Consider the following 103910-nt stretch of genomic DNA (forward strand, 5'->3'; position numbering starts at 1 on the left):
CGGATCACCTGATAGACCGCATTCTGCTTGATGGGGCTGCTGCGCAGCCCAACGCGGGGCAAGCCCGCTCGCCACAGGGTGTTTGCTAGGCAGGGGGCTGGGTCTGCTGCATGGACGGCCGCTGGCTGACCTCGGCGTACCAGGCGGCAAGCTGCGGGTTATCCAACCGCCATTGCATATCCGGATGACGGAAGTCCAGGTAACCCAAGGCGCAGGCCACGCTGATGGCGGCGATGTCGAAGTTGCTGGTCAGTTCGGCAATTGCGTCAGCTTCCAGTTCGGCGAGGCTGCGGCGGATCTTGTTGCGCTGTTCGTCCAGCCATTGGTCCCAGTGCTTTTCCGCCGGGCGCAGGGCCGTCTCGTAACGCACCAGCACGGCGGCGTCCATGATGCCATCGGCCATCGAGGCCAGGGTCAGGCGGCGCCAGCGGGCTGAGCCGTCGCGGGGGATCAGCGGGTTGCCGACGTGCTGGTGGTCAAAGTAATCGAGGATCACCCGGCTGTCGTGCAGCACGCTGCCATCGGCCAGGCGCAGGGCCGGGATCTTGCCCACGGGGTTGCCTTGCACCACCTGCGCATCCGGGTTGACCGGGGTCGGCATGCAGCCGTGCAGGGTGACGCGGTCCTGCTGGCCGGTTTCAGCCAGCAACACGCGAACCTTACGAACGAACGGTGAAGCGGGGTTGTGGAACAAGGTCATGCTGGGAGCGGACATGGGCATTCCTCAAGAAAGGGCTGGGCTAATCTATCTCACCGTTTGAGCAAGGCCCAAGTACCAATTGCAGCGGGAATGCCTAACCCGAGCCAACTGAGCGAATCCCACAGCCCATCGCCGAGCAATGCTGCAAACAACCCGGCGGCGCTGAGCAGGCCAATCCCCAATGGAATGGCAAACACCTTCCAGAAATTCGATTGCCTTGGCTTCATGCCTTGCCCGCCTTGCGCCGCACGATCCACAAGTAAATCCCGCTGACCAGCACGATGATGGTCAGCACATCGAGCAGCGCCCACAGGATCTTCATCGGCATGCCGCCGTAGTCGCCAAAATGCAGCGGTTGGGACATGCCCATGGCGTCCATGTACCACGGCCGTTCGGCGATGGCGGTGACGGCCAGGGTGCTGGCGTCGATCAGGACCGGCGTGAGCAGGTGCGAGGTCAGGTGGGTACTGCCCTTCATGAACACGGCGTAATGGTGCTCGCTGGAAAAACGTGTACCGGGGAAGGCGATGAAGTCCGGCTCCATGCCGGGTGCGGCCTTGGCGGCAATCGCCAGTAGCTCGGTGGCCGGTGCGCGTTGGGTCAGTGGCGGGGCGTTTTGGTAGGGTTCGATCATTGCGCTGAGGCTGTCCTGGCGCCAGGCGGCGATGATCAGGTCGGCGCAGGCGCTGATCACGCCGGTCACGCCGACGACCAATGCCCAGGTCAGGGTGACCACGCCGATCAGGTTATGCAGGTCGAGCCAGCGCAGGCGGGTGGATTTGTCCTGGCGTACGGTGGCGAACTTCAAGCGGCGCATGAACGGCAGGTACAGCACCGTACCCGAGATGATCGCCACTACAAACAGAACGCCCATGAAGGCCAGCAACAACTTGCCCGGCAGGCCGGCGAACATGTCCACATGCAGGCGCAGCAGGAACAGGGTGAGCCCGCCATTTGCAGACGGCATCTCGACCGCCTCGCCGGTGCGCGCATCCAGCATGAAGGTGTGGGACGAGTTGGGTTCGGTACCGGCGGTGGCGGCCATGATCACGATCACACCGTTCTTGTCGTCTTCGTCCCGGGCCAGGTACTGCATGGCCTCGCCGGGGCGATGGGCCTGGGCCTTGGCTACCAGTTGCTCAAGGTTCAACTGCGGCGTATCGGCAGGCATCTGCGCCAATTCCGGCTCGTTGCCCAGCAGATGGTCGATCTCGTGGTGAAACACCAGCGGCAGACCGGTGAGGGCGAGCAGCAGCAGGAAGACCGTGCAGATCAGGCTGGTCCAGGTGTGGATAAAGGACCAGCGGCGGATGGTTTTGCTTTTCATTTTCTAGCCTTCAGACACACCAAAGCCGCCCATGGAGGCGGCCTGGTTGTTAACTCAGCCGATTACCACTGGTAGGTGGCGCTGGCGACTACGCTGCGTTGGTCGCCGAAGTAGCAGTAGTTGCCATCACAGGTAGAAAGGTAGTCCTTGTTGAACAAGTTGGTGGCGTTCAACTTCACCGAGGCTCCCTTCAGGCTGTTGTCCAAGCGGCCCAGGTCGTAGTGCACCGCGCCATCGAACACGGTATAGGCGTTGGCCTTGCCGGTCCAGGTGTTGGCTTGGTCGCCGTAGGTGTTGCCGGTGTAGCGGGCACCGAAGCCGATGCCGAAGCCGTCGAGTACGCCGGTGTGCCAGGTGTAGTCGGTCCAGAGCGAGGCTTGCTGGTTTGGCATCAGTTGCAGGCGGTTACCTTTGTATTGCCCTTTTTGTACCTCAGACTTGGCCAAGGTGTAGGCCGCGATGACCTTGAGGTTTTCGGTTACATCGGACACGGCTTCCAATTCCAGGCCCTTGACCTTCACTTCACCGGTCTGGTCGGTAACCGACACGCCACCGGCCTGGAAGCTGGTGACTAGCACGTTTTTCTGCGTCAGGTCGTACACCGCTGCACTCAACAGTGTGTTGGAACCCGGCGGCTGGTACTTGACCCCCAGTTCCCATTGCTTGCCTTCGGTGGGTTTGTACGACAGCACAGGGTCGACGCTGGCGTTGCTCGCGGGTTGGAACGATTCGGCATAGGACAGGTACGGCACAAAACCCGAGTCGAACACATAGCTCAGTGCCGCGTTGCCACTGAAGTTCTTGCTGCGGTCAGTGTTGGTGGCGTCGTTCTTGTTGAAGTACGTCGTGCCCTGGTGCACCCAGTCCTCGCGCCCGCCCAGGGTCAGGCGCCATTTCTCCAGGGCCATCTGGTCTTGCACGTACAGGCCGGTCTGCACGGTTTTCTGGTTGTAGTCGTAGAACGCCGTCGAGCGCGCCGGGCGCACGGTTGGCTGGGTGTTGACCGGGTTGAAAATGTTGATGTTCGAGGCACCCCCGAAAATCGACAAGTAGGACGTGTCAGTACGCTGGTGGTCCAGGCCGAGCAGCAGGGTGTGGGTGATGTCGCCGGTAGCGAAGTCAGCCTGGAAGTTGTTGTCCACCGCGAACTGGCTGATGTTCTCGTCAACGTTGGTGGTCGAGCGGCTGATATTGCCCGCTGCGTCTGCCGGCGAGTAGATGTAGGAACCCACGGTCAACTGCTGGAACGACAGTTCCGATTTGGTGTAGCGCAGGTTTTGCTTGAACTGCCAGGTGTCGTTGAAGCGATGCTCGAACGCATAGCCCAGCGCGTAGTAAGTGCGGTCGTAGAACTCGTAGTCCGGGTCGCCCAGGTTCTTATGGTGGGACACTTCGCCAAGCGGCGAGTCGATCTTGGTACCCTGGATCGGTAAGAACTGACTGGTGGTGCCGGTATCGTCGCGGGTGAACTGCGACAGGAAGGTCAACTTGGTATCGGTGTCGATATTCCAGGTCAGGCTCGGTGCGATGTTGTAGCGCTTGTTGTCGATGTGGTCGACCTGGGTGCCGGCATCGCGCACCACGCCGCTGATGCCATAGAGGAACTGGCCTTCGTCGTCGATCTTGCCGGTGCTGGCGAAGTTGATCTGCCGGTAGTTGTCGCTGCCGTATTGCACCTGGATGGCATTGCTCGATTCAGCGCTGGGACGGCGGCTGACCATGTCCAGCAGGCCGCCCGGCGGGGTTTGGCCGTACACCGACGAGGCCGGGCCACGCAGCAGGGCGAGGCGGTCGAGGTTCCAGGTTTCGGCTTTCGGGTTTGCATACACGCCACGCGGCAGTGGCAGGCCGTCGAGGAACTGGGTCGGTTCGAAGCCGCGTACACGCATCCAGTCGTAGCGGGTGTCGCTGCCATAGCTGGCGGAGACTATGCCGGGCATGTACTTGACCGCGTCATCCAGGTTCTGGACGTTGCGGTCCTGCATCTGCTCGCGGGTGGCGACGGAAATCGAACGCGGTGCCTCGACCAGTGCGGTGTCGGTCTTGGTGCCGGCGGCGGTGCGTTTGGCCAGGTAGCCATCGACCGGGCCCCACGCGCTTTCATAGCTGTCCTGCCCCGTGATGTTGGTGGTAGGCAATGCCAGTACCCCCTCCGGAACCGCCACCAACGTGTAAGTCCCCGCGCTGCTCTGCTCCAGCTGCAACCCGGTGCCACGCAACGCCTCACGCAGCGCACCCGGTGCATCGAACTGGCCCTGGACCGGTGCCGAAGTCTTGCCTGCGGCGAGCGCCGGGCTGAGGGTCAGCGCCAGGCCGCCCTGGCTGGCGATCTGGTTCAGGGTGCTGGCCAGTGGCGCCGCCGGCAGGTTGTAGGCGCGCACGCTGGACGCCTGTTCGGCGGCGACCAGCGAGGTGCTGGCCAGCGGGGCGCTGAGGGCAATGGCCACGGCTAACAGGCTGGGGCGCAACAGGGTGTCTAGCGTGCGGGACATGGGGCGGCTCCTGAATGGAAATATTTCGCAATTGCCTAGGTGCCGAACGAGAATCGAAAAGTGATAGGGCCAAGTGAAAATAAATCTGTGAGTGCTCACAACTCTCGCACTGCATGGCCCTCAAGCCTCAAGCCAGCTGAGTGTTTCAGCCGACCGCCCACTGCAATTTGCCGGCCAGTGCCTCGGGGTAGTTGTCGGTACTGGCAAGCGCCGCCCGCGTGGCCTCGCCATGACCAAAGGCCTCGATCAACAACTCGACGTGCGTGCTCAGGAAGTCGCTCAATGCATCGAGCCGCCCCTCAAGCGCGCGGTAGCGGGTGATGTCCATCAGGCCCTCGCTGATGAACCAGGCGGCGTGCTTGTTCAAGTATTCCAGCACATACAGGCCGCAGAGCGCGCTTCCCAGTTCCCTGGCCAGCCCCTGGGGCAGTGAGGCGCCGGCCCGGACCGCGCTCTCGATCGCCAGACGCTGGGCATACGCCTCACCCGCGCGGGCGACGATCATCAATTGCGAGTTCCAGACCTGCATGTCCTCCTCGCCTTCGGCACGGTGCTGGGCAACATGGTCGGCCACTTGCTTGAGCAAGCGATATTCCAGGGTGCGCGCCATGGCCTGCCAGTACTCAGGATCATCCAGGTCGCCTTGCGGGTCTGGCCGGGTGGGTTCGCTCAAGGGCTGGCCGATCAGGACCTTGGCCGCGTCCAACAGGATCATGCGGTTATTGCCACCGGCATCCTGGTAGATCTTGGCCATGCCTTCGTAGTCGGCGAAGCGATTGAGGTTGAGCGCACCGGCCACCCCACAGCGCAATCGGCATTCTGTGGCCAGCGCCTCGGCCGCTGGCGCGCAGAGGGCCTTGGTCAGCGCCAGGGTCTGGCTGATGGCGGCCCACGGTGTCCAGGTCACGTCGCCCGTGCCGGTTGTTTGCAATGACGCCTGGCTGGCCGTGCCTTCGATCCACAGACGCGCGGAATCATTGGCAAAGCCTTTCATGACATACGCCGTCGCCAGGCATCCGAACAGCGCGCGACGTTGGGTGCGAAAAGCCAGCAAGCCGGTGCCGGTGCCGATCCGTGCCTGGGTCGTGCGCCGGTTTGCGTGGGACAAGGCCAGGGTTGAACAGGTCAGCATCACCGTGCTCAAGCCGATACCGACCATTGCCCACACGTTCTTGGGCGCGAACAGTGAGCGAATCAGGCGGCGGTCGGTGCTGCCCAGCGGGTCGTGAAAGTGGTTGGACGCGTCGATCGAGGCGCCATCCCGCAGCCACGCATCGTAGGAGAGGCGCACGTTGTCAAAGCTCGCCAGGCCGTAATCCAGCGGCACTGCGCGAATCTCCGCGGGTGACGACATGGAAATACCCGGGCGCGGGCCCCGGGCGTCACTCAGCGGCAGCACAAAGGCAAATACGCCACAGGGCTGGCCTTCAACGATGACTTGGGCAAACACCACACCGACCTTGTCGAGGTTATTGATCCCGACATTGGCGAACTTCAGCGCGGCCTTGTTCGGCGTATTCAGCACAAACGTGCGCGTGTCGGCCTCGAATATCGCTTCGACGCAGGCGCCCATATGGGAGTTGCTGCGACCTATCTCGGTGAGTGCGTAAACCCCGAGGGTCTCGCCGGTCTCCAGTTTGCGCCGCCACTGGATGGCAGTCGGGTGATCCTGCTCGAACGCCAGAAGTGTACCGATGCACAAACCCTGCTGAATCACGCAGCCCATGAACAGCGAAGGGTCGTTGATGGCTGCGTGAGTCGCCACGGCCATCAGTAACTGTGGTTGCGCAAAGCCGTGAATGCCTTCGGGCAGTTGCCGCATCAGGTGCTGCAAGCGTTGGTAGGTGTGTCGATGCCCGTCGTGAAAGGTCTGGTTGGCGCTGGGATGGAGTTCGGGCGCGCTGAAAATCTTCGCCATTTGCGCGTGTACCTGTGCCTCGACAGGCCCGTTGGCCAGCTCGCGCAAGGCTGCGACCGCCGCCTGTTCGACAGGCGCCTTGGTCAGCAGTTGGCGCAGGGCGTCGATGGGTTGCGCAAGTGGCGCGTAAGTCTGGGCGTCGCGCTGGCTTTTGCGCAGGCAGACAGACAAGCCACTGTTCACCCCAAGGTCGATGAACACGGTGTGCTCATCCGTGGGCAAGTGCGCCAGCGTTTGGGGCAGGTTGGTGGGTTGGGTGACGCCCAGGGTAAACATGCTGTGCAAGTCGTCGCCAGACGCGTAGGCGCGCCCTAGCACCGTTGAGTAGATCGGCGTACTGAGAGGGTTGAGTTTCAAAGGCTGAAGGTTTTCGCGCAGACGCCAGGCGACGGCCGCGTGACCGGGAAAGTGGGATGCATAATAGATATACAACCGGCGCAGTGGATGCGCGCTGTCATCATACCGGGCAAGCAGGCCTTCAAGGCCTTCCGTCTCGCCGCTGATGATGCACTGGACCGGCGAATTGACAGAACCCACGACCAGCTTCAACTCGGGGAAACGGTCAAGCAGGGCTTGAGTCTCCCGGGCTGGCAGGTTGATCAGCAACATCGTGCCGCGGCCCTCTTCCGGCCGATAGGCATCGTTGAGGGCGCAGACCGCACGCGCACCCTGTGCGATGTCGAGCGCGCCACCGCACACCCTGGCCGCAATTTCGCCAAAGCTTTGCGCCAGGATCTGCCTGGGGCGAATGCCGGCATCCTGAAGTAACCGATCAAGCACAACGGCTGCGCCATACAGCGCCAGTTGGGCGACCCCGGACGGGAGCGGGAGTGAGTGCGCGTGGGTCAGCAGGACCTGGCTGACCAGCCCGGGGTGTGGCTCTGGTTCGTACTGAGCCGCTTCGTGTTCGATCGTTGCCAGAATGGCGTCGATTCGCGGCCTGGTTTCAGGGACCTGCTGGTACAACTCTGCCAAGGCGCCGCAAGGGTTGCTGCCCTGGCCCGGAAATGAAAAAACGTAGTTTTGACGGTGGGGATTGAGTTGGGTTGACATGGATCCATCCTCGTTAGCCTAACGAAAGCGCGTTGCCCAGCAGGTTGCCGGGCAAAACGAACGGCTATTGGACGGTAAAAGAGGGGAGGGAGAACCTGTCAGAAAAGACAGTTTTTTGGAATTTTTCGAAATAGCCGTGATTCATTTATGGCTGACAGCATTGCCGGCAGGCGAGGCTGCGACCACGTTGACCCACCACGGCGTGTGCTGCTCGATCTGCACCGGCAAGGTCGGCAGCAGCGCATTGAGCGCCAGGGTGGTGTCGTGCAGTGGGAAGCTGCCGGTAATACGCAGGTCGGCCACGTTTTTATCCACGCCCAGGTAGCCGGTGCGGTAGCGGCTCAGCTCCTCGACCACATCGCCCAGGCGGGCGTTGTCCACCACCAGCATGCCGCGGGTCCAGGCGTCGGTGGCGGGAGTGACGACAAGCGCAGGGCCGAGGCCGTCGCTGCGCATCAGCACCTGCTGGCCTGCCTTGAAGATCTGTTCCTGGTGCAGCGCCTCGGGCTGGGCGGCCACGGCCGATTGCAGCACGCTCAAGCGCGTGGCGTGGTCTTCGCGCTTGACGATAAACCGCGTACCCAGCGCCCGCAGGCTGCCGTCGCGGGTCTGCACATAGAACGGGCGGGCGTCATTGTGGCCGGTCTCGATCAGAATCTCGCCTTCCTGCAACACGATCAGCCGACGTTTCTCATCAAAGCGCACGTCGATGGCGCTGTGGGTATTGAGGTTGACCAGCGTGCCGTCCGCCAGTTTCAGCGTGCGCTGCTCGCCCGTGGCGGTGCGTTGGTCAGCCAGCCAATAGTGGATCGGCACATAACGCTCACCGGCAAACAACGCCAGGCCAATGACCACTGCGATGCTCGCCAGGCCACTGCCGAGCTTGCGCATGCGCTGGCGAATGCCTTCACGCGATTGCAACAGCGCCGCCCGCGCCGGGCCCGAGGCAGCGCTGAAACGCTGGTCGAGCATGCCCAACTGGCGCCAGGCGCGGGTGTGTTCTTCATCGCTGGCCAGCCATTTGTCGAACTCCTCGCGTTCAACCGCGCTGCCATCGCCCGAATCGAGGGACAACTGCCAGGCAATCGCCGCATCCAGCACGCGGGCCGAGACCGGTTTGGAACTGATCACTGTCACTGTGGCTCGCCATACAGGGCGATGTAGCACTGGCGAATGCCCTGAGCCAGGTATTGGCGCACACGGGGCACCGATACGCCGAGGCGCTGGGCGATTTCCGCGTGGCCCAGGCCGTCGAGGCGGTTGTAGAGAAAGGCCGCGCGGGCCTTGCTCGACAACTGGCCGAGCAGGCGGTCGATGGCCTTGAGGTCTTCGAGAATCAGTTGCTGTTCTTCCGGCGACGGGTGTTCGCTTTCCGGGATCAGCATCAGTTCGGTGAGGTAGGCCTGTTCCAGCGCGGCGCGACGGAAGTAATCGAACAGCAAGCCCTTGGCGATCGCTACCAGGAAGGCCCGGGGCTCGCGGGGTTCGCGCAACTCGTCACGGCCGAGCAGGCGCATGAAGGTGTCCTGGCTCAGGTCTTCGGCGCGGCTCGGGCAGGCTACATTGCGTCGAAGCCAGGCCAGCAGCCAGCCACGATGGTCGCGATACAACGCGCCAACAAGCTCACTGTGTGGGTTCTGGATCGACGACAAGGCATCACCGAATAAACAAGAGGTTTAAACTAACGAGAATTATTCGCGATTGTGTCAGAGCCGTGGGGTGGGCGCAATTGGCGTCTGTCGGTTTGAAGGGGAATGCTTTTGTGGTGAGCGGGCTTGCCCCGCGCTGGGCTGCGTAGCGGCCCCAAAACCTGGCACCACGATCTGCCTGGCAGAACGCGGTGTTTTTACTGGGGTGGCTGCGCGACCCAGCGCGGGGCAAGCCCGCTCACCACAAGGATCAGCGGCGTTATAAAGAGGGCGCGTGTTTACGCCGTTTCCATTGGCTCAAACGCGCTTGCAACGCCTGTGGCGTGTCGATGTGCTGCTGTCGCGCACGGTTGAACAGGATGAGCATCAGCTCTGCCGTGGCCAGGGCATCGGCACTGGCGTGATGGCGCTCGCCCACGTGCAGGTTGAAGTGGTTGATCCAGTCATCCAGCCCGGCTTCGCGGATGTGCGCTTCGGGGCACAGTAGCGGGGCGATGTCGGCCACATCCAGAAACGCGTGGGCCAGGCGATAACCCAGGCTGTCCTTGAGTGCCCGGCACAGCATGTGTTGATCGAACGGCGCATGGAAGGCCAGCAACGGGCTATCGCCGACGAACGCCATAAAGTCCAGCAGGGCTTCCACCGGGTCGCTGCCGGCGGCAATCGCACTGGGGCCGAGACCGTGGATCAAGACGCTGGGGCTGAGTTTTGTTTCGGCGCGTTGCAATGTGCGCTCGAACAGCTGGGAGAAGTCCACCGCGCCGTCCTCGATCACCACCGCGCCGATGGACAGCACCTGGTCACGATTGAGGTTGAGGCCGCTGGTTTCCAGGTCCACCACCACCCAGCGTTGGCTGCGCAACGGTTGGTTGCCCAACGGCGAGGGCTTGCGCAGTTGTTCCAGGCGCTGTTGTTGACTGCTGTCGAGCCCCGGTTTTTTCGTACGCAGCCAGCCGAACAAACTCACAGCTGATACCGCAACGTCAGGCTGCTTTGCAGGCGTTGGGCCTGGCGCAGGGATTCACGCAGGATGCGCCGATCCAGGTGGTTGAGGCTTTCAGGATCGACGCGGTTCGAGTACGGCTGGTTCTCACGGGTCTGCAACTGGTGCTGCTGCATGCGGGTTTGCTGGATAAAGTGGTAAGCCTCTTCGTAGGCCGCGCCGTCCAGGGGCTCGATCACTTCCTTGACCACCAGTTGACGCAGGCGCTCCAGGGTATTGTTGGCGTGGATGCCATTGGCCAGGGCCAGCAGGCGCGCGCCGTCGACAAAGGGGGTTAGACCCTGCACCTTGAGGTCGAGGGTGGCTTTCTCGCCACCTTTGCGCGTCAGCACAAACTCGCGGAAACGTCCTACGGGTGGCCGCTGGCGCAGCGCGTTTTCGGCGAGCATGCGTTGGAACAAGCGGTTGTCGGCAACCTGATCGAGAATGCCCTGGCGCAATTGCTCGCAACCGCGCTCATCGCCCCATACCACGCGCAGGTCGAAATAAATGCTGGAGCCCAACAGGTTTTCTGGCGTCGCCTCGCGGATAAACGCCGCGAAACGCCGTGCCCATTCGGCCCGCGACAAGCACAACTCCGGGTTGCCGGCCATGATGTTGCCCTTGCACAGGCTGAACCCGCACAGCGCCAGACTCTGGTTGATCTGCTGCGCGATGGGCAGCAACCGGCCGCGAATCTCGGCCGCTTCGGCGGCGTCCCTGGCGTCGAACAGGATGCCGTTGTCCTGGTCGGTGTACAGCGTCTGCTCGCGGCGGCCTTCGCTGCCAAAGCACAACCAACTGAAGGGCACGCCAGGGTCGCCTTTCTCGGCGAGGGTCAGTTCAATCACCCGGCATACGGTGTGATCGTTGAGCAGCGTAATGATGTGGGTAATCTGGGTGGACGACGCGCCATGGGCCAGCATGCGTTCGACCAACTGGCCGATCTCGCCGCGCATCGCCACCAGGTTGTCCACCCGCGGTGCATTGCGGATGGTGCGCGCCAGGTGAACCAGGTCCACCCGTTGCAGGGAAAACAGATCGCGCTCGGACACCACGCCGCACAGGCGTTGGTCCTTGACCAGGCACACATGGGCGATATGCCGTTCGGTCATGGCGATCGCAGCATCGAAGGCGCTGTGGTCCGGGGTCAGGAAGAAGGGTGCCTGGGTCATATGAGCGTCGATGGCCTGGCTGAAGTCGCTGGTGCCATCGGCCACCACTTGGCGCAAGTCGCGCAGGGTGAAGATCCCCAGGGGGGCCTTGTGCTCATCGACGATCACAATGCTGCCCACCTGTTGCTCATGCATCAGTGTCACCGCTTCGCGCAGCGGTGTGGTTGGGCTGCACGTCACCGGGTGGCGCATGGCCAACTCCCCGAGGCGAGTGTTCAGGGAGTATTGAGTGCCGAGGGTTTCCACCGCTTTTTGCTGCACTTGCTGGTTGACCTGGTCCAACAGGCTGCTGACGCCGCGCAAGGCAAAGTCGCGAAACGGGCTGGAAAGTGCGAACAGCTTGATGAACGCCGGTTTATTCAATTGCAGGCAGAAGGTGTCTTCGGCGGCCTTGTGTTCGGTACGGGTCGCCCGCTCACCGAGGAGCGCGGCCAAGGGGAAGCATTCGCCGGTGGTGATTTCGAAGGTAGTTTCGGCGGCTTCTTGATTCAGCCCGGGGCGCTCTCCGACGACTCGGCCCTGCTTGACGATATAAAAGTGTTCAACCGGCCCGCCCGAGGGTTTGAGGATGCTGTCGCCGGGGCCATAAAAGCGTAATTGGCACTGTTCTACCAAAAACGCCAGGTGGGCGTTTTCCATTTGGTTGAACGGCGGGAAACGCTGCAGGAACTGCAGGGTGCCGTGGATATTCTGCAACACAGCAGTTTTTCCCGCCTGTGCGAAGGCATCAGCTTTACTCATAACAGTGACCGCGTTTTTTTGTCGTTATCGTCCTTCATGGTCGACTCCCGCGTGGCGGGTGCCCATTGGACGTAAGTCTAGGTCGATACAAACGGCACACACCTAGGGAAAAACCTTACATGACTATCGTCCAAACCCCGTGGAACGCCCACTAGGCAAACTTTCCGACGAAGTGCACATTGTTCGCCCTTCCGCAGATGTCTGACGAGTGTGCTGGGAGATTGATTAGAACTGCTGAGAACCGTATGTCCGACCACGATATTTTGAGTGATGCCGAGCGCGAGGCGCTGAGCGCCGTGATGCTGGAGCCTGATTTACCGCCACAACGTGTGTTGATTGTTGACGACGACAAGGACGCACGTGAACTGCTGGCGGAAATCCTGGGGTTGGACGGTATTCGCTGCATGACCGCCGACAGCGGTGAGGCGGCGTGGGACTTGTTGAAGTCCAGCAGCTCCATCGGTTTGCTGATCACTGATCTGCGCATGGCGCCCAGCAATGGCCTGGAACTGATTCGCCAGGTGCGCGAGTCCACGCGTGCGGCGCTGCCGATCATCATCATGTCGGGGGACGCGGAAGCGCCGGACGTGATTGATGCGATGCATTTGAGTGTGGTGGATTTTTTGCTGAAGCCAATTGATAGCGTGAAATTGGCGAAGATGGTGAAGCGGGAGTTGGGGATGGCGCAGTAACTACCGTCTGTCTTTTTCATATTCGAACTGTCAATTCTCACAGTAGGCAAGCGAGCGGTTCTAAAGCCTACTGCTCTGGAGGGTTCTGGTCTTCGGCCAGGGCCACATACACTCCATGGGAGCTGGTTATGTCTATTCAAAAGTCTAAGGATCAAGCAAATAACGGTCACGCAAGTATTCTAATTCTCAGGGATGGAGAGGCTCGCTTTTTAAACTCTTCTAATATCGGAGCAAGCTTGAGGCATTTCTCGGTCATCCTGCCGGGCGCTGGATCGTTGACAGGTGAGTATGGGAGCACGTTGATTCCGCGGGAGGCACCGTACGAGTTCAGCTTTCCACGAGATCCAGATGAGCATCGAGGAAACATTGATTATAGAGATGAAGATGGTGTTTATTTCATAATGCCCCAGTCTGGAAAGTTTGTTGTTATTTCCAAAGATGCGGGCTCCCCGGATACATATACAAATTATATTACCTACATCAATTTGAAATTTGAGCGTGAGGGGCAAGAAGTAACGATTAATGGCACAGGTGAAGCCACTTTCATTTTTAAGTGATAGCCCTCCTGGCAAGAATAAAGCCCGGTCTCTCGACCGGGCTTTTTCATTTACAAGCCGTTTTTAGCCTTGAACTCCCGACGCCGACGATGCAACACCGGCTCGGTATAGCCATTCGGCTGCTTCGTCCCTTCAATCACCAACTCCACCGCTGCCTGGAAGGCGATGTTGCTGTCGAAATCCGGTGCCAGTGGGCGGTACAGCTTGTCGCCGGCGTTCTGACGGTCCACCACCGGCGCCATGCGCTTGAGGCTTTCCATCACCTGATCCTGAGTGACAACGCCGTGGCGCAGCCAGTTGGCGATGTGCTGGCTGGAGATACGCAGGGTGGCGCGGTCTTCCATCAGGCCCACATCGTTGATGTCCGGCACTTTCGAACAGCCGACGCCCTGGTCGATCCAACGGACCACATAACCCAGGATGCCCTGAGCGTTGTTGTCCAGTTCGTTGCGGACCTCTTCGTCGGACCAATCGGTGTTGCTGGCCAGAGGAATAGTCAGGATGTCGTCCACCGACGCACGCTCACGCTTGGCAAGCTCGGCCTGGCGGGCGAATACATCAACCTTGTGGTAGTGCAACGCGTGCAGCGCAGCCGCCGTCGGCGACGGCACCCAAGCGGTGTTGGCGCCGGCCAGTGGGTGGGCAATCTTCTGTTCGAGCATCGCCGCCATCAGGTCGGGCATGGCCCACATGCCTTTACCGATCTGCGCGCGACCTTGCAGGCCAGTGCTCAAACCGATATCGACGTTCCAGTTTTCGTAGGCGCCGATCCATTTTTCTGCCTTCATCGCCGCCTTGCGCACCATCGCGCCGGCTTCCATGGAGGTGTGGATCTCGTCGCCGGTACGGTCAAGGAAGCCGGTGTTGATAAACACCACGCGCTCGCTGGCTGCCTTGATACAGGCCTTGAGGTTGACCGTGGTACGGCGTTCCTCGTCCATGATCCCGACTTTCAGCGTGTTGCGCGGCAGGTTGAGCACGTCTTCGATGCGGCCGAACAGCTCGTTGGTGAACGCGGCTTCTTCCGGGCCGTGCATCTTCGGCTTAACGATGTACACCGAACCGGTGCGGCTGTTCTTGCGGCTGTTGTTGCCGTTGAGGCTGTGGGTCGCGGCGAGGCTGGTGACCAGGCCGTCGAGGATGCCTTCCGGCACTTCGTTGCCGTCTTTGTCGAGGATCGCGTCGATGGTCATCAAGTGGCCAACGTTGCGCACGAACAGCAGCGAACGACCGTGCAGCGTCACGTCCTGGCCATTCACGCCGGTGTAGACGCGGTCGGCGTTCATGGTGCGGGTGAAGGTCTTGCCGCCCTTGGCCACTTCTTCGGCCAGGTCGCCCTTCATCAGGCCGAGCCAGTTGCGGTAGATCACCACTTTGTCATCGGCATCGACGGCGGCGACGGAGTCTTCGCAGTCCATGATGGTAGTCAGCGCGGCTTCCACCAGCACGTCTTTGACGCCGGCAGCGTCGGTCTGGCCGACCGGGGTGCTGGCGTCGATCTGGATTTCGAAGTGCAGGCCATTATGTTTCAGCAGGATCGCAATCGGCTCAGCCGCAGGGCCCTGGAAACCGATCAACTGTGCGTCGTCGCGCAGGCCGCTGTTGCTGCCGCCCTTGAGGCTGACGATCAGCGTGCCGTCGACAATCTTGTAGCCGGTCGAATCGACATGGCTGCCGGCGCTGAGCGGTGCGGCCTCATCGAGGAAGGCGCGGGCGAAGGCGATGACCTTGTCGCCACGCACTTTGTTGTAGCCCTGGCCCTTTTCGGCACCGTCGGCTTCGCTGATGGCGTCGGTGCCATACAGCGCGTCATACAGCGAGCCCCAGCGCGCATTCGAGGCGTTGAGGGCGAAACGGGCGTTCATCACCGGCACGACCAGCTGAGGGCCGGCCATGCGGGCGATTTCGTCATCGACGTTTTGGGTCGTGGCCTGGAAGTCTGCGGCTTCTGGCAGCAGGTATCCGATGTCTTGCAGGAAGGCCTTGTAGGCCACCGGGTCGTGCGCCTGGCCGGCATGAGTCTGGTGCCAGGTATCGATCCGCGCTTGGAAATCGTCGCGTTTGGCGAGTAGGGCTTTGTTCTTCGGTGCCAGGTCGTGGATGACCTTGTCGGCACCGGCCCAGAACTGGTCGGCAGTGATGCCGGTACCGGGAATGGCTTCGTTGTTCACGAAGTCGAACAGGACTTTGGCGACCTGCAGGCCACCGACTTGAACGTGTTCAGTCATTGCTTGCCTCACTCTGCGGAGCTTATGCGCTTTTTCAGATTTTCATTATGTAGTGCACGGTTGGGCATACTACATGATGACTTGCGGTTGTGAAAATTAGACTAAATACGTCGTTTAGCGACCCACTTTGGTCGTACGGTCACAGCGGAGAACCGGATGTTCTCAAAAAACTATTAGATTGTTCCAGATAAATATAAAAATGGTACACGATTTGTTATCGAGGGCCTTCGGGTCCACCTTGTAGATTGAATTCCAGAGGGCGTTGCCATGGACCATCTTGTACTCACAATTATTGCCGCCGACAAACCCGGCCTGGTTGAACGCATTGCGCAGAATATTGCCGCCCACGGTGGCAACTGGCTGGAAAGCCGCATGGCCCATATGGCCGGGCAGTTCGCCGGGATCCTGCGGGTCAGTGTGCCAGCGGAGAACCGTCAGGCACTGGTGGGGGCGCTGGAGGATTTATCCACACATGGTATTCGCGTGCTGGTGGGCGAGGGCAGCACCGGCCAGGCGTTGGTGTCCAAATCGATCGTGATGACGCTGGTGGGCAATGACCGCTCGGGCATCGTGCGTGAAATCACCGCGCTGTTGAGCAAGCAGGGCGTGAACCTGGGAAGCCTGAGCACGGATGTGCGCCCGGCCCCCATGAGCGGTGACCCGCTGTTTACCGCCGAGGCGCTGTTGCAAGTGCCGGCGACGTTGTCCCTGGATGACTTGCAGCAATCCCTGGAGACACTGGCGGACGACTTGATGGTGGAGCTGCACAACGAGGAGTGATCCGCCCACAAGGTTATGCATGGAAATCTTGCATGGGCCTGTGGATAACCTGTAGAGACCCGGCGCCAGGCCAGGCCGGCCGGGGTTCTTCGCCAGTTGAGCAAAAAACGAGCAGTTTCAAGGGCTTGTGCACAAATGGCGGGGATCAGGTTGTGGATAACCTTGGGGTGGATGTCTGCAAGCCATGCGGGCTGTGGCTTGCAGGCGGTTGTACGTTATTTGATCAGCTTTTCCGTACGCTCAACCAGATATCCACGCTGTACACCACCAGGCCCGCCCAGATGAAGGCAAAGGCGGTCAGCGTGCTCGGCGCCAGGTGTTCGCCGAACAGCAGCACGGCCTCCAGCAGCACCAATGTCGGCGCCACATACTGTAAAAAGCCCAGGGCGGTGTAGGGCAAGTGCCGTGCGGCGGCGTTGAAACATACCAGCGGGATCAGCGTCACCGGGCCTGCGGCCACCAGCCACCACGCTTCGGATGTACTCCAGAATGCCATCTGTGCACTGTGGGCCGATGGGTTGAACAGCAACCACGCCACGGCAATCGGTACCAGCATCCAGGTTTCCACTACCAGTCCGGGCAGCGCTTTCACGGGGGCCTGCTTGCGGATCAGCCCATAGAAACCAAAGGTCAATGCCAGCACCAGCGACACCCACGGCAAGCTGCCCACCTGCCAGACCTGTTGCGCCACGCCCACCGCGGCCAGCCCGACGGCGACCCATTGCAGGCGACGCAGGCGTTCACCCAGGATCAGCATGCCCAGCACCACATTCACCAGTGGGTTGATGTAATAGCCCAGGCTGGCCTCCAGCATGCGCCCGCTGTTCACCGACCACACGTAGGTCAGCCAGTTACCTGCGATCAATGAACCGCTGAGTGCCAGGATCGCCAGGCGCTTGGGGTTGTCACGCAATTCGCGGAACCAGCCGGGATGCTTCCATACCATCAGCAACAACCCGCCGAACAGCGCCGACCACAGCACACGGTGCACGATGATCTCGGCGGCCGGTACGCTGGCGATGGCTTTGAAGTAGAGCGGGAAGAGACCCCAGATGACATAGGCACTCAGGCCCAGGATGTACCCCTTGCGGGGGTTGGCGGCTTGCATTGCAGAATCCTTGCTTAGGCAGCTAACAAAGCGCGATTGTAAGGATATTTCTCAGGCAATGGGATCTGCTTTCTGTGGGAGCCGGGCTTGCCCGCGATAGCATCACCTCGGTACTCCTGCAAAACCGAGGCGTGTGCATCGCGGGCAAGCCCGGCTCCCACAGAGAAGCTGTCAGAAGAGTTTCAGGGGTTCTTCGTTGAGGGCCGAGAGTTGCTCACGCAACGCCAACACCTGATCGCCCCAATAACGCTCGCTGCCAAACCATGGAAAGCTGTGGGGGAACGCCGGGTCATCCCAGCGACGCGCCAGCCAGGCGCTGTAATGCATCAGGCGCAGGGCGCGCAAAGGTTCGATCAGCGCCAATTCACGCGGATCGAAGTCGTGGAACTCCTGATAGCCGTCCATCAGTTCCGACAGTTGGCCCAGGCATTCCTGACGATCCCCGGCGAGCATCATCCACAGGTCCTGCACTGCCGGGCCCATGCGGCAGTCATCCAGGTCGACGATATGGAACATCTCGTCACGGCACATCATGTTGCCGGGGTGGCAGTCGCCGTGCATGCGGATGTTTTTGTGCGGTGTGGCCTTGTACACCTCTTCCACACGCTTGAGCAGGTCGCGGGCAACGGACTCGTAGGCCGGCAGCAGGCTCTTGGGAATGAAATTGCCTTCCAGCAGCGTGGTGAGGGAGTCGTGACCGAAGTTCTTCACGCCCAGGGCTTCACGGTGTTCGAACGGGCGCGTGGAGCCCACCGCATGCAGACGACCGAGCAGTTGCCCAAGACGGTAAAGCTGATCGAGATTGCCTGGCTCCGGTGCACGGCCGCCACGGCGGGGGAACAGGGTGAAACGGAAACCGGCATGTTCGAACAGGCTTTCGCCGTTGTGGATAAGTGGCGCAACCACCGGCACTTCGCATTCGGCCAGCTCGAAGGTAAAGCGGTGCTCTTCGAGAATCGCCTCGTTGGTCCAGCGCTGCGGGCGATAGAACTTGGCGATCAGCGGTTCCGAGTCTTCGATGCCCACTTGATAGACGCGGTTTTCGTAGCTGTTGAGCGCCAGCACACGAGCATCGCTGAGGAAACCGATGCTTTCGACAGCGTCGAGTACCAGGTCGGGGGTGAGTGTTTCAAACGGGTGGGCCATGCGAACTCCTGCGCGCAGCAGGGCGCCGCGTCCGGCCGGGTATGGTATCAGTGATAGGAGGTGACTGTGCTGTGGTGAGCGGGCTTGCCCCGCGCTGGGTTGCGTAGCGGCCCCAGAAAAACGGGAGCGCTACGCACTCCAGCGCGGGCAAGCCCGCTCACCACAAGGCCCGATCAGGCCCCGACGATACCGCCGTCATCCCTACGAATCGCCATCACCGACGAGCGCGGCTTGCCGTTCGGCAGATGCTCCGGCCAGGTTGAACCGCCCGTTTCGCCAGGGTGCTGGATCCCCACAAACAACGTCTTCTGATCCGGCGAGAAGCTGATGCCTGTGACCTCACAGGCCACCGGCCCGACCATGAAACGGCGAATTTCCCCGGTGGACGGGTCGGCGCAGAGCATCTGGTTATTGCCCATCCCCGCGAAGTCACCGGCATTGCTGTAGTCGCCGTCGGTGAGAATCCACAAGCGGCCGGCCTTGTCGAAACCCAGGCCATCGGGGCTGTTGAACATGTTCTGCGGGTTGATGTTCGACGAGCCGCCCTTGGGCGAACCTGCGTGGACGCCGGGGTTGCCGGCCACCACAAACAGGTCCCAGCTGAATTCGCTGGCGCCGTGGTTATCGGCGTCGGCTTTCCAGCGCAGGATCTGGCCGTAGACGTTTTTTTCGCGCGGGTTGGGCCCGCCCACCGGCTGGCCGTCCTCACCGCGCTTGGCATTGTTGGTGAGGGTGCAGTAGACTTGGCCATCGGTGGGGCTGACCACGATCCATTCCGGACGGTCCATGCGCGTGGCTTTCACTACGCTGGCAGCGAGGCGCGCGTGGATCAGCACTTCGGCCTGGCTGGCAAAGCCGGTGCTGGCGTCGATGCCGTTCTTGCCGTGCGTCAACTCGACCCATTGGCCCTTGCCCTTGGGGTGGTCGGCGTTGCCGTCGCCCGCGTCGAAAATCGCCACGTACAACGTGCCGTGGTCGAGCAGGTCTTTGTTGGCCTTGGGGTTCTTGTGGTTGATCTTGTCGCGGCTGACGAACTTGTAGATGAACTCGCCGCGCTCGTCGTCGCCCATGTACACCACGGCGCGGCCGTCATGGGTTTCGGCCAGGGCAGCGTTTTCGTGCTTGAAGCGGCCCAGGGCGGTGCGCTTGACCGGCGTGGACTGCGGGTCGAACGGGTCGATTTCCACCACCCAGCCATGGCGATTGAGTTCGTTGGGGTTCTTGGCGATGTCGAAGCGCGGGTCGTGCGGGTGCCAGTTGATGTCCTTGCTGGCCGCCACCACGCCATAGCGCTTCTGTCCGGCGTCGAAGGTTTGCTGTGGGTTGCTGCTGCCGAAGCAGTCAGTGAAGTTCTCTTCGCAGGTCAGGTAAGTGCCCCACGGCGTCTTGCCGTTGGCGCAGTTCTGGAAAGTACCGAGGGCCTTCTTGCCGGTTTTGTCGGCGCTGGTTTTCAGCCAGGCGTGGCCGGCGGCGGGACCGCTGAGACGGATCGGCGAGTTGCCGTGGATGCGCCGGTTGTAGCGCGAGTCCTGCACGAACTGCCAGGTGTCGCCCTTGCGCCGCACTTCGATCACCGACACGCCTTCGCTGGCCTGGGCCTTGTGCACGTCTTCGGCCGATTGCGGCGCGCCGCCGTGGGCGAAGAGGTAGCGGTAGTTGGTGTATTCGTTGTTGATCGCCATCAGCGCGCGGTTGTCGTCGCCGGGGAAGGCGAACAGGCTCATGCCGTCATTGTTGTCGCCGAACTGCTGTTCCTGGGCCTTGGCCGTGCCGTTGCCGGACGGGTCGAAGGCCGGTGCGCTCTTGCTCAACGGCTGGCCCCAACTGATCAGCACCGAGGCGCTGTAGCCCGGCGGCAAGGTGATGGCGTCGCTGGTGGCGGCGGCGATGCTGGTAAAGCCCAGCAGCGGGCTGGCGCTGGCGGCGTTGACGGCCAGGGCGCTGCGGGTCAGCAGGTTGCCGCCGAGGAACATCGCGGCACCGCACAAGGCACCGGCGCCGATGAAGCGGCGGCGGGTGAGGCCAACCATCTGTTCAAGGTCGGTGGCTTGGTTTTCTTCTAATAGGCTCATCTCAGGCTCCCTGCGGTTTTTGCAGACACCATAAGGAGCGGGCGTGACGAAATTGTTGCAGTTTGAATACGCGAAGCGGCTACACCGGCGTACCGAGCAGCACATTGCTCGGTGCGAATTGCACCTGGATCGCCTGGCCCTCGGCGGCGCCCAGGGCCTTGAGTGCGTCGGGCTGCGCCAGGGCGCATAAAACCTGGCCGTTGGGCAGGGCGATGCGGACTTCGCTGGGGCCGTCGTCGGCGTCGAGAATGGCGTCGACGGTGCCGCTCATGCAATTGTGTCCAGGTGTTGCAGAGTGTTCGGCCGCCAGCAATTCCAGCCAGCCGGCCTTGATCAGCGCGAACACTTCCACGCCGGTTTCCAGTTCCAGCCGTTGTGTGCTGTTGTGGGTGATCTGCGCATTCAGGGTCAATCCGCCAGCCAGTTGCAGGCGGATCAGGTCGTTACGGCCATGCTGCTCGATGGCGATGACCTGGCCGTGCAGTTGATTGCGCGCACTGGTACGCAGCATCAAGCGCCCCAGCAGGTTGAAGTCGCTGGCCGCTTCATCGGAGCCCAGCACTTCGGCCTGCAACACTTGCAGGCGCTGGTAAAGACGCAACACGCGCTCACCTTCGGTCGTCAGTCTGGCGCCGCCGCCGCCCTTGCCTCCCACGCTGCGTTCCACCAAGGGCTTTTGCGCCAGATTGTTCAGCTCGTCGATGGCATCCCACGCCGCCTTGTAACTCAAGCCTGCGCTTTTCGCTGCGCGGGTGATGGAACCCTGCTCGGCGATATGCGCCAGCAGGGCAATGCGCTGGGGGCGACGGATGATGTGTTGGCTGAGAGAGGTCGGCAGAGACATGTGGATACGCTTCGATGTGATGGGCTGAACGTTGCGGGCAAGGTGGGCCGGAGTCAAGTCAGCTGCCGGGTTTGGGCGTGCGCGCCAGGCAGTACACGTCGACCTGGCGTGCACCAGCGTTCATTAACAACCGCGCCAGGCTGTGGGCGGTGGCGCCGGTGGTCAGCACATCGTCCACCAGGGCCAGGTGACGGCCCTGCACCTGGGCGTCGGGCGCCAGGGCGAAGGCGCCGAGCAGGTTGCGCTTGCGGGTCTTGGCGTCGAGGGCTTGCTGGGCAACGGTTTCATGGGGGCGTAACAACAGGTGTTCATCGTAGGGGATGTGCAAGTCGTTGCTGAGCCAGCGCGCCAGCATCAACGCCTGGTTATAGCCGCGCTCGCGCAGGCGCTTGCGGGCCATGGGCACCGGCAGCAGGCAGTCGGGCCGTGCGAGTTCAGTGTTGTCGAGGCGGTGTTGCAGGTGTTGCGCCAACAGCCGTGCAAGCATCTGCCCGAGGGGCCAGCGTGCCTGATGCTTGAAGCGGCTGATCAGGCTGTCGATGGGAAAGCTGTAGGTCCAGGGCGCGATCACCTGTTTAAAGGCCGGTGGTCGTTGCTGGCATTGGCCACAGATCAAACCCTCCATGGGCAAGGGCAGGGCGCACACGTCACAGCGCTCCATCAGCCATGGCAGTTCTGTTTCGCAGGCGTTGCACGCACAATCGGCGGAATCTGTCGTTTCATCACAGATTAAACAGGTCTGTATGTTTTTTAGCCAGATGTAAACCTTGTGTTTGTGGTTGGGTTGACAGTGCATGAATCTTCCTTAAATATGCCGAGCATCCGTGTCGTGCCTGTGGGTATTGCCCTTCCCACAGCGCTTGCCAAAGCATAATCAAGGAATCGCCCATGAGCGCCAGCACCACTGCCACTTTGCGTCACGATTGGTCCCTCGCCGAAGTCAAAGCGCTGTTCGTGCAGCCCTTCAATGACCTGCTGTTCCAGGCGCAGACCGTGCACCGCGCGCATTTCGACGCCAATCGTGTGCAAGTGTCGACGCTGCTCTCGATCAAAACCGGTGCCTGCCCGGAAGATTGCAAATATTGTCCGCAGTCGGGTCACTACAACACCGGCCTGGAAAAAGAGAAGCTGATGGAAGTGCAGAAGGTCCTCGAAGAGGCTGCCCGCGCCAAGGCCATCGGTTCGACCCGTTTCTGCATGGGTGCCGCCTGGAAGCACCCGTCGGCCAAAGACATGCCCTACGTGCTGCAGATGGTCAAAGGCGTGAAGGCCATGGGCCTGGAAACCTGCATGACCCTCGGCCGTCTCGACCAGGAACAGACCGAAGCCCTGGCCCAGGCCGGCCTCGACTACTACAACCATAACCTCGACACCTCGCCGGAGTTCTACGGCAGCATCATCACAACCCGCACCTACAGCGAGCGCCTGCAAACCCTGGCCTACGTGCGTGATTCGGGGATGAAGATCTGCTCCGGTGGCATCCTCGGCATGGGCGAGTCCCTCGATGACCGCGCCAATTTGCTGATCCAACTGGCCAACCTGCCGGAGCATCCGGAATCGGTGCCAATCAACATGCTGGTGAAGGTCGCGGGTACGCCGCTGGAAAACGCCGAAGACATCGACCCGTTCGACTTCATCCGCATGCTTGCCGTGGCGCGCATCCTGATGCCGCAGTCCCACGTGCGCCTCTCGGCCGGCCGTGAGGCGATGAACGAACAGATGCAGGCCCTGGCGTTCTTTGCCGGTGCCAACTCGATCTTCTACGGGGACAAGTTGCTGACCACCGCCAACCCGCAGGCCGACAAGGACATGCAACTGTTCTCGCGCCTGGGCATCCTGCCGGAAGCGCGCGAAGAGCACGCCGATGAGGTGCATCAGGCGGCAATCGAGCAGGCGTTGGTGGAGCAGAAGAGCAGCGAGCAGTTCTATAACGCCGTCGTGTGATTGAAATGCCATTCCTGTAGGCGCCGGCGTGCTGTGGTGAGCGGGCTTGTCCTGCGCTGGGCTGCGAAGCAGCCCCTCCGACATTCTCGACTGAATTAATCCTGTTAAACCGAGGCCAGCATGTCTTTCGATCTCGCCGCGCGCCTCGCTGCCCGCCGTGCCGAACACCTTTATCGCCAACGCCCGCTGCTGGACAGCCCCCAAGGCCCGGAAGTGGTGGTGGACGGCCAGCCACTGCTGGCGTTCTGCAACAACGATTACCTGGGCCTGGCCAATCACCCGCAAGTGATCGAGGCCTGGCGCGCCGGTTCCTCCCGTTGGGGTGTGGGCGGCGGCGCTTCGCACCTGGTGGTCGGCCATGCCACGCCGCACCATGAACTGGAAGAGGCCCTGGCCGACCTCACCGGTCGCCCGCGTGCGCTGCTGTTTACCACTGGCTACATGGCCAACCTCGGCGCAGTCACGGCGTTGGTGGGGCAGGGCGATACGGTGCTGGAAGACCGTCTCAACCATGCTTCGCTGCTGGATGCCGGCCTGTTGTCCGGTGCGCGCTTCAACCGCTACCTGCACAACGACGCTGCCAGCCTGGCCAAGCGCCTGGAGAAAGCCACCGGCAATACCCTGGTGGTCACCGACGGCGTGTTCAGCATGGACGGCGACCTGGCAGACCTGCCCGCGCTGGCCCGTGAAACCAAGGCCAAAGGCGCCTGGTTGATGGTGGACGATGCCCATGGCTTCGGCCCATTGGGCGCCAATGGCGGTGGGATCGTCGAGCATTTCGGTCTGAGCCAGGATGACGTGCCGGTATTGGTCGGCACCCTTGGCAAAGCGTTCGGCACCGCCGGCGCTTTTGTGGCCGGCAGTGAAGAGCTGGTCGAAAGCCTGATCCAGTTCGCCCGCCCGTACATCTACACCACCAGCCAACCGCCCGCCCTGGCCTGCGCGACCTTGAAAAGCCTGGAGCTGCTGCGCACCGAACACTGGCGGCGCGAGCATCTCAACGCTCTGATCCGCCAATTCCGCCAGGGTGCCGAACAGCTTGGCCTGGACCTGATGGACAGCTTCACGCCGATCCAGCCGATCCTGATCGGCGACAGCGCCAAGGCCGTGCGCCTGTCGCAGATGCTGCGCGAACGCGGCCTGATGGTGACCGCGATCCGTCCCCCTACCGTGCCGGCCGGCAGCGCGCGTTTACGCGTGACACTGACGGCGGCCCACAGCGAGGCGCAGGTGCAGCTATTGTTAAACGCATTGGAAGCGTGTTTTCGGTTGTTAGGCCGTTCGGAGCCCGACCATGCGTGATCGACTGATATTGCTCCCCGGCTGGGGCCTCGGCGTATCGCCGCTGGAGCCATTGGCCGCTGCCTTGCAAGGCCTGGACGAGCACCTGCAGGTGCAAATCGAGCCGTTGCCCGCGTTGGACTCCAGCGACCTGCATGAATGGCTCGACGAACTCGACGCTACCTTGCCGGACAATGCCTGGCTCGGCGGTTGGTCCCTGGGTGGCATGCTGGCTTCGGAACTGGCAGCGCGGCGCGGCGAACGCTGTTGCGGCCTGCTGACCCTGGCCAGCAACCCGTGTTTTGTCGCCCACGAGGGTTGGCCGAACGCGATGCCCGGCGAGACCTTCGATGCGTTCCTTGCCGGTTGCCACGCGGACTCTCAAGTCACCCTCAAGCGCTTCGGCTTGTTGTGTGCCAAGGGCGCCGAAGACCCGCGCGGGTTGTCGCGGTTGCTGGTCAGCGGTGCGCCGAATACGCCTTCGAGTGTTCTGATGCCCGGGCTTGAACTGCTTGCCCAACTCGATACCCGTGAAGCCTTGCTGGCTTATCGCGGCCCACAGTTGCACCTGTTCGCCGGCCTCGACGGCTTGGTGCCCGCCGAAGCCGCCAGCGCCCTGCTGGCCCTGCTCCCCGATGTTGAAATCGGCCTGATTGAACAGGCCGGCCACGCTTTTCTTCTGGAAGACCCCCACGGTGTTGCGGGGGCGATCCAGGCTTTTTTGCATGAGTGCGTCGATGACTGATTTATCCCACGCCCCGCTGCCGGGTGGCTTGCCGGACAAGCGCCTGGTCGCAGCGTCGTTTTCCCGTGCGGCTGCCAGTTACGACAGCGTTGCCGAATTGCAGCGCGCGGTGGGCAGCCAATTGCTGGCACGTCTGCCGGCTGGCATCGCGCCAAAACGCTGGCTGGACATGGGGTGCGGCACGGGCTATTTCAGCCGTGTGCTGGGTGAGCAGTTACCCGCCAGCCAGGGCGTGGCGCTGGATATCGCCGAAGGCATGCTTAACCACGCACGCCCCTTGGGGGGCGCGCATCACTTCATCGCGGGTGATGCAGAACGCTTGCCGCTCAAGGCTGAAAGTGTGGGGCTGATCTACTCGAGCTTGGCGGTGCAGTGGTGCGCTAACTTCGACGCGGTACTCAGCGAGGCCTATCGCGTGTTGCAACCGGGCGGTGTACTGGCCTTCGCCAGTCTCTGCGTGGGCACTCTGGAAGAGCTGCGTGAAAGCTGGCGCGCGGTGGACGGCCTGGTGCACGTCAATCGCTTTCGCACCTTCGAGGCCTATCAACAACTGTGTGCGGGCAGCGGCCTGCGGGTGGTCAGCCTGGAGCGGCGTCCCCATGTGCTGCATTACCCGGATGTGCGCAGCCTGACCCATGAATTGAAGGCATTGGGCGCGCACAACCTCAACCCAGGGCGTCCGGGAGGGTTGACGGGGCGCGCGCGGATTGTTGCACTGGTGCAAGCGTATGAGCGGTTCCGCCAGGCCCGAGGCCTGCCGGCGACTTACCAAGTGGTGTATGCCGTATTGGAGAAACCTTTATGAGCGCCGCTTACTTCATCACCGGCACCGACACCGATGTCGGCAAGACCACCGTCGCCGCTGGCCTGTTGCACGCGGCGCGGCTGGCCGGCCGAAGCACGGCTGCCGGTAAACCCGTCGCGTCGGGCTGCCAGGTCACGTCCAAAGGCTTGCGCAACGCCGATGCCCTGGCGCTGCTGGCTGAGTGTTCATTGCCGCTGACGTATGCCGAGGTCAACCCGGTGGCGTTTGAACCCGCCATCGCACCTCATCTGGCGGCGCGTGAGGCGGGAGTCCCGCTCACGGTGCAATCCTTGTTGAAGCCCATGCAGCAGATCCTGGCGCGGCAAGCGGATTTCACCTTGATCGAGGGCGCGGGCGGCTGGCGCGTGCCTTTGGCCGATCAGGCCAACTTGTCGGACCTGGCCACGGCGCTCAAGCTGCCGGTGATTTTGGTGGTGGGCGTGCGCCTGGGCTGCATCAGCCATGCCTTGCTGACCGCCGAAGCCATCGCCCGGGACGGTTTGCCGCTGGCGGGGTGGGTGGCCAATATCATCGACCCCAAGACCTCTCGTCTGGAAGAAAACCTCGCCACCCTGGCGGAGCGGTTGCCTGCTCCGTGCCTGGGGCGCGTGCCCAAACTCAAGCACGCCGGGGCCGACGCCGTGGCGGAATACTTGCAGCTGGACCTGCTTGACTGATTTTGGCTATCGATAAGGCATTATGCCATTAGTGTTTTTGACGAGCCCTTTGCCGGGATATCTGCTTCAATTCGACTTCACGATTCTCTAAAGGCAGGCTTACGCCATGGAAATCTCTGGAAGCAGCGCGTTTTACTCGGGGCTGAGCACTATTCAGGCCGGGCAGAACCGTGTCGATCAGGCTGCCGGCAAGATTGCCAGCGCCGCGACGACCCAGCCATCGGACGCGCAAAGCGACCGTCTGCAAGCCAACGACCGCGCCCAGCCGTCCAACTCGGCCAGCAACATGGTCGAAATGGCCCAAGGCAAGTTCCAGGTGGAGCTCGGCGCAAAAGTCGCCAAGGCGTCGGATGAAATGCTCGGTACTTTGATCGACACCTACGCTTAACCCCCTTTTTGTCCGCGCCTTGGCTTTTTTATGGGGGCGGGCTTGCTCGCGAAATCGGTCCTTCAACCAACACATCAGTTGAATGATCTACCGCTTTCGCGAACAAGCCCGCTCCCACATTCGCCCTGCGTCATCGCACTGAACTTCTATTCTCTCCTCAATCCCTTGTGGCATCTCGCCGCAGGCGTTGCCGTGCGCGCGATTGATTCACGTCATGACAAACGGCATCTGGACGACGCTTGACATCCCCAAGTGGTAAACGTATGTTTCAAACACCTGTTTGACCGCTACAACACAATTCCACGCGGTTGTTCATTCCAGATACATCAGCAGAGGTTTATCGCTATGCCTGACTACAAGGCCCCCTTGCGTGATATTCGCTTCGTTCGTGACGAACTGCTCGGCTATGAAGCGCACTATCAGAGCCTGCCGGCTTGCCAGGACGCTACCCCGGACATGGTTGACGCCATCCTTGAAGAAGGCGCCAAGTTCTGTGAGCAAGTGCTGGCACCGTTGAACCGCGTGGGCGACATCGAAGGGTGCACCTGGAGCGAGTCAGGCGTTAAGACCCCTACTGGTTTCAAAGAAGCCTACAAACAATTCGTCGAAGGCGGCTGGCCAAGCCTGGCCCACGACGTGGAGCACGGCGGCCAAGGCTTGCCGGAATCCCTGGGCCTGGCCGTGAGCGAAATGGTGGGCGCCGCCAACTGGTCGTGGGGCATGTACCCGGGCTTGTCCCATGGTGCGATGAACACCATTTCCGAGCACGGTACCCCCGAGCAGCAAACCGCTTACTTGACCAAACTGGTCTCGGGCGAATGGACCGGCACCATGTGCCTGACCGAGCCACACTGCGGCACCGACCTGGGCATGTTGCGCACCAAGGCCGAGCCTCAGGCTGATGGTTCCTATAAAGTTTCCGGCACCAAGATCTTCATCTCGGCCGGTGAGCACGACATGGCCGACAACATCGTCCACATCGTACTGGCCCGCCTGCCGGACGCACCGGCTGGCACCAAAGGCATCTCGCTGTTCATCGTGCCGAAGTTCCTGCCGAACGCCGATGGCTCGATCGGTGAGCGCAACGCGGTGACCTGCGGTTCCCTGGAACACAAGATGGGCATCCACGGCAACGCCACCTGCGTGATGAATTTCGACGCGGCCACCGGTTTCCTGATCGGCCCGGCGAACAAAGGCCTGAACTGCATGTTCACCTTTATGAACACCGCTCGCCTGGGCACCGCGCTGCAAGGCCTGTCCCACGCCGAGATCGGCTTCCAGGGCGGCCTGAAATATGCGCGTGACCGCCTGCAAATGCGTTCGCTGACCGGCCCGAAAGCGCCGGACAAAGCCGCTGACCCGATCATCGTGCACCCAGACGTGCGCCGCATGCTGCTGACCATGAAAGCCTTCGCCGAAGGCAACCGTGCGATGGTGTACTTCACCGCCAAGCAAGTGGACATCGTCAAATACGGTACCGACGACGAAGCCAAGAAACAGGCCGATGGCCTGCTGGCCTTCATGACTCCGATCGCCAAGGCGTTCATGACCGAAGTCGGCTTTGAATCGGCCAACCACGGCGTGCAGATCTACGGCGGCCACGGCTTCATCGCCGAGTGGGGCATGGAGCAGAACGTTCGCGACAGCCGCATTTCGATGCTGTACGAAGGCACCACCGGCATCCAGGCCCTGGACCTGCTCGGTCGTAAAGTGCTGATGACCCAGGGCGAAGCGCTCAAGGGCTTCACCAAGATCGTGCACAAGTTCTGCCAGGCCAACGAAGGCAACGAAGCCGTCAAAGAGTTCGTCGCACCGCTGGCTGCACTGAACAAAGAGTGGGGCGAGTTGACCATGAAGGTCGGCATGGCCGCGATGAAAGACCGCGAAGAAGTGGGTGCCGCTTCGGTGGACTACCTGATGTACTCCGGTTACGCCTGCCTGGCTTACTTCTGGGCCGACATGGCGCGCCTGGCTGCGGAGAAACTGGCTGCCGGCACCACCGAAGAGGCGTTCTACACCGCCAAGCTGCAGACTGCGCGCTTCTACTTCCAGCGCATCCTGCCGCGTACTCGCACTCACGTAGCTACCATGCTGTCGGGCGCCAATAACCTGATGGACATGAAAGAAGAAGACTTCGGCCTGGCTTACTAAGCCAAACCGGCTTCACCTCCAAAGCCGCCGCTCCTTCCGGGAGCGGCGGCTTTTTTGCTTTTTTGCAGGAGCGAACCCGCTCGCGAAAAATCCACAGGCGCCACGTTTGCTCAGGCAGCCCCCAAAATAAAAAACCACAGCACCGCGCTCAGGGATTGCCGCCGGCTGCCGTTACAGTGATGGCAATGTGATACATGTTCGACAGGTTGTGCTTAACTGTCCGCAACAAGGCACAGTGCCATCATTTTTTGCGGGTCGGAGTTTTACCCTTGTCGCGCGTGTCCGCTGTACGCTTCAGTCATTTTTTACCTTCGTTGCTGCTCTTGCTGGCCGGGCTTTCGGCTGCGTATGTCAAGGACCTCAACGTCTTCTTCACTTCGCTGTTCAATGTGTTGCCGACCCTGGTGCTGTTGCTCGGCGGTTCGTACTGCGCGGTGTACCGCCGCCAGCGTGAACTGTTCCTGATGATCACGGTGTATATCGCTTACTTCCTGCTCGATACCCAGACCGACTTCTATCGCGACCACGGCCGCGTGCGCGATGACGCGGCGGTGGTGTTTCACTTGTGCTGCCTGCTGCTGCCGTTGTTGTTCAGCATCTACGCGCTGTGGCAGGAGAAGACTCACCTGTTCCGTGACTTCGTCGCCCGTGGCGCGGTGTTGCTGGCAGTCGGCAGCGTGGCCTTGGCGCTGGAGCAGAGTTATCCCCAGGCGGTGCTGAACTGGCTGGCGGAGATTCGCTGGCCGGCGCTGCATGGCAGTTGGATGAGCCTGATCCAGTTGTCGTACCCGATGTTCCTGATCGGCTTCCTGACCCTCGCGGCGCAGTACTGGTACCAGCCACGCCCGCTGCATGCGGCGCAACTGGTGGGGCTGCTCGGGATGTTCTGGATGTTGCCGCAGACGTTCATCCTGCCATTCACCCTGAACATCATGTGCAGCCAGGTGATGCTGATGATCGCCGCCGGCGTGGCCCACGAGGCGTATCAAATGGCCTTCCGCGATGAGCTGACCGGCCTGCCGGGGCGTCGCGCGTTGAACGAGCGCATGCAGCGACTGGGGCGCAACTATGTGCTGGCGATGAGCGACGTCGACCACTTCAAGCGCTTCAACGACACCCATGGCCATGACGTCGGTGACCAAGTGCTGCGGCTGGTCGCGAGCAAGCTGTCCAAGGTCAATGGCGGCGGGCGCGCCTACCGCTATGGCGGTGAAGAGTTCGCCGTGGTGTTTGCCGGCAAGACGGTGGAGGAATGCTTGCCGCATCTGGAGGAGATCCGCGAGATCATCGCCGACTATGACATCAAGCTGCGCAATTCGGACCGCCCCCAGGACGATCAACAAGGTCGCCAGCGCCGCTCGGGCAACGGCGCCTCCAGCGTGTCGGTGACCATCAGCATCGGTGTCGCCGAACGCCAGGCCGAGCAGCGCACGCCGGAAGAAGTGCTCAAGTCCGCCGACCAGGCGCTTTACGCCGCCAAGGGCGCCGGGCGTAACTGCGTGGTGGCGGCCGGGCAGACCCGCCGTGGTGCAGTGCGCATGGAGGGCGCTGCCGGTTGAGTGATGGCGGTGTATTCAGCGGTTCTACAGTGATTGTCCGAGGCAGGGGCTGGCAGTAGGTTGAAGCCATCTGCTGACGGAGACATTGCCATGCCTGAGTACAAAGCTCCCCTTCGCGACATGCGCTTCCTGATCGACAACGTATTCGATTTCCACGGCCACTACGCCGCGTTGGGGGCGACCGACGCCAGCCCGGACATGGTCAGTGCGATCCTCGAGGAAGGCGCGAAATTCTGCGAGAACGTGCTCGCTCCGCTCAACCGCAGCGGCGACGAAGAAGGCTGCCATTTCGATAATGGCGTGGTCACCACGCCCAAGGGCTTCAAAGAGGCCTTCGCCCAATACGTGGAAGGTGGCTGGCACGGTGTGGCGGCGGACCCGGCCTACGGTGGCCAGGGACTGCCGCAGTCACTGGGCCTGGTGCTCAGTGAAATGATCGGCTCCAGCAACACTTCCTGGGGCATGTACCCTGGGCTGACCCACGGCGCGATGTCGGCGATCCACGCCCATGGCACCGCCGAGCAGAAAGACATTTTCCTGAGCAAGCTGACGGCCGGCGAATGGACCGGCACCATGTGCCTCACCGAGGCCCACTGCGGCACCGACCTGGGCCTGATCAAGACCCGCGCCGTGCCCCAGGCGGACGGCAGCTATGCGGTCACCGGCAGCAAGATCTTCATCTCGGCCGGCGAACACGACATGAGCGCCAATATCATCCATCTGGTGCTGGCCAAGCTGCCGGATGCGCCGGCGGGCACCAAGGGCATCTCGCTGTTTATCGTGCCCAAGTTCCATGCCGACTCCGGCGAGCGCAACGCGGTGCACTGCGGGTCCATCGAACACAAGATGGGTATCAAGGGGTCGGCGACCTGCGTGCTGAACTTCGATGGCGCCAAGAGCTTTCTGATCGGTGAGGCGAACAAAGGCCTGAACTGCATGTTCACCATGATGAACCATGCGCGCCTGGGCACCGGCATGCAGGGCCTGTGCAATGGCGAAGCAAGCTTCCAGGGTGCGATCAAATACGCCAACGACCGCCTGCAGATGCGCTCGCTGACCGGCGCCAAAGCCCCGGAAAAAGCCGCCGACCCGATTATCGTGCACCCCGATGTACGTCGCATGTTGCTGACCATGAAGGCCTTCAACGAGGGCAACCGCGCCCTGACTTACTTCACCGCGCAATTGCTCGACACGGCGCACCTGAGCAGCGACGCCACCCAGCGCCAGGACGCCGAAGACCTGCTGGCGTTCCTCACGCCCATCTGCAAAGCCTTTATGACCGATACCGGACTGGAGGTGACCAATCACGGCATGCAGGTATTTGGCGGCCACGGTTACATTCGTGAATGGGGCATGGAACAACTGGCACGCGATGCGCGGATTGCGCCGATCTATGAAGGTACCAACGGCATCCAGGCCCTCGACCTGCTGGGGCGCAAGGTGTTGGGCAGCCAGGGCAAGCTGCTGCGTGGGTTTACCAAGATCGTGCATAAGTTCTGTGGGGCGAATGCCGAGCATCCACAACTCAAGGCGTATGTTGCGCAACTCAACCAGTTGAACGGGGAGTGGGGTGAACTGACGACTAAAGTCGGCATGGCCGCGATGAAGAACCCCGATGAAGTGGGCGCGGCGGCTGTGGATTACTTGATGTACAGCGGCTACGTGATTCTCGCCTACCTGTGGCTGCGCATGGCGATTGCTGCCCTTGAGCAACAAGACGCTGATTTTGCCAAGGCCAAGCTTGCCACTTGCGAGTTCTACTTCAAACGCCTGTTGCCGCGTACCGCTACGCACCGTGCCGCTGTGGAAGCGGGCAGCGAATGCCTGATGAGTCTGCCTGCGGAGGCGTTTGCGGTGTGATGACTTAAAAATACCTGTCAGTCACAAGTAGACCCTATGTGTCTCAAAAGTTGTTCGGGTACACTCGGGGCCTGTAAAACCGATCCTACCGAATTACTTTTCACGTTCTCACGAGGTTTGCCATGGCTGATTACAAAGCGCCGCTGCGTGATATGCGCTTCGTCCTCAACGAAGTCTTTGAGGTCGCCAAGACTTGGGCCCAATTGCCGGCATTGGCAGACACCGTTGACGCCGAAACCGTAGAGGCCATCCTCGAAGAAGCCGGCAAGGTCACCGCCAAATCCATTGCCCCGCTCAGCCGCAGTGGCGATGAACAAGGTTGCCGTTGGGACAACACGGCGGTGTTCACCCCGGACGGATTTCCACAGGCCTACAAAACCTACGCGCAAGGCGGTTGGGTGGGTGTAGGCGGTGATCCGGTCTTTGGTGGCATGGGCATGCCCAAGGCGGTGTCGGCCCAGGTCGAAGAGATGATCAACTCGTCGAGCCTGGCGTTCGGCCTGTACCCGATGCTGACGTCCGGTGCCTGCGTGTCGATCAACACCCACGCCAGCGAAGAGCTCAAAGCCGCCTACCTGCCGAAAATGTATTCCGGTGAATGGGCCGGTTCCATGTGCCTGACCGAGGCGCATGCCGGTACGGATCTGGGGATTATTCGCACGAAGGCCGAGCCACAGGCGGACGGCTCCTACAAAGTCAGCGGCACCAAGATCTTTATTACCGGTGGTGAACACGACCTCACCGAAAACATCATTCACCTGGTACTGGCCAAGCTGCCGGACGCACCCGCGGGTCCCAAGGGCATCTCGCTGTTCCTGGTGCCGAAATTCATGGTCAATGCCGATGGCAGCCTGGGCGCGCGCAACCCGGTGAGCTGTGGCTCCATCGAACACAAGATGGGCATTCAGGCATCGGCCACCTGTGTGATGAACTTCGACGAAGCCGTGGGCTATCTGGTGGGCGAGCCGAACCGTGGTCTGGCGGCAATGTTTACCATGATGAACTACGAGCGTCTCGGCGTGGGCATCCAGGGCCTGGCGTCCGGCGAGCGTTCCTACCAGAACGCGATCGAGTATGCGCGTGACCGTCTGCAAAGCCGTGCACCTACCGGCGCCCAGGCCAAGGACAAAGTGGCCGATCCGATCATCGTGCACCCGGACGTGCGTCGCATGCTGCTGACCATGAAAGCTGCCAACGAAGGCGGCCGAGCGTTCTCCACCTACGTGGCGACGCAGTTGGACATCGCCAAGTTCAGCGACGACGCCACTGCCCGCGAGCGTGCGGATAACCTGGTGGCGTTGCTGACGCCGGTGGCCAAGGCGTTCTTGAGCGACCTGGGCCTGGAAACCACCGTGCTGGGCCAGCAAGTGTTTGGCGGCCACGGCTACATTCGCGAGTGGGGCCAGGAGCAACTGGTGCGCGATGTGCGCATCACGCAGATCTACGAAGGCACCAACGGTATCCAGGCGCTGGACCTGATGGGGCGCAAGATCGTTGGCAGCGGCGGGACGTTCTACACCCTGTTCGCCGATGAGATCCGCGCGTTCATTGCCTCGGCGGGTGCCGAACTGGCTGAATTCACCCAACCGCTGAGCGCGGCGGTGGATAACCTGGACGAGTTGACCGCCTGGGTATTGGGCCGCGCCAAGACCAACCCGAATGAAATCGGCGCAGCCTCGGTGGAGTACCTGCACGCCTTCGGCTACATGGCCTATGCCTACATGTGGGCGCGCATGGCCAAGGCCGCGTTGGGCAAGGAATCGGAAGAAGACTTCTACGCCAGCAAATTGGGCACCGCGCGCTTCTACTTTGCCCGCCTGTTGCCGCGTATTCATTCGCTGAGTGCGTCGGTAAAAGCCGGTAGCGAATCGCTGTTCTTGCTGGATGAAGCCCTGTTTTAAGGGATTGGAGGGCGTGTAAGCATTCTCTTACATGACGTGCTGCTATTCGTCCTCTATCGCCAGATTGGATCCACGGATAATCTACTTCACATGGACGTCGCGCAGGAAGCGCAAAGCAACAACACGGACACGTAGGATTCTGCCAGGACGGCGGAGTGAAATGGATGTCAGGGAAACAGTCTGCAAAGCCCCGCTTCGGCGGGGTTTTCTTTTGCCCGCGAAAAAGTCAGGCAGGCGCCTGCGGGGCATTCATCACGTCTTCCAGCAGGGTGCGCAGCAGCGCCACCGTCGCCTGCTGGCGCTGCACATCGCGGCATACCAACCCCACTTTCAGCGGCACCCTGGGTTCACTCAAGGGTTTCCACAGCAGCAACTGGCTGTTGTGCTCGTCCTGGGAGCGTCCCGGCAGCACTGTCGCCAGCTTTGTATGAGGCAAGCTGTCGAGGATCCCCACCATGGTGTTGAGCTCTGCCTGCACCTGCGGGCGTCGTCCGAGGTTGGACAGTTGGCCCTGCCAGATCTGCCTGACCTGGAACTCTTCCCCCAGCAGCAACATCGGCAACTCAGCCGCCTGCTTCAGCGAGACTTTCTTGAATTCCCTCAAGGGATGGTCCTCGGGGATGACCACTTTCAACTCATCTTCATACAGCAACACACCGTGCAGCCCCGGCTGGCGTGGCGGCAGGTAGCTGATGCCGATGTCCAGTGAGCCGTTGAGCAGTCGCCGCTCGATCTCAAGCCCGGTCAATTCGTAGATTTGCACCACCAGGTGGGGCTGGGCCTTGCGCACGCGCTCGAGCATCTGCGGAACCAGGCTGGTGTGCACGGTTTGCAGCACGCCGATGGCCAAGGTGCGCATCGCCTGGCCCTTGAAATTGCGCAATGCTTCCACCGCTTGTTGCATTCCATCGATCAGTGGCAGGGCGTGGTTGTACAGCGTATGCGCCGCCAGTGTCGGGAGCAGGCGCTTGCTGCTGCGTTCGAACAGGCTCACATCCAGGTTCTGCTCCAACTGGCGAATCTGTTGCGACAGCGCCGGCTGTGAGATCGACAGACGCTCCGCGGCACGGCCTACGTGGCCTTCCTCATACACCGCGACGAAATAACGCAGTTGCTTGAAATCCATAAGACTTACTTATCGAAAAAGCTGGAAAAACGAAATGGCTGTGGGCCCCCGAGACGCCTAGTCTAGCGCCTATTCGCAGGGCTTACAGGGCCGGATCGAGCAATGAACAACGTTTATGTTGATGGCGTTTACATAGGCAAGGCAAACAATTTTCAAGCAGGGCATACGGTGTATACCAACCAAGGTCCGGTTGCCAGCGGGGGTGAGGTGTGAACCTGTTCAATATGCGTCGTCCCGCGCCGAGCCTGGACGACCTGATCCTCGACACCCCACGCGACAGTTTTTCCAGCGAATCGCTGATGCCCACGGTAGCCCGGCCGGCTCAAGTATTTGTGCGCGGCCAAGGCTCCTGGCTGTGGGACAACGATGACCGGGCTTACCTGGATTTCAGCCAGGGCAACGCCGCCAACAGCCTCGGCCACAGCCCCCAAGTGTTGATCAAGGCGTTGGCGGCCCAGACCCAGGCGCTGATCAATCCGGGCAACGGTCTGCATAACCGCACCCAACTCAACCTTGTCGATCGACTGTGCCATCGCACCGGCAGCGACCAGGCGTACCTGCTCAACAGCGGCGCGGAAGCCTGCGAAGCGGCGATCAAGCTGGCGCGCAAGTGGGGCCAACTGCATCGGGGCGGCGCCTACCGCATCATCAGCGCGAGCAGCAGTTGCCATGGCCGCAGCTTCGCGGCGATGTCGGCTTCGGCGAGCGACCGCGCCAATCGTTTCGAGCCGCAATTGCCGGGCTTCAGCCACGTGCCCTTCAATGACCTGCCGGCCCTGCATGCGGCAGTCGACGCGCAAACCGTCGCGATCATGCTCGAACCGATCCAGGGTGAAGCCGGCGTGATCCCCGCGACGGAGCACTATCTCAAAGGTGTCGAGCGCCTGTGCCGTGAACTGGGGATCCTGCTGATCCTCGACGAAGTGCAAACCGGCATTGGCCGCTGCGGCACCTTGTTGGCCGAACAGCAATACGGCGTGCGTGCCGACATCATCACCCTCGGCAAAGGCCTGGGCGGCGGCGTGCCCCTGGCGGCGCTGCTGGCACGCGGCAACGCCTGCTGTTTCGAAGTGGGTGAACTGGAAGGTACCCACCATGGCAATGCGCTGATGGCGTCGGCCGGGGTTGCCGTACTCGATACGGTGCTGGAACACGGCTTCCTGGAGCAGGTGCGTGACTCCGGCCTTTACCTCGGTGAAGGCCTGGCCCGCCTGGCCTACCGCTACGATCACGGCCAATTGCGCGGCCACGGCCTGATGTGGGGCCTGACGCTGTCGGATGATTCGGCGGATGCTGTCGTAAAAGCTGCCCTGCACGAAGGCCTGATCATCAACGCACCGCAACCCAACTGCCTGCGCTTCACCCCGGGCCTCACGGTGAGCAAAAGCAATATCGACGAAATGCTCCTGCGTCTGGCCCGCGCCTTTTCCCGCGTGCGCACCGCACAGTTGCAATGCCGCAAAGGCATCGCCGTTTAACCCCCTATTCCTGAACCGTCTCGCGGTATACGCGGCGCCTCCGGCCTGATTCTTTTGGCTGGGGGCGTTTTTTTGTCTGCACAACAACGATGGATGGCCCAACGCCAGATCCCACTGAACCCTCACGAACGCCCAAGGTCGATTAGCTACACGGCTCACACGAGCCGATTTTCTGGAGCTGACCCTATGGATTTCATTCGTATCATCATCGCCATTCTGTTGCCGCCACTGGGTGTGTTCCTGCAAGTGGGTTTCGGCGGTGCGTTCTGGCTGAATATTCTGCTGACCCTGTGCGGCTACATTCCGGGCATCGTGCACGCGGTGTACATCATCGCCAAGCGCTGAGGCGGTCAGCCTTTTGCGATGAGCCGTGAGTTGCGCTCATTGCGAAAGGCCAGTTGCTCGATGGTCTGGGTGGCATGTTCAGCGTCTTCCCGCGCTTGAAGGATGATGCCGTGCTGCTCGGACTTGCTGCACACCGGGTCGGCATTGCTCGCATCCCCCGTGAGCATGAACGCTTGGCAACGGCAGCCGCCGAAGTCCTTCTCTTTTTCATCGCACGAACGGCACGGCTCGGGCATCCAGTCGTAGCCGCGAAAGCGGTTGAAGCCAAACGAGTCGTACCAGATGTGCTGCATGCTGTGGTCACGCACGTTGGGGAATTGCACTGGCATCTGTCGGGCGCCGTGACAGGGCAGAGCGGTGCCGTCTGGTGTTACTGTCAGAAAGATACTGCCCCAGCCATTCATGCAGGCTTTCGGGCGCTCTTCGTAGTAATCCGGCGTGACGAAAATCAGCTTGCACGGGTGGCCTTCGGCTTCGAGTTTGGCGCGGTATTCGTTGGTGATGCGTTCGGCGCGTACCAACTGTTCCCGGGTCGGCAATAGCCCCACACGATTGAGCTGTGCCCAGCCGTAGAACTGGCAGGTGGCGAGTTCGACAAAGTCCGCTTCCAATGCAATGCACAGCTCGATGATGCGGTCGATCTTGTCGATATTGTGCCGATGGGTGACAAAGTTCAGCACCATCGGGTAGCCGTGGGCCTTTACCGCGCGGGCCATTTCCAACTTCTGCGCGAAGGCTTTTTTCGAGCCGGCCAGCAGGTTGTTCACCTGTTCATCGCTGGCCTGGAAGCTGATCTGGATATGGTCGAGGCCGGCCTTCTTGAAGTCGCTGATCTTCTGCTCGGTCAGGCCGATACCGGAGGTGATCAGGTTGGTGTAGAACCCCAGCTTGCGGGCCTCGGCGATCAATTCGGCAAGGTCCTGGCGCACCAGCGGTTCGCCGCCGGAAAAGCCCAACTGCGCAGCACCCATCTCGCGGGCTTCGCGAAACACCTTGAACCACTGCTCGGTACTCAGCTCCTTGCCCTGTTCGGCAAAATCCAGCGGGTTGGAGCAGTACGGGCACTGCAACGGGCAGCGGTAGGTCAGCTCGGCCAGCAACCACAGTGGCAGGCCGATGGCTGGCTTTTCAGGCAAGGGTGATCCAGTGCTCAGCACGGGCGACCTCCATGAATTGCTCGATGTCGTCACCGAGCTCTGGCACGCCAGGAAATTGTTTATCCAACTCGGCGATGATCGCTGCCACGTCGCGCTCGCCGTCGATCAAACCACCGATCAGCGCGGCGCTGTCGTTGAGCTTGATCATGCCCTCGGGGTAGAGCAACACATGGCCCTTTTGCGCGGGTTCGTACTGGTAACGATAGCCCTGGCGCCAGGTCGGTTTTCTGCTGCGATCAAAGCTCATAGGGTGATCCCTTTATGCCAGACCCGCTGTTCGGTCACGCTGTGATACGGCGGGCGTTTGAGTTCGTAGGCCATGCTCATGGCGTCCAGCATGCTCCAGAGGATGTCGAGTTTGAACTGGAGAATCTCCAGCATGCGCTCCTGGCCTTCGCGGGTGGTGTAGTGCTGCAGGGTGATCGCCAACCCATGCTCCACATCGCGACGAGCCTGGCCCAGGCGGGTACGGAAATACTCATACCCGGCCGGGTCGATCCAGGGGTAATGCTGCGGCCAGCTGTCGAGGCGCGATTGGTGGATCTGCGGCGCGAACAACTCCGTCAGGGAGCTGCTGGCGGCTTCCTGCCAACTGGCACGTCGGGCGAAGTTGACGTAGGCATCCACCGCAAAACGCACACCGGGCAACACCAGTTCCTGGGAGCGCAGTTGGTCCGGGTCGAGGCCGACCGCCTGGCCCAGGCGCAGCCAGGCTTCGATACCGCCATCCTCACCAGGAGCGCCATCGTGGTCGAGCAAGCGCTGGATCCACTCGCGGCGGATTTCGCGGTCCGGGCAGTTGGCCAGGATCGCCGCGTCTTTCAGCGGGATGTTCACCTGATAGTAGAAACGGTTGGCGACCCAGCCCTGGATTTGCTCGCGGGTGGCACGGCCTTCGTACATCGCCACGTGATACGGGTGATGGATATGGTAGAAGGCGCCCTTGGCGCGCAGGGCCGCTTCGAATTCAGCGGTGGTCAACGGCGTGTCAGTCATTTCGATCGCTCCTACAATTCAATGCTCATGCCGTCGTAAGCCACTTCGACATTGCGCCGCACCAATTCCGCTCGCTCGGGGGAGTCTTCATCGAGGATCGGGTTGGTGTTGTTGATGTGGATAAGGACCTTGCGTTGCTCGGGCAACTGTTCCAGCACTTCGAGCATGCCGCCGGGGCCGTTTTGCGCCAGATGGCCCATCTCGCGCCCGGTGCGTGTGCCGACGCCACGGCGCTGCATTTCATCGTCGTCCCACATCGTGCCGTCCACCAGCAGGCAGTCGCTGCCGGCCATGATCTCCAGCAGCGGCGCGTCGACCTTGCCCAACCCCGGGGCGTAGAACAGTTTGCCGCCGGTGCGCAGGTCTTCGACGATCAGGCCGATGTTGTCGCCGGGGTGCGGGTCGAAGCGGTGCGGGGAATAGGGCGGTGCGGCACTGCGCAGCGGCAGCGGGGTAAAGCGCAGGTTCGGACAGGCCGGGATGGTGAAGCTGGCGTCCAGCTCGATGCGGTTCCAGGCCAGGCCGCCATTCCAGTGGGTGAGCATGGTGAACAGCGGGAAGCCGGTGCTGAGGTCTTCATGGACCATGTCGGTGCACCACACCGGGTGCGGGCACCCTTCGCGCAAGCTCAGCAGGCCGGTGGTGTGGTCGATCTGGCTGTCCATCAGGATGATCGCGCTGATGCCGGTATCCCGCAGGGCGCGCCCGGGTTGCATCGGCGCGAAGCCCTGGAGCTGCGCGCGGATATCCGGCGAGGCATTGCATAGTACCCAGTTCACGCCATCGTCGGAGATCGCGATGGACGACTGGGTACGCGCTTGAGCCCGCAGGCTGCCATCACGAAAACCTGCGCAGTTCACGCAGTTGCAGTTCCACTGCGGGAAACCACCGCCGGCGGCGGAACCTAGAATCTGGACAAACATGGCCGCTCCATCAAGCTCAAAACAAAAACGCCCCGGGCGAACCGAGGCGTTGTATTACCCAGCGGATTAACGGCTGGCGAAGTACATGGTGACTTCGAAACCAATGCGCAGATCAGTGTAAGCAGGTTTGGACCAGGTCATATTCTTACTCCTACGAAGGGATGGGACGTTTACTACCAAGTAATACATATAGTCCACCTCCAGTCGGAGATGTTCAGATGTGTGCGTAGGAATGTTACGCAATTCTTTTCAAGTTAGCGCTGTCTTGGTGGAAAAAGCCTTTTGCAGAGGCGGCAATGATCAGTCTGCCGCGTGCCAGGTATCCGAGACGCGCGGGCCGTTGGCCACGCAGCGCCAGCCGCCTGTAGCGTCATTCAACTGCTGGGCGGCGAGCTGTAGCGCTGCACGTGTGCAGGCCTGGATATGGGATGACAGGTGAGCCAGGTAACCCGACGAATGGCCCGCCAGATGGGCGTGCCACAACAGTTCGGCGGCTTGGGCGTTGGGCAGCGTTTGTGTTGAGAACTGCTGCGCCAGGGCCAGGTTGCCCAGGTCGTCGCTGCTGTCGATCAACGTCGGCAGCTGCTTCAGGAAGGTTTGCAGGTGATCAACGATGCCTTCAAGGGACACGCTGGGAGATTGCACGCCGAACAGCAGGCCGGTCTGGCCGTTTATCTGTCGGATACCGCTGAATACGGCGTAGCCGAGTTGTAGCTCTACCCGCAGGCGTTGGTAGAAAGGTTCCTGGAGCCGATGGCCGAGCAGTCGCCATGCGGCCTCGTCCGCCAGCGATTGGCTCGGTGCCGGGCAAAACAGTAGCAGGGCGGCTTCGTTGGCGTCGGTTTCAAGCGCATGCCAGAGGCGCTGGCCGCGGAGGGATGGCAGTGCGTGATCGAGGCGTGCGGGTTGCCCCGGCAGACGGGCCGCTGCGGTCTTGATCGCGCCTTCGTCGGCGCCAGGAAACCCCACCCCCAGGGCTTCCCAGCGAGCAGTGGCCCACGAAGAAGAGGCTGGTGTGAAGGCGGTGCAGCAAGCGGGCAGGGCCTTGAGCAAGGCCCGAATGGCGATCATCGGTGGTAAGGCGGGCTGAGGCTCGTGCGGTTGAGTCAGGCGCTGCGCCAATGCGTCCAGTACGGCTGGCATGGGCTCGTGCAGACCGATCATTTTCACCAGCCCGTCATTGCCCTGGCCTTCGTACGACAAGTCGACGCCCGCCTGACCGGCATTCTCACGCAACGACAGCACTGCGCTTTCCAGGCCGGGAGCGGCCGACTGCCAGTGCAGGTACAGCGCACGTTCATCACTGTCGCTCGCCAACGACTGACTGAAGGTCAACGCTGACACTTCCCGGCGCCCGCGGGAACGGTCCTGGGCAAAGGTACGCAAACCCCGATGGGCACTGGTCTGGCCGCGAATCAGGCCGGCGCGCTCTTCCTTGACCGGTGGGCGCAGGAATGGATTGTTCGGTGGCAACCGCCACGTGTGCCGCGAGCGCGGCAGGTGCAAGGCGTCGAGCATGGCCTTGAGGGCAGCGACGGCCTGTTCCGACAGTGCCTCGCTGTCGTGTCGAGCCAAGGCCAGGGCACCTTGGGTCTGCTGTTGGCGAACGGTCAGCAGGGCAAATTCTTCGCGTAAGGATGTCCAGTCGCTGTGTGCGAAAAAGCTCATCCAGTCGTGCAGCAACGCCTCGATTTGTGTCGCCGATTTTTCGGCGCTGTTGAGGGTAAAGTCGATATCCAACAGCGCCTGCCCGGCGAAGTGATACGGCACCGAAGCCTGCAGTGCACTGCCCAGTTGCCGAGTTTTCAGTTCAGCCAGCAGCCCTCCGGGTGCCGAGGCGTTGAGCCAGGTGCAGAGGAACTCCAGTGCTTCAAGGGGCGCGTTACAGGTGATGACGTGGTGCAGGTGGTTATTGGCAATGTGTTGATAGCTCGGTGCTTGACCCTGCCTCAATGCCGGCGGCGTGGATTGTGGGCGCAGTGGCCCTGAGGTCAGTTGTTCACTGAACTGCTGTGCCAAGCCTTGCAGCTCCTCCAGCGGCAACGGGCCGGCGAGGCTCAGGGTCATCTGCCCGCTCTGATAAAACTGCGCGTGGAATTCCCGCAAGGCCTGCTGAAAGGCCTCACGCTCCACCGGCAGGCTGTCGCGGTTGCCTGCATGAAAACCCCGCAGCGGATGGTCAGCCGCCAGCCCTTGCAGCAACGCGACCTGCTGTTGCGCCTCGGCATCCTGGGACCAGGCGACAAACTCAGCGTGCAGCACTTCGCGCTCGCGCAGTTGATCCTCCTGCATCAGGCGCGGGTGGGTCAGCATGTCCACCAACCGCTCCAGTCCACCGGCAAACGTTGCGACCGGCAGTTCAAAGAAGAAATCCGTGGTGCGCTCACGGGTGCTGGCATTGACCTGGCCCCCATGACGTTGCACGTAAGGCATCAAGCCTTCCCTTGTGGGAAAACGCTCGGTGCCGAGGAACAGCAAATGCTCGAGGAAATGCGCCAGCCCCGGCCACGCCAGCGGCACGTCATGGCTGCCGGCCGCCACCCTCAGCACTGCTGCGCACCGCTTCAAACGCGGCACATGCTGCAAGGAAACCCGCAAGCCGTTGGCCAGGGTCAGATGAAGGTGATGAGGGTGGGCCGGCGCAGGCATGGGCACTTCCGAAACGTAGAATATGCCTATGCTAACAAACCGGCTGGATCAGGGCTTGTGCAGCGCGCCGTACAACGCGGGGCGACGGTCTTGCAGGTAGTGATTGGCAGCACGGGCGTCGAGGATCGATTGGCGATCCAGCTCGCCGACGATCAGCGCTTCATCCAGGCCCGCCTGGGCAATGCGCTGGCCATTCGGTGCGGCGATGCTGCTTTGCCCGCAGTACTGGATCTGGCCTTCGTGGCCACAGTAATTGGCGTAGGCCACATAACATTGGTTTTCAAAGGCCCGTGCCCGCACGGTGACATCGGCGACAAAGTCGAATGGCACCATATTGGCCGTGGGCACCAGGATCAATTCGGCACCTGCGAGGGCCAGGCGCCGGGTGTTTTCCGGGAATTCCAGGTCATAGCAGATCAGGAATCCGAGCTTCCAGCCATTGAGTTCCACCAGCGGGAAATCATCGTCGCCGGCGCTGAACATCGAATGATCCAGGTCGCCAAACAGGTGGGTCTTGCGGTAGTTGCACAGGCGTTGGCCGTGGGCGTCGATCAACTGTACGGCGTTGTAGATCTGGCCATCCTCGGCCCGCTCCGGGTAGCCGTACAGAATGGCGAGCCCGGCGCTTCTGGCCAGTTCGCCAATCGTCTGCGCCGACGGCCCGTCCTGTGCCTCGGCCAACGCACCCACGGCCTCGGCGCCGATGTTGTAACCGCTCAGGAACATCTCCGGCAGCACCAGCACATCGGCGCCGGACGCCTCGTGCGCCAGTTGGTGCAGGCGCTTGAGGTTGCCGGCCACATCCAGCGGCAGCGGTGGGCATTGGTACAGGGCGACGCGCATGCTCAACTCCTTAATCGGCCAGGGCGATCGGCCCGATTTCATCGAATACATCACCTGGGCCCGGGTTCTCCGGGTGCGTGCTGCCACCGAAGTGATTCATGATGCCCCACACCGCGTTCAGCGAGGTTTGCACCGCGCCTTCCACCCAGGCTGGGGTCCAGGACACATCGTCACCGGCGATAAAAATCCCACGTTGTTCAGCGGGCATGTCCTTCTGCATGAAGTGTGCGTACATCCGCTGGTTGTAGCGATAGTGGCCCGGCAAGGCGCCCTTGAAGGCGCCGAGGAAATGCGGGTCGGCTTCCCAGGACACGGTGATCGGGTCACCGATGATGCGCGCCTTGATATCGACTTTCGGGTAGATCTTTTTCAGGGCGTCGAGGGCCAGCTTCACGCGCTTGTCGATCGGCTGTGGCAGCATTTTCAGGGCATCGCTCATCCACGAATAAGACAGGCAGATGACCCCCGGCTTGTCGTCGCCGTTATCGAACAGATAGGTGCCACGGGTCAGGCGATCGGTGAGGGTCATGCTCATCAGGTCGCGGCCGGTTTCCGGGTCTTTGTCTTTCCAGAATGGACGGTCGACCATCACGAAGGTTTTCGAGGACTGCATGTAACGAGTGCGATCCAGGGCCATCCACATCTTTTGCGAGAACAGGGTTTCGTCGCATTCGATCTGGGTGGTCAACAGCCAGCTCTGGCAGGTGGTCAGCACCGCGGCGTATTCGCGGGTGTCGCCGTAGTTGTCGGTGACGGCAAAGCGGCCATCGGCGGCGTGGGCTATGCGCTTCACCCCGGCCCGTGGCGCACCGCGGTGCAGCGAACTCAGGCTGGTGCCGGCCGGCCAATGAGCGCATCGCTCCGGTACATGGCGCCAGATGCCCATTGGCACTTGTGCCACGCCGCCGACCACCAAGTGTTGGTGGTCGTCGCAGTTGGTCATCACCACGCGGAAGATTTCCAGCATCGAGTTGGGAAAGTCCGAGTCCCAGCCTCCGGTGCCGAAGCCCACCTGGCCGAAGACTTCGCGATGATGAAACGACAACTTGGCGAACGCCTTGGAGGTGGCGACGAAGTCGTAGAAGGTGCGGTCGTCCCACAGCGGTACCAGCTTGTTCCAAAGCGCTTTGAGGCGCGGCACGTCGCGGTCACGGATGGCTTGCTGGATATCCCCGAACTGCGAACCGGCTTCCAGGGCATCCGCCCAGGCGTCTGCCACTTCCTGGAACAGTGCTGGCAAGTCGGAGAGTTTTTCGGCGTAGTGGGTCTGGCCTTCGAGGTCGATCACCGTGCTGCCGGACGCTGGCGTCAGCGGGTTGGGGAAGGGTTTGGTTTCCAGGCCAAGCTTGTCCACATAGTGGTAGAAGGCGGTGGAAGATACCGGGAAGCGCATGCCACCCAACTCGGCGATGATGCCTTCTGCACCTTCGAAGGCCTGGGAGCGCAGGCGGCCGCCCATTTTCGAGGCTTCGTACACCACCGGCTTGAGGCCCAGTTTCATCAGCTCGTAAGCGGCAACGAGCCCGGCAATCCCGGCACCGATGATCGCCACTTCGGCACCATGGTGGGCGGCGGGGATGCTGCCCAGGCCGGCCGGGTGCTCGATCCAGTCATCAAAGGCAAACGGAAAGTCCGGGCCAAAGATGGTGATGGGTTTCTTGCCGTCGGCGGGGTGGCGATTGGTCTTGCTGATGGTGCTGGACGGAATGCTCATGGCTGACCCTTACTGGCGACCTGGCGGGCGTGACCCGCTGAGTATAGGAAAAGATGGCAGCCAGTTTAGGGAGCGTAGCGTTCGTTAATAAGACGCAATGTGTCGTCGGATTGATCTGTTTTTAGTCGAAATGACGAACCTGTTGATCAGATTGGCTGACCGCGATCCAATTTGTTACTCAGGATGATCGACGTAGTGGTTTTCTCCACCCCGTCCACACTGCCGATCTGGTCCAGCAATTGGTCCAACTGTTCGGGTGAATCCGTGCGCAGCCAAGCGACGTAATCGAATTCTCCACTCACCGCGCACAATTGCTGCACCTGTGCCATCGCACTCAACCTTCGCAACACTTCCTTGCCCGAGCGCGCTTGTACGGTGATCCCGACGTAAGCCTGCAGACCACCATCGACCACGCGTTGCCCAAGGCGCACGCCATAACCGGTGATCACCTGGGTTTTCTCCAGGCGTGCCAGGCGTGACGTCACCGTGGTGCGTGCGATGCCCAACTGCCGGGCGAGCATGGCCACGCTTTCGCGGGCGTTGATCTGCAGGGCGGCGATCAGTTGGCGATCAATTTCGTCTAGGGCGGGCAAGGCGAGGGCTCCGATACGGGGGGGCAATGTGCAGGCATCTTACAGGTTGGCGTCGGCGAGCAGGCAGCGGCTAAACAGTTGCGGCACGGGTAAATGGCGTTGGCTGTAGCGACTGAGCAGGATGATTTCACGGTAAAACGTCCGATTGCCCAGCGGGATAATTCGCACTTTTGGCGAGCGTTCCAGCCACAACCCGGCCTGAGGAATCAGCGACACGCCCAGGCCACACTCGACCATCTTGACGATGGCTTCCAGCTCGTCCAGTTCCAGTGCCACCTGTACCTCAAGCTTCTGCTCACGCAAGAATCGACTGACCAACCGACCGCCAAATGAAGCCCGGTCGTAGCGCACATGGGGCTGTGTCGCGAGCAACTGTAAAGGATCATCGCCCGTCAGTGCATGAGGCACGATCAGCGCAAACGGCTCCTTGCGCAGCAGTTGTACGTGCAACTCCTTGGGCAGGTCAAAGGGGGGCCGAATGATGATGGCCGAGTCCAGTTCACCGGCGTCCACCTGGCTCAACAGCTCCAGGGACACGCCAGGTATCAGCTTGCACTCCACCGTCGGCGCCGCCTGGCGTAAACGCACCAGCGCCTGGGGCAGCAGGCCGGTCTGCGCAGTGGTGATGGCGCCCACTTTCAGCTCGCCCCGGTACTCGTTGGCATCCACCGGCACCGCCATGCGGTTGAAGGTGTCCAGGATCTCCCTGGCCAATGGCAAGGCCCGCAAACCCGCGGCATTCAATGTGGCCTGGCGCCCGGTACGGTCGAACAACTGCACGCCCAGCGCCTGCTCCAATTGACGAATCTGCGCACTGACCGCCGACTGCGTCAGCCCGATATTCATGCCCGCCGCCGCAAACGTGCCGTGACGGGTTACCGCGATAAAGGTCTTCAGTTCGCGCAGCATGGGCGTCTCGATTGATCGAAATAATTTGAGCTCGGCGCAAAAACTATCGTCTTTTCATCGCCAGGAGCAAGGCTAAACTCGGGGGACTTAATGCCCACAGAGGTTTGACCTGATGACACTCACACCTTTTCACCTGGCAATTCCGGTATACGACCTCGCCGCTGCGCGGCATTTCTACGGTGAAGTCTTTGGCCTTGAAGAGGGGCGTTCCAGCGAACACTGGGTAGATTTCAACTTCTTCGGGCATCAGTTGGTCATTCACGAACACCCGAAAACCGCCTCTCAGGAGTCAGCCCACACCAACGCGGTAGACGGCCATAACGTGCCCGTGCCGCATTTTGGCGTGGTGCTGGGCTGGGAAGATTGGCATGCCTTGGCAGAACGTCTGCAGGCCAGGGAAACCCGTTTTGTGCTGGAACCGCACATTCGCTTCAAGGGGCAGGTGGGGGAGCAGGCGACGTTGTTTCTGTTTGATCCATGCGGGAACGCGCTGGAGTTCAAGGCATTCCGGGATATTGGGCAGTTGTTTGCGAAGTGAAGCAGCCAGACACGCAAAAGCCGCGCAATGCGCGGCTTTCTTGTTTGGTGGGCCCACACGGACTTGAACCGTGGACCAAAGGATTATGAGTCCTCTGCTCTGACCAACTGAGCTATAGGCCCTGTAACAGGTCGCGGATTATAACGATGGTTTCCCCGCGGTGCCATCCGAAAAATCCTCAATGCTCCTACGAAGAAACGTCGCGGCAAAAAGCTCGGGCGGCAGGGGCAGGCTGACGATGTAGCCTTGCATCTGTTCGCAGCCTTCGGCGGCCAGGAAGGCTTGCTGTGCGGGGTTCTCCACGCCCTCGGCGATGATGGTGAATTGCATGCTGTGGCCCAGGGCGATGATGGCGCGGACGATGGCGGCATCGTGGGGGTCGTCGGGCAGGCCGCGGACGAAGGATTGGTCGATCTTGAGGAAGTCCAGCGGCAGGCGCTTGAGGTAGCTGAGGGATGAATAGCCGGTGCCGAAATCATCGATCGCCAGTTGTACGCCCAGGTCTTTGAGTTGATGCAGGACCTCCAGCGCTTCTTCGGCCTGGCTCATGATGAAGTTTTCGGTGATTTCCAGTTGCAGGCGGCCTGGGTTGAGTCGGTAGTCACGCAGTAGCTGTTCGATGCGACTCAGCAAGCCGGGGTGGCGCAGTTGGGCGCCTGCCAGGTTGACCGACAGCGGGCCGAAATCGTCGAAGGTGCTTTGCCAGGCGTGCAGTTGCCGGCAGGCCTGTTCCAGCACCCAGTCGCCAATCTGCAGGATCATGCCGTTCTCTTCGGCCAGGGCAATGAAGTGTTCCGGCGGCACATCGCCAAAGGTGGGGTGATGCCAGCGGATCAGCGCTTCGGCACCGATCAGTGCCTGTGTCTCCAGGCTCAGTTTTGGCTGGTAGTACAGGCTCAGCTCGTCGCGTTCTATGGCGCGGCGCAGTTCGTGTTCGAGTGCCACGCGCTCGTTGGCTTGGGCGGTGAGGTCGCGGGTATAGCTTTCGACCCGGTTGCGTCCCTTGGCCTTGGAGCGGTACATCGCGGCGTCGGCATTTTTGACCAGGGTAGCGACGTCGGTGCCGTCCTGGGGGTAAAGGCTGGTGCCGATGCTGGCGCTGATAAAGAACTCATGCTCACCCGCCTGGAATGGCGGGGTGAAGCAGGCCAGCAGTTTATTGGCCAGGTATTGGGCGTCGCTGGCGTGTTGCAGGCCAGGCAGCAGGATGATGAATTCATCGCCGCCCAGACGGGCGACGGTGTCGATATCACGCAGTTGTTCCTTGAGGCGCACGGCGATGTCTTTGAGCAGCAGGTCTCCGATCGGGTGGCCGAGGCTGTCATTGATGTGCTTGAAGCGGTCCAGGTCGAGAAACAGCACGGCGCCCTGCTTGCCGGTTTCCTGATGCCCGTTGAGGGCGGCTTGCAGTCGGCTTTCGAACAGCGTGCGGTTGGGCAGGCCGGTCAATGGGTCGTGGTGCGCCTGGTAGTCGAGGCGGGCCTGGGCCAGCTTGAGGCTGGAGATATCGGCAAACACCGCGACAAAGTGCGTGATCAACTGGTTGCGGTTACGCACGGCACTGATGGTCAACCAGCTGGGGTACAGCTCGCCGTTCTTGCGTCGGTTGGAAATCTCGCCCTGCCAGTGACCCTGCGCGGTCAACTGGTGCCACATGGCAGCGTAGAAGGCGCTGTCATGCAGGCCGGAGGCAAGCAGGCGCGGGGTTTGACCGAGAGCCTCGGCCTCGCTGTAGCCGGTGATCTCGCTGAAGGCGCGGTTGACGGCACTGATGTTCTGCTGGGTGTCGGTGATCAATACGCCTTCGGCCGTGCTCTCGAACACGGTGGCGGCCTGTTGCAGTTTTTCCTGCATCAGTTGGCGTTCGGTGATGTCCCGCGCGATGGTCAGCATGCAGTCGTCGTCGCCGATCGGCAGGGGGCGGCTGGACAGCTCGCACAGGCGGATCTGGCCATCGCTGCGGCGTATGTGGCAGATGAAGTCGCGCACAAAGCCATCGCGCTGCATCACTTCCAGCATGTGTTTGCGTTCATTGAGGTCGACCCAGATGCCCAGGTCCAACGTCGACTGGTCGAGGGATGCTGCGCTGTTGAAGCCGGTGATGCGACTGAAACCATCGTTCACTTCTATCAACAGGCCATCGCGCTGCCGGCTCAGTAGCAAGCCGTCGGGGGAGGCGTGGAAGGCCTTGGCGAATTTCTCTTCGGAGGTTTGCAGTTGTTGCTGGGTTTCCTTGAGTTGGGTGATGTCGCGCACCACCACCACGATGGCTTCCGTGGTGTCGAGTTGAAACGGCTCGGCGGAGATCAACCCGGTGAAGGCTTGCCCATTGCTGCGCAGAAAGGGCATTTCCAGGTTACGGATGCTGGTGGTCTGCACCCGTTGCAGCAGGTCGGGTTCGACGCCCTGGATACCCCAGATGTTCAGTTCAGTGGCGGTTTTGCCGACCACTTGTTCGGCCTTCAGGCCAATCTGGTCCTCGAACGCCTTGTTCACCTCCAGCAGGCAGCCATCGGACAGGCGCGCGATCACCAGCATGTCCGGGCATTGCTGGAACACCGAGGCGAACTTCTGCTCGGACAGCTGCAAGGCTTCCTCTGTACGCTTGGCCTCGCTGATATCGATCATCAAGCCGCGCAGTACCGGCTCATGGCCGTGTTCGATGAGGCTGACGATGTCACGTACCCACAGGCAGCGGCCATCGGCGGTGATCACGCGGTAATCGATGCTGTGGTCACGGTTGGCACGGGTTTCGCGGTAGCAATAGGCTTCGGTACGTGTCAGGTCGGCAGGGTGGATAATGTTGCGCCAGAAGCCTGGAATCAGCCAGTGCGCGCGAGGGTAACCGAGTAATTCCTCGGCATGCGGCGACACGTAGCTGTAGGTGAAATCGGTGATACTGGCTTCCCAGGCGATGGCGGACAGGCTCTCCACCAGGCCGCGATAGTGGTATTCGCTGCTGCGCAGCTCCTGCTCAAGGGCGACGCGGCGGGAAATTTCCGAACTGAGCCGGCGATTGATCCGAATCACCACGGCCAAAACGGTGCTCAGCAAGAGCACGGCGGGCAGGCCGTAAATCAGCAGGTCCGTCCAGAAGGTACGGTGGTCGGTAAAACTGCCGACCCAGTGTTGCTGGATCGCGTCGGTTTCCTGGGGGCTAAGGTCGGCCAGTACCTTGTCGAGGATGCCCACCAGCATTTTATTGTCACGCGGTACACCCATCGCCAGTTGGTAGCGGTACGGGGTTTCACCGCTGACGTACAAACCGTCGAGCTTGAGTTGGCGCAGGCTCCAGACACTTGAAGCGAGGTCGCCGACCACCGCATCCACTTCATCCGTGGCCAAGGCCTGCAGCGTCGAGCTGACATTCGGCATGGCCACCAGATTGAGGTCGGGATGGTGGGTGCGCAATAGCTCGTGGGGCGCGTAGTTCTCCACCACGGCAATCTTCAACCCGTAGAGGTCTTTCAGGGTACGCGGTCTGGCGCCGCCTTCATGGGCCAGGATGACGATGGGGAAGTCCAGATATGGGCGGGTGAACGCCATGTAGCCCTGGCGCTCCGGCGTGGACATGATGCCGGGCAACAGGTCGAGCTGGTTGTTCCGAGCCTGCTCCAGCACGGCGCTCCAGTTCTGCGGCTCGATCAGCTTGACCCGCACGCCCAGGCGGTCCTGGATCAGGCGCACGTAATCGGCCGCCAGGCCTTGGTAGCGGCCCTCTTCGTCACGGTATTCAAAGGGTGGCCATGACGCGTCCACCCCCAGGCGCAGCTCCTGATGGTCCGCCAGCCAGCCACGCTCATCATCGCTAAGAGTCAACGCGCCAGCCGTTGCGGTCCAGGTCAGCAGCGACAGCAGCAACACAGTCGGCAATCTGGGCATAACGGTCTCGTTATGGCACGGGGAATGGTTCGAGTGTAGACGGGCATTGCGGGGGAGGGGTGTTGCGAGGGATTTTATCGATACAAAACAAAACCCCCGGCCTGGGCCGGGGGTTCTGGTATCACTCGTCGAGGAAGGAGCGCAGATGCTCGCTTCGCGTCGGGTGGCGCAACTTGCGCAGCGCCTTGGCTTCGATCTGACGGATCCGCTCACGGGTCACGTCAAACTGCTTACCGACTTCCTCAAGGGTGTGGTCGGTATTCATGTCGATGCCGAAACGCATGCGCAGTACCTTGGCTTCACGGGCAGTGAGGCCGGACAGTACGTCGCGAGTCGCTTCCTTAAGGCTCTCAACGGTGGCGACATCGATTGGCGACTGCATGGTCGAGTCTTCGATGAAGTCACCCAGATGGGAGTCTTCGTCATCACCAATCGGCGTTTCCATGGAGATCGGCTCTTTAGCGATCTTCAATACCTTACGGATCTTATCCTCAGGCATTTCCATGCGTTCGCCCAGCTCTTCCGGAGTCGGTTCGCGACCCATTTCCTGCAACATCTGCCGGGAAATACGGTTGAGCTTGTTGATCGTCTCGATCATGTGCACCGGAATACGGATGGTGCGGGCCTGGTCGGCGATCGAGCGAGTGATCGCCTGACGGATCCACCAGGTGGCATAAGTCGAGAACTTGTAGCCGCGACGGTATTCGAATTTGTCCACGGCCTTCATCAAGCCGATGTTGCCTTCCTGGATCAGGTCGAGGAATTGCAGGCCGCGGTTGGTGTACTTCTTGGCGATGGAGATCACCAGACGCAAGTTTGCTTCAACCATCTCTTTCTTCGCACGGCGGGCCTTGGCCTCACCGATCGACATGCGACGGTTGATGTCCTTGATCTCGGCAATCGTCAGACCGGTTTCGGTCTCAAGCGCGGTCAGCTTCTGCTGGCAGCGGATGATGTCCGGCTGCAGGCGACCAATGGCTTCGGCGTATTTCGCCTTGCCTTTGGCCAGCGCGTCGGTCCAGCTTTCATCAACTTCGTTGCCCGGGAACTGGCGCAGGAAGTCGGCACGCGGCATGCGCGCATCACGCACACAGAGCTGCATGATCGCACGCTCTTGTGCACGCAGACGTTCAAGGGCACTGCGAACACGCTCGACCAGGCCTTCGAATTGCTTCGGCACCAGTTTGATCGGCATGAACAGCTCAGCCAGGGCCAGCAGCTCGGCGATGGCCTGCTTGTTGGCGCGACCGTGCTTTTTCAGGGCCTTGCGGGTGATTTCCATTTGATCGGAAACCGCACCGAAACGCTGGGCAGCGATGATCGGGTCCGGACCGCTTTCGACTTCATCTTCATCGTCGCCGCTGGCTTCAGCATCGTCGTCTTCGGAGTCGTCGTCCGCTTTCGCAGCCTTGGCATCGACAGGCGGCGGCACTTCGGCGGCAGGCGGCGCAATGCCGTCATCCGGGTCGATGTAACCACTCAGAACGTCGGACAGGCGGCCACCTTCGGTGGTAACGCGGGTGTACTCGGAGAGAATATGGTCAACCGTGCCAGGGAAGTGCGCGATTGCGCCCATCACTTCACGGATGCCCTCTTCGATACGCTTGGCGATTTCGATTTCGCCTTCGCGTGTCAGCAGCTCGACGGTACCCATTTCACGCATATACATGCGCACAGGGTCGGTGGTACGACCGATATCGGTCTCCACGGCAGCCAGCGCGGCAGCAGCTTCTTCAGCGGCAGCCTCGTCGGTATCGGCGTCCGCCAGCATAAGGGAATCCTTATCTGGCGCAGCTTCGAATACGTTGATCCCCATGTCGTTAATCATGCGGATGATGTCTTCCACCTGCTCTGGATCTGAAATATCCTCAGGCAGGTGGTCGTTGACCTCCGCGTAAGTCAGGTAACCCTGCTCACGACCGAGAACGATCAACTCTTTGATACGAGACTGCTGTTGCGCTTTTCCGGACATAACACCCTATCCACTGAAGGTCTTGGCGGGCAAAAAACAAGCCGAGGATTATACCCGAGCTATGACCTCACACGCCAGCTGAGGTCGGGTTTGATGCGGAAACATTCTGTTTTAAGAGGTCGCGCATCTGTTTTGCTATCTGAATTTGCTCTTCAGCCGTCAATCCCGGCTGCCTTGCTCTCTTGATGAGCTCATCGAGGGTCTGCGTGTGCTGACCCGCGGATAACCTAGTAATGGTGTCTAAAAACTGTTGTTCAAGGTTATCGCCGTCAATTAGCCACTCCTTTTCCGCGAGTGCTTTCAACAAACGGCCTTGTTCGGTGCCATGCCAACGCGCCATCAACTGAATTGAGTTTAGCCTAGGATTTTTCTGGACCGCCTCGATCAAGGCGATCAGTACCTGGGCGTAGGTATTGCTCTCGTTGGCAAAGTGATCGGCGCTCTCGACCTTTTCCGCGAGTTGCGGGTGGTGGATGAGCGTGCGCAGGGCAATCAGCGTCGGCGCTTCTACGGCAACCGGGGTGCGTGGGGCATACGCCTCATCGCCGTCACCGCGCTTGCCGTTCTTGTTCCAGGGCTTCTTGTCCCATTTCTTGCCGCCTGCGCCGGGTTTCTTCGGTGTCCATTCCTGCTGGGGCGCGTAGGCCTCTTGCGGTTGATGGAAGTCGGAGTAGTCCGGCATGGCGTCGTAATCCATGCCTGGGTCGTAGGCCGGTGGCGCGGCATCATGCGGTGCGTTGTGCACCAGCTGGCTGACGGCTTCACCGCTGAGCCCGGTGATTTCCAGCAAGCGCATGCGCATCAGGGATTTCAGGTTGGCGCCGGGCACTTTGTCGATCAGCGGTGCCGCGAGGGTGGCCATGTGGGCCTTGCCTTCGAGGGAGCGCGGGTCGGCTTCTTCGGTCAGTTGCTGGAAGAAATAGTCCGCCAGCGGCTGCGCATGTTGATTGATGCGCGCGCGGAATGCGTCGGTGCCTTCGGAGCGCACCAGGGTGTCCGGGTCTTCGCCTTCTGGCAGGAACAGAAAGCGTGCGCGACGTCCGTCCTGCAGGCTCGACAGTGTTGCTTCAAGCGCGCGCCAGGCAGCGTTGCGACCCGCCTGGTCGCCGTCGAAGCAGAACAGCACGCTGGGCACCACGCGAAACAGTCGTTTCATGTGTTCTTCGCTGGTGGCGGTGCCGAGGGTGGCCACGGCGTTGCGCAGGCCCTGTTGGGCGAGCGCGATCACGTCCATGTAGCCTTCAACCACGATGATCTCATCGAGGTTGCGGTTGTTCTTGCGTGCCTCGAACAGGCCGTAGAGTTCTTGGCCTTTATGGAATACCGGGGTTTCCGGCGAGTTCAGGTACTTGGGCTTGTCGTCCCCCAGGACTCGGCCACCAAAGGCGATGATGCGGCCGCGGCTGTCGCGGATCGGGAACATCACGCGGTCGCGGAAGCGGTCGTAGCGCTTGCCGGTCTCGGCGTTCTCGACCAGCAGGCCGGCGTCGATCATGGCTTTCTGCTGCAGGGTGTCGCTGCTCAGGTGCTTGTACAGGTTGTCCCAGCCGGGTGGGGCGAAGCCGAGACCGAAGTCGCGGGCGATCTCACCCGTGAGGCCGCGACCCTTGAGATAGTCGACGGCGGCCTTGCGCTGCGGATGGCTTTTAAGCGCCTGACGGTAGAAGTCGGCAGCGGCAGTCAGCAACGGGTACAGCGGCGAATCGGTAGGTTGCCGCGGTTTGTGCGGGCGACCACTTTCTTCGCGGGGAATTTCCATGCCGGCGGCTTTTGCCAGTTCCTCGACGGCCTGGGGGAAGTCCAGGTTGTCGTGGTCCATGATGAAGCCCAGGGCATTGCCGCCCGCGCCGCAGCCGAAGCAGTAGTAGAACTGCTTGTCGGGGCTGACGCTGAACGAGGGGGTCTTTTCCTTGTGGAACGGGCAGCAGGCGGTGTAGTTCTTGCCGGCCTTCTTCATTTGCACGCGCGAGCTGACAACATCGACGATGTCGGTGCGGTTCAGAAGGTCGTCAATAAAGCTCTGGGGAATCAGCCCGGCCATGGCGTTCTCGTCATCACTGCGTGTAAATGAGGGCCCGTGAAGTGTTCAAGCGCACGTATCGAGTGCTCGAGCATCTAGCGACTGCATGGGTTGTACGGAAGTGTATCTGCCGAATATTCACTGACGTTAGTTTCTGATCAGTCTTCGGTGTGGAAATGTTGCCCCGGCGTCCGGTCTTGGCCAATGATGAGCCTCGGAAACGCCTCGATAGGCACAGTCGACACGGTTGGTCGCCTGTTTGCAGAATAAGTGTGCTCGTCAGTAGCCTTGTTAGGCTCGTCAGAAGAGACGTGCACCGCTGGCAAAAGAGCCAGTCCTGACGTGTGAAGCAGTTGTCTCGGTCGCATGTGCGGCGTCGACAGTGAAGCATCAAGCGATATCCGCAAATGCCAATAGCCCGGCTGAGGGCCGGGCTTGGCAGAAGCTTGCTACGAACGTCTGTGTATTAGTACAGACGAACGGCGCGGCGCTGTTCGCGCTGAACTTTCTTGGCGTGACGCTTAACAGCGGCTGCTGCTTTACGCTTACGCTCAGAAGTAGGCTTCTCGTAAAATTCGCGGCTACGAACTTCAGCCAGTACACCGGCTTTTTCGCAGGAGCGCTTGAAACGACGCAGAGCTACGTCGAAGGGTTCGTTCTCTTTAACTTTGACGGCTGGCATCCAGAGCTACCTTCTTTCATTACCGGGATCAACGTTCTCGTCGCAAAAAATTCGCGGCTGAGGTCGTCGGTTTTTAAGGGTTGCGGATGTTAACCCCTCATTGCCCGGAATGCAAAGCCTCTGATCGAAAACCGCTAGTCGGGAGGGGGAGTGGCGACTATTATGCGCGCCTTCGAATTCAGCCTCTACAAGGCGCAAACCCATGCTAGTACTGGGACTTGAAACCTCCTGCGACGAAACCGGTGTCGCACTTTACGACAGTGAACGCGGGCTCATGGCCGATGCGCTGTTCAGCCAGATCGACCTGCATCGCGCCTATGGCGGCGTGGTGCCGGAGCTGGCCAGCCGCGATCATGTCAAACGCATGCTGCCCCTGATTCGTCAGGTGCTGGATGAAGCCGGCTGCGTGCCGACCGAGATCGACGCCATTGCCTACACCGCCGGCCCCGGATTGGTCGGGGCCCTGCTGGTCGGGGCCTCCTGCGCCCAGGCGCTGGCCTTTGCCTGGGGCATTCCGGCCCTCGGTGTGCACCACATGGAGGGCCATTTACTGGCGCCCATGCTGGAAAAAACACCGCCACAGTTCCCGTTCGTCGCTTTGTTGGTTTCGGGCGGCCATACGCAGTTGGTTCAGGTGGATGGCATCGGTCAATACACCCTTTTGGGTGAATCCCTGGATGACGCCGCGGGTGAAGCTTTCGACAAGACCGCGAAGATGATGGGCCTCAATTATCCGGGTGGCCCGGAAATCGCTCGCCTCGCCGAAAAGGGTGTTGCCGGCCGCTACACCTTCCCGCGCCCGATGTGTGATCGCCCGGGCCTGATGTTCAGCTTCAGCGGCTTGAAAACCTCCGCGTTGAACACCTGGCAGCAGAGCGTCAGCGCCGGGGACGACAGTGAGCAAGCCCGTTGCGACATTGCGCTGGCGTTCCAGCAGGCCGTGGTGGAGACTTTGACCATCAAGTGCAAGCGCGCCCTGAAGCAGGCAGGCATGAAGCGCCTGGTGATCGCAGGCGGCGTCAGCGCCAACAAGGCCTTGCGCACGTCGCTGGAAAAAATGCTCGGTGACATGAAGGGTGATGTGTTCTACGCACGGCCGGAATTCTGCACCGACAATGGTGCGATGATCGCCTACGCCGGTTGCCAGCGCCTGCAGGCCGGGCAGCATGAAAGCCTGGCAATCAGCGTGCAGGCGCGCTGGCCGATGGAGCAGTTGTCGCCGCTGTAACGCCGTAACGTGGGCCGGGCTCAGTGAACGTATTTAAAAATGCCGTTCGCGCCCTGCAAACAGGTCGCGTAAATTGCCCCGATGGCGCCAGACGATCAACAGTGTCAGCACGCTCATCGGCAGCAGCGCCGCCGGTTCCTGCCACGCCAGTAACGGCAGGGTGAGCGGCGTGGCGATCAGCGCGGCAAGTGAGCTGGTGCGGGTCAGGTAGAACGTCAGCAGCCAGGCGAGTACAGCCAGCAGCGCTGCCGGTGGGTAGATCCCCAGCAACATGCCGGCCGCCGTGGCGACGCCTTTGCCACCGCGAAAGCGGAAGTACAGTGGAAACAGATGGCCCAGGACGGCACATACGCCGATCCAGGCTTGTTGTTGCAGGGTAAGGCCGGCGAGGCTGGCGATCAGCACGGGCAGCAAGCCCTTGCACACGTCGCCCAGCAGCGTCAGTACGGCGAGCTTCTTGCCGGCCAGGCGCAACATATTGGTGGCGCCGGCATTGCCTGAGCCACTCATTCGCGGGTCGGGATTTCCCGTCAGGCGGCTGAGCAAAATGGCGAAGGACAGCGAGCCGAGCAGGTAGGCGAGAATCGCCAGTGACCAAAACATGCTAACTATTCCGGGCGAGGACGCCCTGATTCTAACGGGGCATCGCGCCCTTGTCGTGCTGCGGAGAAGAGTGCTTGGACAGAGTGTTTATCGAAGGCCTGGAAGTCGACACCGTCATCGGGGCCTACGACTGGGAGCGCGGAATCCGTCAATGCCTGCGCCTGGACCTGAGCTTCGCCTGGGACAACCGCCCGGCCGCCGCCGGTGACGACCTCACCCTGGCACTGGATTACGCCAGCGTGTCTGCGCGCATCCAGGCCTTTGCCGAACAATCCCAGTACCAGTTGGTGGAAACCTTTGCCGAGCGCCTGGCCGAAGTGCTGATGAGTGAATTCCAGATTCCCTGGCTGCACCTCAAGTTGACCAAGCCTGGGGCCGTGCCGGCTGCCAAGGGTGTCGGCGTGGAGATCGAGCGCGGATGTCGCTAACTCAGGTTTACCTTGGCCTAGGCAGCAATATCGAGCGCGAGCGTCATCTGTGCGCCGGCCTCGACGCGTTGGCGAGTTTCTTGACGGATGTGCGTTGCTCGGCAGTGTTCGAAAGCCAGCCGGTGGGTATCAAGAGCGGGCCGTTCTTCAATCTGGTGGTGTCGGCTTATACCGATCTGCCCCTGATGGCGCTGGATCGTCGGCTCAAATTCATCGAGGCCGATAACGGACGCTATGCGCCGGATCGCAAAGGCCTGCCGCTGGATATCGACGTGCTGCTGTATGGCGAACTGGTGGGCAACTTCGATGGTTTGGTGCTGCCGCGTGCGGAGATCCTCAAGAATGCGTTTGTGCTGTGGCCGCTGTCGTTGATGGCGCCGGAGCGTGTGCACCCTGAGGTAGGCAAGACCCTGGCTGAGCTGTGGCGCGATGCGCAGATTGACCAAGTGCTGGCGCCTGTCGGGTTTGAATGGCAAGGCCAGCAACTGACACCGAACACGCTCCTGTAGGAGCCGAGCTTGCTCGCGAAAAACTTGAGAGCGCCGCGTTATCGTTGACGTTCTTCGCGAGCAGGCTCGCTCCTACATGAGGGCGTGTTGTTCTTTGTAGGCTTTCAGTGCTTTGAGCCGTTCGCGCTTGAGCGCCTCGCCCAGCTCCGGGCCTTTGAATCCTTTCTCCAGCAGGGGCGCCACCGCCACCTGGCGGGCCACTTTGGCCGCGCCGCGCAGATACTCCGCTTGTGGATAACTTCTTTGCTCCAGACCCTTGCGGCCTCGGGCGTCCATTTCGCAGGCGACCACGAACTCCTCAAAGCGCTGCGGCCGACGGTATACGTCAAAGCTCTGCAGCAATTCCAGCAAGGTCGAGGCTTTCAGTTCCAGTGCACGATGGCCGTGGGTGTGATATTGGCCCACCAGCAGCGCCAGTTCCTGGCAATCCTTGGGCACTTTGAAGCGTTCATTGACGGCTTTGATCAGCTTCAAGCCCCGGTGTTCATGGGCAATATGCTGCGGCAACTTATCCACAGGCGTTGTGCCCTTGCCCAGGTCGTGCAACAGGCAGGCCCAGCGCACGGTCAGCGGTTGCTGATGCAAGGCTGCCTGTTCCAGCACGCTCAAGGTGTGTATGCCGGTGTCGATTTCCGGGTGGTGGGCTGCGGGTTGCGGCACGCCGAACAGTGCATCGACCTCAGGCATCAAGGTCTTCAGCGCATCGCAGTCGCGCAGGACCTGGATAAACACTTGAGGCTGATCTTCCATCAACGCTCGGGAAATTTCCTTCCAGCTGCGTTCAGGCGTCAGGGCCTCCAATTCGCCGGATTCGCTGAGTTGACGCATTAATTCCAGTGTTTCCGGCGCGACGGTAAAACCCAGGTGTGCGTAACGCGCAGCAAAGCGGGCGACCCGCAGTACGCGTAGGGGATCTTCGGCGAACGCCGGGGAAACATGGCGCAGAATGCGCGCTTCAAGATCGCGTTGGCCGTGATAAGGGTCGGTCAAGTTGCCGTCATCGTCTTCCGCCATCGCATTGATGGTCAGGTCGCGACGAATCAGGTCTTCCTCCAGCGTAACCTCGGGGCTGGCATGAAACACAAAGCCGCCATAACCCCGGCCGCTCTTGCGTTCGGTGCGGGCAAGGGCGTATTCATCGCCGTTTTTCGGGTCCAGGAATACCGGGAAGTCTGCACCGACGGGCTTGAAACCCTTGGCTTGCATCTCGTCGGTGGTTGCGCCCACGACGACGCGGTCGATGTCGGTCACCTCAATGCCCAACAAGCGGTCACGCACGGCACCGCCGACTTTGTAGATTTTCATGAAAAAGCCTCCATTAGCGCCACAGGATACCGCCTGTGCCTGGCCAATGGAGGCTTTGCTGTTTCAGAGATGAACGACGGCCAGGTCCAGGCGGCCGTAGTCGTTGTCGTTATGATCGCTGCGCGGTGGCACATGGTGAGTCTTCATCACCTGATCGCCTTGCAGGGTTTCCAGGTGGATATCGAAGCCCCACAGCCGGTGCAGGTGCTTGAGCACTTCCTCGGTGGACTCGCCCAAAGGCTTGCGGTCGTGCTGTTGGTGACGCAGGGTCAGCGAGCGATCGCCGCGCACGTCGATGCTGTAGATCTGCACGTTGGGCTCACGGTTGCCCAGGTTGTACTGCGCCGCGAGGGTTTCGCGGATGGTGCGGTAGCCGGGTTCGTCGTGGATGGCGGGTACCACCAGGTCATCCTTGAGGTCGTCGTCGAGGATGCTGAACAGCTTCAGGTCCCGGATCACCTGCGGTGACAGGTACTGCAGGATAAAGCTCTCATCCTTGAAGCTGCTCATGGCGAACTTGATGGTGGACAGCCAATCGCTGCCGGCAATTTCCGGGAACCAGCGGCGGTCTTCTTCGGTGGGGTGTTCGCACATGCGCCGGATGTCGCGGTACATGGCAAAGCCCAGCGCATAAGGGTTTATGCCGCTGTAGTAAGGGCTGTCGAAGCCGGGCTGGAAGACCACGCTGGTGTGGGAGGTCAGGAACTCCATCATGAAGCCGTCGGTGACCAGGCCTTCGTCGTACAGGTCGTTCATCAAGGTGTAGTGCCAGAACGTTGCCCAGCCTTCGTTCATGACCTGGGTCTGGCGCTGTGGATAAAAGTACTGCGCGATCTTGCGCACGATACGCACGATTTCCCGTTGCCAGGGTTCCAGCAGTGGCGCGTGCTTTTCCAGGAAATACAGGATGTTTTCCTGAGGTTCGGCGGGGAAGCGTGCATTGTCCTTGTCACTGTTCTTGCCGGCGCGTTTGGGAATGGTGCGCCACAGGTCGTTGATCTGTTTCTGCAGGTGTTCCTCGCGCTCCTTCTGGCGCAGGCGTTCTTCCTCGGCGGAAATCGGGTACGGGCGTTTGTAGCGGTCCACGCCGTAGTTCATCAGCGCATGGCAGGAATCGAGCAGGTCTTCCACCGCATCAATGCCGTGGCGTTCCTCGCACTGCATGATGTACTGCTTGGCGAACACCAGGTAATCGATGATCGAACTGGCGTCCGTCCAGGTGCGGAACAGGTAATTGCCCTTGAAGAAGCTGTTGTGCCCATAGCAGGCATGCGCGACCACCAGTGCCTGCATGCAGATGGTGTTTTCTTCCATCAGGTAGGCTATGCAAGGGTCGGAGTTGATGACGATCTCGTAGGCCAGGCCCATCTGGCCGCGGGTGTAGGACTTTTCGGTGCTGAGGAAGTGTTTGCCGTAGGACCAATGGTGATAGCCCAGGGGCATGCCCACTGAGGCGTAGGCATCCATCATCTGTTCGGCGGTGATCACTTCGATCTGGTTAGGGTAGGTGTCCAGCGCATAACCCGCCGCAATGCGGCTGATTTCCCGGTCATAGGCCTGGATCAGTTCAAAGGTCCACTCAGACCCCGTGGAGATAGGTTGGCGTTTTTGCTCTTTTTTGGCGGTCATGTCACTAACCTGCGCTGGAAGAGTTCACGGAAGACCGGGTAGATATCGCCGGCCGAGACCAGTTGCTGCTGGGCGAAGGTATCGGCAAACGCTTCGCCGATGCGCTCGTATTCGAACCACAGGGCCTGGTGCTCACGGGGGGTGATTTCAACGTAAGTGTAGTACTGCACGAACGGCATGATCTGGTTGATCAGGATGTCGCGGCAGATCGGCGAATCGTCGTTCCAGTTGTCACCGTCCGAGGCTTGGGCGGCGTAGATGTTCCACTCGTTGGCCGGATAGCGCTCGGCCATGATCTCCTGCATCAGTTTCAAGGCACTGGAGACGATGGTGCCGCCGGTTTCCCGCGAGTAGAAGAACTCTTCCTCGTCCACTTCCCGGGCGCTGGTGTGATGGCGGATGAACACGACGTCGATCTTGTCGTAGTTCCGCTTGAGAAACAGATACAGCAGGATAAAGAAGCGCTTGGCGATGTCCTTCGTGGCCTGGGTCATGGAGCCCGATACGTCCATCAGGCAGAACATCACCGCCTTGGAGCTGGGGTTGGGTTGCTTGACCAGCAGGTTGTATTTCAAGTCAAAGGTGTCGAGGAACGGCACTCGGTGAATGCGTGCGCTGAGTTTCTCGATTTCCGCCTCGATTTCCTGGATATCGCCGAAGTTGTCCGGTTCTTCGCGCTTCAAGCGCGCCAACTCCTCCTTGGCTTCCTTCAGCTTGGCGCGGCTGCTGCCCGACAGGGCGATACGCCGGGCATGGGCCGAGCGCAGGGTGCGGATGATATTGATGCGTGACGGGTTGCCCTCGTTGCTGATCCCGGCGCGCACGGTCTTGAACGTGTCGGTGCCGGTCAGGTTGCGCTTGACCAGGTTGGGCAGTTCCAGGTCTTCGAACATGAATTCGAGGAATTCTTCCTGGGTGATCTGGAACACGAACTCGTCCATGCCTTCGCCGGAGTTGCCCGCCTTGCCCGGGCCTTTGCCCCCGCCGCCGCCTTGGGGACGCTGGATATGTTCGCCGGTGGTGAACTCCTTGTTGCCGGGGTGCACGACGGTCTGCTTGCCGCCCCGGCCGTGGTGGAGCACCGGTTCGTCGATGTCCCGTCCGGGAATGCTGATTTGCTCGCCATGCTCCATATCGGTAATGGAGCGGCGGCTGACGGCCTCTTCAACGGCCTTTTTGATGTGGTCACGGTAACGCCGCAGGAAACGCTGGCGGTTTACCGTGCTCTTGTTCTTGCCATTGAGGCGTCGGTCGATCACATAGCTCATGGGGAGCCCTCCGGGCAGCTTCACGTTACAAGCTTCAAGCCGCGAGCTGGAAGCTTAGAGACAAGCGGTCGGCTGCCAGGCCAGGGGCCCGGCAGCACACGCCTGTCGCTGCCTTACTGCGATTTGCGAACCCGCAGGTACCACTCGGAGAGCAGCCGTACCTGTTTGTCGGTGTAGCCGCGCTCGACCATTCGTGTGACGAAGTCGTTGTGTTTTTGCTGGTCCTCCTTGCTGGCCTTGGCGTTGAAGCTGATGACCGGCAGCAGATCCTCGGTGTTGGAGAACATTTTCTTCTCGATGACCACCCGCAGCTTCTCGTAGCTGAGCCAGGTTGGGTTCTTGCCATTGTTGTTGGCGCGGGCGCGCAGCACGAAGTTGACGATTTCGTTGCGGAAATCCTTCGGGTTGCTGATGCCGGCGGGTTTTTCGATCTTTTCCAGTTCCTCGTTGAGGGCTACGCGGTTGAGGATCTCGCCGGTTTCCGGGTCGCGGTATTCCTGGTCCTGGATCCAGAAGTCGGCGTACAGCACGTAGCGGTCGAAGATGTTCTGGCCGTACTCGCTGTAGGACTCCAGGTACGCGGTCTGGATTTCCTTGCCGATGAACTCGATGTAGCGCGGCGCCAGGTATTCCTTGAGGAAGCGCAGGTAGCGTTCGCGGGTTTCCGCCTGGAATTGTTCCTGCTCGATCTGCTGCTCCAGCACGTAGAGCAAATGCACCGGGTTAGCGGCGATCTCGTGGGGATCGAAGTTGAAGACCTTGGACAGGATCTTGAACGCAAAGCGCGTCGACAGGCCGTTCATGCCCTCGTCCACACCGGCCGTGTCGCGGTATTCCTGGATCGACTTGGCCTTGGGGTCGGTGTCCTTGAGGTTTTCGCCGTCGTACACGCGCATCTTCGAATAGATATTCGAGTTTTCCGGCTCCTTGAGACGCGATAGCACGGTGAACTGCGCGAGCATCTTCAGCGTATCGGGGGCGCAATGGGCCTTGGCCAGGGAGCTGTTGAACAGCAACTTGTCGTAGATTTTGATTTCATCGCTGACCCGCAGGCAGTACGGCACCTTGACGATGTAGATCCGATCGATGAAGGCTTCGTTGTTCTTGTTGTTGCGGAAGGTGTGCCATTCCGATTCGTTGGAGTGAGCCAGCAGGATCCCGGTGAACGGAATCGCGCCCAGGCCTTCGGTGCTGTTGTAGTTGCCTTCCTGGGTTGCGGTGAGCAGCGGGTGCAGCACCTTGATCGGTGCCTTGAACATCTCCACGAATTCCATCAGGCCCTGGTTGGCCCGGCACAGTGCGCCTGAGTAGCTGTAGGCGTCAGCGTCGTTCTGCGGGAATTCCTCGAGTTTGCGGATATCGACCTTACCCACCAGCGCCGAGATGTCCTGGTTGTTCTCGTCGCCCGGTTCGGTCTTGGCCACACCGATCTGGTTGAGAATGGACGGGTAGAGTTTCACCACGCGGAACTGGCTGATGTCACCGCCGAACTCGGCCAGGCGCTTGGTTGCCCAGGGCGACATGATGGTATTGAGGTAGCGACGCGGGATGCCGAAGTCTTCCTCGAGGATCGCGCCATCTTCCGTGGCGTTGAACAACCCCAATGGCGACTCGAAGACCGGTGAGCCCTTGATGGCGTAGAAGGGCACCTTCTCGATCAGTTGTTTGAGTTTTTCGGCCAGGGATGACTTGCCGCCGCCGACCGGGCCGAGGAGGTAGAGGATCTGTTTCTTCTCTTCCAGGCCTTGGGCGGCATGGCGGAAGTAGGAGACGATCTGGTCAATGCATTCTTCCATGCCGTGGAAGTCTTCAAAGGCAGGGTAGCGACGGATCACCTTGTTGGAGAATATTCGCGACAGGCGCGAATTGTTCGAGGTGTCTATCAGCTCCGGCTCGCCAATTGCCAGCAGCAGACGTTCGGCGGCAGACGCGTAGGTGCTGCGATCCTGTTTGCACAGCTCGAGATACTCTTGCAGCGTGAGTTCTTCCTGCTGTGTGGATTCGAAGCGGTTTTTGAAGTGGCTAAAAATACTCATGACGTCGTCACCTCGCTCGATACGTGGAGCCGACGCCGGATCAATCAGTCGATGCTGGCAGACATTGGCGAACGCCAACGGCCGTTTTCCCCCCAAACACCCTGAAACGCTACCGATGACCCGCACGCCGGTGTACCGGCTCTCCCCTGATTCGGATGGCCTGCGCTTAAGGATAGTTCGGAATCGGAGAGGTCAAGGCGCGATGCACAATTAGTTTGGCTGCGCCGTTCGTCAGAAACGGCGCGAGCCCAAGCATCACGCGGGGTAGCGGGGTGTGAAAAAAATTATTGCGAATCGCCTGAGGAAATTTCCGCAGGATAGGTCGTACGCCACAGCTCAAAGCCACCGTCCAGGCTGTAAACGTCGGAGAAGCCCTGGCTGACCAGATAGGCTGCCGCGCTCTGGCTGGAATTGCCGTGGTAGCAGGCCACGATCACCGGCGCATCAAGGTCGGCAGCGCGGATGAAATCGGCGATGTTGACGTTGTCCAGATGCTGGGCGCCGCTGATGTGGGCAGCCACATAAGTCGGTTGGTCACGGATATCGACCACCACTGCACCTTGCTCGCGCAGGGCCTGGGCTTGTTCAGGGGGGATACGTTTGAATTCGCTCATGGCGGTCTCCTTGGGCTTGGCAGCGGCTGCGTCTAGCGCTTGGCGGCGGCCGGCAGTGTAACGGGAAGGGGAGATTGGCACTGGCAGCTGTGGCGCTCGCCAGTGTCGATGTTCATCAGGGTCATGGCGCCGCCCCACACACAGCCGGTGTCGAGGGCGAACACGCCGGGCTCGTCGCATTTGCCTTCAAGGGCTGCCCAGTGCCCGAAGACGATCTTCGTGTCGCGAGTCTTGCGTTCCTTGTGGGCGAACCAGGGCTTGTAGCCGGGCAGCGCGGTGTCGGCACCTTCCTTGCTCTTGAGGTCCAGCTTGCCCTCGGCGGTGCAGAAGCGCATGCGCGTGAAATAGTTGGTGATCACTCGCAGGCGGATAACGCCGCTCAGCTCACTGTCCCACTTGACCGGTTCATTACCGTACATGCCGTCGAGGTAGGCGGTGTACAGGTTGTCATCGGTCAGGGCGCTTTCGACTTCGGCGGCGCACTTGAGGGCTTTCTTCAGTGTCCACTGGGGCGGGATGCCCGCATGGACCAGCGCCATGTTGCGGCCTTCATCGTAATGCATGATTTTTTGCCGGCGCAGCCAGTCGAGCAACTCGGCGCGATCCGGCGCTTCGAGGATTTCCCGCAGGGTATCGCCCTTCTTCAGGCGCTCGATGTTATTGCCGGCCGCCAGCAGGTGCAGGTCGTGGTTGCCCAGTACGCACACCAGGGATTCACGCAGGCTATATAAGTAGCGCAGCGTCTCCAGGGACGCCGGGCCGCGATTGACCAGGTCACCGACCAACCACAGGCGGTCTGTGCTCGGCTCGAAGGCCACGCGCTCAAGCAGGCACTTGAGGGGCTCCAGGCAACCTTGCAGGTCTCCGACCGCGTAGGTCGCCATCAGTGCAGGGCTCCGGGTACCGCGAGACGGAAGGGCGCAATGATGGCGTCGAACAGTTGGCCGTCGGTGGCTTTCATTTGATACGAACCCTGCATGGTGCCGACCTTGGAGGTCATCACCGTGCCGCTGCTGTAGGTGTGGCTGGCGCCGCTGTCGATCAACGGCTGCTGGCCGACCACGCCTGCACCGCGAACTTCTTCGACCTGACCGTCACCGTCGGTGATGACCCAGTGGCGCGACAGCAGCTTAGCCGGCACCAGCCCGTTGTTTTTCACCGTGATGGTGTAGGCAAAGGCGAAGCGGTTCTGTTCAGGTTGCGATTGGTCCGCCAGGAAGCGGGTGACGACGCTGACGTCGATCTGGTAGCGAGGATCGGACATGCAAGAGGCCTTAAAAGCAAAAGCGGAGGACAGCAGATGCGGATCAGTCTAGGCCAAGAGGTGGGCACTAGGCCAGACATGCTGTCTGGCTGCACGCCATTGTAGGAGCCTGCTTGTCGGCGATGGCGATCTTGAGGGCGCCATCGCCGTACAGGTCATTCCTCGGCAGGCGCAGGCTGGATCGCAAGCTGGTCGGCCAGGCGCACGAACGCCGCCAGGTCCAGTTGCTCGGGACGCAGGCTGCCATCGACGCCGGCAGCTTCGATCTCGGCAGTGCTCAACAGCGCCTTGAGCGTGTTGCGCAGGGTCTTGCGACGCTGGTTGAACGCTTCGCGGACGACGCGCTCCAGCAGGCGATGGTCCTTGGCGGGGTGCGGCAGTACGGCGTGGGGCACCAGGCGCACGATGGCCGAGTCGACCTTCGGCGGCGGGTTGAACGCGCCAGGCCCGACGTTGAACAGGTGTTCGACGCGGCAGTGGTACTGAACCATGATCGACAGACGGCCCCAATCACCACCGCCAGGCCCGGCCGCCAGGCGCTCCACCACTTCCTTTTGCAGCATGAAGTGCATGTCGCGGATGATCCCGGCGTTGTTCAGCAGGTGGAAAATCAACGGCGTAGAGATGTTGTAAGGCAGGTTGCCCACTACGCGCAGGCTGTTGGGCGCTGCGTTGAGGGTGTTGAAGTCGAACTTCAGTGCATCACCCTGATGCAGGTTGAAGTTGGACTTGCCGGCGAATTGCTGGTTGAGGATCGGGATCAGGTCCTTGTCCAACTCAACCACGTCCAGTTGGCCGCCGCTGGCCAGCAGGCCCTGGGTCAATGCGCCCTGGCCCGGGCCGATTTCCAGCAGACGGTCTTCGGGCTTGGCATGGATGGAGCGCAGGATACGGTCGATCACGCCAGCGTCGTGCAGGAAGTTTTGCCCGAAGCGCTTGCGCGCCCGGTGTTGGTAATGCTCGGTCATATACGGGTCTCGGCCATCTGATAGGCGGTTTCCAGGGCCACGTGCAGGCTGCCGGTATCGATCTTGCCGCTGCCTGCCAAGTCCAGGGCGGTGCCATGGTCGACGGAGGTGCGGATGATCGGCAGGCCCAGTGTCACGTTGACTGCGGCGCCGAAGCCTTTGTATTTAAGCACCGGCAGCCCCTGGTCGTGGTACATCGCCAGCACTGCGTCGCAGTGCTCCAGATATTTGGGGGTAAACAGAGTGTCCGCAGGCAGTGGGCCGCGCAGGTCCATGCCTTCTTGGCGCAGACGCTCCAGGGTTGGTTCGATGATGTCGATTTCTTCATGGCCCAAGTGGCCGCCTTCACCGGCGTGGGGGTTGAGCCCGCAGACCAGGATGCGCGGTTGGGCGATGCCGAACTTCTGTTGCAGGTCGGCGTGCAGAATGCGCGTCACGCGTTCCAGACGCTCGGCGGTGATGGCATCGGCAATGTCACGCAGCGGCAGGTGCGTGGTCACCAGTGCGACCCGCAGGCCGCGCGTAGCCAGCATCATCACCACTTGTTCGGTGTGGGTCAGTTCGGCGAGGAACTCGGTGTGTCCGGAAAAGGCGATACCGGATTCGTTGATCACGCCCTTGTGCACTGGGGCGGTGATCATGCCGGCGAAGTCGCCGTCGATGCAGCCTTGCCCGGCGCGAGTCAGGGTTTCCAGCACGAAGGCGGCGTTGGCCTTGTCCAGCTTGCCGGCAACCACCTTGGCCTGCAGCGCGGTGTCCCACACATACAGGCTGCCGGCGGGGGCGGGAAGGTCGGGCCAATTGCCGGGCGTCACGTCCAGCAGATTGACGACCACACCCAGCTGCGCGGCCCGCTCAAGGAGCAGGTCACGGCTGGTAATGGCAATCAGGGGGTGTGGCTGAGGTTGCGAGGCGACCAGCAGGCACAGGTCAGGACCAATGCCGGCCGGCTCGCCGGGTGTCACCGCGAAACGCTGGGGTTTCACTGAACTGCCTGGTCGGTGCCTGTCTGGGCGCCTGGCAGCTTGTTCTCAACGTAGGCTTCGTCGCGGATCTGACGCAGCCAGGTCTGCAGCTCTTCGTCGTATTTACGGTTACGTAGTACGTTCAGCGCTTGTTGCTCGCGAGCCTGGCTGGTGTTGTCGGTGGCGCGACGGCCAAGGACTTCCAGCACGTGCCAGCCATATTGGGTCTTGAACGGCTTGGACAATACGCCTTGCGGGGTATCGGCCATCACTTGCTGGAACTCCGGTACCAGGGCTTTCGGGTCGATCCAGTTCAGGTCGCCACCGTTGAGGGCAGAACCCGGGTCTTCCGAGAAACTCTTGGCCAGGGTGGCGAAGTCTTCACCGCTTTCGATGCGGTCATAGATCTTCTGGGCCAGTTCCTTGGTTTGGGCTTCGGTGCGGATTTCGCTTGGTTTGACCAGGATATGACGAACATGCACTTCGTCTTTCAGCGAGGTCTCGCCACCACGACGTTCCAGCAGCTTCAGGATAATGAAGCCACCTGGGGTACGGGCTGGCTGAGTGATGCCGCCGACTTCCATGGCGCTCAATTCGCGGTCGAACGGAGGTGGCAATTGAGCGGCTTTACGCCAGCCCATATCACCGCCCTCGAGAGCGTTGTCGCTGCCGGACACGGCAATGGCCGTCTGGGCAAAGTCGGCACCAGCCTTTAGGCGGTCGTACACCGCCTGGGTCTTGGCGGCGGCTGCATTGAGCTGTTCGGAGTTGGCGCTGTCCGGTGTCGGGATCAGGATGTTGGCCAGGTGCAGCTCTTCGGAAAGCTGCATCTTGCCCAGGTCGGAGGCCAGGAAGTTCTTCACTTCCTGTTCCGACACCTGAACCCGCTCGGCTACACGGCGCTGGCGCACACGGCTGATGATCATTTCGCGGCGGATCTGGTCACGGGCGTCCTCATAGGACAAACCGTCGTGGGCCAAGGCTGCACGGAACTGGTCAATGCTCATGTTGTTGCGCTGGGCAATGGTGCCCACGGCCTGGTTCAGTTCTTCGTCCGAAATACGGATGCCGGAACGATCGCCGATCTGCAGTTGCAGGTTTTCGACGATCAGGCGTTCCAGTACCTGTTGGTCCAGGACGCTGGTAGGTGGCACGCCACCGCCACGCTTGGCGATGGTTTGCTGGACTTCCTTGACGCGCTGGTCCAGTTGGCTCTGCATGATCACGTCGTTATCGACGATGGCCACTACCTTATCCAGTTCTTGAACCGCAGCGTGCGCCGATGCGGTACCCAGGAACAGTGCGCCCAGCACTAGCGGGCGCAGACAATCAGAAAGCTTGGTCTTCACGTTCACGATAACCTTCAATGCCTTTGTCGAGGAAGCTCTCTACCTTGGCGCCGGTCAGGCCGCCGAGTCCTTTGAGGACGATCTGGAAGAAGAGCCCGTGGTCACCCTTTTCGTTAAGCGGGGCGATCTGGCTGTATTCGTCGTTGGAAACCCAGTAACGGTTGATGACGCGCAGTTTCCAGCAGCAGTTGTCGTACTCGAAACCACCGAAGGCTTCCAGGGTACGGTTGCGAGCGTAGTCATACTGCCAGCGGGTGATCAGGTTCCACTGGGGAATGATCGGCCACATCATCGAGAAGTCGTGTTGCTGGATTTTGTAGTAATCCTTCACGAAATTCGGGTCGCCTGGCTGCCCGTAGTCACCGCCGAACTGCCATTTGCCGGTCAGCTGGTTGTAAACCACTTGGTCGTTGCGATAGCGATAGCCGACGTTGATGATCTTGTTCGGGTTGTCTTCCGGCTGGTAGTGAAGCATCGCGCTGCCGGAACGAGGACTGTGTTCCTCGGTGTCCCAGTTGTAGTCGGCAGTGGCGCGCCAGTCACGGTTGAAGCGGAACTCGTAGTCCAGGGCGACTGGCGATACATCCGACTGTGCATCGGCACGGTCAGAGGCCAGGAGGCCCGGCAATTGAACTTCACGATCCTTGAAGTACAGCGCCTGGCCCACGGATACGCGTTGACGTTCGAAGCCGTTGTCTTCGATCCAGCGGCTGGTCAAGCCCAGGGACAGCTTGTTCTCGTCACCGATCCGGTCTGCGCCGCTGAAGCGGTTGTCGCGGAACAGCGAGGCGTAGCTGAACGAGTATTCGCTGGTGTCGAAGACTGGGATATCAGCCTGGTCCTTGTTCGGTACGTACAGGTAGAACGCACGCGGCTCAAGGGTCTGGCGATAGTCTTTGCCGAACCAGTTGGTGTTGCGGTCGAAGTACAGGCCGCTGTCGATGCTGGCCACCGGAACCGCACGGTCCTGGGAGCTCTTGAACGTGCCGCCCGCGTACTGGGTTCCGTTTGCAACCGAGGCAGCTTGGTCAGCAATGATCTGGTTCTTGCCGATGTTGTCCAGGTCCAGGTCGTACTTGGTGTACACGTACTTGAGCTTCGGTGTGACGAAGCCGTAGGTCCAGTTCATCGGGTATTCGACGGCCGGGGCTACGTTCAGGCGCGTACCGTTCGCACGGGTCAGGCCACGCACGTAGGTGTCCAGGCGTGCCTCGGTTTGACCGTCTTCATTGGTGAAGTTGCCGTTTTCCAGGTCGCGATCAAAGCGTACTGCCTCGGTCTCGTAGCTGAAGTTCAAGCCACCCGGATGGTACGGCAGGGTACCGTTGAAGGTGATCTGCGGCAGGCGGTCATACGGGGTGACCTGGGAAATCGTCGCCAACTGGTAGGCCTGCAGGTTCAGTCGAGCCTGGAAGGTGTCGCCGCGATAGGTCACGGAGCCTTGCTGGTTGACGTAGTCCTGGCTCTCTACACCTTCCTCGTAGGACTTGAGGTCCTGGAAGTAGTAGGGATCACTGATCGTGGTGTAGTCGACCTGGGTCAGTACACGCGAATCCAGCCCGCCCTTGTGTTGCCAGTTGAGCATGTAGCGGGTTTTTTCGTAGTCGGTTTGACGCTTGCGCTCGTCGTTGTCGTCGTTCAGGTACGCGCCGCCGAACTGGCCTTCGCTGGATTTGGTGAGGTAGCGGAATTCGCCTTCCATCAACAAACCGCGCTTGGTCATGTATTGCGGGTACAGCGTGGCGTCGTAGTTGGGCGCCAGGTTGAAGTAGTACGGCGTAACCAGGGTGAAGCCGGTTTCGCCGCCCGTGCTGAAGCTAGGCGGCAGGAAGCCGGATTGACGACGGTCGTCGATCGGGAAATAGATGTACGGGGTATAGAGGATCGGGATGTTCTTGACCCGCAACGTCGCGTTGGTGGCCGTACCGAAACCGGTGGCCGGGTTCAACGTGATGTTGTTGCCTCTGAGCTGCCAGGCGTTGCTGTCTGGCTCGCACGTGGTGTACGTACCGTCCTTGAGACGGATGATCGCGTTTTCGGCGCGCTTGGCGTACAGCGCGTTACCGCGGATACGCGACTTGTGCAGCACGTATTCGGCGTTGTCGATCTGAGCGGCGCCGGTGTCGAGTTGCACTTCGGCGTGGTCGCCCACGATCAGTGCACCGTTGTCGCGCAGACGGACTTTGCCGTTCAGCTCGCCACGGTTCTCGGCCTGGTACAGGCTGGCTTCTTCCGACTCCAGCTGCATGCTGCCCTGGCGCATGACAACGTCACCGGCCAGGGTAGCCACTTGTTGTTCCTGCTCGTAACGAGAGGCCTTGGCACCGATGAAGGTGGGCGCATCGCTCTTGTTCGTCTTGTCGTTCATGCCAGGACGAGTCGGCTCGATGTACGCACCGCCGCAGTAAGGTCCGGTTTCGGCCAACTGCGCTGCGGTCAGCTTCTCGCGCGGTACCCAGTCCAGGTGGCTGTAGTCGGCGCTGCGCGAACGCAGGCCACGGCCCTTGGATTCGGTGACCAGTGCGGTCTTGGGTTCGGCCTCGGCTTTGCCGCCAGCATCGGTTTGCGCCGTGCTGTTGGCGGAACTGACGGCGGCGCCGTCATGCACCGGGCGTGGTGGCAACGGGGTCGCGGCGGTTTTCGGCGCGCAATCCCAGGCACCCGAAGCAGAGACTGAGCAGTCATACTGTTCCGCGGCGACCACGAATGAGGTGGCGAAGGGTTGCAAGGCCAGCAGACTGCCGGTTACCAGCAACGGAAATTTTCTACGAAACGCGGGGGATTTCAATGCCATCTTATTAGTCCGGGCTTCCTGCGTGCCATCTGCCCGCGGTTTGGGCCGCACGCCTCTCGATGGTCTGAAAAAGATGCGTGATAATAAAGCATGCCCCGCTTGACGGCTAGCGCCGTCGGAGACCCTTGTAATGCCCGAGCAAGATCTACGTTTACAACAGCTGGAAGTCTGGCTGGATGAGCAGTTGCCGATCCTTTTCAACGCTCAAGGCTGGGGTGCCGTACCCCCGGCCACATTGACCGCGGCCAGCAGCGACGCGAGTTTCAGGCGCTATTTCCGTTGGGAAGGCGGTGACCGGACATTCGTGGTAATGGACGCTCCACCCCCCCAGGAAAACTGCAAACCTTTCGTCGATATCGCGCATTTGCTGGCGAAGTCGGGAATAAATGTTCCAAAAATTTACGCAGAAGATTTGCCGCGAGGCTTTCTTTTGCTCAATGACCTGGGCAGAAAAACCTATCTGGACGTGATTGACGACAAAAACGCCGATCAATTGTTTGCCGAGGCCATAGACACCTTGCTGGCTTTCCAGCAACTGCCGATGGACGCGCCACTGCCCAGCTATGACGTGGCCTTGCTGCGCCGCGAACTCGAATTGTTTCCAGAGTGGTACGTACGCCGGCACCTGGGTATCGAACTGGATACGCAGCAACACGCGCTCTGGCAGCGTGTCAGCGACCACTTGATCGACAGCGCCCTGGCGCAACCGAAAGTGCTGGTGCACCGCGACTACATGCCGCGCAACCTGATGATCAGCGCGCCGAACCCAGGCGTGCTGGATTTCCAGGATGCGGTCTACGGGCCTGTCACCTACGACATCACGTGCCTGTTCAAGGACGCTTTCCTCAGCTGGCCCAAGGCCCGCGTGCGGGACTGGCAGCGCGGCTATTGGGAGCGAGCGGGGCAAGCGGGCATTCCGGTGCAGGCGGATTTCGAAGACTTCCTGCGCGCCAGCGACTTGATGGGCGTGCAGCGTCACCTCAAGGTCATCGGGATTTTCGCGCGCATCTGCCATCGCGATGGCAAGCCTCGTTACCTGGCCGATGTGCCGCGCTTCTTTGCTTATATAGAAGCCGTGCTGGCGGACCGTCCGGAGTTGAGCGAACTGGGTGAGCTGCTGGCCAGCCTGCGCGAGCCGGTTGAGGCGAGCGTATGAAGGCCATGATCCTGGCGGCCGGCAAAGGCGAGCGGATGCGTCCGCTCACCCTGCACACGCCCAAGCCGTTGGTGCAGGCCGGGGGCAAGCGCCTCATCGAGTATCACCTGGAGGCGCTGGCCAAGGCTGGCTTCACCGATATCGTGATCAACCATGCCTGGCTCGGCCAGCAGATCGAAAGCTATCTGGGGGATGGCGCGCAGTTTGGCTTGCGCATCCGTTACTCCCCCGAGGGCGAACCGCTGGAAACCGGCGGGGGGATTTTCCAGGCGCTGCCATTATTGGGCGATGAACCCTTCCTGGTGGTCAATGGCGATATCTGGACCGACTACGACTTCACCCAACTGAAGCAACCACTCAAGGGCCTGGCCCATCTGGTGATGGTCGATAACCCGGCGCATCACCCTTCGGGCGGTGATTTCTACCTTGATCAAGGTTTGCTTCATGATGCGGCGGCCGGTGCCGATAACCTGACCTTCAGTGGCATTTCAGTGCTCGACCCCAAGCTGTTCGCGGGGTGCAGCGCCGGAGCCTTCAAGCTGGCGCCGCTGCTACGGGCAGCCATGGCCAAAGGTCAGGTAACGGGGGAACACATGGCGGGACGCTGGATTGATGTCGGCACGTTGGAGCGCCTCGCGCAGGTCGAAACCCTGCTGACAGCGGGGCAGTAGCATGTTGTGGCCAGGGACGCTGATCGGCGCCGGGGCTGGCTTTGCCATCGCCAGTATTCCGGGGGCTTTGTTGGGGGCGCTGTTGGGGCAGGCGCTGGACCGCCGCCTGCAACTGCAGAGTTGGGCGCAGTTGCGCGAGCGCCTGGGCGGACGCCCGGCATTACGCAATGACGAGTTGTTGTTTGTGTTGCTGGGCCGTCTGGCCAAGAGCAATGGGCGAGTGGTGGATGGGCACATCCAGCAGGCGCGCCATGAAATGCGTGCGCTGGACATGAGCGACTCGGCCCAGCGCCGTGCGATTGCGGCGTTCAATCGCGGCAAGTCCGGCTCCGACCGAGTGCGCAGCTATCTGCGCGTGCTCAAGGCTCAACCCCATGCGGCGGAAGGCGTGTTGCGCGCCTGCTGGCGCATGGTCTGGGCGGACGGCAGGGCGGATGATGCCGAGCGCGACCTGATCGACCTGTGGGGCAAATGGCTGGGCTGGACGCCGCAACAACTCCAGGCGCTGGCGGCCGACTACACGCCGGAGCGCAAGCCGTTGGTGAACCGGGGCGGTTCCTATCAGGACGCGTTGCGGTTGCTGGGCGTGACGGCTACCACTGAGCCGTCGGCGATCAAGCGCGCATACCGGCGCCTGCTCAGTCGTCATCATCCGGACAAGATCGCCGGCACCGGTGCCAGCCCCGCGCAAGTGCGTGAGGCCACCGAGCGCACCCGTGAATTGCACAGTGCCTATGCATTGATCCGCGAGCGTCGGGATTTCCGTTAGATTTCGTTTCTTCATGTTGATAACCCGCTCCCACAGGGGACCTGCGGTGTTCCCTCAGTCGGCGCTTGCTTGCGGGCTCAGCCAGCCGCGAATCCTGCGATACAACTGCTCCTGTCCGGCATCACTGTTGCCGGGCAGGGCTTTCAACGACACCTGCCGGTAGCCCTCGTTCTTCAAGCGCTTGGCCGCCTGGGCGCGGGCCAGGGCGTTTTTGCGTGATTGGGCTGCGTCTTGATAGAAGACATCGGCGGTTGGCACCTTCAAACCGGGGGCCAGTTGCTGGATATCCGGATGGCGCCCGGTAGGCGTCTGCGCTGCGACCATGACGAACTTCTGCACCTGGGTTGGCTGTTTTTCGCTCAAATACCGTGCAGCCCACCAGGCGCCGGTGCCATGGCCGAGCAGCACTACGCTGCGCGCGCTTTGGGTCTGGGCGAAGGCCACGGCGGCGTCGATGCGGTCGAAGATGCGCGAGGCGTCGGTCTTGTCTTGCTCGTCGACTCCGGGAACCACTGCTGGGTCAGTGCCTTCGGCTTCGGCGCTGGCAGCTTGCTCGATGGGTTTGTCGGCGGTGCTCGCCTCTTTGCTGCTGGTGTCGACGGTGGCCTTGGGCGCTTCCATCACGCGCGGTGGCAGGGTGTCTACGCTCACATCCGGCAACGACAGGCTGAGGCTGCCCCAATTAGCATCCGGCAATTTGTGCCGCAACGGGCTGATTGCTTGCGGCCAGTCAGCATTTTCGCCGGCGCCCGGTACGATAATCACCACACCTTCGGGCTCGGCGCTGTTGGCGGGTTTCCACAGGGCGAGGAATGAATCGCTGCCGGCCTGCAGTTGTTGCTGTTCCTGTTGCGGGATTTTGCGTTCCAGGGCGCTGGCTTCTTCCTGGCTACGCTCGGCCAAGGGTTGGCGCTCGACGGGTTTTTCGGGGGCGGCCTCAGGGGCGTCAGCAGCCTGTACAGAAAAGGCACTGGTAATCAGCAGCGACAAGCACAATGCTGGCAGTGCCGAACGGTGGAAAAAGGGCATCGTTAATTCCCGGCCAGAAATGATTCCAGCAGCCTAATGGGTTGGTCAGTATTTGTCAGTGATGTGAGACGTGGATCATGGGTTTTCGCTGTCTGCTGGTTATCGGCTGTTTGTGCCTTGCCTTGATGGCAAATGCCGCCCCTGCGCCCGCCGCACCCCAGGTGCAGCTCAATGCGCAGCAACGCGAATGGCTGGCGCAGCACCCGGAGCTGAGGGTGGGCCTGGTGTTGCAGGCGCCTTACGCGCAATACGATCGGCGTTTGCAACGGCTGTCCGGGGCGAACGTCGAGTTGATGCAGTGGCTGGCCAAGGCGCTGAACATCGAGCTGACCTGGCGCAACTTCCCTAATCAGGAACAACTGGAAGCTGCCGTACGCGAGGGCGAAGTGGACATCGCCCCTGGCCTGCAACAAACCCCGGCTGGTTTGCGCTTATGGCTGTTCACTGACCCCTACATGCGCGTGCCGCAGCACATCGTCGGTATTCGCGAGGGCGGCGGCGCCGTGGAGTTGGAAAAGCTCGATGATCGATCCCGTGTCGCCGTGCGCATGCCCAGTGCCGTCGCCGATTACCTGCGCAGTACCTATCCCGGCCTCAACCTGCAAGGCGTGCCGATGGAGCGCCAGGCCCTGCAATTATTGGTGAGCCAGCAGGCGCGCTACGCGGTGGTGGATGAGGCGCAATTGAGCCGTTTGTCGGGCGAGGCGGAATTCGCCGGGCTGGCGGTGGTGGGCGATATCGGCCTGCCGCAATTGCTGCGGGTAGCCACGCGCCGGGAATGGCCGGAGCTGGCGGGCATCATGCAAAGCGCACTTCGCGCCATCCCCGCCCGCGATCTGGACCAACTGCACAACCGCTGGCTGCAACCCAAGTACCCGCGCCTGACAGAGTCCCCGGGCCTGTGGCAAAACCTCAGCCTGTTGCTGGGCCTGTTGCTGCTCGCCAGCCTGGCCACTGTGTTCTGGCAACGGCGCCAGCAACGGGTGCTGGAACATGGCCTTTTGGCCGCGCGCGAAGAAAGCGCGGCCCGTGCCGCCGGGGCCGAAGCTTTGCGGCTGACGCAATTTTCCATCGATCAAAGCACCGTCGGCATCCTCTGGGTCAATTGGGACAGCCATGTGCGCTATGCCAACCGCGCGGCCGAAAGCATGCTTGGCTACGCCCCCGGTGCACTGATCGAACGGCCGCTGGCCGACCTGGATCCGAGCCTGGACATGGATCGCTGGCTCAACCTGTGGAAGCGTGCGCGGGCCAGCGAGGACGGCCCGCAGAATTTCGCCACCGATTGTCGGCGCGCCGATGGCAGCGTCCTGCCGACCAATGTGTCCTTGAGCTTTCTGCGGTTTGCCGAGGCCGAGTACCTGGTGGTCTACCTCAATGACGTCAGCGAGCTGCGCCGGACTTTGGCCGCGTTGCTGCAAAGTGAGGCGCAGTTGCGCGAACTGTCCGCCCACCTGGAAACCGTGCGCGAAGAAGAGAAGGCGCGCATCGCCCGCGAGGTGCATGACGAACTCGGGCAAATGCTGACGGTGCTCAAGCTTGAAACCTCGATGTGCGAGCTGGCCTATGCGCAACTCGATCCGGGTTTGCACGAGCGCTTGAACAGCATGAAGCGCCTGATCGCCCAGTTGTTCCAGTTGGTACGCGATGTGGCGACGGCGCTGCGTCCGCCGATTCTGGATGCCGGCATTGCCTCGGCCATCGAATGGCAGGCGCGGCGTTTTGAAGCGCGCACGCAAATTCCCTGCCTGGTCCAGGTGCCGGATAACCTGCCGACCCTGAGCGATGCCAAGGCCATCGGCCTGTTCCGCATTCTGCAGGAAGCGCTGACCAATGTGATGCGTCATGCCCAGGCGCATACTGTGGAGCTGACCCTTGCCATCGAGGGCTCTGATTTGCGCCTGACCATCAGCGATGATGGTGTCGGTTTCATCCAGGCTCAGGGCCGCCCGGTCTCATTCGGCCTGGTGGGCATGCGTGAGCGTGTGCTGATCATGGGTGGGCAATTGAGCCTGGACAGCGAACTGGGGGAGGGCACCACCCTGAGTGTCACGGTGCCGTTGGATGCATAACACCAAGAGGAAGTCCCTGTGATCCGCGTACTGGTAGCCGAAGACCACACCATTGTTCGTGAAGGCATCAAGCAATTGATCGGCCTGGCCAAAGACCTGTTGGTGGTTGGGGAAGCGAGCAATGGCGAGCAACTGCTGGAGACGTTGCGTCATGTGCCGTGCGAGGTGGTATTGCTGGATATCTCGATGCCTGGCGTCAACGGCCTGGAAGCGATTGCGCGCATCCGCGCGCTGAACAATCCGCCGGCGATCCTGGTGCTGTCGATGCATGACGAAGCGCAAATGGCCGCCCGCGCCTTGAAGGTCGGCGCCGCCGGCTACGCCACCAAGGACAGCGACCCGGCGCTGTTGCTGACGGCGATCCGCAAGGTGGCGGCCGGCGGGCGTTACATCGACCCGGACCTGGCCGACCGCATGGTCTTCGAAGTCGGCCTCACCGATGCCCGGCCGCTGCATTCATTGCTGTCGGAGCGTGAGTTTTCGGTGTTCGAGCGCCTGGCCCAGGGCGCCAATGTCAACGACATCGCCCAGCAACTGGCGCTGAGCAGCAAGACCATCAGCACCCACAAGGCGCGGTTGATGCAAAAGCTCAATATCACTTCCCTGGCCGAACTGGTGAAGTACGCCATGGAACACAAACTCTTGTAGACGCCTCGCTTGCCGGTGATGGCGATGCAACGGACGCCATCGCCGGCAAGCCGGGCTCCTACAGGGCGGGGCATGTCTGTTTGCGACAGGTGTCTCGCAGGTAGATGCCCTTTCTTGGCGCTTGCAGCTCCCCCCTTGGCGCAGCGCTGTCCTGTCCCCGCCATCCGTGTAGGGCAATCCCTACCCCAAACCTTCCATCCGGCTGATGCGATTCTCTCCTGGCCCCCGATTTCCGGGACCTTGCGCCTGGACTACGCTTGTTCCACAGCAGTCCAAAATACAAAGGTGCGGGTATGAGCGAGGTGGATACAAATGATGTGCTGGTCAGCTTTCGTGGCGTGCAGAAGAGCTACGACGGCGAGAACCTGATCGTCAAAGACCTCAACCTGGAGATTCGCAAGGGCGAGTTCCTGACCCTGCTCGGGCCGTCCGGCTCCGGCAAGACCACCAGCCTGATGATGCTCGCCGGCTTTGAGACGCCGACCGCTGGCGAAATCCAGCTGGCCGGGCGCTCCATCAACAACGTGCCACCGCACAAGCGCGATATCGGCATGGTGTTCCAGAACTACGCACTGTTCCCGCACATGACCGTCGCCGAAAACCTGGCGTTCCCGCTGTCGGTGCGTGGCTTGAGCAAGACCGACATCAGCGAGCGGGTCAAACGCGTGCTGAGCATGGTCCAGCTCGACGCCTTCGCCCAGCGCTATCCGGCGCAACTCTCTGGTGGTCAGCAACAGCGTGTGGCCTTGGCCCGTGCGCTGGTATTCGAACCGCAACTGGTGCTGATGGACGAACCCCTCGGTGCCCTCGACAAGCAACTGCGCGAACACATGCAGATGGAGATCAAGCACCTGCACCAGCGCCTCGGCGTGACCGTGGTGTACGTGACCCACGACCAAGGCGAAGCCTTGACCATGTCTGACCGGGTGGCGGTGTTCCATCAGGGCGAGATCCAGCAGATCGCCGCACCGCGCACCTTGTATGAAGAACCGAAGAACACCTTCGTCGCCAACTTCATCGGCGAGAACAACCGCCTCAACGGCCGCCTGCACAGCCACACCGGCGAGCGCTGTGTGGTGGAGCTGGCGCGGGGCGAGAAGGTCGAGGCGTTGGCCGTGAATGTCGGCCAGGTCGGCGGCCCGGTGACCCTGTCGGTGCGCCCGGAGCGCGTCAGCCTCAATGGCTCCAGCGAAAGCTGCGTCAACCGCTTCTCCGGGCGGGTGGCAGAGTTCATCTACCTGGGCGACCACGTGCGCGTGCGCCTGGAAGTCTGCGGCAAGACCGATTTTTTTGTGAAACAACCGATTGCCGAGCTGGACCCAGCCCTGGCGGTCGGCGACGTGGTACCGATTGGCTGGCAAGTCGAGCACGTTCGCGCACTCGACCCACTTCTAGAGGCGAATTGATCGCCCCCTGGCTTCACCAACCCTGCACGTGGAGAGAACAACAATGTTGAGTTCCTTGAAGTATTCCGTTTTGGCATTGAGCTTGATGGGTGCGACACAGGCCATGGCAGGCCCGGACCTGACGGTCGTGTCCTTTGGCGGCGCGAACAAGGCAGCCCAGGTCAAGGCCTTCTATGCACCGTGGGAAAGCGCGGGCAACGGCAAGATCGTCGCCGGCGAGTACAACGGTGAAATGGCCAAGGTCAAAGCCATGGTCGACACCAAGAGCGTGTCCTGGGACCTGGTAGAAGTGGAGTCGCCGGAGCTGTCCCGTGGCTGCGATGAAGACATGTTCGAACCGCTGGACCCGAAACTGTTCGGCAACACCGCCGACTACGTGAAGGGGGCGATCCAGCCGTGCGGTGTGGGCTTCTTTGTGTGGTCGACCGTGCTGGCCTACAACGCCGACAAACTGGCGTCCGCACCAACCAGCTGGGCGGATTTCTGGGACACCAAGAAATTCCCCGGCAAGCGTGGCCTGCGCAAAGGCGCCAAGTACACCCTGGAATTCGCCTTGATGGCTGACGGTGTGGCGCCGAAGGACGTGTACAAAGTGCTGGCCGGCAAAGATGGCCAGGACCGTGCGTTCAAGAAACTCGACGAACTCAAACCGTCGATCCAGTGGTGGGAAGCCGGCGCACAACCGCCGCAGTACCTGGCCTCGGGTGACGTGGTGATGAGCTCGGCCTACAACGGTCGCATTGCTGCCGTGCAGAAAGAAAGCAACCTGAAAGTGGTATGGAACGGCGGTATCTACGACTTCGATGCCTGGGCCATTCCTAAAGGCCTGGCCAAGGACCGCGCCGAGGCGGCGAAGAAATTCATCGCCTTCTCGGTGCAGCCACAGCAGCAGAAGACCTACTCGGAAAACATCGCCTACGGCCCGGCCAACACCCAAGCCGTGCCGTTGCTGGCCAAGGACGTGCTGAAGGACATGCCGACCACCCCGGAAAACATCGCCAACCAGGTGCAGATCGATGTGAGCTTCTGGGCGGACAACGGCGAGCAACTGGAGCAGCGCTTCAACTCGTGGGCTGCCAAGTAAAACCGCATACCCCTCTGGCGAAACCGCTTCATGTGGGAGCTGGCTTGCCTGCGATGCAGACACCTCGGTACAGCTGATGCACCGAGTTGATGCCATCGCAGGCAAGCCAGCTCCTACAGGGACCGTGTTTACCAAGGTCCCAACCGTAGATTTTCCGGAGTCAGCCATGGCCATCGCCGTTCCCTCGAACGAGGTCAACAGCCCCACCCTCAAGCAGCGCCTGGCGCGTGCCGAGCGGCTCAATCGCTGGAAGGCCCAGGCCTTGATTGCGCCGCTGGTGCTGTTCTTGCTGCTGGTGTTCCTGGTGCCGATCGTGGCGCTGTTGTTCAAGAGCGTCGGCAACCCGGAAGTGGTGGGCGGTTTGCCGCGTACTGTGGTCGCGGTGACCACTTGGGACGGTCGTGGCCTGCCAGGCGAGCCGGTGTACCAGGCCCTCAGTGAGGACCTGGGCGAGGCGCGCAAAAACCAGACCCTGGGCGATTTGTCCAAGCGCCTGAACATGGAGTTGGCCGGCTACCGCAGCCTGCTGACCAAAACCGCACGGGCGCTGCCATTCAGCGAAGCGCCTGCCTCTTATAAAGAAGCGCTGGAAAACCTCGACGAACGCTGGGGCGACCCGGCGTACTGGCAGGCGATCCGGCGCAATACCAGCAACCTGACGCCGTTCTACCTGCTGGCGGCCGTCGATCACCGTATCGACGACCTTGGCGAAGTCGCGCCGGCCACACCCGACCAGGCAATCTACCTGGACATCTTCGCCCGTACGTTCTGGATGGGCCTGGTGATCACCGCCATCTGCCTACTGCTGGCCTATCCCCTGGCCTACCTGTTGGCCAACCTGTCGGCGCGCAAGAGCAACTTGCTGATGATTCTGGTGTTGCTGCCGTTCTGGACCTCGATCCTCGTGCGCGTGGCGGCGTGGATCGTGTTGCTGCAATCCGGCGGCCTGATCAACAGCGCACTGATGGGCATGGGCTTGATCGATAAGCCGCTGGAATTGGTGTTCAACCGTACCGGGGTCTACATCTCTATGGTGCATATCCTGCTGCCGTTCATGATCCTGCCGATCTACAGCGTGATGAAGGGCATCTCGCCCACCTACATGCGTGCGGCCATATCCCTGGGCTGCCACCCGTTCACCAGTTTCTGGCGCGTGTACTTCCCGCAGACCTATGCCGGTGTCGGCGCCGGTTGCCTGCTGGTGTTCATCCTGGCGATTGGTTACTACATCACCCCGGCACTGCTGGGCAGCCCGAACGACCAGATGGTCAGCTATTTCGTGGCGTTCTACACCAACACCAGCATCAACTGGGGCATGGCCACGGCGTTGGGCGGCTTGCTGCTGCTGGCCACCGTGGTGCTGTACCTGATCTACAACCGGCTGGTGGGCGCCAGTCGCCTGCGCCTGAGCTAAGGAGACCTTGCGATGCTGAGCCCTTACATGTCGCCCGTCGAGCGGGTCTGGTTCTACAGCTTGCGGATCCTCTGCGGCTTGATCCTGTTGTTTTTGATCCTGCCGGTGCTGGTGATCATCCCGCTGTCGTTCAACAGCGGCAGTTTCCTGGTGTACCCGCTGCAAGGCTTTTCGCTGCACTGGTACCAGGACTTCTTCGCCTCGGCAGAGTGGATGCGGGCGTTGAAGAACAGCATCATCGTCGCCCCGGCGGCCACAGTGCTGGCCATGGTGTTCGGCACCCTGGCGGCGATCGGCCTGACCCGCGGCAATTTCCCCGGCAAGGCGCTGGTGATGGCGCTGGTGATTTCGCCGATGGTGGTGCCGGTGGTGATCATTGGCGTGGCCAGCTACCTGTTTTTTGCGCCACTGGGCCTGGGTAACAGCTTTTTCTCGTTGATCGTGGTGCATGCGGTGCTGGGCGTGCCGTTCGTGATCATCACCGTGTCGGCCACGTTGCAGGGGTTCAACCAGAACCTGGTGCGGGCGGCCGCCAGTCTCGGTGCTTCGCCACTCACCGCGTTCCGCCGGGTGACGTTGCCGTTGATCGCGCCAGGGGTGATTTCCGGGGCGTTGTTTGCCTTCGCCACGTCGTTCGACGAAGTGGTGGTGACGCTGTTCCTCGCCGGTCCCGAGCAAGCGACCCTGCCACGCCAGATGTTCAGCGGCATCCGCGAAAACCTCAGCCCGACGATTGCGGCGGCGGCGACCTTGTTGATTGCCTTCTCCGTGCTGCTGTTGCTGACCCTGGAATGGCTGCGTGGCCGTAGCGAAAAGCTGCGCACCGCCCAGGTCTGACTCGTCTTTGTAGGAGCCCGGCTTGCCGGCGATGGTGCCCTGAAGATCGCCATCGCCGGCAAGCCGGGCTCCTACAAGGGCGTGGCGACTATTCGAACCATGAATGGCTGACAACGCCAATTCCCGAGCTACTCTTGTGCCAGCCCATTTCCGAATAAGAGGCCGTGCACATGAGTACTTCCTCATTCAAGATCGCCCACAAACTGCTCACCGGCGCTGGCGCCATCGAACAACTGGCCTCCGAGCTCACCCGCCTGGATGTGGATAACCCGCTGATCGTCACCGACGTCGCGCTGGTCAAGTCCGGCACTGTGGCGTTGGCCCTCGAACACCTGGGCGAACGCACCTACGAGATTTTCGACCGCGTATTGCCCGACCCGGAAATCGCCATCGTGGAGGACTGCATGCGCGTCTACCGCGAGGGCGGGCATGATGGGCTGATCGGTGTGGGCGGCGGCAGCGCCATCGACATCGCCAAAAGTGTTGCCGCCTATGCCGGGTATCACGGCGCGCTGGCTGATTTGTTCGGCGTCGACCAGGTGCCGCGCAAGGGCCCGCCGCTGATTGCCATCCCCACCACCGCCGGCACCGGTTCGGAGGTGACCAATGTGGCGATCCTCTCCGACAAGGCCGCGCAGCTGAAAAAAGGCATCGTCAGCGACTACTTGCTGCCGGATGTGGCGCTGATCAGCCCGCAAATGACCCTGACCTGCCCACGCAGCGTCACCGCTGCCAGCGGCGTCGATGCGCTGGTGCATGCCATTGAATCCTACTTGTCGCTGAATGCCTCGCCGATCACCGACGCCCTGGCCATCGGCGCGATCAAGCTGATCGCCAATGCCTTGCCCAAGGCCTACGCCAACCCGGCCAACCTGCAGGCCCGTGATGACATGGCGACCGCCAGCCTGATGGCCGGCATGGCGTTCGGCAATGCCGGGGTCGGCGCGGTGCATGCATTGGCCTATCCACTCGGCGGGCGTTTCAATATCGCCCATGGCGTGAGCAATGCGCTGTTGCTGCCCTACGTGATGCACTGGAACAAGTTGGCCTGTGTGGAGCGCATGCAGGACATTGCGCAGGCCATGGGCGTGAATGTCACCGGCTTGAGCGTCAACGATGCCGCTGACCAGGCAGTGGCGGCGATGACGCGACTGTGCGCCGCCGTCGAGATCCCGGCAGGGCTGCACAGTTTCGGGGTTCCCGAGGACGCGATCCCCGCCATGGCGGTAGAGGCGGCGGGCATTGAGCGGTTGATGCGCAACAATCCGCGCAAGCTCAGCGCGGCCGATATCGAGAAAATCTATCGGGCGGCTTACTAACCGTTGAGTTAGGTCACGGTGCGCGCGGCAAAGCATGAGGTATACAATGCGCGCCATCGTGATTTAGCTCAAAAAAGGTGCGTCATGCAGCCCTTCGTCATTGCTCCATCGATTCTCTCCGCCGACTTCGCCCGCCTGGGTGAGGAAGTGGACAAGGTGTTGGCCGCCGGTGCCGACTTCGTGCACTTCGATGTCATGGACAACCACTACGTGCCCAACCTGACCATCGGCCCGATGGTCTGCGCCGCGTTGCGCAAGTACGGCATCACTGCGCCGATCGATGCGCACCTGATGGTCAGCCCGGTGGATCGCATCATCGGCGACTTCGTTGAAGCCGGCGCGACCTACATCACCTTCCACCCGGAAGCTTCGCTGCACGTCGACCGCACCCTGCAACTGATCCGCGAAGGCGGCTGCAAGGCGGGCCTGGTGTTCAACCCGGCTACCCCGCTGAGCGTGCTTGAGTACGTGATGGACAAGGTCGACATGATCCTGCTCATGAGCGTCAACCCTGGCTTTGGTGGGCAGAAGTTCATCCCCGGCACGCTGAACAAGCTGCGCGAAGCCCGTGCGCTGATCGACGCCTCGGGCCGTGACATTCGCCTGGAAATCGACGGCGGGGTCAACGTCAACAACATCCGCGAAATCGCCGCGGCGGGCGCCGACACCTTCGTGGCCGGCTCGGCGATCTTCAACGCGCCGGACTACCAGGAAGTCATCGACAAGATGCGTGCCGAACTGGCGCTGGCGCGTCCATGAGCGGCTTTGAGCAGCTGTTCCCCGGCAAATTGCCACGGCTGGTGATGTTCGATCTGGACGGTACCTTGATCGACTCGGTGCCCGACCTGGCGGCGGCGGTGGACGAGATGCTGCTCAAGCTGGGGCGCAAGCCGGCCGGGCTCGAGTCTGTACGCGAGTGGGTCGGCAACGGCGTGCAGGTGCTGGTGCGCCGCGCCTTGGCCAACAACATCGATGCCGAAGGCGTGGATGATGTGGAGGCCGAACACGCCCTGGAACTGTTCAACGCTGCCTATGAAGACGGCCACGAACTGACCGTGGTTTACCCGGGCGTGCGCGACACCCTCAAGTGGCTGAGCAAGCAGGGCGTGGAAATGGCCCTGATCACCAACAAGCCGGAACGCTTTGTCGCGCCGCTGCTGGACCAGATGAAAATCGGCCGTTATTTCCGCTGGATCATCGGTGGCGACACCCTGCCGCAGAAAAAACCCGACCCGGCGGCGCTGTTTTTCGTGATGAAAATGGCCAATATCCCGGCGTCGCAGTCGTTGTTTGTCGGCGATTCGCGCAGTGATGTGCAGGCGGCAAAGGCCGCGGGCGTGCAGTGTGTGGCCCTCAGCTACGGCTATAACCATGGCCGGCCGATCGCCGAAGAGTCGCCGGCAATGGTGATTGATGATCTGCGCCTGCTAATCCCCGGTTGCTTGGGAGCTGGCGCTGAGATAACGTTGCCCGATACAGATCCGTCCCCTTCTGGAAATTCCATCGTGGTGGTCACTCGCAAACTCTGGATGAAAGTCATCAAGGCCCTGGCCCGCTGGCGTTGGCGCGCCTGACTGATCCTGGCCGCGCTCTGCGGCACGTTTGCATACCTGACTGTTAGACCCTCAAGCCACGAGGCATATGATGACCCGCGAAGAATTCCTGCGTTTGGCCGCTGCCGGCTATAACCGCATTCCCCTGGCCTGCGAAACCCTGGCCGACTTCGACACGCCGCTGTCGATCTACCTGAAACTGGCCGACGAGCCGAATTCCTACTTGCTGGAATCGGTACAGGGCGGCGAGAAGTGGGGCCGTTACTCGATTATCGGCCTGCCGTGCCGCACAGTGCTGCGGGTACATGACCATCATGTGAGCATTACCCATGATGGCGTCGAGATCGAAAGCCACGATGTAGAAGACCCATTGGCGTTCGTCGAAGCCTTCAAGGCGCGCTATAACGTGCCGACCATTGCAGGGTTGCCGCGCTTCAACGGCGGCCTAGTGGGTTACTTCGGTTACGACTGCGTGCGCTACGTGGAAAAGCGCCTGGGCAAATGCCCGAACCCGGATCCACTTGGTGTACCGGACATCCTGCTGATGGTTTCCGACGCGGTCGTGGTGTTCGACAACCTCGCCGGCAAGATGCACGCGATCGTGCTAGCCGACCCGTCACAGGCTGATGCGTTCGAGCAAGGCCGGGCCAGCCTCGAAGCCCTGCTGGAGAAACTGCGCCAGCCGATCACTCCGCGTCGCGGCCTGGACCTCAGCCGTCCGCCGGCAGCCGACCCGGTGTTCCGCTCCAGCTTTACCCAGGATGACTACGAGCGTGCGGTCGATACCATCAAGGAATACATCCTTGCCGGTGACTGCATGCAGGTGGTGCCGTCGCAACGCATGTCCATCGACTTCAAGGCCGCGCCGATCGATCTGTATCGTGCATTGCGCTGCTTCAACCCGACGCCGTACATGTACTTCTTCAACTTTGGTGACTTCCACGTGGTGGGCAGTTCGCCGGAAGTGCTCGTGCGTGTCGAAGACAACCTGATCACCGTGCGCCCGATCGCCGGTACTCGCCCGCGGGGGGCGACCGAAGAGGCCGACCTGGCGCTGGAAGAAGACCTGCTGAGCGACGACAAGGAAATCGCCGAGCACCTGATGCTCATCGACCTGGGCCGCAACGACACCGGGCGGGTCTCGGAAATCGGTTCGGTGAAGCTCACCGAGAAGATGGTGATCGAGCGTTACTCGAATGTGATGCACATTGTGTCCAACGTCACCGGCGAGCTGAAAGCCGGCTTGACTGCAATGGACGCGCTGCGCGCCATTCTGCCGGCGGGCACCTTGTCGGGTGCGCCGAAGATCCGCGCGATGGAAATCATCGACGAGCTGGAACCGGTCAAGCGCGGTGTCTACGGCGGCGCCGTGGGTTATTTCGCCTGGAACGGCAACATGGACACGGCCATTGCGATCCGCACGGCCGTGATCAAGGACGGGGAGCTGCACGTGCAGGCCGGTGGCGGGATTGTCGCCGACTCGGTGCCGGCCCTCGAATGGGAAGAAACCCTGAACAAGCGCCGCGCGATGTTCCGCGCCGTTGCGCTGGCTGAACAGACCCCCAATTCCTGAGGTTTCCCCCATGTTGCTGATGATTGATAACTACGATTCCTTTACCTACAACGTTGTGCAGTACCTGGGTGAGCTGGGTGCCGAGGTCAAGGTGGTGCGCAACGACGAACTGACCGTGGCCGAGATCGCGGCCTTGAACCCGGAGCGCATCGTGGTTTCGCCAGGCCCGTGCACGCCGACCGAGGCGGGTATCTCCCTGGAAGCGATCAAGTATTTTGCCGGCAAGTTGCCGATCCTGGGTGTGTGCCTGGGCCACCAGTCCATCGGCCAGGCCTTTGGCGGTGACGTGGTGCGCGCGCGCCAGGTGATGCACGGCAAGACCAGCCCGGTGTTCCATAATGACGTGGGCGTGTTTCACGGTCTCAACCTGCCGGTGACGGTGACCCGCTACCACTCGCTGGTGGTCAAGCGCGAAACCCTGCCGGAATGCCTGGAGCTGACCGCCTGGACCCAGCGGGAAGACGGCTCTGTCGACGAGATCATGGGGCTGCGCCACAAGACACTGAATATCGAAGGGGTGCAATTTCACCCCGAGTCGATCCTGACCGAGCAGGGCTACGAGCTGTTCGCCAACTTTCTCAAGCAGAGCGGCGGCACGCGCTAAGGACTTTCCATGGATATCAAGACTGCCCTGAGCCGTATCGTCGGCCACCTGGACCTGAGCACCGCTGAAATGAGCGATGTGATGCGCGAGATCATGACCGGTCAATGCACTGACGCGCAGATCGGCGCGTTCATGATGGCCATGCGCATGAAGAGCGAGAGCATCGACGAGATCGTCGGCGCCGTATCGGTGATGCGCGAGCTGGCGGACAAGGTTGAGCTCAAGACCCTCGACGGCGTGGTCGACGTGGTCGGCACCGGCGGTGACGGTGCGAACATTTTCAACGTCTCGACCGCCTCTTCTTTTGTCGTCGCGGCCGCGGGTTGCACCGTGGCCAAGCACGGTAACCGTGCGGTGTCCGGCAAAAGCGGCAGTGCCGATTTGCTCGAAGCGGCCGGCATCTACCTGAACCTGACGCCGGTTCAAGTGGCGCGCTGCATCGACAGCGTCGGCATCGGTTTTATGTTTGCCCAATCCCATCATGGTGCAATGAAGCACGCCGCCGGCCCGCGCAAGGACCTCGGCCTGCGCACTCTGTTCAACATGCTCGGCCCGCTTACGAATCCGGCCGGTGTGAAACACCAGGTGGTGGGCGTATTCAGCCAGGCCCTGTGCCGGCCATTGGCCGAAGTGCTGCTGCGCCTGGGCAGCAAGCATGTGCTGGTGGTGCATTCCAAGGACGGCCTGGACGAGTTCAGCCTGGCGGCCCCGACCTTCGTGGCGGAGCTGAAGAATGACCAGGTCACCGAATACTGGGTCGAGCCGGAAGATTTGGGCATGAAGAGCCAGAGCCTGCATGGCCTGGCGGTGGAAAGCCCGGCGGCGTCCCTGGAACTGATTCGCGATGCCTTGGGGCGTCGCAAGACCGAGAATGGTCAAAAAGCTGCAGAAATGATTGTTCTGAATGCGGGTGCGGCGCTGTATGCCGCCGATCACGCCTACAGTCTTAAAGAGGGCGTAGCCCTTGCTCATGATGCGTTGCACACCGGGCTCGCACGCGAGAAGCTTGAAGAACTGGGTGCCTTTACTGCGGTGTTCAAGATGGAGAATGAAGGATGAGTGTGCCGACCGTTCTGGAAAAGATCCTGGCTCGCAAGGCCGAAGAAGTCGCCGAACGCCGTGCCCGCGTGAGTCTGGCCGAGCTGGAAGAGCAGGCGAAGATCGCTGATGCGCCGCGTGGCTTTGCCAATGCGCTGATCAAGCAGGCCAAGGAAAAGCAGCCCGCCGTCATTGCTGAAATCAAAAAGGCTTCGCCTAGCAAGGGCGTGATTCGCGAGGTCTTCATTCCTGAAGACATTGCCAAGAGCTATGAGAAGGGCGGGGCGACGTGCCTCTCGGTGCTGACCGATGTCGACTACTTCCAGGGGGCCGACCTGTTCCTGCAGCAGGCACGCGCCGCGTGCAAGTTGCCGGTGATCCGCAAGGATTTCATGATCGACCCATACCAGATCGTCGAAGCTCGTGCCTTGGGTGCCGACTGCGTGCTGCTGATCGTGTCCGCATTGGACGACGTGAAGATGGCCGAGTTGGCGGCCGTGGCCAAAAGCGTCGGCCTGGATGTACTGGTGGAAGTGCACGACGGCGATGAGCTGGACCGCGCACTTAAAACCCTCGACACACCGCTGGTGGGGGTCAACAACCGTAACCTTCACACCTTCGAAGTGAGCCTGGAAAACACCCTCGACCTGCTGCCGCGCATTCCGCGTGACCGTCTGGTGATTACCGAGAGTGGCATCGTCAACCGTGCCGATGTGGAACTGATGGAAATCAGCGGCGTGTATTCGTTCCTGGTGGGCGAGACCTTCATGCGCGCCGAGAACCCAGGGGCGGAGTTGCAGCGCCTGTTCTTCCCGGAACGTGGTGTGGCGGTGAGTGGCTCGACTCTCGACTGACTAAAACGCGGTCAACATCTGGAATGCGGATTTGGATTGAGTTCAGGCGGTGAGGGTTGTATCGATGGTTCAAGCTGTAGCGATGACTGTTGAAGCAGGTCTTGCCGCCGAGCAAGCACTGTTGGCTGCTGTTTGCACCGGTGATCAGGAGTTCGGCCTGCTGTTCTGGCAACCCAACGATCAAGCCCTGGTGATGCCCCGTCGTTTGAGTCGGCTGCCGGCGTTCGAAACCGCCAGCCAGGTCTCGGCGGACGCCGGTTGGCCGGTGTTGCTGCGTGAAACCGGCGGAGAGCCGGTGCCGCAGTCGAGTGCCACGGTCAATATCGCGCTGGTCTATGCGCCGCCGCGTAGCGAAGGCGATCAGAATCGTATCGAAACCGGTTATCAGCGCCTGTGCCAGCCGATTTGCGATTTGCTGATCGAGTTGGGGGGGGATGCCTCCGTCGGTGAAATCGACGGCGCGTTTTGCGACGGTCGCTACAACGTCAACCTCAACGGTCGAAAAATGGTCGGCACTGCCCAGCGCTGGCGCCAAAGTGGTGGCCGTCCGGTGGGGTTGGTGCACGGTGCCTTGTTGCTGGAGAACGATCGCGAGGCATTGATCGCGGCGGTCAATCGGTTCAATGAGGCCTGCGGTCTCGACCAGCGGGTTCGCGCAGACAGCCATATCGCCTTGCACGAAGCTTTCCCTGCACCGGATGCGATCAGCCGGCTGGATACCTTGTACCGTCAAATGCTGGCCAGCTTCCTGCCGGTTTAGCGGGTACCGAATACCACCATCGTCTTGCCTTTGACGTGCACCAGGTTGCGCTCTTCCAGGTCCTTGAGCACGCGACCGACCATCTCCCGTGAACAGCCGACAATGCGCCCGATTTCCTGGCGTGTGACCTTGATCTGCATGCCGTCCGGGTGAGTCATTGCGTCGGGTTGCTTGCACAGATCCAGCAGGCAACGAGCGACGCGACCGGTGACGTCGAAGAATGCCAGGTCGCCGACCTTGCGCGTGGTGTCCCGCAGGCGCTGGGCAATCTGGCCACTCAGGGCGTAGAGAATGTCGGGGTCCTGCTGGGCGAGTTCGCGAAATTTCGCGTAACTGATCTCTGCCACTTCGCACTCGACCTTGGTTCTTACCCAGGCGCTACGCTCCTGCTCTTTGCCGGCTTGTTCAAACAGCCCCAGCTCGCCGAAGAAATCGCCGGTATTGAGGTAGGCAATGATCATTTCGCGACCGTCTTCATCCTCGATCAGGATGGTGACCGAGCCTTTGATGATGAAGAACAGCGTTTCGGAGCGTTCGCCGGCGCAGATGATGTTGTGCTTGGCCGGGTGGCGACGGCGCTGGCAATGCATCAATAGCTTGTCGAGATTCTTGATCTTGGGTATGGGAGTAAGAGCAACCATGGTTGTGTCCCGAAAAGACTGCGCAGGTAGTTGGAGTTGTTTTATGTATCGGTATCGGCATTGATACACGGTGTATAAAGGGTGGCAATGCGCCATCGATTTGGCGCCAGCTTAACAGACACATTCTGTCTCGATTAGCCAAATTTCTGCGTAAACCCTGCTATTGATCGCTTTTGTCGGAAACGCTGACGCAGGCGAGCCCTGTGCTAAGCTGGCGACCCTTTTTTAGCAGTGGAGTCTGGGCGATGAAGGCACGCATCCAATGGGCGGGCGAAGCCATGTTCCTCGGTGAGTCGGGCAGTGGCCATGTAGTGGTCATGGACGGTCCGCCGGAAGCCGGTGGCCGTAACCTGGGTGTACGCCCGATGGAAATGCTCCTGCTTGGTGTGGGCGGTTGCAGCAATTTCGACGTGGTCAGTATCCTGAAAAAGTCCCGCCAGGCCGTGGAAAGCTGCGAAGCCTTCCTGGAAGCCGAGCGCGCCACTGAAGACCCCAAGGTATTCACCAAGATCCACATGCATTTCGTGGTGAAGGGCCGGGCGCTGAAAGAAGCCCAGGTCAAGCGTGCGATCGAGTTGTCGGCTGAGAAGTACTGCTCGGCATCGATCATGCTCGGCGCAGCCGGTGTGGCCATCACCCATGATTACGAAATCATCGAGTTGGGTTGATCGCTCAATCGACAGGCAAAAAGAAGGGCGCTGTGATGGCGCCCTTTCTTTTTGCCTGTCGATTCGAGGCTACTAAATTCGATAGGTGCTTTTAGTCATGACCTTGGCCAAAACACTCATGCCAAATCTCACCGGCGCCGGAAAGCGGAAACCACCAGCATCCAGTGCGCTTTCTGCGTGATGTTCTTCATCGATACGCATCTGCTCAAGAATGGCCCGGGACTTTTCGTCTTCGGCCGGCAGTTGCTCCAGATGTTCGTCCAAGTGCTTGCACACCTGGTGTTCGGTCGCCGCGACAAAACCCAGGCTGACTTTGTCGCTGATCAGGCCGGCAGCGGCGCCAATCCCAAACGATAAACCGTAAAACAGCGGGTTCAGTACGCTGGGATGACTGCCCAGTTGGCGGATGCGTTGCTCGCACCAGGCCAGGTGGTCGACTTCTTCCTCGGCCGCATGTTCCATGGCTGCACGCACCTGGGGCAGCTTGGCGGTCAGCGCCTGGCCCTGGTACAGCGCCTGGGCACAGACTTCGCCAGTATGGTTGATGCGCATCAGGCCGGCGACATGGCGGGTATCGGTCTCGCTCATCTGTGTATCGGGTTGCACGATGGCGGGTGACGGACGATACGGTTGGCCGCTGAACGGCAGCAGCGTGCGCATGGCCATGTCGGCTTGCAGCAACAGACGGTCAATCGGCGAGTAGTGACGTTGGGTAGTCATGCTGACCTCCGGGAAGAATCTCGGCGGCCAGTTTACCGCAAGAGAGGGGGAAGCGTTTGCGCTGAGTCAAGGGCATGGGGTCGCAGCCTGAGGCCTTGACCCTTGTTCTTGGGGGAATCAGCCCGGTGGCCAGTTCATCTGACGCTGACCCAGTACATGCATATGGATGTGATAAACGGTCTGCCCGCCTTTCGGATTGCAGTTCATCACCACTCGGAAGCCTTCCTCGCAGCCTTGCTCCACCGCCAGGCGCTGGGCGGTGAATAAAATATGGCCGGCCAGGGCTTTGTCTTCTTCGGTCAGGTCATTGAGCGTGGGGATATGTTTCTTCGGAATGACCAGGAAATGCACTGGCGCCGCCGGATGGATGTCCTTGAAGGCCAGGACCTGGTCGTCTTCGTAGATGATATCCGCGGGTATTTCTCTGTTGATGATTTTGGTGAACAGAGTATCCACAGCTGTTTCTCCATTATGAATATGCAGGGTGAGTGTACTCAGCCGGTCAGCGCGGGCAATAGGCCTTGTTGATGGCGCCGGCGATCTTGCGGGTCAGCCAGCGTGGGCTGAAGCGCGGGCTAAAGGCGATCCAGCGGTTGCGTCGGCCGGGAATGATGATGGCCTTGTTCTTTTCCAGGGCGCGCACAGTGTAGAGCGCCACTTCCTCGGGGCTCATCAGTTGTTGGCTGCGGTCGAGCTTGGCGGTATCCATTTGCGCAGTGCCGAAGAATGCGGTGCGTGTGGGGCCCGGGCAAAGGACCGAGACCTTGATGCCGCAGGTTTTCAACTCTTCACGCAGGCCTTCGGAGAAGTGCAGTACGTAGGCCTTGCTGGCGTAGTAAGTACTCATCCACGGGCCGGGCTGGAATGCCGCGATGGACGCCACATTGAGAATTTGCCCGCCGCCGTGCAGCGCCATGGTGTTGCCGAGCGCGTGACACATACGGGTCAGGGCTAGGATGTTGACCTCCATGAGGTCCTGTTCGGTCATCCAGTCCTGGGCCAGGAACGGCCCGCTGGTGCCGATGCCGGCACAGTTCACCAGCAGGTCGATCTGCCGCTCACCTTCTTCAAGCTCCAGCAGGAAGCCCGACAAGCGCAGCGGCTCGCCCAGGTCGCAGGCCCGGAACAGCACCTCGACGCCAAAGCGTTGGGTCAATTCGATTGCAATGCTTTCCAACTGATCACGCTGGCGGGCCACCAGAATCAAGCTGCGGCCACGACGGGCCAGTGCTTCGGCCAGGGCCAGGCCGATGCCGCTGGAGGCGCCGGTGATCAGAGCGTAACGGGTCATGCCTTTCTCCATCGCAACACCCCCGGCCTGCGACAGAGGCATCGCAGGCGGGGGGTGTTTCTTTACTGTTCTGGAGAGTCTACAGGTTCGCTCGCTTCGTCAGCACTCTGCGCTTCGTCTTCTTCTACGGTAGCGCTTTGGTCGGCGTCGTCATCGGAGGTGATGGAGCTGCTTTCGTAGCTGCTGTCCATGTTGGCTTCGAGTTGGTTCAGGTAGCCGTTCATGCCCAGGGTCACCACGATGGCGAGCATGACCGGGATAAACGCCAACCACAGCGTGGCCAGGACTTTTACCGCCGTAGAGTTGCGTGGCGGTGGCGCACCGTATTGGTTGGCCCCCGCGTTCCCCGGCAATACCAGCAACAGGATCGGGAAGACGCTGTTCACCAGCGGGACCAGGTTGAGGAAGTACAGCCAGCCGGACCAACCCAAGTCGTGCAGACGTTGCACACCGATCTGTACGCTGACCCAGACAAGCGCAACAAACAAGGCGAGACCCAGCAGCACCCCGAGGATCGTGCCTGCTGTCGGCGATGCGGTAGCCACGGCAAAGCTGACGGTGCTGATGATGCCACCTGCGACGAGCAGCGCAAGAGTCAAGACCAGGGTCCAGGCGAGGTAGCGCAGACGGCCAATACGCCCGTGGATAGTGAAAACCTTGAGGGTGGCGTATTCCGGCAGGTTCTCACCTACCGCAGCACGCGGCGGCGCGTAGGGCGAAGCGGCCGGGCGAGAGAAGTCGGCAGCGCCGGAATCCGTTTCATGGGTTTCGGCGAGGTTGAAGGCCACAGGCTGTTCGGCTTCGATACGTGCATCGACCCCGGCGTTTTTCAGTGCAGTGAGGTAGGTTTCGGCGTCCGGGCGGGACAGGTCACGTTTGAGTGCGACCGTGCGGCCGGAAAAAAGCTTCTCGATGGCCTCGACTTCGCTCTTGAACAGCTCGGCCAGGTTCAGTTTGGCCGTGGTGCTTTCGACACCCGGGAGCAAGGCTCCATCAAACACAATCTTGAAACGGTTGTCGCTCATGCGGGCTTCCTTGTCACTTATTCAGGGGGGAGTGCAGGCCTGCGCAATCGGCAGGCCTTGCGGTTGGGTCAGCGTGGCCAGCGCAGTTGCGCTGCCTGTTCGCGTGCCTTGCGGTATTCTGCATCCAGGCGGGCAACCAGTTCATCGACGCTGGGCAGATCATCAATCTCACCGACACCTTGGCCGGCTGACCATACAGTCTTCCATGCCTTGGCCTCGTCGCTCAATGGCTTGAGCTTGGAGCCAAAGTTGACTTCGCCTTTGCCTTGCAGGGCGGCGAGGTCGAAACCGGCGTTTTCCAGGCTCTGGCGCATGAAGCTGGCGGGCACGCCGGAGACAGCAGGAGTGTGCACGATGTCGGCAGCGCGCGATGTGAGCAGCATCTCTTTATACGCATCCGGGGCATGGCTTTCGGTGGTACCGATAAAGCGCGTGCCGAAATAGGCCAGGTCCGCACCGAGCAACTGGGCAGCGAGAATCTCGTGCCCGTGGTTGAGGCAACCTGCCAGCAGTAGGGTTTTGTCGAAGAACTGGCGGATCTCGGCAATCAGCGAGAATGGGCTCCAGGTGCCAGCATGGCCGCCGGCGCCGGCCGCTACGGCGATCAGGCCATCCACGCCGGCTTCGGCAGCCTTTTCGGCATGGCGGCGGGTGGTGACGTCGTGGAATACCAAGCCACCATAGCTGTGCACGGCATCCACCAACTCCTTGACGGCGCCCAGGCTGGTAATGACGATCGGCACTTTGTGCTCGACGCAGATCGCCAGGTCGGCCTCCAGTCGTGGGTTGCTGTTGTGCACGATCAGGTTGACGGCGTAGGGCGCGGGGTTGTCCAGCTGTGCCAGGCCCGCTTCGATTTCTTCCAGCCAGGCCTTGAACCCGCTGCTTTCGCGTTGGTTAAGCGCCGGGAAACTCCCGACTACCCCGTTGCGGCAGCACGCCAGGACCAGTTGCGGGTTGGAAATCAGAAACATCGGCGCAGCCACGACGGGCAGGCGCAGACGTTGTTCGAGCAGAGCGGGCAGCGACATTGGAGGTACCCCGAGTAATTGAAGTTAGAACGGTTTGACCACGACCAAAATTACGATAGCCAGCAATATCAGAACGGGCACCTCATTGAACCAGCGATAAAAGACATGGCTGCGGGTGTTTTCGCCACGGGCAAAACGTTTTACCTGCGCGCCGCACATATGGTGGTAACCGATGAGGAACACGACCAGTGTCAGCTTGGCATGGATCCAGGCCCCCGACTGAAAGATGCCGGGGTTGAGGGCGATCAGCCAGATACCGAACACCAGGCTGGCAACCATCGCCGGGCCCATGATGCCGCGATACAGCTTGCGTTCCATGACGCTGAAACGCTCTTTGCTGACGGTGTCCTCGCTTTGGGCGTGGTAGACGAACAGGCGCGGAAGGTAGAACAGCCCGGCAAACCAGCAGACGATGCTGACGATGTGGAAGGCTTTGATCCATAGATAGAGCATTTCTAGTTATTCCCAGGTTCACGGTAACTGAAGATAGTAGTGGCTCATGCGCCCGTACGTCACGTTGACGGTTGTCGCAGGACGATACGGCCCCTATTATCGACGGCTTTCCAGTGGGTTCGTTGAGGGCAGGTTTATGGTCAAGGTCGGTATCGTCGGCGGCACGGGTTACACCGGTGTCGAATTGCTGCGTCTGTTGGCTCAGCATCCGCAAGCTGAGGTGGTGGTTATCACCTCCCGATCCGAGGCCGGCCTGGCCGTGGCCGATATGTACCCGAACCTGCGAGGCCATTACGACGGCCTGGCGTTCAGCGTTCCGGACATCAAGACTCTGGGCGCGTGCGACGTGGTGTTCTTCGCCACGCCTCACGGTGTTGCCCATGCATTGGCCGGTGAACTGCTGGCCGCTGGCACCAAGGTGATCGACCTGTCCGCGGACTTCCGTCTGCAGGACGCTGATGAGTGGGCCAAGTGGTATGGCCAGCCTCACGGCGCGCCGGAGCTGTTGGAAGAGGCTGTGTACGGCCTGCCGGAAGTCAATCGTGAGCAGATCAAGCAAGCGCGCCTGATCGCGGTGCCGGGTTGCTATCCAACGGCAACACAGCTGGGTTTCCTGCCATTGCTGGAAGCCGGGTTGGCGGATGCATCGCGGCTGATCGCAGACTGCAAGTCGGGTGTGAGTGGCGCCGGTCGTGGTGCGGCGGTGGGTTCGTTGTACTCCGAGACGTCGGAAAGCATGAAGGCCTACGCGGTAAAAGGGCATCGTCACTTGCCGGAAATCCGCCAGGGCCTGCGTCGTGCAGCCGGTAAAGACGTGGGCCTGACCTTCGTGCCGCACCTGACCCCGATGATCCGCGGCATTCACTCCACGCTCTACGCGACCGTGGTTGACCGTTCGGTAGACCTGCAGGCCCTGTTCGAAAAGCGTTATGCCAACGAACCGTTCGTCGACGTTATGCCGGCCGGCAGTCATCCGGAAACCCGCAGCGTGCGTGGCGCGAACGTGTGCCGGATTGCTGTGCACCGTCCTCAGGATGGCGACCTGGTCGTGGTGTTGTCGGTGATCGATAACCTGGTCAAGGGCGCGTCGGGCCAGGCAGTGCAGAACCTGAACATCCTGTTTGGCCTGGACGAGAAGCTCGGCCTGTCCCACGCGGGCATGCTGCCTTAAGGCTTTCCGTCTGGTGTGCAAAAGGCCCGTTGATCGGGCCTTTTGTGTTTTTAATGGCGGCTGCGTAGATTGATATACCGTAACAATAGTTGACCGCTTTTCTAGGAGAAGCGGATAATACCGGCCATTACGCATATGGCGGCGCTACGCCGGGAGATTATCAGCATGAGCGTTGAATCCTTCACCCCCACGGCTTTGCAATTCACCCACGGTGCTGCGCACAAGGTGAAGAGCCTGGTCGATGAAGAGGGTAATGATCGCTTGAAGCTGCGCGTATTCGTTACGGGCGGCGGTTGTTCAGGGTTTCAGTACGGTTTTACCTTCGATGAAGATGTGGCCGATGATGACACCATCGTTGAGCGCGAAGGCGTAAGCCTGGTCGTGGACCCGATGAGTTTCCAGTACTTGGCAGGTGCCGAGGTGGATTATCAGGAAGGTCTGGAGGGTTCTCGCTTTGTGATCAAGAACCCTAACGCTACGACCACTTGTGGTTGCGGGTCTTCGTTCTCGATCTGATCGATAGCCTGATCCACAGCGAATAAAAAACGCCGCTTGGCTTTGATAGGCCAAGCGGCGTTTTGCTGTCTACGGATTATTGCGGCAGTCAGGCAGGGTAGATAGCGCCCAGTACTCGCAGCCCGTGTGCGCCGGTGACGCTCGGGCGGTTGGCGGCGATGCCTTCGAGGCAGCAATGGGCCAGCCAGGCGAAGGCCATGGCCTCGACCCAGTCGGGATCTACGCCGTAGGTGGCGGTGCTGCTGACGTGAGTCGACGGTAGCAGGGCTGCCAGGCGATTCATCAGGGTAGCGTTGTGCGCGCCACCGCCACACACCAGCAGTGTTTCTGTCTGGGGTTGGGCAGACTGCAGCGATTCGACGATTGTGAGCGCGGTCAGCTCCAGCAGAGTGGCCTGCACATCCTGAGGCTCAAATGCAGGCAGGCGGCCAAGGTGTTGTTGCAGCCATTCCAGGTTGAATACTTCGCGCCCAGTACTCTTGGGGCCCTTCGTCACGAAGAATGGGTCGCTGAGCAGGGCATTGAGTAACGGTGGCTCAATCTTGCCGCTGGCGGCCCACTGACCATCGCGATCAAAGTTTTCGCCGCGTTGTTGATGAATCCACGCGTCCAGCAGGACATTGCCTGGGCCGCAGTCGAAGCCGGCTACAGGTTTGCCAGTCTCGATCAGGCTGAGGTTGCTGAAGCCACCCACATTCAATACCGCACGGTTGCCGGTGTGCTCACCAAACAACGCTTCATGGAAGGCGGGAACCAGCGGCGCGCCCTGGCCACCGGCTGCGACGTCGCGGCTGCGAAAGTCGCTGACCACGGTGATGTTTGTCAGCTCGGTCAGCAAGGCCGGGTTGCCGATCTGCACGGTAAAGCCCCGGGCGGGTTCATGGCGGATGGTCTGGCCATGGCTGCCAATCGCGCGAATGTCCTGGGGCTTGAGGTGTTGCTGATCGAGCAAGGCGTGAATGCCTTGTGCGGCCAGGCTCACCCATTTCTGCTGGGCGATGGCTGAGCGGGCGATTTCATCCGGGCCGCTGGCGCACAGAGCCAGCAGCTCGGTGCGCAGGGTATCTGGCATGGGAATGTAGTGCGTGGCGATCAGCTTGACTGCCGGGTCTTGCTCGATCAGCGCAATGTCCAGGCCATCGAGGCTGGTACCGGACATCACGCCTATATAGAGCGACATGCTTCAGCGCTTCGCCGAAGCCAGCAGGGTGGAGCGCTCTTGATCCATGCGTGCCATCAACGGTTGGCTCTGCTGCATGAAGCGCGCGCGCTCGGCCTTGGCGATCGGGTCAGCCATGGGCAGTTTCTGGCCCAGCGGATCGACGTGTACGCCATTGACCTGGAATTCATAGTGCAAGTGCGGGCCGGTGGAGAGGCCAGTAGTGCCGATATAGCCGATCACCTGACCTTGCTTCACGGTGCCGCCAGTTTGCACGCCCTTGGCGAAGCCTTGCATGTGGCCATACAGCGTACGGTAGGTATTGCCGTGTTGAATGATCACGGTATTGCCGTAACCGCCGCGACGGCCGGCCAGCAGCACTTTGCCATCGCCGGCGGCCTTGATCGGCGTGCCACGCGGGGCGGCGTAGTCGACGCCTTTGTGGGCGCGAATTTTGTTCAGAATTGGATGCTTGCGACCCATGGAAAAACGCGAGCTAATGCGAGCGAAGTCCACCGGCGTGCGGATGAAAGCTTTGCGCATGCTATTGCCATCAGCCGTGTAGTAGCTGCTGTTGCCTTGTTTGTTGGTGTAGCGCACGGCGGTGTAGGTCTTGCCGCGGTTGGTGAAGCGTGCGGAGAGAATATTGCCAGTGCCGACGACTTTGCCGTTGGCGACTTTCTGCTCGTAGATCACGTCGAATTCGTCGCCTTGGCGGATGTCTTGGGCGAAGTCGATGTCGTAGCCGAACACGCTGGCCATGTCCATCGTCATGCTGTGGGACAAGCCGGCGCGGGCTGCCGATTGTGACAACGAGCTGTTGATCACGCCGTGTACATAGGCGGAGCGCATGACCGGTTTGGTGGTGATGCGGTTGAAGGCAAAGCCTTTGGCGCCTTTGGTCAGGGTGATGCTTTCGAGGTCGTTGATATTGCTGTGCAGGTTGTTCAACTGACCGTCAGGCGTCAGTTCGAACTCAAGTTTCTGGCCATGCTTGAGCTGGGTGAATTGCTTGGCTTGCTTATCACTGGCCAGTACTTCATTGACCGTTGCAGCGGGGAGGCCGACTTTCTCGAACAGCGTGGACAGTGTGTCGCCCCTGGCGACGATCACTTCGCGGTGCTGAGGGTTCTTGGCTGCGTCGGCAGCAGGCGCTGGCTGCTCCTGGACTGCTTGCTGGGTATCTTCGGGAGCGCTTTCTATCTGGGCGAACGGCGATTCGGTGGGTGCGTTTGTGGCTTGTTGTGCGTCGGAAGCGTCTTGATCTTGTGTCAGTTGTTCAACTGGACTTTCCAGGTCAAGGCTCAGGGATGTTCGTTTGGCTTCTACGTCACTGGAAGGGAATACCAGGAGTGCCAGGCTGAGAAGGGCGGCGATACCACTTGCGGCGAGCAGGTGGGTCTTCGGGTAAAGCGGCGGCGCTTTAGACGGTTCAGTGGTCATAGGTAATTTTGACTTTGAAGATGAAATGGAAAAGATGAATGACATGATGAAGATGAAATAACTGTATAAAATATAACCAAATCATCTGTGGCGCAAGCTCGCGAATGCGGGGCTTGCTGAACGGTGTCCGTTCGCAGGGCAAAACTTGTAATTAGTCCCTGATCTTGTATGGTTGGTTCCCTTTTGAATCTGAGCCTTGCGGGTCTGTTATGAAGTCGGTTGAAGAGCAGCTAGCGCTGATAAAACGTGGTGCGGAAGAACTGTTGGTCGAGGCCGAGCTGATCGAAAAGCTAAAGCGTGGCCAACCCCTGCGTATTAAGGCTGGCTTTGATCCGACTGCACCGGATCTGCATTTGGGTCATACCGTGCTTATTAATAAGCTGCGTCAGTTCCAGGAACTGGGGCATCAGGTCATCTTCCTTATAGGTGACTTCACCGGGATGATCGGTGATCCGAGCGGCAAGAGCGCCACGCGCCCGCCGCTGACCCGTGAGCAGGTTCTCGATAATGCCGAGACCTACAAGACACAGGTATTCAAGATTCTTGATCCAGCCAAGACTGAGGTGGCGTTCAACTCCACCTGGATGGATCAGATGGGGCCGGCGGACTTCATTCGTCTGACTTCCCAGTACACCGTCGCGCGGATGCTTGAGCGTGACGACTTCGACAAGCGTTACTCGACCAATCAGCCGATCGCCATTCATGAGTTCCTCTATCCGCTGGTCCAGGGCTATGACTCGGTAGCATTGCGTGCGGACGTTGAGCTGGGCGGTACCGACCAGAAGTTCAACCTGTTGATGGGGCGTGAACTGCAGCGTGCGTATGGGCAAGAAGCCCAGTGCATTCTGACCATGCCGTTGTTGGAAGGGTTGGATGGCGTCAAGAAGATGTCCAAGTCCTTGGGCAACTATGTCGGTATCCAGGAAGCGCCGGGTGTGATGTACGGCAAGTTGGTCTCGATTCCTGACGCGCTAATGTGGCGTTACTTCGAGCTGTTGAGCTTCCGCTCGATGGATGAGATCAATGCGCTGCGTGCTGATGTAGAAGCAGGCGCGAATCCGCGTGACGTGAAGATCAAGCTGGCGGAAGAAATTGTTGCGCGCTTCCATGGTGAAGAGGCTGCGGCCAATGCTCACCGTGCTGCGGGCAACCGCATGAAGGATGGCGAGCTGCCGGATGATCTGCCGGAGATCGAGCTGTCTGCGACTGAGGCGATGCCGATTGCCGCCGTGCTTAATAAAACAGGCTTGGTCAAGAACTCGGCGGTCGCGCGTGACCTTCTGAGTTCCGGTGGTGTGCGTGTAGATGGTGAGGTGGTAGATCGCACCTTTATATATGAGCTAGGCGCTACCCATGTTTGCCAGGCGGGGAAGAAGGCATTTGCGCGCATTACGCTCAAATCCGAATAAACCCGAAATAAAGTGTTGACGGCGAATTTTATCT

92 protein-coding genes and 1 tRNA gene are annotated in these 103910 nt (G+C 61.0%); 40 read left to right on the forward strand and 53 right to left on the reverse strand.

Translation table 11 applies throughout. The features are described from left to right. Positions 1 to 85 precede the first annotated feature (85 nt). The 9 genes from BM70_RS0116260 to BM70_RS0116300 all read right to left on the reverse strand — a co-directional run bounded on the left by BM70_RS0116260 (position 86) and on the right by BM70_RS0116300 (position 12037). Positions 86 to 715: a glutathione S-transferase N-terminal domain-containing protein gene (locus BM70_RS0116260; RefSeq protein WP_025856992.1), complete on the reverse strand. Its 630-nt coding sequence runs from the start codon at positions 713 to 715 to the stop codon at positions 86 to 88. 35 nt (positions 716 to 750) lie between these two features. After that, positions 751 to 927, reverse strand: coding sequence for a hypothetical protein (locus BM70_RS33350; protein ID WP_177326561.1), 177 nt, complete (start codon positions 925 to 927; stop codon positions 751 to 753). Next, on the reverse strand, positions 924 to 2027 hold the full coding sequence (locus tag BM70_RS0116270) for a PepSY domain-containing protein (RefSeq protein WP_025856993.1): 1104 nt from the start codon (positions 2025 to 2027) through the stop codon (positions 924 to 926). The genes BM70_RS33350 and BM70_RS0116270 overlap by 4 nt, the downstream gene beginning before the upstream one ends. 62 nt (positions 2028 to 2089) lie before the next feature. Then, the gene (locus BM70_RS0116275) at positions 2090 to 4519 is read right to left on the reverse strand and encodes a TonB-dependent siderophore receptor (RefSeq protein ID WP_025856994.1); all 2430 of its coding nucleotides are present in this window, start codon (positions 4517 to 4519) and stop codon (positions 2090 to 2092) included. Between the two features lie 145 nt (positions 4520 to 4664). Next, positions 4665 to 7490: an acyltransferase domain-containing protein gene (locus tag BM70_RS0116280; RefSeq protein WP_025856995.1), complete on the reverse strand. Its 2826-nt coding sequence runs from the start codon at positions 7488 to 7490 to the stop codon at positions 4665 to 4667. Between the two features lie 141 nt (positions 7491 to 7631). After that, on the reverse strand, positions 7632 to 8627 hold the full coding sequence (locus BM70_RS0116285; protein ID WP_025856996.1) for a FecR domain-containing protein: 996 nt from the start codon (positions 8625 to 8627) through the stop codon (positions 7632 to 7634). Then, entirely contained in the window at positions 8624 to 9142 is a 519-nt protein-coding gene (locus BM70_RS0116290; RefSeq protein ID WP_025856997.1) for an RNA polymerase sigma factor, read from the reverse strand. The genes BM70_RS0116285 and BM70_RS0116290 overlap by 4 nt, the downstream gene beginning before the upstream one ends. Positions 9143 to 9398: 256 nt before the next feature. Continuing rightward, the gene (locus BM70_RS0116295; protein WP_025856998.1) at positions 9399 to 10106 is read right to left on the reverse strand and encodes a PolC-type DNA polymerase III; all 708 of its coding nucleotides are present in this window, start codon (positions 10104 to 10106) and stop codon (positions 9399 to 9401) included. Next, on the reverse strand, positions 10103 to 12037 hold the full coding sequence (locus tag BM70_RS0116300; RefSeq protein ID WP_025856999.1) for a putative nucleotidyltransferase substrate binding domain-containing protein: 1935 nt from the start codon (positions 12035 to 12037) through the stop codon (positions 10103 to 10105). The genes BM70_RS0116295 and BM70_RS0116300 overlap by 4 nt, the downstream gene beginning before the upstream one ends. Positions 12038 to 12282: 245 nt before the next feature. Here BM70_RS0116300 and BM70_RS0116305 point away from each other — a divergent pair, with 245 nt between their 5' ends. Both BM70_RS0116305 and BM70_RS33115 read left to right on the forward strand, forming a co-directional pair. Further along, positions 12283 to 12729: a response regulator gene (locus BM70_RS0116305; RefSeq protein WP_025857000.1), complete on the forward strand. Its 447-nt coding sequence runs from the start codon at positions 12283 to 12285 to the stop codon at positions 12727 to 12729. A gap of 128 nt (positions 12730 to 12857) precedes the next feature. Further along, positions 12858 to 13286 (forward strand): hypothetical protein, encoded by a 429-nt coding sequence (locus tag BM70_RS33115; protein WP_155952167.1) that lies wholly within the window; start codon positions 12858 to 12860, stop codon positions 13284 to 13286. 50 nt (positions 13287 to 13336) lie between these two features. Here the strand turns inward: BM70_RS33115 and BM70_RS0116310 are convergent, their stop codons facing one another. Beyond that, positions 13337 to 15514 (reverse strand): malate synthase G, encoded by a 2178-nt coding sequence (locus BM70_RS0116310; protein ID WP_025857001.1) that lies wholly within the window; start codon positions 15512 to 15514, stop codon positions 13337 to 13339. A 267-nt stretch (positions 15515 to 15781) separates the two neighbouring features. On the opposite strand from BM70_RS0116310, the gene BM70_RS0116315 reads away from it, so the two are divergent. After that, the gene (locus tag BM70_RS0116315; RefSeq protein ID WP_025857002.1) at positions 15782 to 16294 is read left to right on the forward strand and encodes a glycine cleavage system protein R; all 513 of its coding nucleotides are present in this window, start codon (positions 15782 to 15784) and stop codon (positions 16292 to 16294) included. 223 nt (positions 16295 to 16517) lie between these two features. Here BM70_RS0116315 and rarD read toward each other — a convergent pair whose 3' ends face one another. From rarD to BM70_RS0116340, 5 genes are all read right to left on the reverse strand, one after another. Then, positions 16518 to 17402, reverse strand: a complete 885-nt coding sequence (gene rarD, locus BM70_RS0116320; protein ID WP_025857004.1) for an EamA family transporter RarD — start codon at positions 17400 to 17402, stop codon at positions 16518 to 16520. A gap of 171 nt (positions 17403 to 17573) precedes the next feature. Further along, positions 17574 to 18548: a serine/threonine protein kinase gene (locus BM70_RS0116325; RefSeq protein ID WP_010207031.1), complete on the reverse strand. Its 975-nt coding sequence runs from the start codon at positions 18546 to 18548 to the stop codon at positions 17574 to 17576. Positions 18549 to 18721: 173 nt separating this feature from the next. Then, positions 18722 to 20620: a PhoX family phosphatase gene (locus BM70_RS0116330; RefSeq protein WP_025857005.1), complete on the reverse strand. Its 1899-nt coding sequence runs from the start codon at positions 20618 to 20620 to the stop codon at positions 18722 to 18724. Positions 20621 to 20699: 79 nt separating this feature from the next. Next, a complete protein-coding gene (locus tag BM70_RS0116335; protein ID WP_025857006.1) occupies positions 20700 to 21464 on the reverse strand; it encodes a TOBE domain-containing protein in 765 nt (254 codons plus the stop codon). Between the two features lie 58 nt (positions 21465 to 21522). Further along, the gene (locus BM70_RS0116340; protein ID WP_025857007.1) at positions 21523 to 22260 is read right to left on the reverse strand and encodes a ComF family protein; all 738 of its coding nucleotides are present in this window, start codon (positions 22258 to 22260) and stop codon (positions 21523 to 21525) included. 92 nt (positions 22261 to 22352) lie between these two features. Between BM70_RS0116340 and bioB the strand changes: the two genes are divergently transcribed. The 10 genes from bioB (at position 22353) to BM70_RS0116390 (ending at position 34775) form a co-directional block, all read left to right on the forward strand. Further along, the gene (gene bioB / locus BM70_RS0116345; protein WP_025857008.1) at positions 22353 to 23408 is read left to right on the forward strand and encodes a biotin synthase BioB; all 1056 of its coding nucleotides are present in this window, start codon (positions 22353 to 22355) and stop codon (positions 23406 to 23408) included. A gap of 120 nt (positions 23409 to 23528) precedes the next feature. Further along, positions 23529 to 24710 (forward strand): 8-amino-7-oxononanoate synthase, encoded by a 1182-nt coding sequence (gene bioF, locus BM70_RS0116350; RefSeq protein ID WP_025857009.1) that lies wholly within the window; start codon positions 23529 to 23531, stop codon positions 24708 to 24710. Continuing rightward, on the forward strand, positions 24703 to 25434 hold the full coding sequence (locus tag BM70_RS0116355; protein WP_025857010.1) for an alpha/beta fold hydrolase: 732 nt from the start codon (positions 24703 to 24705) through the stop codon (positions 25432 to 25434). The genes bioF and BM70_RS0116355 overlap by 8 nt, the downstream gene beginning before the upstream one ends. Then, complete coding sequence (gene bioC, locus BM70_RS0116360) at positions 25427 to 26239, forward strand: malonyl-ACP O-methyltransferase BioC (protein WP_025857011.1); 813 nt, start codon at positions 25427 to 25429, stop codon at positions 26237 to 26239. The genes BM70_RS0116355 and bioC overlap by 8 nt, the downstream gene beginning before the upstream one ends. Beyond that, positions 26236 to 26916: a dethiobiotin synthase gene (bioD, locus tag BM70_RS0116365; RefSeq protein ID WP_025857012.1), complete on the forward strand. Its 681-nt coding sequence runs from the start codon at positions 26236 to 26238 to the stop codon at positions 26914 to 26916. The genes bioC and bioD overlap by 4 nt, the downstream gene beginning before the upstream one ends. A 106-nt stretch (positions 26917 to 27022) precedes the next feature. Beyond that, positions 27023 to 27304: a hypothetical protein gene (locus tag BM70_RS0116370; protein ID WP_025857014.1), complete on the forward strand. Its 282-nt coding sequence runs from the start codon at positions 27023 to 27025 to the stop codon at positions 27302 to 27304. 345 nt (positions 27305 to 27649) lie between these two features. After that, entirely contained in the window at positions 27650 to 29455 is a 1806-nt protein-coding gene (locus BM70_RS0116375) for a phenylacyl-CoA dehydrogenase (protein ID WP_025857015.1), read from the forward strand. A 269-nt stretch (positions 29456 to 29724) separates the two neighbouring features. Beyond that, positions 29725 to 31014 (forward strand): diguanylate cyclase, encoded by a 1290-nt coding sequence (locus BM70_RS0116380; protein WP_025857016.1) that lies wholly within the window; start codon positions 29725 to 29727, stop codon positions 31012 to 31014. Positions 31015 to 31104: 90 nt separating this feature from the next. After that, complete coding sequence (locus tag BM70_RS0116385) at positions 31105 to 32874, forward strand: acyl-CoA dehydrogenase C-terminal domain-containing protein (protein WP_025857017.1); 1770 nt, start codon at positions 31105 to 31107, stop codon at positions 32872 to 32874. 122 nt (positions 32875 to 32996) lie between these two features. After that, positions 32997 to 34775: an acyl-CoA dehydrogenase C-terminal domain-containing protein gene (locus BM70_RS0116390; RefSeq protein ID WP_025857018.1), complete on the forward strand. Its 1779-nt coding sequence runs from the start codon at positions 32997 to 32999 to the stop codon at positions 34773 to 34775. A 226-nt stretch (positions 34776 to 35001) separates the two neighbouring features. On the opposite strand, the gene BM70_RS0116395 is transcribed toward BM70_RS0116390, so the two are convergent. Continuing rightward, a complete protein-coding gene (locus BM70_RS0116395; protein WP_025857019.1) occupies positions 35002 to 35901 on the reverse strand; it encodes a LysR family transcriptional regulator in 900 nt (299 codons plus the stop codon). A gap of 209 nt (positions 35902 to 36110) precedes the next feature. Here BM70_RS0116395 and BM70_RS0116400 point away from each other — a divergent pair, with 209 nt between their 5' ends. Together BM70_RS0116400 and BM70_RS32450 are read left to right on the forward strand one after the other, a co-directional pair. Beyond that, on the forward strand, positions 36111 to 37379 hold the full coding sequence (locus BM70_RS0116400) for an aspartate aminotransferase family protein (protein WP_025857020.1): 1269 nt from the start codon (positions 36111 to 36113) through the stop codon (positions 37377 to 37379). A gap of 186 nt (positions 37380 to 37565) precedes the next feature. After that, positions 37566 to 37724, forward strand: coding sequence for a YqaE/Pmp3 family membrane protein (locus BM70_RS32450; RefSeq protein ID WP_003228885.1), 159 nt, complete (start codon positions 37566 to 37568; stop codon positions 37722 to 37724). A gap of 5 nt (positions 37725 to 37729) precedes the next feature. On the opposite strand, the gene pqqE is transcribed toward BM70_RS32450, so the two are convergent. The 10 genes from pqqE to BM70_RS0116450 form a co-directional block, all read right to left on the reverse strand. Continuing rightward, complete coding sequence (pqqE, locus tag BM70_RS0116410; protein WP_051556771.1) at positions 37730 to 38860, reverse strand: pyrroloquinoline quinone biosynthesis protein PqqE; 1131 nt, start codon at positions 38858 to 38860, stop codon at positions 37730 to 37732. Then, entirely contained in the window at positions 38853 to 39128 is a 276-nt protein-coding gene (gene pqqD, locus BM70_RS0116415) for a pyrroloquinoline quinone biosynthesis peptide chaperone PqqD (RefSeq protein WP_025857022.1), read from the reverse strand. Before pqqD ends, pqqE begins: the two co-directional genes overlap by 8 nt. Next, entirely contained in the window at positions 39125 to 39877 is a 753-nt protein-coding gene (pqqC, locus tag BM70_RS0116420; RefSeq protein ID WP_017138042.1) for a pyrroloquinoline-quinone synthase PqqC, read from the reverse strand. Before pqqC ends, pqqD begins: the two co-directional genes overlap by 4 nt. An 11-nt stretch (positions 39878 to 39888) precedes the next feature. After that, positions 39889 to 40800, reverse strand: coding sequence for a pyrroloquinoline quinone biosynthesis protein PqqB (pqqB, locus tag BM70_RS0116425; RefSeq protein WP_025857023.1), 912 nt, complete (start codon positions 40798 to 40800; stop codon positions 39889 to 39891). 66 nt (positions 40801 to 40866) lie between these two features. Continuing rightward, positions 40867 to 40941, reverse strand: a complete 75-nt coding sequence (gene pqqA, locus BM70_RS32455) for a pyrroloquinoline quinone precursor peptide PqqA (protein ID WP_003194766.1) — start codon at positions 40939 to 40941, stop codon at positions 40867 to 40869. Between the two features lie 159 nt (positions 40942 to 41100). Continuing rightward, positions 41101 to 43449: a pyrroloquinoline quinone biosynthesis protein PqqF gene (gene pqqF / locus BM70_RS0116430; RefSeq protein WP_025857024.1), complete on the reverse strand. Its 2349-nt coding sequence runs from the start codon at positions 43447 to 43449 to the stop codon at positions 41101 to 41103. A 48-nt stretch (positions 43450 to 43497) separates the two neighbouring features. Continuing rightward, positions 43498 to 44292 (reverse strand): carbon-nitrogen hydrolase family protein, encoded by a 795-nt coding sequence (locus BM70_RS0116435; RefSeq protein ID WP_025857025.1) that lies wholly within the window; start codon positions 44290 to 44292, stop codon positions 43498 to 43500. A gap of 10 nt (positions 44293 to 44302) precedes the next feature. Beyond that, positions 44303 to 45985: an NAD(P)/FAD-dependent oxidoreductase gene (locus BM70_RS0116440; protein ID WP_025857026.1), complete on the reverse strand. Its 1683-nt coding sequence runs from the start codon at positions 45983 to 45985 to the stop codon at positions 44303 to 44305. A 167-nt stretch (positions 45986 to 46152) separates the two neighbouring features. Further along, positions 46153 to 46599: an Lrp/AsnC family transcriptional regulator gene (locus tag BM70_RS0116445; RefSeq protein ID WP_010206997.1), complete on the reverse strand. Its 447-nt coding sequence runs from the start codon at positions 46597 to 46599 to the stop codon at positions 46153 to 46155. A 39-nt stretch (positions 46600 to 46638) separates the two neighbouring features. Beyond that, positions 46639 to 47508: a LysR family transcriptional regulator gene (locus tag BM70_RS0116450; RefSeq protein WP_025857027.1), complete on the reverse strand. Its 870-nt coding sequence runs from the start codon at positions 47506 to 47508 to the stop codon at positions 46639 to 46641. 112 nt (positions 47509 to 47620) lie between these two features. Here BM70_RS0116450 and BM70_RS0116455 point away from each other — a divergent pair, with 112 nt between their 5' ends. Further along, entirely contained in the window at positions 47621 to 48046 is a 426-nt protein-coding gene (locus tag BM70_RS0116455; protein ID WP_025857028.1) for a VOC family protein, read from the forward strand. 45 nt (positions 48047 to 48091) lie between these two features. Here the strand turns inward: BM70_RS0116455 and BM70_RS0116460 are convergent. From BM70_RS0116460 to rpsU, 5 genes are all read right to left on the reverse strand, one after another. Beyond that, positions 48092 to 48168: transfer RNA gene (locus BM70_RS0116460), tRNA-Ile, on the reverse strand. Positions 48169 to 48184: 16 nt separating this feature from the next. Next, the gene (locus BM70_RS0116465; RefSeq protein WP_025857029.1) at positions 48185 to 51928 is read right to left on the reverse strand and encodes a bifunctional diguanylate cyclase/phosphodiesterase; all 3744 of its coding nucleotides are present in this window, start codon (positions 51926 to 51928) and stop codon (positions 48185 to 48187) included. A 121-nt stretch (positions 51929 to 52049) separates the two neighbouring features. Then, the gene (gene rpoD, locus BM70_RS0116470) at positions 52050 to 53900 is read right to left on the reverse strand and encodes an RNA polymerase sigma factor RpoD (RefSeq protein ID WP_025857030.1); all 1851 of its coding nucleotides are present in this window, start codon (positions 53898 to 53900) and stop codon (positions 52050 to 52052) included. Positions 53901 to 53967: 67 nt separating this feature from the next. Next, complete coding sequence (gene dnaG / locus BM70_RS0116475; RefSeq protein ID WP_025857031.1) at positions 53968 to 55941, reverse strand: DNA primase; 1974 nt, start codon at positions 55939 to 55941, stop codon at positions 53968 to 53970. Positions 55942 to 56386: 445 nt separating this feature from the next. Next, entirely contained in the window at positions 56387 to 56602 is a 216-nt protein-coding gene (gene rpsU / locus BM70_RS32460; RefSeq protein WP_002551877.1) for a 30S ribosomal protein S21, read from the reverse strand. Between the two features lie 202 nt (positions 56603 to 56804). On the opposite strand from rpsU, the gene tsaD reads away from it, so the two are divergent. Continuing rightward, the gene (gene tsaD, locus BM70_RS0116485) at positions 56805 to 57830 is read left to right on the forward strand and encodes a tRNA (adenosine(37)-N6)-threonylcarbamoyltransferase complex transferase subunit TsaD (RefSeq protein WP_025857032.1); all 1026 of its coding nucleotides are present in this window, start codon (positions 56805 to 56807) and stop codon (positions 57828 to 57830) included. A gap of 33 nt (positions 57831 to 57863) precedes the next feature. Here the strand turns inward: tsaD and plsY are convergent, their stop codons facing one another. Further along, on the reverse strand, positions 57864 to 58433 hold the full coding sequence (gene plsY, locus BM70_RS0116490) for a glycerol-3-phosphate 1-O-acyltransferase PlsY (protein ID WP_025857033.1): 570 nt from the start codon (positions 58431 to 58433) through the stop codon (positions 57864 to 57866). A 74-nt stretch (positions 58434 to 58507) separates the two neighbouring features. Between plsY and folB the strand changes: the two genes are divergently transcribed. Together folB and folK are read left to right on the forward strand one after the other, a co-directional pair. Beyond that, a complete protein-coding gene (folB, locus tag BM70_RS0116495) occupies positions 58508 to 58861 on the forward strand; it encodes a dihydroneopterin aldolase (RefSeq protein ID WP_015886183.1) in 354 nt (117 codons plus the stop codon). Next, positions 58852 to 59370 carry a 2-amino-4-hydroxy-6-hydroxymethyldihydropteridine diphosphokinase gene (gene folK / locus BM70_RS0116500; protein WP_025857034.1) on the forward strand — a complete coding sequence of 173 codons (519 nt, stop codon included), beginning with the start codon at positions 58852 to 58854 and terminating at the stop codon, positions 59368 to 59370. The genes folB and folK overlap by 10 nt, the downstream gene beginning before the upstream one ends. A gap of 72 nt (positions 59371 to 59442) precedes the next feature. On the opposite strand, the gene BM70_RS0116505 is transcribed toward folK, so the two are convergent. The 11 genes from BM70_RS0116505 to BM70_RS0116555 all read right to left on the reverse strand — a co-directional run bounded on the left by BM70_RS0116505 (position 59443) and on the right by BM70_RS0116555 (position 73562). Then, positions 59443 to 60675: a multifunctional CCA addition/repair protein gene (locus BM70_RS0116505; RefSeq protein WP_025857036.1), complete on the reverse strand. Its 1233-nt coding sequence runs from the start codon at positions 60673 to 60675 to the stop codon at positions 59443 to 59445. A gap of 63 nt (positions 60676 to 60738) precedes the next feature. After that, positions 60739 to 62304, reverse strand: a complete 1566-nt coding sequence (locus tag BM70_RS0116510) for a SpoVR family protein (RefSeq protein ID WP_025857037.1) — start codon at positions 62302 to 62304, stop codon at positions 60739 to 60741. Further along, entirely contained in the window at positions 62301 to 63572 is a 1272-nt protein-coding gene (locus BM70_RS0116515; protein WP_016977872.1) for a YeaH/YhbH family protein, read from the reverse strand. The genes BM70_RS0116510 and BM70_RS0116515 overlap by 4 nt, the downstream gene beginning before the upstream one ends. Before the next feature lie 113 nt (positions 63573 to 63685). After that, the gene (locus BM70_RS0116520; protein WP_025857038.1) at positions 63686 to 65608 is read right to left on the reverse strand and encodes a PrkA family serine protein kinase; all 1923 of its coding nucleotides are present in this window, start codon (positions 65606 to 65608) and stop codon (positions 63686 to 63688) included. Positions 65609 to 65892: 284 nt separating this feature from the next. Next, positions 65893 to 66222, reverse strand: coding sequence for a thiosulfate sulfurtransferase GlpE (gene glpE, locus BM70_RS0116525; RefSeq protein WP_025857039.1), 330 nt, complete (start codon positions 66220 to 66222; stop codon positions 65893 to 65895). A gap of 32 nt (positions 66223 to 66254) precedes the next feature. After that, positions 66255 to 67106: a symmetrical bis(5'-nucleosyl)-tetraphosphatase gene (locus tag BM70_RS0116530; RefSeq protein WP_025857041.1), complete on the reverse strand. Its 852-nt coding sequence runs from the start codon at positions 67104 to 67106 to the stop codon at positions 66255 to 66257. Next, positions 67106 to 67486 (reverse strand): Co2+/Mg2+ efflux protein ApaG, encoded by a 381-nt coding sequence (gene apaG / locus BM70_RS0116535; protein WP_010206973.1) that lies wholly within the window; start codon positions 67484 to 67486, stop codon positions 67106 to 67108. The genes BM70_RS0116530 and apaG overlap by 1 nt, the downstream gene beginning before the upstream one ends. A 155-nt stretch (positions 67487 to 67641) precedes the next feature. Continuing rightward, positions 67642 to 68454, reverse strand: coding sequence for a 16S rRNA (adenine(1518)-N(6)/adenine(1519)-N(6))-dimethyltransferase RsmA (gene rsmA / locus BM70_RS0116540; protein ID WP_025857042.1), 813 nt, complete (start codon positions 68452 to 68454; stop codon positions 67642 to 67644). Beyond that, complete coding sequence (gene pdxA, locus BM70_RS0116545) at positions 68451 to 69440, reverse strand: 4-hydroxythreonine-4-phosphate dehydrogenase PdxA (protein ID WP_025857043.1); 990 nt, start codon at positions 69438 to 69440, stop codon at positions 68451 to 68453. The genes rsmA and pdxA overlap by 4 nt, the downstream gene beginning before the upstream one ends. Beyond that, positions 69437 to 70774: a peptidylprolyl isomerase gene (locus BM70_RS0116550; protein ID WP_025857044.1), complete on the reverse strand. Its 1338-nt coding sequence runs from the start codon at positions 70772 to 70774 to the stop codon at positions 69437 to 69439. The genes pdxA and BM70_RS0116550 overlap by 4 nt, the downstream gene beginning before the upstream one ends. Continuing rightward, a complete protein-coding gene (locus BM70_RS0116555) occupies positions 70749 to 73562 on the reverse strand; it encodes an LPS-assembly protein LptD (protein ID WP_025857045.1) in 2814 nt (937 codons plus the stop codon). Before BM70_RS0116555 ends, BM70_RS0116550 begins: the two co-directional genes overlap by 26 nt. Before the next feature lie 130 nt (positions 73563 to 73692). Here BM70_RS0116555 and BM70_RS0116560 point away from each other — a divergent pair, with 130 nt between their 5' ends. The 3 genes from BM70_RS0116560 to BM70_RS0116570 are packed head-to-tail and all read left to right on the forward strand — an operon-like array spanning position 73693 to position 76158. After that, complete coding sequence (locus BM70_RS0116560) at positions 73693 to 74718, forward strand: aminoglycoside phosphotransferase family protein (protein WP_025857046.1); 1026 nt, start codon at positions 73693 to 73695, stop codon at positions 74716 to 74718. After that, positions 74715 to 75389, forward strand: coding sequence for an N-acetylmuramate alpha-1-phosphate uridylyltransferase MurU (gene murU / locus BM70_RS0116565; protein WP_025857047.1), 675 nt, complete (start codon positions 74715 to 74717; stop codon positions 75387 to 75389). The genes BM70_RS0116560 and murU overlap by 4 nt, the downstream gene beginning before the upstream one ends. Before the next feature lies 1 nt (position 75390). Beyond that, on the forward strand, positions 75391 to 76158 hold the full coding sequence (locus BM70_RS0116570; protein ID WP_025857048.1) for a TerB family tellurite resistance protein: 768 nt from the start codon (positions 75391 to 75393) through the stop codon (positions 76156 to 76158). A gap of 54 nt (positions 76159 to 76212) precedes the next feature. Here BM70_RS0116570 and BM70_RS0116575 read toward each other — a convergent pair whose 3' ends face one another. Continuing rightward, positions 76213 to 77187 carry an alpha/beta hydrolase family protein gene (locus BM70_RS0116575; protein ID WP_025857049.1) on the reverse strand — a complete coding sequence of 325 codons (975 nt, stop codon included), beginning with the start codon at positions 77185 to 77187 and terminating at the stop codon, positions 76213 to 76215. Between the two features lie 77 nt (positions 77188 to 77264). Between BM70_RS0116575 and BM70_RS0116580 the strand changes: the two genes are divergently transcribed. The 14 genes from BM70_RS0116580 (at position 77265) to BM70_RS0116645 (ending at position 92349) form a co-directional block, all read left to right on the forward strand. Further along, complete coding sequence (locus tag BM70_RS0116580) at positions 77265 to 79259, forward strand: histidine kinase (protein WP_025857050.1); 1995 nt, start codon at positions 77265 to 77267, stop codon at positions 79257 to 79259. Positions 79260 to 79277: 18 nt separating this feature from the next. Beyond that, positions 79278 to 79907 carry a response regulator transcription factor gene (locus tag BM70_RS0116585; RefSeq protein WP_025857051.1) on the forward strand — a complete coding sequence of 210 codons (630 nt, stop codon included), beginning with the start codon at positions 79278 to 79280 and terminating at the stop codon, positions 79905 to 79907. A gap of 293 nt (positions 79908 to 80200) precedes the next feature. Beyond that, complete coding sequence (locus BM70_RS0116590; RefSeq protein ID WP_025857052.1) at positions 80201 to 81313, forward strand: ABC transporter ATP-binding protein; 1113 nt, start codon at positions 80201 to 80203, stop codon at positions 81311 to 81313. A gap of 43 nt (positions 81314 to 81356) precedes the next feature. Then, on the forward strand, positions 81357 to 82397 hold the full coding sequence (locus tag BM70_RS0116595) for an ABC transporter substrate-binding protein (RefSeq protein ID WP_010206957.1): 1041 nt from the start codon (positions 81357 to 81359) through the stop codon (positions 82395 to 82397). 166 nt (positions 82398 to 82563) lie between these two features. Beyond that, positions 82564 to 83811, forward strand: coding sequence for an ABC transporter permease (locus BM70_RS0116600; RefSeq protein ID WP_025857053.1), 1248 nt, complete (start codon positions 82564 to 82566; stop codon positions 83809 to 83811). Positions 83812 to 83823: 12 nt separating this feature from the next. After that, entirely contained in the window at positions 83824 to 84648 is an 825-nt protein-coding gene (locus tag BM70_RS0116605) for an ABC transporter permease (protein WP_025857054.1), read from the forward strand. A 170-nt stretch (positions 84649 to 84818) separates the two neighbouring features. After that, positions 84819 to 85967, forward strand: coding sequence for an iron-containing alcohol dehydrogenase (locus BM70_RS0116610; RefSeq protein ID WP_025857055.1), 1149 nt, complete (start codon positions 84819 to 84821; stop codon positions 85965 to 85967). A gap of 84 nt (positions 85968 to 86051) precedes the next feature. Beyond that, the gene (rpe, locus tag BM70_RS0116615; protein ID WP_025857056.1) at positions 86052 to 86726 is read left to right on the forward strand and encodes a ribulose-phosphate 3-epimerase; all 675 of its coding nucleotides are present in this window, start codon (positions 86052 to 86054) and stop codon (positions 86724 to 86726) included. After that, entirely contained in the window at positions 86723 to 87541 is an 819-nt protein-coding gene (locus BM70_RS0116620) for a phosphoglycolate phosphatase (RefSeq protein ID WP_025857057.1), read from the forward strand. Before rpe ends, BM70_RS0116620 begins: the two co-directional genes overlap by 4 nt. Positions 87542 to 87611: 70 nt before the next feature. Beyond that, the gene (gene trpE / locus BM70_RS0116625; protein WP_025857058.1) at positions 87612 to 89093 is read left to right on the forward strand and encodes an anthranilate synthase component I; all 1482 of its coding nucleotides are present in this window, start codon (positions 87612 to 87614) and stop codon (positions 89091 to 89093) included. Between the two features lie 10 nt (positions 89094 to 89103). Further along, on the forward strand, positions 89104 to 89697 hold the full coding sequence (locus tag BM70_RS0116630; protein ID WP_025857059.1) for an aminodeoxychorismate/anthranilate synthase component II: 594 nt from the start codon (positions 89104 to 89106) through the stop codon (positions 89695 to 89697). Between the two features lie 9 nt (positions 89698 to 89706). Then, the gene (gene trpD, locus BM70_RS0116635) at positions 89707 to 90756 is read left to right on the forward strand and encodes an anthranilate phosphoribosyltransferase (protein ID WP_025857060.1); all 1050 of its coding nucleotides are present in this window, start codon (positions 89707 to 89709) and stop codon (positions 90754 to 90756) included. After that, the gene (trpC, locus tag BM70_RS0116640; RefSeq protein WP_025857061.1) at positions 90753 to 91589 is read left to right on the forward strand and encodes an indole-3-glycerol phosphate synthase TrpC; all 837 of its coding nucleotides are present in this window, start codon (positions 90753 to 90755) and stop codon (positions 91587 to 91589) included. Before trpD ends, trpC begins: the two co-directional genes overlap by 4 nt. Before the next feature lie 64 nt (positions 91590 to 91653). Continuing rightward, complete coding sequence (locus BM70_RS0116645; protein WP_025857062.1) at positions 91654 to 92349, forward strand: lipoate--protein ligase family protein; 696 nt, start codon at positions 91654 to 91656, stop codon at positions 92347 to 92349. Here BM70_RS0116645 and crp read toward each other — a convergent pair. Then, positions 92346 to 92990 (reverse strand): cAMP-activated global transcriptional regulator CRP, encoded by a 645-nt coding sequence (gene crp, locus BM70_RS0116650; RefSeq protein ID WP_025857063.1) that lies wholly within the window; start codon positions 92988 to 92990, stop codon positions 92346 to 92348. The genes BM70_RS0116645 and crp overlap by 4 nt on opposite strands. 245 nt (positions 92991 to 93235) lie before the next feature. Here crp and BM70_RS0116655 point away from each other — a divergent pair, with 245 nt between their 5' ends. Next, positions 93236 to 93658, forward strand: a complete 423-nt coding sequence (locus tag BM70_RS0116655) for an OsmC family protein (RefSeq protein ID WP_005792019.1) — start codon at positions 93236 to 93238, stop codon at positions 93656 to 93658. Positions 93659 to 93730: 72 nt separating this feature from the next. On the opposite strand, the gene coq7 is transcribed toward BM70_RS0116655, so the two are convergent. The 6 genes from coq7 to hemJ all read right to left on the reverse strand — a co-directional run bounded on the left by coq7 (position 93731) and on the right by hemJ (position 98178). After that, positions 93731 to 94378 (reverse strand): 2-polyprenyl-3-methyl-6-methoxy-1,4-benzoquinone monooxygenase, encoded by a 648-nt coding sequence (gene coq7 / locus BM70_RS0116660; RefSeq protein ID WP_025857064.1) that lies wholly within the window; start codon positions 94376 to 94378, stop codon positions 93731 to 93733. 117 nt (positions 94379 to 94495) lie between these two features. Continuing rightward, positions 94496 to 94834: a histidine triad nucleotide-binding protein gene (locus BM70_RS0116665; RefSeq protein WP_010206940.1), complete on the reverse strand. Its 339-nt coding sequence runs from the start codon at positions 94832 to 94834 to the stop codon at positions 94496 to 94498. Positions 94835 to 94880: 46 nt separating this feature from the next. Beyond that, a complete protein-coding gene (locus tag BM70_RS0116670; protein WP_015886150.1) occupies positions 94881 to 95669 on the reverse strand; it encodes an SDR family oxidoreductase in 789 nt (262 codons plus the stop codon). A 62-nt stretch (positions 95670 to 95731) separates the two neighbouring features. Continuing rightward, positions 95732 to 96694, reverse strand: coding sequence for a DUF805 domain-containing protein (locus BM70_RS0116675; RefSeq protein WP_025857065.1), 963 nt, complete (start codon positions 96692 to 96694; stop codon positions 95732 to 95734). A gap of 68 nt (positions 96695 to 96762) precedes the next feature. After that, the gene (locus BM70_RS0116680) at positions 96763 to 97725 is read right to left on the reverse strand and encodes a nitronate monooxygenase family protein (protein ID WP_025857066.1); all 963 of its coding nucleotides are present in this window, start codon (positions 97723 to 97725) and stop codon (positions 96763 to 96765) included. A gap of 24 nt (positions 97726 to 97749) precedes the next feature. Then, positions 97750 to 98178, reverse strand: a complete 429-nt coding sequence (gene hemJ / locus BM70_RS0116685) for a protoporphyrinogen oxidase HemJ (RefSeq protein ID WP_025857067.1) — start codon at positions 98176 to 98178, stop codon at positions 97750 to 97752. A gap of 136 nt (positions 98179 to 98314) precedes the next feature. Between hemJ and argC the strand changes: the two genes are divergently transcribed. Both argC and erpA read left to right on the forward strand, forming a co-directional pair. Further along, entirely contained in the window at positions 98315 to 99349 is a 1035-nt protein-coding gene (argC, locus tag BM70_RS0116690; protein WP_025857068.1) for an N-acetyl-gamma-glutamyl-phosphate reductase, read from the forward strand. Positions 99350 to 99514: 165 nt separating this feature from the next. After that, positions 99515 to 99865: an iron-sulfur cluster insertion protein ErpA gene (erpA, locus tag BM70_RS0116695; protein WP_003176443.1), complete on the forward strand. Its 351-nt coding sequence runs from the start codon at positions 99515 to 99517 to the stop codon at positions 99863 to 99865. A gap of 88 nt (positions 99866 to 99953) precedes the next feature. On the opposite strand, the gene BM70_RS0116700 is transcribed toward erpA, so the two are convergent. Both BM70_RS0116700 and BM70_RS0116705 read right to left on the reverse strand, forming a co-directional pair. Beyond that, on the reverse strand, positions 99954 to 101045 hold the full coding sequence (locus tag BM70_RS0116700) for an anhydro-N-acetylmuramic acid kinase (RefSeq protein ID WP_025857069.1): 1092 nt from the start codon (positions 101043 to 101045) through the stop codon (positions 99954 to 99956). A gap of 3 nt (positions 101046 to 101048) precedes the next feature. Then, complete coding sequence (locus BM70_RS0116705) at positions 101049 to 102467, reverse strand: peptidoglycan DD-metalloendopeptidase family protein (protein ID WP_025857070.1); 1419 nt, start codon at positions 102465 to 102467, stop codon at positions 101049 to 101051. A 209-nt stretch (positions 102468 to 102676) separates the two neighbouring features. Between BM70_RS0116705 and tyrS the strand changes: the two genes are divergently transcribed. Beyond that, positions 102677 to 103876: a tyrosine--tRNA ligase gene (gene tyrS / locus BM70_RS0116710; protein ID WP_025857071.1), complete on the forward strand. Its 1200-nt coding sequence runs from the start codon at positions 102677 to 102679 to the stop codon at positions 103874 to 103876. The last annotated feature ends 34 nt before the right edge of the window (positions 103877 to 103910 follow it).

The organism is Pseudomonas sp. CHM02 (assembly GCF_000612585.1).
Classification (GTDB): Bacteria; Pseudomonadota; Gammaproteobacteria; order Pseudomonadales; family Pseudomonadaceae; genus Aquipseudomonas.

Excerpts from the sequence above, each read along its gene's own strand:
- BM70_RS0116375 (WP_025857015.1), top strand. The coding sequence starts at position 27,650 with ATGCCTGACTACAAGGCCCCCTTGCGTGATATTCGCTTCGTTCGTGAC.
- BM70_RS0116340 (WP_025857007.1), bottom strand. The coding sequence starts at position 22,260 with ATGCACTGTCAACCCAACCACAAACACAAGGTTTACATCTGGCTAAAA.
- BM70_RS0116280 (WP_025856995.1), bottom strand. The coding sequence starts at position 7,490 with ATGTCAACCCAACTCAATCCCCACCGTCAAAACTACGTTTTTTCATTT.
- argC (WP_025857068.1), top strand. The coding sequence starts at position 98,315 with ATGGTCAAGGTCGGTATCGTCGGCGGCACGGGTTACACCGGTGTCGAA.
- BM70_RS0116590 (WP_025857052.1), top strand. The coding sequence starts at position 80,201 with ATGAGCGAGGTGGATACAAATGATGTGCTGGTCAGCTTTCGTGGCGTG.
- BM70_RS33350 (WP_177326561.1), bottom strand. The coding sequence starts at position 927 with ATGAAGCCAAGGCAATCGAATTTCTGGAAGGTGTTTGCCATTCCATTG.
- bioF (WP_025857009.1), top strand. The coding sequence starts at position 23,529 with ATGTCTTTCGATCTCGCCGCGCGCCTCGCTGCCCGCCGTGCCGAACAC.
- BM70_RS0116455 (WP_025857028.1), top strand. The coding sequence starts at position 47,621 with ATGACACTCACACCTTTTCACCTGGCAATTCCGGTATACGACCTCGCC.
- BM70_RS0116680 (WP_025857066.1), bottom strand. The coding sequence starts at position 97,725 with ATGTCGCTGCCCGCTCTGCTCGAACAACGTCTGCGCCTGCCCGTCGTG.
- BM70_RS0116390 (WP_025857018.1), top strand. The coding sequence starts at position 32,997 with ATGGCTGATTACAAAGCGCCGCTGCGTGATATGCGCTTCGTCCTCAAC.
- rarD (WP_025857004.1), bottom strand. The coding sequence starts at position 17,402 with ATGCAAGCCGCCAACCCCCGCAAGGGGTACATCCTGGGCCTGAGTGCC.
- trpE (WP_025857058.1), top strand. The coding sequence starts at position 87,612 with ATGACCCGCGAAGAATTCCTGCGTTTGGCCGCTGCCGGCTATAACCGC.
- pqqD (WP_025857022.1), bottom strand. The coding sequence starts at position 39,128 with ATGAGCTTTGATCGCAGCAGAAAACCGACCTGGCGCCAGGGCTATCGT.
- tyrS (WP_025857071.1), top strand. The coding sequence starts at position 102,677 with ATGAAGTCGGTTGAAGAGCAGCTAGCGCTGATAAAACGTGGTGCGGAA.
- BM70_RS0116435 (WP_025857025.1), bottom strand. The coding sequence starts at position 44,292 with ATGCGCGTCGCCCTGTACCAATGCCCACCGCTGCCGCTGGATGTGGCC.
- BM70_RS0116570 (WP_025857048.1), top strand. The coding sequence starts at position 75,391 with ATGTTGTGGCCAGGGACGCTGATCGGCGCCGGGGCTGGCTTTGCCATC.
- BM70_RS0116270 (WP_025856993.1), bottom strand. The coding sequence starts at position 2,027 with ATGAAAAGCAAAACCATCCGCCGCTGGTCCTTTATCCACACCTGGACC.
- BM70_RS0116595 (WP_010206957.1), top strand. The coding sequence starts at position 81,357 with ATGTTGAGTTCCTTGAAGTATTCCGTTTTGGCATTGAGCTTGATGGGT.
- BM70_RS0116395 (WP_025857019.1), bottom strand. The coding sequence starts at position 35,901 with ATGGATTTCAAGCAACTGCGTTATTTCGTCGCGGTGTATGAGGAAGGC.
- tsaD (WP_025857032.1), top strand. The coding sequence starts at position 56,805 with ATGCTAGTACTGGGACTTGAAACCTCCTGCGACGAAACCGGTGTCGCA.
- BM70_RS0116600 (WP_025857053.1), top strand. The coding sequence starts at position 82,564 with ATGGCCATCGCCGTTCCCTCGAACGAGGTCAACAGCCCCACCCTCAAG.
- apaG (WP_010206973.1), bottom strand. The coding sequence starts at position 67,486 with ATGTCCGATCCTCGCTACCAGATCGACGTCAGCGTCGTCACCCGCTTC.
- BM70_RS0116555 (WP_025857045.1), bottom strand. The coding sequence starts at position 73,562 with ATGGCATTGAAATCCCCCGCGTTTCGTAGAAAATTTCCGTTGCTGGTA.
- BM70_RS0116580 (WP_025857050.1), top strand. The coding sequence starts at position 77,265 with ATGGGTTTTCGCTGTCTGCTGGTTATCGGCTGTTTGTGCCTTGCCTTG.
- crp (WP_025857063.1), bottom strand. The coding sequence starts at position 92,990 with ATGGTTGCTCTTACTCCCATACCCAAGATCAAGAATCTCGACAAGCTA.
- trpC (WP_025857061.1), top strand. The coding sequence starts at position 90,753 with ATGAGTGTGCCGACCGTTCTGGAAAAGATCCTGGCTCGCAAGGCCGAA.
- BM70_RS0116530 (WP_025857041.1), bottom strand. The coding sequence starts at position 67,106 with ATGGCGACCTACGCGGTCGGAGACCTGCAAGGTTGCCTGGAGCCCCTC.
- pqqB (WP_025857023.1), bottom strand. The coding sequence starts at position 40,800 with ATGTTTGTCCAGATTCTAGGTTCCGCCGCCGGCGGTGGTTTCCCGCAG.
- BM70_RS0116325 (WP_010207031.1), bottom strand. The coding sequence starts at position 18,548 with ATGGCCCACCCGTTTGAAACACTCACCCCCGACCTGGTACTCGACGCT.
- BM70_RS0116705 (WP_025857070.1), bottom strand. The coding sequence starts at position 102,467 with ATGACCACTGAACCGTCTAAAGCGCCGCCGCTTTACCCGAAGACCCAC.
- erpA (WP_003176443.1), top strand. The coding sequence starts at position 99,515 with ATGAGCGTTGAATCCTTCACCCCCACGGCTTTGCAATTCACCCACGGT.
- BM70_RS0116675 (WP_025857065.1), bottom strand. The coding sequence starts at position 96,694 with ATGAGCGACAACCGTTTCAAGATTGTGTTTGATGGAGCCTTGCTCCCG.
- plsY (WP_025857033.1), bottom strand. The coding sequence starts at position 58,433 with ATGTTTTGGTCACTGGCGATTCTCGCCTACCTGCTCGGCTCGCTGTCC.
- BM70_RS0116385 (WP_025857017.1), top strand. The coding sequence starts at position 31,105 with ATGCCTGAGTACAAAGCTCCCCTTCGCGACATGCGCTTCCTGATCGAC.
- coq7 (WP_025857064.1), bottom strand. The coding sequence starts at position 94,378 with ATGACTACCCAACGTCACTACTCGCCGATTGACCGTCTGTTGCTGCAA.
- BM70_RS0116300 (WP_025856999.1), bottom strand. The coding sequence starts at position 12,037 with ATGAGTAAAGCTGATGCCTTCGCACAGGCGGGAAAAACTGCTGTGTTG.
- BM70_RS0116465 (WP_025857029.1), bottom strand. The coding sequence starts at position 51,928 with ATGCCCAGATTGCCGACTGTGTTGCTGCTGTCGCTGCTGACCTGGACC.
- BM70_RS0116370 (WP_025857014.1), top strand. The coding sequence starts at position 27,023 with ATGGAAATCTCTGGAAGCAGCGCGTTTTACTCGGGGCTGAGCACTATT.
- BM70_RS0116335 (WP_025857006.1), bottom strand. The coding sequence starts at position 21,464 with ATGTCTCTGCCGACCTCTCTCAGCCAACACATCATCCGTCGCCCCCAG.
- BM70_RS0116355 (WP_025857010.1), top strand. The coding sequence starts at position 24,703 with ATGCGTGATCGACTGATATTGCTCCCCGGCTGGGGCCTCGGCGTATCG.
- BM70_RS0116515 (WP_016977872.1), bottom strand. The coding sequence starts at position 63,572 with ATGAGCTATGTGATCGACCGACGCCTCAATGGCAAGAACAAGAGCACG.
- hemJ (WP_025857067.1), bottom strand. The coding sequence starts at position 98,178 with ATGCTCTATCTATGGATCAAAGCCTTCCACATCGTCAGCATCGTCTGC.
- BM70_RS0116260 (WP_025856992.1), bottom strand. The coding sequence starts at position 715 with ATGTCCGCTCCCAGCATGACCTTGTTCCACAACCCCGCTTCACCGTTC.
- BM70_RS0116670 (WP_015886150.1), bottom strand. The coding sequence starts at position 95,669 with ATGACCCGTTACGCTCTGATCACCGGCGCCTCCAGCGGCATCGGCCTG.
- BM70_RS0116315 (WP_025857002.1), top strand. The coding sequence starts at position 15,782 with ATGGACCATCTTGTACTCACAATTATTGCCGCCGACAAACCCGGCCTG.
- trpD (WP_025857060.1), top strand. The coding sequence starts at position 89,707 with ATGGATATCAAGACTGCCCTGAGCCGTATCGTCGGCCACCTGGACCTG.
- bioC (WP_025857011.1), top strand. The coding sequence starts at position 25,427 with ATGACTGATTTATCCCACGCCCCGCTGCCGGGTGGCTTGCCGGACAAG.
- murU (WP_025857047.1), top strand. The coding sequence starts at position 74,715 with ATGAAGGCCATGATCCTGGCGGCCGGCAAAGGCGAGCGGATGCGTCCG.
- rsmA (WP_025857042.1), bottom strand. The coding sequence starts at position 68,454 with ATGACCGAGCATTACCAACACCGGGCGCGCAAGCGCTTCGGGCAAAAC.
- BM70_RS0116310 (WP_025857001.1), bottom strand. The coding sequence starts at position 15,514 with ATGACTGAACACGTTCAAGTCGGTGGCCTGCAGGTCGCCAAAGTCCTG.
- BM70_RS0116330 (WP_025857005.1), bottom strand. The coding sequence starts at position 20,620 with ATGAGCCTATTAGAAGAAAACCAAGCCACCGACCTTGAACAGATGGTT.
- BM70_RS0116305 (WP_025857000.1), top strand. The coding sequence starts at position 12,283 with ATGTCCGACCACGATATTTTGAGTGATGCCGAGCGCGAGGCGCTGAGC.
- rpe (WP_025857056.1), top strand. The coding sequence starts at position 86,052 with ATGCAGCCCTTCGTCATTGCTCCATCGATTCTCTCCGCCGACTTCGCC.
- BM70_RS0116700 (WP_025857069.1), bottom strand. The coding sequence starts at position 101,045 with ATGTCGCTCTATATAGGCGTGATGTCCGGTACCAGCCTCGATGGCCTG.
- dnaG (WP_025857031.1), bottom strand. The coding sequence starts at position 55,941 with ATGGCCGGGCTGATTCCCCAGAGCTTTATTGACGACCTTCTGAACCGC.
- BM70_RS0116610 (WP_025857055.1), top strand. The coding sequence starts at position 84,819 with ATGAGTACTTCCTCATTCAAGATCGCCCACAAACTGCTCACCGGCGCT.
- bioB (WP_025857008.1), top strand. The coding sequence starts at position 22,353 with ATGAGCGCCAGCACCACTGCCACTTTGCGTCACGATTGGTCCCTCGCC.
- BM70_RS0116605 (WP_025857054.1), top strand. The coding sequence starts at position 83,824 with ATGCTGAGCCCTTACATGTCGCCCGTCGAGCGGGTCTGGTTCTACAGC.
- pqqC (WP_017138042.1), bottom strand. The coding sequence starts at position 39,877 with ATGACTGACACGCCGTTGACCACCGCTGAATTCGAAGCGGCCCTGCGC.
- folK (WP_025857034.1), top strand. The coding sequence starts at position 58,852 with ATGTCGCTAACTCAGGTTTACCTTGGCCTAGGCAGCAATATCGAGCGC.
- BM70_RS0116275 (WP_025856994.1), bottom strand. The coding sequence starts at position 4,519 with ATGTCCCGCACGCTAGACACCCTGTTGCGCCCCAGCCTGTTAGCCGTG.
- bioD (WP_025857012.1), top strand. The coding sequence starts at position 26,236 with ATGAGCGCCGCTTACTTCATCACCGGCACCGACACCGATGTCGGCAAG.
- rpoD (WP_025857030.1), bottom strand. The coding sequence starts at position 53,900 with ATGTCCGGAAAAGCGCAACAGCAGTCTCGTATCAAAGAGTTGATCGTT.
- BM70_RS0116630 (WP_025857059.1), top strand. The coding sequence starts at position 89,104 with ATGTTGCTGATGATTGATAACTACGATTCCTTTACCTACAACGTTGTG.
- BM70_RS0116450 (WP_025857027.1), bottom strand. The coding sequence starts at position 47,508 with ATGCTGCGCGAACTGAAGACCTTTATCGCGGTAACCCGTCACGGCACG.
- BM70_RS0116645 (WP_025857062.1), top strand. The coding sequence starts at position 91,654 with ATGGTTCAAGCTGTAGCGATGACTGTTGAAGCAGGTCTTGCCGCCGAG.
- BM70_RS0116520 (WP_025857038.1), bottom strand. The coding sequence starts at position 65,608 with ATGAGTATTTTTAGCCACTTCAAAAACCGCTTCGAATCCACACAGCAG.
- pqqF (WP_025857024.1), bottom strand. The coding sequence starts at position 43,449 with ATGCCTGCGCCGGCCCACCCTCATCACCTTCATCTGACCCTGGCCAAC.
- glpE (WP_025857039.1), bottom strand. The coding sequence starts at position 66,222 with ATGAGCGAATTCAAACGTATCCCCCCTGAACAAGCCCAGGCCCTGCGC.
- BM70_RS0116510 (WP_025857037.1), bottom strand. The coding sequence starts at position 62,304 with ATGACCGCCAAAAAAGAGCAAAAACGCCAACCTATCTCCACGGGGTCT.
- rpsU (WP_002551877.1), bottom strand. The coding sequence starts at position 56,602 with ATGCCAGCCGTCAAAGTTAAAGAGAACGAACCCTTCGACGTAGCTCTG.
- BM70_RS33115 (WP_155952167.1), top strand. The coding sequence starts at position 12,858 with ATGTCTATTCAAAAGTCTAAGGATCAAGCAAATAACGGTCACGCAAGT.
- BM70_RS0116620 (WP_025857057.1), top strand. The coding sequence starts at position 86,723 with ATGAGCGGCTTTGAGCAGCTGTTCCCCGGCAAATTGCCACGGCTGGTG.
- BM70_RS32450 (WP_003228885.1), top strand. The coding sequence starts at position 37,566 with ATGGATTTCATTCGTATCATCATCGCCATTCTGTTGCCGCCACTGGGT.
- BM70_RS0116505 (WP_025857036.1), bottom strand. The coding sequence starts at position 60,675 with ATGAAAATCTACAAAGTCGGCGGTGCCGTGCGTGACCGCTTGTTGGGC.
- BM70_RS0116575 (WP_025857049.1), bottom strand. The coding sequence starts at position 77,187 with ATGCCCTTTTTCCACCGTTCGGCACTGCCAGCATTGTGCTTGTCGCTG.
- BM70_RS0116655 (WP_005792019.1), top strand. The coding sequence starts at position 93,236 with ATGAAGGCACGCATCCAATGGGCGGGCGAAGCCATGTTCCTCGGTGAG.
- BM70_RS0116560 (WP_025857046.1), top strand. The coding sequence starts at position 73,693 with ATGCCCGAGCAAGATCTACGTTTACAACAGCTGGAAGTCTGGCTGGAT.